The sequence below is a fragment of the Pedobacter lithocola genome, assembly GCF_042650845.1.
GTDB classification, from domain to species: Bacteria; Bacteroidota; Bacteroidia; order Sphingobacteriales; family Sphingobacteriaceae; genus Pedobacter; species Pedobacter lithocola.
On record NZ_JBHSBW010000011.1, the window covers coordinates 230,686 to 346,028 of the forward strand.

Sequence of the window (115,343 nt, forward strand, 5' to 3'; positions counted from 1 at the left end):
AGCATTCTTAAAAATTATTCGGGCTTATTATGGCTTTTAGCAGGTATTAGCGCTGGAAGTATTGTAGGTTTAATTTTTGGAAAAAGTGTAGAAAGTATTAAGCCGCTTGGCGATATATTTTTAAATTTGTTGTTTACCGCTGTAATTCCTTTAGTGTTTTTTGCAGTTTCATCTGCTATTGCAAATATTGATAGAACTAAAAAATTAGGAAAATTACTTACTGTAATGGTTTTGGTTTTCTTATCTACCATATTAATATCAGCAATATTAACTTTAGTAGCAACACGCATATTCCCTATCCATCAGCAACTTGGCAATAGTCCTTTACCTATTGAAAATGAGAAGCTTCAATCTGTAGGCGAACAAATGACTCAGCTCCTAACAGTTGGAGAGTTTTATGAAATTGGCAGCAGAAAAAATATGCTTGCCCTGATTATTTTCTCGGTTTTGGTTGGTTTTTCAACACTATACTCTGGTAAGGACGGTGATGGTTTTAAAAATTTTTTGGTATCGGGAAATGAGGTGATGAAAAAGTTCATCATTTTAATTATGAAACTCGGACCAATTGGTTTGGGTGCCTACTTTGCTTATCAGGTTGGCGTTTTTGGTCCGCAGCTTTTTGGTACTTATGCTAAAGCATTAGGCTTATATTATGGAGTAGGCGCATTTTACTTTATAGTTTTTTTTACATTATATGCTTTCGTAGCAGGTGGATTTAAAGCCATTAAAGTTTTTTGGAAGAATAATATTGTTCCTTCATTAACCTCTATCGGCACCTGTAGTAGCATTGCAACCATACCAGCAAACCTAGAAGGTACTGCAAAAATGGGAGTTCCTGCCTACATAACGAATGTTACAATTCCGTTGGGTTCTACTTTGCATAAAGATGGTTCAAGCATAAGTTCTATTGTTAAAATAGCTGTTGTATTTGCAATTTTTGGTAAAGATTTGGTACATGTTGATACAATTATATTGGCTTTAGGAATTACAGTTTTAGTAAGTATTGTTGAAGGCGGCATACCAAATGGAGGTTACATTGGTGAATTATTGATGATATCTGCATATCAGCTTCCGCCAGAGGCATTACCACCAGCTATGATAATTGGAACACTGGTTGATCCAATGGCTACTTTATTAAATGCTACAGGTGATAATGTTGCCGCAATGTTAATTGCCAGGTTTACCGAAGGAAAAAATTGGATGGAGCAAAAGATATCGTCTTAATAAATTAACAACTAAAAAAAAGGAGTTTACTCCAATAAAAAATATGTTTGAAAATAAAGAACGTACCGATATTAACGAGTTAGGAGAATTTGGTTTAATTAAACACCTAACAACTAATTTTAAAATAAAAAACGATTATTCTGTTAAAGGAGTTGGTGATGATGCAGCAGTTTTAGATGCAAAAGGGCAGCAAGTATTGGTTTCTACCGATTTATTGTTAGAAGGAATACACTTCGATTTAGCTTATGTGCCTTTAATGCATTTAGGTTATAAAGCAGTGCAGGTTAATTTAAGTGATATTTATGCTATGAATGGTAAAGCAAGTCAGATAACAGTTTCGCTTGGTTTATCTAGTAAATTTCCTCTAGAAGCTGTAGAAGAATTGTATAAAGGTATAGAGTTGGCTTGTAATAAATTTAATATTGATTTAATTGGAGGCGATACTTCATCAAGCAAGCAAGGTTTGGTAATAAGCATCACAAGTATTGGTTATGCCGATGCGGATAAGGTTACCTACAGAAACGGTGCGCAAGAGCATGATTTGCTATGTGTTTCTGGTGATTTGGGTGGTGCTTATGTTGGATTACAAATTTTAGAAAGAGAGAAATTAATTTACCTGGAAAACCCTCAAATTCAACCAGATTTAGAAGGCAAAGATTACATTATAGAAAGACAGTTGAAACCTGAAGCAAGAATGGATATTGTTGCACTTTTAGAGGACATGAACATTAAGCCAACTTCTATGATTGATGTATCGGACGGTTTAGCATCAGAAATTTTGCATTTAGCTACCGAAAGTGATAAGGGAATTACAATTTATGAAGAAAAAATTCCTTTAGATCCAATGACCTACGAAACCGCTCGCGAATTGGGTATAGACCCTACCGTTTGTGCTTTAAGTGGTGGTGAAGATTATGAATTGTTATTTACCATTAGCCAGGAAGATTATAAAAAGTTGAAACATGATGTAGATATTACGGTTATCGGGCATGTTACAGATAAAAATTCAGGATGTAAAATGGTTTCGAAATCAAACAATGTACATGAATTGAAGGCACAAGGATGGAATGCTTTTAATAAATAAAGAATTGAATATTTTAACAGGTAAAGAATAGATATATTTAGAATCCTTTAAAATTTTGCTAATTAGCTTATGACTATTACACAACTTTACATAAAGGTTGTTCCTTTCATAAAACCATATAGAAAACTTGTTTTTTATACGTTGTTATTAACGGTTGTAGGCTCATTTGCTGCACAGGTTAATGCTTTTATAATAAAGTATACGGTTGATTCCATCACCTCTTTATTGGTCAATAAAACACCATTGAAGCAAGGATTGTCTATATTAATTTTGATTAGTATAATATTATTAACAAAAGAAATAATTTATTCACTGGTCACATTCGGACAGAAATTTTACGGTGAAAAGCTTAGAATTTATATAGCTAGAGATTTTTCTCAAACCATTGTAGAAAAAATTCTTAATTATAAAATGGCTTTCTACACTTCACCCGAAAATGAGAGTGGCAAACTACAAACAAGGATTGATTTAGGCGTAAGCAGTTTAACCAAATTAACACAAAATTTTTTTATAGATATATTACCTCTTTTTGCTAATGCAATTGTAGCACTAGCTGTAATGTTTTATGCCAATTTTTATGTTGGTTTAGTTGGCTTATTTATAGTGCCATTGTATTTTTATGTAAGTCAGTATCAAGCCCAAAAATTAAGTGGGTTCAGACGGAGTATGCGTACGTACAGGGAAACAAAAAGTAGCGCAATTATTAATCTAGTAGAATCTATTGTTGTTATAAAATCTTTTGTAAGCGAAAAAAAAGAAGCAGATAAGCACAAAAGCATTCAATATGAGATGACCGAAAATCAAATGCAAACACGAAAAATTAGTTTTGTTTTTGATAGCGTCAAAAGTTTTATAGAACAGATAGGAATAATCATAATTATCATTTTAACAGCTTATTTGGTGCTAACAAACAATATGACGATTGGAGCAATTATGTTTCATATTTTATTGTTTAATAATGTGTCTGCACCAATTCGTCAATTGCACAGAATATATGATGAGGTTAACGATGCTTTAATATATTCAGAGGGCTTTTTTGATATTCTGGAAGCGAATAATGAAAAAGAATCAAAAGGAAATTATATTCCTAACAATATTAAAGGTTTAATAGAATTAAGGAATGTTGATTTTATCTATCCAAATGGTAATAAAGCACTTAAGGATATAAGCATGCAAATTAAACCAAACGAAATTACGGCTTTAATTGGCTTAAGTGGCGCAGGTAAGAGTACAGTTTTAAATCTTTTAGATAAATTTTATGAACCAACAAATGGTAATATTTTTTTAGATGGTGTGGATTTAAAAGATTTCAATACAGATTTTTTAAGAAAAAATGTTGGTTTGGTTCTGCAGAAAAATCACATTTTTAAAGGTAGCATTGCAGAAAATATTTTATATGGAAGTGAAGAAAAAACATTTGACGATGTGATTGAAGCGTCAAAAAAAGCATTTATTCACGATCAGATTATAGAATTACCAAAAGGATATGAAACTGCTGCTAATTTGTTATCGGGAGGGCAGCAACAAAGAATAGCTATCGCCCGGATATTTTTAAAAAATCCAGCCATTATATTTTTAGATGAACCAACGGCTAACTTAGATGCAATCGCTACCGAGCAAATAAAGAGAAGCTTAGATGAAATAAAGAAAGACAGAACGGTAATCATAATTTCTCATAGTATTTCACAAATCATTGATGCTTCAAATATAATTGTAATGGATTCGGGAAAAGTTTCTGAGCATGGCACACATGAAGATCTGTTTAATAAGAAAGGGTTGTATTATAATATATTTACTGCTATGGCAAATAGCTTAAATATTGATAAAATAATGAAAGCTGTAGATGAGTAACTATTAAGGGAAGGTGTTTTTATCTACTCTCCTTCTAAGTACTTTATATCAATTTGCTTATTGTTTTTAACCTTTGCACCTAATTTTTTAAGGTTTTCGATTTTTACTATCATATTTCCAGAGCCGTCTTTTAACTTATTGAAGGCTCCATCGTAAGCTTTTTGCGTAGAATTGATATGCTTGCCTATATCTTCCATATCTTTTAAAAAGCCAACAAACTTTTCGTATAAAAAACCTGCTTGTTCGGCTATTTCAAATACATTTCTATTTTGTTTTTCCTGTTTCCACATGCTTGCAATGGTGCGCAATGTGGCTAGCAGAGTGGATGGACTTACAATTACCACCCTTCTATCCCAGGCAAAATTAAAAAGCTCTGCATCTTTTTGAACCGCTATGCTAAAAGAAGATTCGATTGGGATAAACAACAAAACAAAATCGGGAGAATTGATTTTATATAATTCTTGATAGTTTTTTGCGGATAAAGAAAGAATATGATTTTTAATAGAAGCCAGATGCGATTTTACGTACCCTTCACGCTCTTCATCCGTTTCTGCAGATACATAACGCTCATAAGAAATTAAACTAACCTTAGCATCAACAACAAGGTGTTTATCATCTGGTAAATCTATAACAACATCTGGTTGGTATCTTCCTCCATCGACAGAAGAATGAGCGGCTTGAATTCTGTATTCTTGGTCGCGAACTAAACCCGAACGTTCTAAAACCTTTTCTAAAATGATTTCACCCCAATTTCCTTGCTTCTTATTGTCTCCCTTTAAGGCTTTCGTTAAATTATTAGCATCTTCTTGAATCAGTTTACTTTGAATCTGCAGTTCAGAAATTACACCTTTTAATATATTACGTTCATCTGATTCGGCCTTGTAAACCTTTTCTACCTTTTCTTCAAAAGCCTTAATGTTTTCCTTCAGTGGATTTAAAATCAAATCTAAATTTGTTCTATTTTGCTCAACAAACCGACTCGATTTCTCCTCTAATATTTTATTGGCTATTAACTGAAAATCCCTATTCAACCTTTCTTGCGAGTGCTCAAAATTTAATTTCTGCTCGGCTAATTTATCTTTCTCGGCCTGATAAAATGAACGTGTACCTTCTAATGCTCTATTTGCGTCTGCTAAATTATCTCGTTCTATTTGCAACTCATCTATCAGCCTGTGCTGTTCATCCTTTAGCAGCTTTGTAATGTTATCTTTCTCTGCCAATAAACTCGTAACTCTTTCATCCGCCCTTGCTAAATTTATTTTTAATTGCTCATTATCTAGTCTTATTTTTTCAAATTCTTCAATAGAAATTATTGGAACTAAAGTTTGTGGTTTTTTCAAATAAAGTAATATTAAAACCAGCAGAATTACAATTAAAAGAACAATAGCAGCAGCTTCCATAATGATAAAAATTTTAGTAAAAATCGTTAAATAAATTAGTTTTACCAAAATATTGTGCTTAATTATAATTCGCTAATCATCAAATCATGTAAACTGAATCAACTTAATGTAAAAACCATTAAGCAAATTTCTTATACTTGATTTTTTAAATATTAATAAATGAATGAATTAACAATCTTGATTTCTTGTACCGATCAGGTTGGTTTAGTTACCAATATTACACGAGTTTTAGCTTTGCATCAACTTAACATTGTTGCCATGAGAGAATTTGTTGATGAGCCCAACCAAGCTTTTTTTACTCGTATTGCTTGCGTAGGAAATGTTAGCGAACAACAAAAACTTAAACAAATTTTACTGGAAAATTTACCTGATAATGCTGTAGTAAATTTAATAAACCATGCAGAGAAGCAGATTGCGGTGCTAGTTACAAAAGAATATCATTGCCTTGCAGAAATATTGATTAAAAATCAGTTTAAAACGCTAGGTGCTAATGTAAAATGTGTAATTGGTAATTACGAAGAACTAAGAGGATTTACAGAACAATTGGGTATTCCGTATTTTTATGTTAGTCATGCAGATAAAGATAAAAGTACATTTGAGCAAGAAATCAAAACCATTATTAATCAATTCGATATCGATTATATTGTACTTGCAAAATTTATGAGAATCCTTTCTGCCGATTTTGTTAAAGATTACGCAGGTAAAATAATCAACATTCACCATTCTTTTTTACCTGCTTTTATTGGTGCAAATCCATACCGACAAGCATTTGAGCGTGGCGTTAAAATTATTGGTGCTACTGCTCATTTCGTAACCGATAATTTAGATGAAGGACCAATTATAACACAACATACTACCCATGTCGATCATAATTTTGGTGTAAAGGAAATGGTTCGTGCAGGTAAAGAAATAGAAAAAAAGGTTTTATTAGAAGCCTTAGAATTAATTTTTGAGGACAGAGTTTTTGTAAATGGAAATAAAACGATAGTTTTTAAATAGTTATAAACTTTTCAAAACCAGTTCTGCAACGTCTGTACCAGTTTGGCTTCCCATCGCAATGCCCATACCATTGCATCGGGCAGCACAAAATATGTTGGGTTTAGCTTCTGTTATTATGGGTTCAAGGTATTTTCCAAAAGCCATAATACCACTCCACCGTTGGTCTATCTCGAATGGCGTATTAGGTAAAATTATATTGGTAAGCAGCATTTCTAAAGTATTTTGTACTAATGAAGTCTCGCCAAATTCGGTAGTAGCTTCAGCATTAAAATCCAAATTCCTTCCACCGCCCAATAAAATTCTATCATTTATATTTCTGAAGTAATAGAATCCTTTATTGTAGTGGAAGGTTCCTTCAATTTTTAAATTTTCTATCGGTTTCGTAATTAACACCTGACCTCTTCCAGGTTCAACATCTAAACCAGGCAATAATGATTTAACAAAAGCATTAGTTGTAACAATTGCCTTTTTGCAGTAAAACTTGCCTTGATTGGTATGTATTACCGTCTGTTTATCATCTGAAATAATTTCATTTACCTGGCAGTTATTTAATATAAAAATTTGCAAAGATTGTGCTAACTGAATCAAATTAAACATCATTTTACCGGTATCAATTTGTGCTTCGTATTGGTTATAGATAAGATTTTGCACATTATTAAATCCCAATGACTTTATTTTATCATTTGCCAGGCAAAATGCCTGTGTACCAATAATTGGCGTTATAAGTTTATTGTAATGTTCAATTTTGGATACACATTGTTCAATTGTGGCATCATCATCATTTGTAAATAATTCGTAGCCACCAAATTGCCTGTAATCTAAGTTTTCATCGCCCAACAATGTTCTAAGTTTCAACAAACCCTTCCATCGTTTTTCTATCAACAGCATTAGTCCTTCTGTTCCACAAATAGCTTCTTGCTCCATTAGTTCAGAAAGACTACCAAAACAGGCAAAACCTGCGTTTTTTGTACTAGCTCCAGATGGTAAAAAGCCCCTTTCTAATACTATAATTTTAAGCAGAGGGCATGTCTTTTTTAAATGAATTGCTGCATTTAAACCAACAATACCACTACCAATTATAACTATATCAAAGTTAAAAAAGGTTGCTTTTTCCCAATAAGAAAGGTTCGAACTCATAAACTAAAATATGTAATTCAACCCACATTTAATAAAGGATCGCTTTTTGATATACTGCAAATTGAAAAACATACACAAAAGAAAATGGGAGTTTATTTAATTTTAATCGTCCCGGTATTATTGCTGAGCATGTTTGTACAATGGCGTTTTAGGCATAAATTTTCTAAATACGCAGAAATGCAACTAAGCTCGGGCTTATCGGGAAAGGAAGTGGCAGAACGAATGCTGCACGATAACGGCATATTCGATGTGAAGGTGATGAGTACCGAAGGACAATTAACAGATCATTACAATCCAACAGATAGAACCGTTAATTTAAGTACAGATGTATATTATAGCAGAAGCGTTGCAGCCGCAGCAGTAGCCGCACATGAGTGTGGTCACGCCGTTCAACATGCAAAATCTTACACTTGGTTAAATCTACGCAGTACAATGGTGCCGGTAGTTAGCATTTCATCAAACTTATTGCAGTGGGTTATGTTGTTAGGTGTAATGCTTTTGGTATTTTCAGTAACGCCAATAGTTTTAGCAATTGGCGTAGTTGGTTTGGCGCTGGTAACTGTTTTTAGTATCGTTACCTTACCTGTAGAATTTGATGCGAGCAATAGAGCATTAACATGGTTAAAAAATAATCAGGGTGTAATGCAAACCCAGGAAGAAAATAGTCAGGCTAAAGATGCATTATGGTGGGCCGCAATGACTTATGTAGTTGCAGCAGTCGGCGCATTAGCAAACTTACTTTATTACGCTTCGATGCTGTTTGGTAGAGCAAGAGATTAAGATATTTTCATTTACCTATGAAAGTTGTAAAGCGGTTCGAAATTAATTTTTCGGCCGCTTTTGCATTTATCAGAGCAGTGATGGGTAGTATTACTTCGCCTGATTTATATAAAAGTTTAATTGTAATCAGAAAAACGCAATTAAAAATATTTACGCCTAAAAATAATTGTTTGGTAGTCCAAATTATTAGAAGCTTAACGTCAGTAGTTCTTCGGCAACTACAGTCCCGCCAATACTACAATCTTTTGGGGAGATTTTCTTTGAAAATTAAAGCATATGCAACCAAAAGTATTTCCGTTTATGTCGGGGCTAATTAACAAAATGTTTTTAGTTCTTAGCCTTAGTTTGCAACTTCCTTTGGTGTTTTAGCAAAGCCTGAGGAAAGGAAAAAATCTTTGTTATTAAACCCGATAGAGCCGGGTAGCCCGAAGCGAGGTACGAGCAAGGCTACAGGCGATAGCGGGACAGGTGACCGCCATATAGACAGAACCGTTCATTTTCTTAATATTCTTTAAATTTAGGAATATAAAAGGCAGTATTTTAATGGAGCTAATTAACAAAATGTTTAAGTTCCTAGTTTTATTACAATTGTGATGGGTAGTAGTGCTTCGTATGATTTAAATACAAGGTACTTTTTATGAAAGTTTAATTGTAATCAGAAGAACGCAATTAAAATATTTACGCCTAAAAATAATTGTTTGGTAGTCCAAATTATTAGAAGCTTAACGTCAGTAGTTCTTCGGCAACTACAGTCCCGCCAATACTACAATCTTTTGGGGAGATTTTCTTTGAAAATTAAAGTATCTACAACCAAAAGTATTTCCGTTTATGTCGGGGCTAATTAACAAAATGTTTTTAGTTCTTAGCCTTAGTTTGCAACTTCCTTTAGTGTTTTAGCAAAGCCTGAGGAAAGGAAAAATCTTTGTTATTAAACCCGATAGAGCCAGGTAGCCTGAAGCGAGGTACGAGCAAGGCTACAGGCGATAGCGGGACAGGTGAACGCCATATTGACAGAACCGTTCATTTTCTTAATATTCTTTAAATTTAGGAATATAAAAGGCAGTATTTTAATGGAGCTAATTAACAAAATGTTTAAGTTCTTAGCCTTAGTTTGCAACTACCTTGGTGTTTTAGCAACAGGCAATAGCGGGACAGGTGACCGCCATATAAACAGAACGGATCGTTTTCCTAATATAAGGTATAATATAGGAAAAAAATAATTATTAATTTAATTTGTACGGAGCAACCAATTGAAACTCGGGTATATCAACTTCAAATTCTCCCTCATCTACCAGGCGTTTCATTAAATAGGTTCCTTTCATGCTGCCGATATCGGTTTTTAAATTACAACCCGAAACATACACATGGCTGTCCCCAGGATTTATAATAGGTTGCACACCAACAACGCCTTCACCTTCAACTTCTCTTCTACTACAGTTCGAATCAAAAATAACCCATTGGCGGCGCATCAATTGAACCTGATAATCTGAAAGATTTGAAATTTCTATGCGATAAGCGAACATAAAATGCTCATTAGCCGGATTGGAATATTCTGGCTGATATATGGTTTCTACTGAAACTTTAACCCCATCTGTAATTGCTGTAACCATGATGATTTAACGAATGTAATAAAAGCTTTTCAAAAATCAAGCCAGTTGATTGGCCGGATCGTAGTTGGCAAACTTTTCTGCCACTTCGTCTAAAATGCTGTAAATGTTACTGATATCTCCCTCAGAAACCAAACGCATACGATAAGGTTTAAAATCTGGTAAGCCTTTAAAATAATTGGCATAATGACGACGCATTTCAAAAACTCCTGTTTTAGGTCCTTTCCACTCAATTGATTTTTCTAAATGTGTTCGGCAAACATCAATTCTTTCTTCAATGGTAGGTCCGGCTAAATGCTCACCTGTTTTAAAAAAATGTTTAACTTCTCTAAAAATCCATGGGTAACCAATAGCGGCCCTGCCAATCATAATGCCATCAACTTCATATTCCATTCGCCAGTTTGCAGCTTTTTCAGGACTATCAACATCGCCATTGCCAAAAATGGGAATTTTAATACGGGGGTTGCGTTTAATTTCGCGAATTAACGACCAATCGGCTTCGCCTTTGTACAATTGTGCCCTTGTTCTACCATGAATGGTTAATGCCTGAATGCCTACGTCTTGCAATCGCTCAGCAACCTCGTAAACATTTTTACTATCATCATCCCAGCCTAAACGAGTTTTAACAGTAACAGGTAAATGCGAAGCTTTAACAACGGCTTCGGTCATTTTTACCATTTTATCAATATCTCGCAAAAGGCTAGAACCGGCTCCTTTACAAACAACATTTTTTACCGGGCAACCATAATTGATATCAACCAAATCAGGATTGGCAGCAGATGCAATTTCTGAAGCTTCACGCATGTGTTCTATATCGCCACCAAAAATCTGGATACCTATAGGGCGTTCATATTCAAAAATATCTAGTTTTTGTAGGCTTTTAGCTGCATCTCTTATTAATCCTTCAGATGAAATAAATTCAGTGTACATCATATCCACCCCATTTTGTTTGCATACAAAACGAAACGGCGGATCGCTAACATCCTCCATTGGCGCAAGCAACAACGGGAATTCACCCAAATCTATATTTCCTATCTTAACAGACATTTTCTATCTTCAACGATTAATAAACATACAAAGGTACAAATAATGAATGTCGCTACATCCAACCAGGAAGAAATCAATCCTTTTCTGCAATTACTTTTACTTTTATTTTACGCAGTTGTAGGTGCAATTATATTTACCATTATATCATTGGTTGTAATTTTATCAATTTATGGGTTTGCTATAGTAAAAGATTATAACCTAATTGCAGCCGGCGACCCAAAATTTACAGGCGCACTTAAAATATTACAGATTGGTACATCAATAGGAATGTTTATTGCACCTCCGCTTGCATTAGCTTACACTAATAGGATAAAACCAACCCGTTTTTATGGTTTTGGAAATCCAAAGGCGCTTCTGCTTTTTTTAGTTTTGGTTATAATGATTGTTGCTATGCCATTTATGGAATGGACAGCCATTTGGAATCAAAAGATGAGCTTACCTTCTGGCTTAAAATGGTTGGAAACCTGGATGAAGGAAAGTGAAGCAGCGGCGATGAAGATGACAATTCAGCTTTTAACCGTTCGCAACAACTGGGATTTTGTAGTAAACTTAATTATGATTGCCGTTTTACCCGCCATCGGCGAAGAACTTATGTTCCGTGGAGGCGTACAACGTTCGCTTAATAAAGCATTTAATAATCCTCACGCAGCAATATGGATATCCGCTATAATTTTTAGCGCTATACACATGCAGTTTTATGGTTTTTTGCCAAGATTACTACTCGGTGCGGGCTTCGGGTATTTATATTACTTCAGCGGAAGTATTTGGTACGCCATGTTAGCTCACTTTATTAATAACGCTTATGCAGTTTGTATGACCTTATATATGCAAAAACACAATATGCCTTTAGATAAAACTGAAGATCCAATTGGTTTTCCATGGTATGGCTATTTAATTAGTGCGATATTAACCATAGCTTTGTTTAACTTTTTTAAAAATACAGCACAACGTGAGCGAAAACTGGATTAAAGTATATACAACTGGAGATGCCTTTGCAGCCGAAGTACTAAAACAAGGATTAATTGAAGATGATATCCCTGCTGTTGTAATTAACAAGCAGCTCTCTGCTTATAATATTGGAGAAATTCATGTTTTGGTAAATAAGGTTGATTTCGATAAGGCGATTGAGTACATTGTTAAAAACGAAATTGAATAACGCGATGTATATTTTCCTTTTTCCGTCAACCCTTTTCCAACTTTCATCATGAAAACCAGGGCGATAACGGCTTTCTTTTTTACCATTGTGATGTTAGGGTCTGTGTTTTTAGGAACATATACTTTCACTGCGTTTTACTTGATTTTAAGTTTACTGTCTCTATTCGAATTTTATAAGCTGATAAAAACCTCGGGTATAAGGCCACATAGAAATATTGGTTTAGCTGCAGGAGCTTTAATTTTTTTAATGGCTGCCGGCTTACATTATTTAAAATATGATGTTAAGTACCTTTTACTTTGTGTACCATTAATTTTTTCGGTTTTTATAACTGAGCTTTACAAAAAGAACAAAATCCCTTTTGCAAACATTTCTTACACATTTGTTGGCTTTGCATACATCACTTTTCCTTTCTGCTTTTTCCATGCCCTAGGCTTTCTAAGCAATTGGAGCGAATATAATTTTCACTTTCCGTTAGCTTTTTTATTGATGCTTTGGGCGAATGATACCGGAGCTTATTTATTTGGTGTAAAATATGGTAAGCGTAAATTATTTGAGCGCCACTCGCCAAAGAAAAGCTGGGAAGGCTTTTTTGGCGGGATGTTTACAAGTGCGCTTGTGGCTTACGGTTTATCCTTCATCTTTAAAGAAACAACACCAACAGTTTGGGTCGGAATGGCAATCTTAATAGCCAGTTTTGGTACCTTGGGCGATTTAGTAGAATCTATGCTTAAACGAAGTTTAGATACAAAAGATAGTGGCGGTTTGCTTCCTGGTCATGGTGGTCTGCTCGACCGTTTTGACGGATTGCTGCTTGCAGCACCTGTTGTTTATGCATATCTGTACTTGATTTTGTACTAGAAACTTTCTCTAAAGAATTCATGCTTGTTTCAAGGAAGCTACATTTCTTATCTTATTAGATTTTTTTACCGACTAAAACACCTAAGAATATATATTCCATTGCTTTTTGCATTTACAGAAATTTTTGGTTTGTAATAAGTAGAAAATGCTAAACACCTAACAAGAGCCTAAGAACACATGTCTGCTGTTTTTAAACCCGATAAAAGCGGCAGCCCCGAATTTTTCTATGAGGGCTACAGCGGTTAGCGGGACTGCCGTTACCGAAAAAGCTAATTGCATTGTTTTCCAAAAAACCTTCGATTTAATTTTCCATAGAGATTATAGTTAACCAGAGGTCGTGGAGAATTGTACAGAGCACACAGTGCTGCTGAGTGTTGTTTTGCCACCTAAAGGGCATTTAAGGAAATAAGCATGTTTTTCGATGTTGCACCAATGAACTAACATTTTTAATCATTAAATTTAATTTAGCTACTTAACCTAAACTGTAACAAATTTACAGCAAGGCTCTTGGAGATGCTTTTCTGTTATATATTTGGTATTAACCAACCAAACTTTCCCGACTATGATAAAAAACTACTTTAAAAGGTTATGCATTGCTTTTTTAGTGTTGAGTTGTGCAACTGTTTTTGCGCAAGATGTTCCAACACCAAAAGCACATTTTGGCTTTAATATAGGCGATGATTACCAACTAGCTAATTACACGCAAACAGAAGCTTATTTTAAAAAACTAGCTGAAACATCAAAGCGTGTTAAACTTGTAGATATTGGTAAAACAGAAGAAGGCAGATCTCAATATATGTTGATCGTTTCCTCGCCAGAAAACTTAAAAAAACTAGACCGGTACAAAGAAATTTCACAGAAGTTGGCTCATGCAGAAATGACTCCTGAACAAGCCAAAACCTTAGCTCAAGAAGGTAAAGCGGTGGTTTGGATTGATGGAGGTTTGCATGCAAATGAAGTTGTTGGTGCTCATCAACTTATTCAAACCGCTTATGAATTTGCATCGAAAACAGATCCGGAAACGTTAAAAATTTTAGATAATGTTATCATTCTTTTCACTCATGCCAATCCTGATGGGCAAGAGCTGGTAAGCAACTGGTACATGAAAGAAAAAGATCCGAAGAAAAGAACTACATCTGGCTTACCAAGACTGTACGAAAAATATGCAGGGCATGATAATAACCGCGATTTTTTTATGCTCAATTTAAAGGAAACGCAAAATATGGGGCGACAGCTTTTTGTAGAGTGGTTGCCACAAATTATGTACAATCACCATCAGGCTGGTCCGGCTGGTACTGTAGTTGCTGGTCCGCCTTACCGAGATCCATTTAATTATGTTTTCGACCCAGCCGTTTTAACCAGTTTGGATGCTGTTGGAGCTGCAATGCACAACAGAATGAACGTAGAAAATAAGCCAGGTTATACCCAAAGAGGCGGCTCGGTTTATTCTACCTGGTATAATGGAGGCTTAAGAACAACAACTTACTTTCATAATATGATTGGTTTGTTAACGGAGATTATTGGCAGTCCAACGCCTTCAGAAATTCCCTTGGTTCCGGCCAGGTTACTGCCAAACGGCGATTCGCCAAATCCAATTACACCCAGAAAATGGTATTTCAAAAACTCTATTGATTATTCAGTTTCTTTAAACTACGCTGTTTTAGGTTATGCACAACGTTATCATGATGAATTGCTGTATAACATTTATCAAATGGGAAAAAACTCTATTGATAGAGGTAAAAAAGACAACTGGTCTTTCTCACCAAAAAAGATAGACGCGATAAATGCTGCCGGTAAAACGTCGGCTTTAGCAGCTGCACCTGGAGAATCTGGCAGAGGAAGAGGAATGAGTATTAAGGCTTTTGATACGGTGATGAATGCGCCGTTAAATCGCGATCCACGAGGGTATATTCTGCCTGCCAATCAACCAGATTTTAATTCAGCCATAAAGTTTTTAAATGCTTTAATCAGAACAGGAATTTTAGTGCAAAAAGCAACCGTTCCGTTTACGGTAGCAGGAAAAAATTATCCGGCAGGAAGTTATGTTGTTAAAACAGACCAAGCTTTTAGGCCACACGTTTTGGATATGTTTGAGCCGCAAGACCATCCGAATGATTTTAAATATGAAGGAAGTGCACCTATTCCGCCTTATGATGCTGCCGGATGGACGTTAGCTTACATGATGGATGTGAAATTTGATAGATTGCTTGACGATTTTTCAGGTCCTTTTGAACGGGTTCCGTTTGGCGAATTATTAAAACCAGAAAACAAAATTCCATCGGGTTCGAGTTATGTGTTGGCTGCTGCTCAAAATGATTCTTACACAGCGGTTAACGACTTATTAAAAAGCAATGTTGATGTGTATCGTTCTACAGAAAACGGCGATTTTTATGTATCAGCTTCTGCAAATGCAAAGAGCATTTTACAGAAAGCGAATGTGAAATTAAAATCGGCCGCTGCTCCAAAAAGTAAAACTAAAATTGAAGCTGGTAGAATTGCGCTTTGGGATACTTATGGAGGCTCAATGGCTTCGGGTTGGGTGCGATGGTTAATGGAACAATACCACTACAACGCTACAGTTATCTATCCACAAGATATTGATGCGGGCGATTTAAAATCGAAATATGATGTGATTGTATTTGTAGGTGGAGCAATACCACCATTGCCAACTGCAGTTGCTACCGGTAGAGTTGGTGGTGGTTTTGGTGCCGCAACCCCTCAAAATGTACCAGATGAATATAAAAAGCAAACAGGAAGAGTAACAGCTGATAAATCCATTCCTCAAATAAAAAAATTTATAGAAGATGGCGGCAAAGTCGTAACCATTGGTTCTAGCACAAACCTTGCTTACCACTTAAAACTACCTGTTCGCAATGCAATGGTAGAAATTGTTAATGGAACAGAAAAAAGATTGCCTGATGAAAAATACTATGTACCAGGCAGCGTACTTAACGTAGAAGTTGATAACATGCAACAGGCTAATTGGGGAATGGAAAAGGAAACAGATGTATATTTTGATAACAGTCCGGTATTTAGATTAACTGGTGACGCCATTGTTTCAGGAAAGATAAAACCATTAATGTGGTTTAATTCTGCAACGCCATTACGCAGCGGTTGGGCCTGGGGCCAAGCCTATTTACAAGATGGCGTAACCGCCTTCGAAGCAAAAATTGGGAAAGGTAAATTATATGCCTTCGGACCAGAGATTGCTTTCAGAGCTCAAACTCATGGAACATTTAAACTAATATTTAATCAGTTGTATAAGTAGTTTATAAACAATAAAGCCACCAATTGGTGGCTTTATTGTTTAATATAATTTTTCTCTATTTTGAGTAAGGGAAATTTCGCGAAACCTTCCTCATCATGTGCTCAACCAAATCATCGGTTGATGTTGTTATGCTATCATTCATTGTTTTAAAGAAACGCCAAAGTAAATCTCCGGTTGAACCATTGTTAAGTGTTAACGTTAGCGTGCCTGTTCCCGTTTTGCCACCAAGGCCACCAAATAAAACTGCCGAAGCAATGGCGCCAGCTTCACTTTTAGTTTGTTCAGTTTCAAAACTTCCTCCTAAAACGGCATCAACACCTAAAATTTTTGCAATCTCATCTTTGGTCATTTCTTCAAGCTTATCAGCTATGCCTGCTTTTTTTAATAAAATATTCGTCCTATCTACATCTTGAAATTCAACGGTGTAGTCGCTCGCTTTTCGAAGTAGGAAAGTATACATGCTTGATTGGATGGATTTAGACATCGTTTTTTCCTGATCTCTGTTTGCCTCAGCGTTAAAATTTTTCGGCATTTTTTTGTAAGAAATTTTTGTAGCGAAAGGTAAAATTGCAACTAACTTGTGCTTTGCTTTTTCAGCATTTAACTTTGGGCTTTCGAAAACCTGTTTGGAACCTTCGAATTGTGCAAACGCACCAAAAGATGCGCCAACGACTAAGAGCGTTAATAAGAGTTTTTTCATCATTATAAATTTGTTTAATCAAACATATAAAATTTTAGATATTTCTCACAATTGCTTTTGACTTTTGAATTACCCTCATCATTTATTAATCAGGTATTTTTGATTTATGAAAGTAGAAATCTGGTCGGATGTAATGTGTCCGTTTTGCTATATCGGGAAACGTCATTTTGAAAAAGCCATAGAAGCTTTACCCTTTAAAAATGAGATTGAAGTTGACTGGAAAAGCTATCAGCTAAATCCTGAATACCATAATATAAACAATGAAAATGTTTATGATTATTTGTCGAGAAGCAAAGGCATGCCAATTGAACAAGCCAAACAAATGACTAAGCAGGTTGTGGAGATGGCTACTAACGCAGGTTTAACAATTGATTTTGATAAAAATATTCCTGCGAATACTTTCAATGCGCATCGTTTAATTCATTTAGCTGCTAAACATAATCTACAGGATTTGGCAGAGGAAAAACTTTTCGAAGCCCATTTTGTACGCAGTTTAAATATTGGGGAAGATGCTGTTTTATTGCAACTGGCAGAAGAGATAGGATTGGATAAAGCAGAAGCCAAAGAGGTTTTACAAAGCGATAAATTTGCAGAAGAGGTACGTTATGATATATATGAAAGCCAGAATTTAGGTATTCGGGGCGTTCCTTATTTTGTAATGGATAGGAAATATGCTGTTTCAGGAGCGCAACCCGTTCAAGCTTTTACGGATGCATTAACGCAAAGTTTTACAGAATGGAAATCTACTCAGCCAAATACAAATCTAACTTCTTTGAATAAAAATAATGATGCGATTTGCGATGAAAATGGTTGTGAGATATAAATTGTTGTTTCCGCAGATTTCGCTAATTACGCAGATTTTCCTTGTTGAGAAATCACTACCATGCGAAAAATTATTTTAATAATTCTGAGCCTTCTGAGTTTCTGTGGCTTAAAAAATCATTATTGGTCTATGGGCATTAAAACAATATCATCTCCCTTTTAGCGGCGTTAACAAATATTCTAATCCATTAACTCTAATTTCGAACATGGTGGCCATCAAATCACCTAATTTTCCTTTTGGGAAACCTTTATCTTTATACCAAAGCAAATAACTTTCGGGTATGTTGCAAATTAAATAGCCTTTATATTTACCGTAAGGCATTTGCATTTTGACTAAATCGAGTAATAAAGTTGGGTCTAACATTAATCTATCAACTCTAAAGTTTGTATCGCTTCTTCAACCGTTACAACATTATCAAAAGCGATTCTTAAAGTGTTTTTTACCTCTTTTAAATTACACATTCGTGGATGATTTTGTGCGAAAGTTAAAATTTTAGTAAAAGTTTCTGAATCAAAATACCTCGATTGTTTATCACTAAGAAAATATCCGCGTAAACTATTCTTTTTAAAACTGATTTTTTCGAAACCTAATTTTTTGCCTAACCATTGCAGCCTAACTACACTCAACATGGTTTTAACCTGAGGAGGTACCGGACCAAATCTATCAGCCAAATGCTTTTCAAAAACGGCCAATTCTGTTTCGTCGCCAAGTTTGGATAGCTCGGTATATAAGTTATATCGTTCAGTAATATTGGTAATATATGCGTCAGGTATATACAGTTCCAAATCGGTATCAACTTGTGTAAAACCTACAAATGGGCGATTAGGTTCATGCTCAAATAAGCCTTTAAATTCGGCTTCTTTCAATTCCTGAATGGCTTCATCTAATATTTTATGGTACATCTCAAAACCGATTTCTGCAATAAAACCACTTTGTTCTGCACCTAACAAATTTCCACTTCCGCGAATATCCAAATCTCGCATGGCTACATTAAAACCACTACCTAAATCAGAGAATTCTTCAATAGCACTTAATCGTTTTCTGGCTTCGGATGTTAAAGTTGAAAGTGGTGGCGACAATAAGTAGCAAAATGCTTTTTTATTGCTTCGCCCAACGCGACCACGCATTTGGTGCAAATCGCTTAAGCCAAACATGTGGGCGTGATTAATGATAATTGTATTAGCGTTTGGAATGTCTAAGCCGGCCTCAATAATTGTGGTCGCAACCAAAACATCTTTTTCTCCGTTAATGAAATCCAGCATCACATCTTCCAAAGCATCGCCATCTAACTGACCATGAGCAATACCAATTCTTGCCTTCGGAACTAATTTTTGAATTAAACCTCCTAATTGCATCAAATCATTCACCCGATTATGGATGAAGAAAGCCTGCCCGCCTCTATCCAATTCAAATTGAATAGCCTCCTGAATTAATTTATCATTAAATACATGTAATTCGGTACTAACTGGTTGACGGTTCGGTGGAGGTGTGCTTATAATTGATAAATCTCTTGCACCCATTAACGAGAAGTGTAACGTTCTCGGAATTGGCGTTGCTGTCAAGGTTAAAGTATCAACATTTACACGCACAGCTTTTAAACGTTCTTTTGCAGTAACACCAAATTTCTGCTCTTCATCAATAATCATGATGCCGAGATCTTTAAACTTAACATCTTTGCTCAGTAAACGATGCGTCCCAATCAAAATATCAACTTTTCCTGCTGCAGCTTCTGCTAATGTATCTTTAATTTGTTTACTGGTTTTAAAACGATTAATGTAATCAACCGTAACCGGAAAATCTTTTAATCGCGAAGAGAAGGTTTTAAAATGTTGAAGCGCTAAAATTGTTGTTGGAACTAAAATTGCAGCTTGTTTGCCTTCTGCCACAGCTTTAAACGCCGCACGTACTGCAATTTCTGTTTTTCCAAAACCTACATCACCACAAACTAACCTATCCATTGGATGTGGCGATTCCATGTCCTTTTTAACATCCTGAGTAGCCTTTAACTGGTCGGGCGTATCCTCATAAATAAAAGATGCTTCAAGTTCTGTTTGTAAATAACCATCTGGAGAAAAAGCTGTGCCTGCCTGCGTTTTCCGTAAGGCATAAAGTTTAATTAAATCGCGGGCAATGTCTTTAACTTTTTTTTTTGTGGTCTTTTTAAGCTTATCCCAGGCATCGGTACCTAGCTTATTCATTTTAGGTACGCCACTATCTTTACCGCTGTATTTCGCAATGCGATTTAAGGAGTTAATGTTTACGTAAAGCAAATCATTATCGGCATAAATAAGCCGAATCATTTCTTGCGTTTTGCCATTCACCTCAACCTTCTCTAATCCTGCATATTTACCAATACCATGATCGATATGTGTTACATAGTCGCCAGATTTCAGTTCGCGAAGATCTTTTAGTGTTATGGCTTGACTTTTTTGATAGCCTTTTTTTAATTTGTATTTATAGTAACGGTCAAAAATCTGGTGGTCGGTGTAAAATGCAGTTTGTATTTGCGCATCAACAAAACCTTCACGCAGCATGCTGTTAATTGGCGTAAACTTCGCGGTTTTATCAATATCTTCTAAAATGGCATATAAGCGCTCAATTTGCTTTGGCGAATCGGTAAAAATAAAGTTGACGATTCCGGCTTTTTCATTCTCTTTTAGGTTGTGAATCAGCAGATTAAAATCTTTATTAAAAGATGGCTGTGGGCGGGTTTCGAACTCAAAACGATTTTCTGTTTGATAAAAAAACTGCTTACCAAATTCTATAATCGGAAAATCCTGAAGATGATCGCCGAGTAATTTCTCATCAGTAAATGCAAATTTCGGGTCAATCCAATCGGGGTTTTGAGTTTTCTCAGCTAGTGATAAAGCTTTCCAAAGCTCAACAGCTTTTTTATAACCTGCCTTAACTATATCGAGCGTAAATTCGACATCTTTAAACCAGAGTTGAGTATCTTTATCAATATAATCCAGTATGCTGATGTTGCTTTCTGTTAAAAATTTTGCCTGTACATTTGGTACAATAGTTAGCGATTTTACGTCTGCTACCGAAAGTTGACTTTCTATTTCAAAGCTTCTGATGCTTTCTACTTCATCACCAAAAAACTCAATGCGGTATGGCAAATCTGATGAGAACGAGAAAATATCTACAATTCCCCCACGAATAGAAAACTGACCGGGTTCGTAAACAAAATCTCTTCTATCAAAATCGTAATCAATCAAAAACTCATTAATAAAATCGATGCCTAGCTTGGCGCCAAGACTAATTTCGAGCGTATTTTTTTCTAAAGCAGAGCGGTCGATAACCTTTTCGGCGATGGCTTCGGGATAAGAAACTACAATTTTTCCGTATTCCGAATCATGATTAAGTTCATTTAAAACCTCTGCACGAGCCAATACATTTGCGGTATCTACCTGCGTAAAATCAAACGATTTACGGTAAGAGGAAGGGAAAAGCAAGACTTGTTTATCTAAAACACTTTCCAAATCAGATAGAAAATAGGCAGCCTCTTCCCTATCAGGCAATACAAAAAATAGAGGTTTATGTAATAAGAAATACGATGAAAGGGCAACTAAAGCATCGGCAGATCCTACCAATCCTTTCAATTGTATTTTTGGGTTTTTAGAAGTGTTCAACGCTTTGGTAAATTGCGTTACCCTATCGTCGGTTCTGTATCTGTTTATTAAATCGCGAATATTCAAGGCACAAAAATAAGCTTATCTTTTATATTTAACCGCAAACTTGTGTAAAGGTTTTTTTAAGTTTACAGCTAATTAGCTATTAAAACAGAAAAATTTCTTCGAAGCAATAAAGCACTTTGTCGTTTATATTTTAGGGTTGGTCGAATTAATGCTTCTTTCTGTAACAAAACTTTTTCCTTTACTTCTAATTCATATAAAAAGCAAAACATGAAACATTTAAAAAGCTTTCCAATTGAACTTGTTTTCTGGGTTGTAGCTTTGGTTTTATTGGCAAATGCAAATGCTCAGGAGCATCACTTTACAATTTGTCCGCTAGCAAATTTAGGCTTTGCAGATTGGTGCCCCGGATGCGGATTAGGAAGAGCAATAAGCCATATTTTACATGGTGAGTTTGCCGAAAGTTTTAAAGAACATTGGTTTGGTTTGCCAGCTTTAACAATTATAGTTTATAGAATAGTAACATTGATACAATACAAAAGAAACAAAAAATACACAACAATAAACACATAGAAATCATGGATATATTTCAATCACCTCTAATGTCGTTACCAGGTATAACACCAGAGGAGTACTCGTACTTACAACAAGCAACAACAGGCTTAACAGAACAACAGCTACGAAACTTTTTAATGGTTTACAGCAGCAAAAGAAAGAATCCGTCAGACATGCTTATTTTCTGCATAATTGGTCTATTAATTGTGCCAGGATTGCAACGATTCATTATCGGACAGATAGGCATGGGAATATTGTATCTATTTACTTTCGGCCTATGTTTTATCGGTTCAATAGTAGATGTAATAAACCACAAAACGCTTTCTTTCGAACACAACCAGAAAATGGTATTTGAAAGTTTGCAAATGGTTAGAATGGGTGGCTTTCAATAATTGCCTAATTCTTAGAAAAGCAAAGACAGCGCAATTTTTAACGTTCGTCCCGCCATACACTACAAGTCCGCACCCGATGAAAAATCGGGTTTGCGGGCTTTTCGTTTCTGTCGGGTTTATTTTATTTTGGTTCTCCAAAACTCACAAAAGTTTTTGCCCGCCTTGCCTTTTAAACTTCATAAGTTTGCCCAAATTTTTATCTTTATAGCATGAGATTATCAGACATAACCAATTACCTGGAAAGCATTGCGCCTTTAAATTATCAAGAAGATTACGATAATTCGGGCTTAATAGTTGGCGACCCAAATATGGATATCACGGCGGCTTTGGTTGCTTTGGATTGCGTAGAGAAAATAGTTGATGAAGCAATATCTACAGGCTGTAATTTGATAATTACCCATCACCCCATTGTTTTTAAAGGCTTAAAAAAGTTAAATGGTAAAAACTACGTTGAGCGGGTAATACTTAAAGCGATTAAAAATAATGTAGCGCTTTATGCTATCCACACCAATTTAGATGCAGTGCATACCGGAGTTAATGCAAAAATCTGCGATAAATTAGGGTTAAGTGGCATTAAAGTACTTTCCCCAAAATCTGGCTTGTTAAAAAAACTAGTTACATTTTGTCCGCAAGCGCAGGCAGAACAATTACGCTCGGCACTTTTTTACGCCGGCGCCGGTAATATTGGCAATTACAGTGAAGTAAGTTTTAATGGTGATGGCTTTGGCACTTTTAAGGCCGATGAAAATGCGGCGCCGTTTGTTGGCGAAAAAGGAATGCGCCATCATGAACCTGAAATAAGAATAGAGGTAATTTACCCTATTCAAACCGAGCGCAAAATTTTGGTGGCATTATTCGAAAATCATCCTTATGAAGAGGTTGCTTATGATTTATTTAATTTGGAAAATAAACACCAGCAAGTTGGTTCAGGAATGGTTGGTTGGTTAGAGTATGATATGGATGCCTACGATTTTTTACACATGGTAAAAGATAAAATGCAGGCAAAAGTTGTTCGGTACACTTCGGTTCTCCCAAAAAGGATAAAGAAGGTAGCCGTTTGCGGTGGCTCTGGAAGCTTTCTTTTAAAAGAAGCAATTGCTGCGGGCGCAGATGCATTCATAACCGCAGATTTTAAATACCATGAGTTTTTTGATGCAGAGGAAAAATTAATCATTGCCGACATCGGACACTTTGAAACTGAACAATTTACCTCTAATTTATTGGTTGAAATTATTCAGAAAAAATTTACTAACTTTGCAATCCGTTTAACGGAGCAAAATACAAACCCCATAAATTACTTGTTTTAATGGAACAAACCGTAGAACAAAAGCTAAAAGCTTTATACGAATTACAAAATATCCACACAAAAATTGATAAAATTCGCCAGGTTAGAGGTGAATTACCAATGGAAGTTGCCGACCTTGAAGATGATGTGTTAGGATTAGAAACCAGAATCCAAAAAATTAAGGCAGAACTTGATGACCTTGAAGATTCTATCGTAACGCGTAAAAACACGATTAAAGATGCTCAAGCAGGCATAAAAAGATACGATTCTCAATTAAAAGAAGTTAAAAACAATCGCGAATACGATGCTTTAACTAAAGAAATTGAAATTCAAGGTTTAGATATTCAGGTTTCTGAAAAGAAAATTAAAGAACATGGTTTCGAAATCACTTCTAAAACTGAAATCTTCGAAGCTGCGAAAGCAGAATTAGAAGGCAGAAAAAAAGATTTAGAAGTTAAAAAAGGCGAACTTGATGTAATTACTGCTGAGACAGAAAAGGAAGAGCAAGATTTACAAAAGAAAGCAGATAAAGCTGAGCCAACAATTGATGAGCGTTTATTGGTTGCTTATAAACGCTTACGCAAAAATGCGGTTAACGGTTTAGCTGTTGTAACCATCGACCGTGATTCTTGTTCAGGTTGCTTTAATCAAATTCCACCTCAACGCCAGTTAGACATTCGTCAACGTAAAAAAATTATTGTTTGCGAGCATTGTGGACGTATTTTAGTTGATGAAGCTTTAACGCATGAAGTGGCAGAAGCTTAGTTAACCATATATATTATTTTAAAAGTCTTGATGCAAATCAGGACTTTTTTTATTTACATCCAGCTTTTATCATTTGGCTTAACAAAAGAATTTTGCCTATTTATTGCCTCAAATTAAGGTACAATATTTGTACAACCTTTCAGAATCAAACATAATTAGCATAAAAAAATACAATGATTAAAGGCTTAAAATTTGCTTCTCTTTTTTTCGTTATCACGTTTCTTCTTCCTAAAAATACATTTGCCAATTTCGATTTTAACAACAATTGCTTAAATGCTTACAAAAGTATATTTGAACTTAAGCTAGGCAATGCAAAAGCATATATCGCCACAGAAAAAAAGCAGCATCCAAATAATTCGATTATACCTTTACTCGAAAATTATGTAGATTATTTCAGCTTGATAACATCGGGCAGCAAAACCGACTTCGATAAATTAAAAGGAAATAAATCTTCCAGGTTGGATAAAATAAGTGATGATGATAAAAACTCTCCTTACTATTTATATGCGCAGGCAGAAATAAATTTACAATGGGCTTTAATTCGCGGACGCTTTGGAGAGTTTTTTAATGCCGCAATGGAAATTAGAAAAGCCAACAATCTATTGCTGGAGAATAAAAAAAAGTATCCAAACTTTTTGCTGAATGATAAAGGCTTAGGGTTAATTAATACGGTTTTAGGCAACCTTCCTGATGGTGCATTAAAAAGCGCATTATCAACAGTTGGCATTAAAGGCAATACCCAGGCTGGTTTAACAATGCTTGATAAGCTTGCTGAAACCTTACCAAAATCATCCTACGAACCATTTTACGAAGAAGTGGTTTTTTATTACGCTTATGTTTTAACCGATGTTGCGCATAGCTCATCGGCATATGCTAAAACCATAAAATTTACAGAACGTATCGCAGATACTAGCTTACTTAAATCATACTTGCAGAGCTATGTTTGTATTAAAACAGCACATAACGATGAGGCTATAAAAATTTTAGCCAACAAGCCTGAAGGAGGTGTTTATCAGCCATTTCCATATTTGGATTATTTAGAAGGCATAGCCCATTTGAACAAATTGGATTTGAACGCAGCTTTGTACTTCAATAAATTCTTGCAAACAAATAAGGGTGCGAATTATATTAAGGATGCTAACTTACACCTCGGATGGATTGCACTCTTAAAAGGCGATAAATCTGGTTATTCTTCTTTTATATCAAAGGCTACAAATTCGGGTTATTTGTATAGTGAGAAAGATAAGCAAGCCCAAAATGAGGCTTCTGCTCCGGCACCACCAATAGATTTGCTTAAAGCAAGATTATTATATGATGGTGGATATTTATCAAGAGCTTTGCAGTTACTTGACGATAAAAAAACTGCCGATTACACATCTGATAAAGATAAAACAGAATTCAATTATCGCTTTGGAAGAATTGTGGATGACTTAGGAAAAGATGATTTGGCTTTAAGTTATTATCAAGCTGCAATAACACAAGGCAAAGGATTAAAATATTATTTTGCCGCAAATGCAGCTTTGCAAATGGGTAAAGTGTATGAGAAAAAAGGTAATAAGCCAAAAGCAAAAGAGGCTTTCAATAATGCCATATCTATGAAAAATCATGAATATGAAAACAGTATTGAAAGCCAGGCAAAAATGGGTTTAAAAAGAATAGGATTTTAAAAACGATAAATAAATGCGTTAATGTGCATACCTGCACCTACTGAAGCAAATACTGCTACATCACCTTTTTTAACTTTATAGCCTTTAACTTGTTCTTTTAAAACCAAATCCAACAGAGTTGGGATGGTAGCTACAGAGCTATTTCCTAACCAGCTAATAGTCATAGGAACTAGGTTTTCTGGAACGGTATCTAAGCCATAAAGCTTAAAAAGTCTTTTCATAATGGCAGCATCCATTTTGCCATTAGCCTGATGAACAAATACAATATTTATATCCTCAATGCTTAATCCTGCCTTATCAATCGCTTTTTTAATTACTTGTGGAACTTGAATTACAGCAAATTCGTAAAGCTTTCGGCCATTCATTTTAAGATAAGCATTTCCATTTGCTTCTTCTGGATTGGAACTTTTGCCCATGGTTAATAAACCACCATGGTTAAGGGAATGGGTTTCTGTTTTGTGAGCCAGAATACCAATTTTATCTTCAGTTGATACACCTTCAAAAATTACCGCCCCGGCACCATCTGAAAAAATCATGCTATCTCTATCATGCGGATCAATAATCCGGGATAATGTTTCTGCCCCAATAACTAGCACACGTTTAGCATCACCGCTTCTAATAAAATAATCGGCCTGAATTGTACCTTGAACCCAACCAGGACAGCCAAAAATAACATCGTAAGCAACACAATCTGGGTTTTCTATACCCAAAAGCTTCTTAACTTTCGAAGCCAATGAAGGCAAGATATCTGTACGATTGCTGTCTAAAGGAATATCGCCAAAATTGTGGCAAAAGATGATATAATCTAGCGTTTCTTTATCAATGCCCGCATTTTCTATTGCATTTTCTGCGGCTTTAGCGCCTATTTGGTTGCTTAACTGATCGGCGTCTGCATATCTTCTCTCCACAATTTCAGTAATCTCTGAAAACTTATGAATGATTTCGGCATTTTCCTTTTCTAAGATATTTCCATTCTCAAAAAAAGTAGAGTTTAAAAATTCATTACCGGAAATAACATTTTCAGGAATGTAACTTCCTGTGCCGATAATTGTAGTTTGTATAGTTGTGCTCATAATTATAATACCGCATACTAAAACGGTATGTGGTATAAAAATATCACTAATAAATTAGATTCGGAAATAATTATGAAAAATCATCAATTAAAAACACAAACAACTCCTTTGGTCCGTGTGCGCCAAGTACTAACGTTTTTTCAATATCGGCTGTTCTGCTTGGGCCGGTAATGTTACTTATCATTGATGGAATTTGATTTCCATATTTGTTTTTAAGCAACTGGAAACCATCTTTTAAATCTAAAACCAGCTGGCTGGTTCTGGCGATTACAATATGATGATGAGGGAAAATACTTAATCTTCTACCAGCAGCACTTTCATTTGATACCATTACACTACCATTTCTGGCAATTAGCGCTTCGCAAAGGGTTACGCCTACTTCTGCTTGTTCAAAATCTTTATCTGTTTGATAAAATGGGAATTCATATTTCGCTAAAAAATCCTGTAATTCTGGTTCCCAGCAATAAATTTTGCGCCATTTAAACCTATCAGCTAGTTGAAGCATATTTTCAATGAAATCTATTCCATCTTCACAAAAAATAAAATTACCAGAAACAGCTGCAAGTTGCTCTGCAAAAAGCACTTCAAGTTCATCAGTATTGTTTTTATACAGTGGGCTTTCTTCTAAATTTGGATAAGGATTTTCACGCTTCTCTAAAAGCGCTTTCCTTATTTTCTTTAGCATCTGTTCTTTTGCTGTTGTATTATCCCTCATGGTATAAAAAATAAAACCTCGAATTTTTACATCCGAGGTTTCAAATATATTAATATCAATTTAATATTTATGCTTATTCTGAAGCTGGCTTAATCCCGGTAACTTCTTTATCAACGTCTGCGTTACCTACTCCATCATGAATTAAGCCTTCAGCAGCAGGTGTTTGGTCGCCTGTGCCGTTAACAAATTCATCATAAGTTGTACGAGTATCAAAAGGTCGTTTACCTAAAATTTCTTCTAAATCTGCTTGAAATAAAATTTCTTTCTCTAATAATTTTTGAGCAAGTTTTTCTAAACCGTCTTGTTTATCAATTAGTAGTTGTTTCGTTTTAATGTAAACATCGCCAATTAATTTACGCACTTCAACATCAATCAGTTCTGAAGTTTTTTCAGAATATGGTTTGTTAAAGTTGTATTCGTTTTGAGGATCGTGAAAGGAAACATTACCAACAGCCTCATTCATACCATAAATACTAACCATTGCATAAGCCAGTTTAGTGATGCGTTCTAAATCGTTTTGTGCACCAGTAGATATGCGACCAAAAGTTATGTCTTCTGCAACACGACCACCCATTGTCATACACATACCGTCAGTTAATTGCTCAGTAGTGTAAAGAAACTGCTCTTTTGGTAAGTATTGTGCATAACCTAACGCGGCAACACCACGAGGAACAATAGATACTTTAACCAATGGATCAGCATGTTCTAAAAACCAACCTGCAATAGCATGTCCAGCTTCATGATAGGCAACGATTCGCTTTTCTTCAGGTGAAATAATTTTATTTTTCTTTTCTAATCCACCAATCACACGGTCAATTGCATCTTGAAAATCTTGCATATCAACCGATTCTTTGTTTCTACGAGCAGCAATAAGCGCTGCCTCATTACAAACATTTGCAATTTCGGCACCAGCAAAACCAGGCGTTTGAGCTGATAGCTTCTTGGCATCAACCTCAGCTGAAGTTTTAATTGGTTTTAAGTGTACATTAAAAATATGTTCACGGCCAACTAAATCTGGCTTATCAATAGAAATTTGTCTATCGAAACGACCTGGACGAAGTAAAGCAGAGTCCAAAACATCAGGACGATTGGTCGCTGCCAAAATGATAATACCAGAATCGGTACCAAAACCATCCATCTCAACCAATAGTTGATTTAATGTATTTTCACGCTCATCGTTACCACCCATTACGCTGTTTTTACCACGAGCACGACCAATAGCATCAACCTCATCAATAAAAATAATACATGGTGCTTTGTCTTTAGCTTGTTTAAACAAATCACGTACACGCGAAGCACCCACACCTACAAACATTTCCACAAAATCAGAACCTGATAATGAGAAAAATGGAACCTGAGCTTCGCCGGCAACAGCTTTCGCTAATAAAGTTTTACCTGTACCTGGAGAGCCTACAAGCAAAGCACCTTTAGGTATTTTACCACCAAGATTAGTATATTTTTTAGGGTTTTTAAGGAAATCGACAATTTCCATAACCTCTTGTTTGGCTTCTTCTAAACCAGCAACATCATTAAAAGTAATGTTAACCTGACTTTCTTTATCAAATAAAGTAGCTTTCGATTTTCCAATACTAAAAATTTGTCCTCCACCGCCAGCTCCACCGCCCATTCTGCGCATCATGAATACCCAAAATGCAATTAAAAGCAATACAGGAACAATAATGGTTAAAAACCAGCTTGCTAAAGGGTTGTTCTTAGTTGTTGGTTGAGCTAAAATTCTTTTCTCACTCGGTATATCTTTTTGAGAATCTGCAAGCAATTTGTCAAGCGCATCTGGAGAACCTGCTATAAAATATACAGTTGGACCAGTTGCCGCACCTGTATTAAAACTACTTGTACTTTTATAAGCTTTATATTCGGGCTTGTTAAGACTATCTTTTTTTATATAAACCTCTGCTTTAACAATATCATCAGCTTTGTAAGAAATGATTTTTTCTACATCGCCTTTTAAAAGCATTTGCGTTTCAAATGTTCTATAAGAAACTTCTTTTCCGCCATCAGTAGTAAATAAAAATTGAGCGGCAATAATGGCAACTATTATAGCGGCGTAAACCCAAAAGATATTAAACTTCGAACCTTTTTGTGGCTTTTTTGGGATATTTGGTAATTTTTTCCCTAATTTCTTGTTTTCGTTTGTATTTTGATTATCGTTCATTGTCTTATTCAAAAGGTGTGGTATGGTTATGCGCTCTGATAATTTGTGCTTTCAGCATCACCCCATAATTCTTCAATGCCATAAAAGTGGCGCTTTTCGGTTTTAAAAATGTGCACAACCACGTCGAAATAATCTAAAATAACCCAATCTGCAGATTCAAAACCTTCTTTATGTCTTGGGTCTGCTTGAGTTGCCTTATATATTTCTTTTTCAACGCTATCGGCAATGGCTTTTACCTGCGTTGCAGAATTTGCGCTCGCAATAATAAAATAATCCGCTACTGATGTGTGAATGTTTTTTAGATCCAACCGCACTATATCTTCTCCTTTTTTCTCTTGTATGCCGTGTACGGCCAATTCAGAAAGGTATGTAGAAAGGGCTACTATTTTCTTTTTTACCATTAAAATGCTTTAATTTTGGAATTACAATAATATAAATTCAACACTTGCAAAATAACACTTTTTCGACACTATTTGTTGGTCAAAATTTAATCAAATTAAAAGAAGTTGATTCTACTAATAACTATTTAAAGAATCTGGCTTCAAATTCCGAGCCATTACCCGAGGGAACTGTAATTATGGCAGATAACCAATTTGCAGGTAGAGGACAGCAAGAAAGTGTTTGGCAAACAGAGCCTGGCAAAAATATTAGTACAAGCATTTACCTAAAATCGTCGTTCTTGCCTATTTCAAAGCAGTTTTATCTCAATATGGCTGTTAGTTTAGCTGTATCCGATGCATTATCATTTTTCCTCCCTTCGCCCGTTGCAGTAAAGTGGCCAAACGATATATATTACAATAGAAAGAAACTTGGTGGCATACTTATAGAAAATGCACTGACAGGCTCAATTATAAAATCATCGGTTGTAGGTATAGGTTTAAACATTAACCAACAGGCTTTTGGTAATGATTTAAGTAGAAAGGCGACATCAGTATATCAGATTTTGAATAAGGAATTGGACTTAAATCTCATATTAGAAAAGATTTTTGTTTATATGGAAAAATACTATTTAATTTTGAAATCAGAACGTTATGCTATTTTACACAGCGATTACTTAAATAGGTTGCTTTACTTTGACATAGCAACTAGCTTTATTCAAAATGGTCAGGTTTTTGAAGGTAGGATAAAAGGAGTTGAAGACAGTGGCCATTTAATTATGGAGGTTGATGGAAATATCAGGCACTTTAACTTTAAAGAAATAGAATACATACACACAAATTAAACACATAATGAAAAAAATCACCTTAGTATTATCGCTGGTATTGTTTACCCTTACCGGCGCCTTTGCTCAAATTGAAAAACCAGTAACCTGGGCATATGTAGCAAAAAAAACTAGCAAAACCGAAGCAACACTGTATATAAAAGCTTCTATTGATAACAAATGGCATATCTACTCGCAGAATTTAAAAAGCGGTGGTCCGGTTAAAACTACTTTTACTTTCTCTCCATCCAAAGATTTTACCCTTGTTGGTAAAACCACAGAGCCAAAAGCGATTGTAAAGTATGAAGATACATTTAAAATGAACGTGAGTTATTTCGAAAACCAAGTAATTTTTCAACAAAAAATCAAATTAAATAAAGGTGTAACCGCTGTTAAAGGCAAAGTAGAATTTATGGTTTGTAACGATAGGCAATGTCTTCCACCCGAGGAAGTTGAGTTCAGCATCCCGGTTAAGTAATTGCAAATAAACGTTTTAAACAGTTCCAAATTTTGGGACTGTTTCTGTTTTAAGTAAAATCTACATTGTGCTTGCATATAGATTAATGGTTTTGTGTAATTTCGCCAGCTTAATCACACACACACATGAAAAAGGTTTTATTTTTACTTATGCTAGTTGCAATGTTTATTGCTTTGCCGGCATCAGTAAGTTTTGCCAATACAATTCAAGATACCACAGCCGCGGTACCTGATGATATCCAGTTTACAGAGGTAGGCTCTGCACAGGATAGTGCTGCAAATAGTGTTGTTAAGGATTCTTCAAAGAAAGATACAACCGCATCATTGGCAAAAGTAGAACCCGCAAAACCAGAACAAGGTTCATCTCAAACATTGTTATCAATATTTGCTGCCGGTTTTATAGCCGGTTTAATTGCATTTCTGCTTCCGTGTATTTTTCCTATGGTACCGTTAACGGTAAGTTATTTTACCAAACGAGCCGAAACGAAAGGTAAAGGCATTCAAGGTGCAATTATATATGGTGTTTCTATCATTGTAATTTATGTGTTCTTAGGCTTATTAATTACTTTAATATTTGGTGCTAGTGCTTTAAATGAATTGGCCACTGATGGATTTTTTAATGTTTTCATCTTTTTAATATTACTTGTATTCGGTATATCCTTTTTAGGTGCATTCGAAATCACCTTACCAAGCTCTTTTGTTAATAAAATGGATTCAAAATCCGATTCAAAGGGCTTAACAGGAATATTTTTTATGGCAGCAACTTTAGCCGTTGTGTCGTTCTCGTGTACAGGTCCATTAATCGGTACATTGTTGGTTACTGTTGGTCAATCGGGGGGTTTTTTAGCGCCGATTATGGGTATGTTTGGTTTCTCGCTTGCATTGGCCTTAATATTTGTAGTTTTTGCAATATTCCCTAGTTGGATGACATCTTTACCAAAATCAGGTGGGTGGTTAAACTCGGTTAAGGTTGTATTGGGATTAATAGAGATTGCGCTTGCTTTAAAGTTTTTATCAACTGCAGATTTGGCCTACCATTGGGGGATTTTGGATAGAGAGGTCTTTATCGCAATTTGGGTAGTTATTGCTTTCATTTTAGGTTTTTACCTCTTAGGAAAAATAAAATTCTCTCATGATAGTGATTTGCCTTATGTATCTATACCAAGATTATTTTTTGCTGGGGTTGCATTCGTTTTTGCATTTTATTTGATACCGGGTTTATGGGGAGCGCCTTTAAAAGCTGTAAGTGCCTTAGTTCCACCTCTTTCAACTCAAGATTTTGTACTTAATCAAAATGCAGGAGGAGTAGTAACGGCAGAACCCACTCATCCTAAAAGAAAGTATGCCGACTTCTTAGAAATTCCACTTAAAATTGATGGTTTTTTTGATTATGAAGAAGCTTTGGCTTATGCTAAAAAAGAAAAAAAACCGCTTTTTTTGGATTTTACAGGACATGGTTGTGTTAATTGTAGGGAGATGGAAGCAAAGGTTTGGTCAGATCCACGTGTGTTAAAAATCTTAAAGGAAAAATATGTTGTTGTATCCCTTTATACAGATGATAAAACAAGTTTGCCAAAAAATGAGCAATTCGACTCAAAGATTTTAGAAACAAAAGTAAATACGGTAGGTAAAAAATTTAAGCATTTACAAGCAGAAAGATTTAATACGATATCGCAACCGTATTATGTACTTTTGGGAACTGACGAAAAAGAATTAGTTTCTCCTCCAATTGGAGTAGAATTTAAAATAGAGAAATATTTGCAATATCTGAATAAGGGACTTTCGGCATTTGCTAAAAACCAAACAAATGAATAAGATAAAGAATATTGGCGTTTTAACCTCCGGCGGAGATTCTCCGGGCATGAACGCCGCAATAAGGGCTGTTGTTAGAGCTTCTATCTATTATGATATAGAAGTAACAGGCTTTCTTCGTGGATACGAAGGTTTGATAAACGATGATTGTTTGCCGATGGATCGTAAATCGGTAGCAAACATAATTCAGCGTGGCGGCACAATTTTAAAAACTGCTCGCAGCGAAGCGTTTAAAACCGTAGATGGAAGAAGAAAGGCTTTCAACAACTTAAAAAGAAGAAATATTGATGCTTTAGTAGTTATTGGTGGCGATGGAACATTTACCGGAGCAAATATTTTTGGTCAGGAATACGATTTTCCTATTGTAGGTATGCCTGGTACTATTGATAACGATTTAGCTGGTACTGATTTTACAATTGGTTATGATTCGGCAATTAACACGGTTATTGATGCTGTTGACAAAATCAGAGATACGGCAGAATCTCACGACAGGCTTTTCATTGTAGAAGTTATGGGTCGCGACTCTGGTTTAATTGCTTTAAGAAGTGGAATTGGTGTTGGCGCCGAAGCAATTCTTATCCCCGAAGCAAACATGGGTGTAGAAGATGTTTTACACAAATTAGAACATAGCCGAAGAGATAAATCATCAAAAATTATAATTGTTGCTGAAGGAGACGATGCAGGCGGTGCTTTCAAAGTTGGCGAAATTTTGCAATCAAAGTACCCGCATTACGATACTAAAGTTTCTGTTTTGGGTCACATTCAGCGGGGTGGCAAACCAACCTGCATGGATAGGGTTTTAGCAAGCCGGTTAGGTGTTTCTGCTGTAGAAGGCTTAATAAATGGCGAAAGAAATGTTATGGCAGGACAGGTAAATAGAGAAATGATTTTTACGCCATTTGATCATGCTATAAAACACATCGACGCAGAAAAGGTAAGCTCTACCTGGATAAAACTTATTGACATCCTATCTTTTTAAATACTATTGGATGAATAGGATTTTGCCTATTCATCCAATAAAAACTATAAACTTTCTAAAATAACAGCTGTTCCGCTTGCGGTAACCATAAGCATACTGCCGCCTGTACCAACAGTTTCATAATCTAAATCTACCCCAACAATAGCATTAGCGCCCAATGCTGCTGCATATTGTTGCATTTCACTCACTGCGGTATTTTTTCCTTCTCTTAAAACCTGTTCGTAAGCGCTAGAGCGCCCGCCAACAATATCTCTTATTCCGGCAAATAAATCCTTAAAAATATTTGCGCCAATAATCGTTTCACCGGTAACTAAACCAATGTACTTTACAATTTTTGAGCCTTCAACCGAAGGTGTTGTGGTTACTAACATAGCTTTAAGTTTTTTATTTATAAGAGATTTTTTGTTAAATGTTACAAAATTTGTAGGAAAGCAGGGTTCGGTTTTTATCTTTTTCAATCCTCCCGCTATTCATTTCAAGCTTCGCAATAGAAAAAATTGCTTCGCTTTACATTGCTATCAGGTTTATTTAACATAGGTTATCGCTGCTATTTCCGCTTCGGTCCGGCATAGTTTAAAAATAAATTTATGCAATCATAGTAAGTTTTGCATCAATCTAAAAAAGACAAAACATTATGAAACTATCTAAAGCCTTATTCACCATCCCTTTAATTTTATTTGCATTTTTTGCTCATGCACAAATGCCAGTGCTCAAAGTTCAGCAAGCAGAAACAAACCAACAAAAGGAAGTGGTTAAGCTTAAGAAATTAAGTATTGATGTTCAAATTACAGGAAACATAGCAACAACAGTTATGACTATGACTTTCTACAACAACAGTAATAAAATTTTAGAAGGTGAACTAACTTTTCCAATGCCCGAAGGCGTAAGCATTAGTCGCTATGCGCTAGATATAAATGGAAAAATGCGGGAAGCAGTTCCGGTAGAAAAGGCAAAAGCAACCGAAGTTTTCGAGAGCATTGAGCGGCGACGAGTAGACCCTGGCTTACTGGAAAAAGTAGAAGGAAATAATTTTAGAACAAGGATTTATCCTTTGCCTGCAAATGGCAGTCGAACCATTATCGTGGGTTATGAAGAAGAATTAAATTTCAATAGTGGAACCTTTTTACGCTATAATCTGCCTCTTGATTACAATCAGCCCATTGATAATTTCTCTTTAAAAACAACTGTTTTCGAAAGTGTTTTAAAACCCGAACTAGGCGAACAACCCGACGGCAGTTTCGATTTTAAAGCTAATGGAAATACTTATGTTGGTGAAATTAATAAAACCAATTATCAACCTAAAAATGGTTTAACAATTAATGTCCCAAAAAGAAATGATTTGCCTGAAGTGCAAATGCAAAAAGCATCAACCGGATATTATTTTTTGGTTAATGTTTTTCCGAAAAGTCAAAGTCGTCCGCGGCAATGGGCAAATCAAATCGGCTTAATTTGGGATGCTTCTTTGAGCGGTTTGCAGCGAGACACTAAAAAGGAATTGGAGCTTTTAGATTTGATAATCAAAGAGAAACGAAACTTAACAATTCAATTAGGTTTGTTAAATAATGGATTTAAAAATGCCGGAACATTTGTAATCAACAATGGAAATTGGTCGGTATTAAAAGATAGATTAACACAAGTTGTTTACGATGGTGGTACAAATTTTAGCGCCATTAAGTCTAATATAAATCCCGCAGCCGAAGAATATTTTTTCTTTAGTGATGGCTTATCAACCTTCGGAAAAAATACAGTCGCATTAAATAAGCCTGTTCATTGCATAAATACATCTCTGAAAGCAGATTATAGTACCTTGAAATACATTAGCCTAAAAACAGGTGGTCAGTTCGTAAACCTGAATGCAATTTCTACTGATGATGCTTTTAAACAATTAAGTCAGCAAAATCTTCAGTTTTTAGGCATTAAAAACGGAGCTGATATTCGGCAAACTTATCCATCGATGCACGTAAATGTAAACGGACATTTATCCGTAGCCGGAATTATGAATGGTTTAAATACGGAGTTCGTTCTTCAATTTGGTTATGGTAATACGGTAGTTGCAGAGCAAGCCATTCGTCTTAATGCAACAGAGCATGCTTTAAGTAGTATAAATGTGAGTAGGGTTTGGGCGCAAAAGAAAATAGACGAAATGGATATCCAATATGAGGAGAATAAAGATGATGTAAGTGTCTTGAGTAAACAGTTTGGCATCGTAACAAGAAATACAAGCCTGATTGTTTTAGAAAACCTAGATGATTATTTACGTTATGATATTACACCACCTGCAGAATTACGTCCCGCTTACGACGGGGTTTTAAAGCAGCGCAGAGCCGATATTTTAGAACGTAAAACCGATTTAATAAATGCTGCGGTTGCAATGAGCAAAGATTTAAAAACCTGGTGGAATACCGATTTTTATTACAAAGAACCTATAAAGAAAAAAGAGCAATACCCAACGCCGGAAAATGTAGTTGTTGCGCTTCCAAATAGAACAGCCCAAGGTAGCTCATCAATATCACGCTCTGCACAGCAGGCAAGTCCGATAGTTCCGCCAAGAATTCAGGCAGACAAAGCGGCTGAACCTCCGGTGGTTGAAAGGCTTGGAGAAGCGGAAGATAAAAATGCATTAAAAGAAGTTGTTGTTACGGCTTCATCCGCTCAAGCAAAAAGGATGGTAACGGGTTCTGTAGTAAGAATCAGCGCAGAAAGCCTTGTCTCAAATACGAACAGCGATTTTACAAGCGCCCTGCAAGGAAGGGTTGCAGGTGTGAGTATTCAAAACAACAATCGGGCTATACCGGAAAAGCAACCTGAAATTATAATCCCCGAATTTAAAAGCGATAAGGATTATATGAAAAGTTTGGTTGGAAAACCTGATAGTGCTTATCAAGCATATTTAAAAATGCGACCAAATTACATTACCACACCAATGTTTTATTTTGATGTTGCCAATTGGTTTTACTTAAAGAATGATAGTGTAAGGGCATTAACTATCTTAAGCAATATTGCCGATTTAGATTTGGAAAATGCCGATTTGTATAAAACCCTTGCATATAAATTAAAACAGACCGGCAATTATGCAGAAGAAATTTTTGTAACCCAAAAGGTTTTGCAATGGCGCCCGATGGATGCACAGAGTTACCGCGATTATGCGCTGGCTTTGGCTGACGCAGGTCAATATCAAAAAGCTTTAGATAATTTGTATAAAGTTTTAACTCAAAGCTATAATGCCCAAACATCAGATAGAGATGAAGGAATTGAAGAAATTATCATCTCCGAAATTAATAATTTGATTAGTAAACATGGAAGTAAGTTAAATTTAAAGGGAATTGATAAGAGATTAATTCAACCCTTACCTGTTGATGTTAGAGTGGTGCTAAATTGGAATAGAAATGATACCGATATTGATTTGTGGTTAACAGACCCAACTGGTGAAAAAGGCTATTACGGAAATTCCAGAACCAAAATTGGTGGTCGGATTAGTAATGATTTTACATCTGGTTACGGTCCTGAACAGTTTATGATAAAACAAGCGGTGAACGGGAAATACAAAATTGAAGTGAATTATTTTGGCGACAGGCAAATCAACATCAGTGGCCCAACAACTGTAACTGCAGAAATTTACACTCGTTAAGCAACAGGCAAGCAACAGAGAAAAGTAATTGTACTACCAATGGCGGCAGGAAATCGCGATGGAAACCTGGTTGGAGAGTTTAGCTTCTAATTGAAGTACACTAATAATTAACCAGATAAGAAATGTAAGAATATAAGTTTGAAGCCCAGCTTAAATGTTCTTACATTTCTTATATGGTTTAGCAAGCAAACCTAAATTTTTATAAAATAATTAAAGCAATAAACCCGCAACCTCTTCCCAGGTACTTACACGTTCGTATTCAGTAATTAACAAGTTATGTGGAGATGTGTAAAGCAATGTTCTGCCTTTAAAATTAACGAAGTTCTTGCTGCGGTCGTCTATAATGATATCTGCATCAACAATTTTTTTACCACAAAACATAATGTGTTGCCAATCTATAAAGGGAAAATGCTCGGCAAGCCAATCGTATTTATCAATTAATGAATTCCGAAATTCCATTGCTGCAGAAACAATATAAACATCGTATTTCTGTTGTAGTGCTTTAATTACTCTTTGGCTGTCGGCGATAACTTCTAAATCGCGGAAAAAGCCAGGTTCATTAATATAATCAAACCATTTTTGATTTACATTTTCGGGTACGTGGTGGTAAATTTCGTTACCAGCATCAATTTTTAAATCCAGCGGGATATTGTAATCCCGGTTATAAAGTTTAATAAATTTTGCGAGGGCATCAGCAATTACCTCGTCCATATCAATAGCAATTCTTTCCATTTTGTATCAGCAAATATTTGTTTTCAAATATCCTTAAAACAAAGAAATTAAACTATGTTTTTAATTTACAGTATTTTAGTTATCTTTGCAGCCCGCAACACGAAGTTCCGGGAAATATGTTGAATACATAAATACAAAAGAAAATGGCAACTAAAATCAGATTGCAAAGATTTGGTAAAAAAGGGAAACCTTTTTTCCATGTAGTGGTAGCAGATTCTCGCTCTCCACGTGATGGTAAATTTATTGAGCGTTTAGGTTCTTACAACCCAAACACCAATCCAGCAACCATCGAAATTAACTTCGAAAAAACTTTAGCTTGGGTTAACCAAGGTGCTGAGCCGACTGATACAGCTCGTGCTATCCTATCTTACAAAGGTGTTTTATACAAAAAACACTTAGAAGGTGGTGTTAAAAAAGGTGCTTTAACTCAAGAACAAGCTGATGAGAAATTCACTGCTTGGTTAGATGCAAAAGCAGGTAAAATTTCTGGTAAAACAGAAGGTTTAGCTAGCTCAAAAGCTGATGTGCGTAAAGCAGCATTAGCAGCAGAAGCTAAGAAAAAAGAAGATAGAGCAGCAGCTATTGCAGCTAAAAATGCACCAGTTGCAGAAGAAGTTGTTGAAGAAGAAGTTACAGAAGAAGCACCAGCTGTTGAGGCTGAAGCAACTACTGAAACTCCGGCTGACGAAACTCCAGCATCAGATAAAGCAGAATAATCTACTTTATTGTAATGCTAAAATAGCGTTCCGAATTTTCGGAGCGCTATTTTTATTTAGAGATATTTATTATTTACAATCCGTCATGCTGAACTTGTTTCAGCATCTTTCTTGCAATTAAGACCCTGAACTCAACTCAAGGAGACGATAAGCTATAATGCCCTTTAAGGGTTTGGTATTTATGAAACACGAAGAAGCATTTTATATTGGATATGTAACTAAAACCAAAGGTTTAAAAGGCGAAGCACAGGTTTTTTTCGAATTTGATGATTATGAGAAACTGGATATGGATGTTGTTTTTGCTGACATGAACGGAAAACTAGTTCCATATTTTGTAGCAAGCCACAAACTTTACCCAAACAAAACGGGCTTGTTTTATTTTGATGATGTTGATCATATTGACAAAGTGCAACCTTTGGTAAAAAAGAAACTTTATTTGCCAATTGATAAAATGCCAGAACGTGATGCGGATGAATTTTTCTATACAGATTTAAAAGGCTTTATGGCTATTGATGAAACACTGGGCGAATTGGGAGAAATTTTAGAAGTTAATGAGTACCCACAACAGTTTGTAGCTACTGTAAAGTATCAGGAGACAGAAATTTTATTTCCATTGAACGAAGATTTCATCGTGGAGATTGATGATGAAGGAAAAATTTTAACGCTCGATTTACCTGAGGGTTTACTTGATGTTTATTTAGATAATTAATTTTAAATCTATACGATGCGTTTCGATATTATAACGGTTTTACCAGCATTGCTCGAAAGTCCTTTTGCGCATTCCATTTTGCAGCGGGCACAAAAGAAAGGCATTGCCGAAATTGTTGTTCATAATCTGCGAGATTATGCGACGAACAAACAAAAAAGCGTAGATGACTATCAATATGGTGGCGGCAGTGGAATGGTGATGAGTATTGAGCCATTTGCTGCCTGCATAGAAAAACTTAAAGGCGAAAGAGAATACGACGAAGTAATTTTTATGAGTCCGGATGGGGTTACCCTAAACCAAAGCACAGCAAACGAATTATCGATAAAGAAAAACATTATCATTTTATGCGGGCACTATAAAGGTATAGACCAACGCATACGCGACATTTTTGTAACCAGAGAGATTTCTGTTGGTGATTATGTTTTAAGTGGCGGAGAATTGCCCGCTGCGATTGTGGTTGATGCTGTGGTTCGTTTAATCCCCGGCGTTTTAAATGATGAAACATCTGCGCTTTCAGATAGTTTTCAGGGTGAACTTTTAGATGCACCAGTTTACACTCGCCCTGCTGATTGGCGTGGACACAAAGTGCCCGATGTTTTATTAAGTGGGCATGAAGCTAAGGTGAACGAGTGGAGGCATGAGCAGGCTTTAGAGCGTACTCAAAAACGCCGTCCTGATCTTTTGGAATAGAAGCAATTAACACATTCCATTGTGGAATTCTAAAAGAATGTGGAAAAAATTAAATTAGACTTTTTTATATCAAAATATTTCCCTAATATTGCAATCCGATTTTCAAGGTAAAGAAAGTTGGTTTAATAGCTTAAAATCATGGATTTAGTAAAATTTGTTGAAGAGCAGGCCATCGCGAAAAAAGATTTTCCTGCGTTCAAGTCTGGCGATACAGTGAGCGTACACTATAAAATTCGCGAAGGTAATAAAGAACGTGTTCAAATTTACCAGGGTGTTGTTATACAACGTAACAGTGCAGGTGCAAACGAAACTTTCACCGTTCGTAAAATGAGCAACGGTATTGGTGTAGAGCGTATCTTCCCTGTAAATTCTCCAAACATCGAGAAAGTGGAAGTGAATAGCTATGGTAAAGTTCGTAGAGCGAAATTGTTCTATTTACGTGCTTTAACTGGTAAAGCTGCCCGTATTAAATCTTTAAGAAAATAATTATTCTTTATTACTAGATATAAACCTTCACGATTTACAAATCGTGAAGGTTTTTTTGTTTCCTTTTTTTTAAATTAACAAATCGACCGGTTAATATGTTAGATTCTGCATTTTTCGAACAGGTGTTTTGGGGCAATTCGGTTAAAGCTTATTGCCTATTTGGCGGCATACTTTTAATAGGGTTAATTTTTAAGAGGTTAGTTTCGAAGTTGCTAAGCAAGCTATTATTTAAGCTTTTTAAAAGATTTTCTCAACAAGCCCACGATGATACATTTGTTAGCTTATTGCTAAAACCTATCGAGGTTTTCATGCTATTTACTACTTTATATCTAGCTATAAATCAGCTTAAACATCCACTAGAAGTTACTGTTTTTAGGTATAGTAAATTGGTTGGGAAAGTTAAAGAAGCTATTCCTGTAACCCTCGGCGATTGTATCGACAGGCTTTTCCTATTCTTAATTATCCTTTCTATTTTCTGGATTATACTTCGCATCATTGATTTTATATCGCATGTTTTGTTGTTTAAAGCATCATTAACAGAAAGTAAATCAAACGACCAACTGGTGCCTTTCTTAAAGGAGCTTTTTAAAACCATAGTGGTATTTATAGGTTTTTTCACACTTTTAGGCGCCGTATTCGAAGTTAATGTTTTAACACTAATTACAGGTTTGGGTATTGGTGGTATAGCCATTGCACTCGCTGCGAAAGAAAGCTTAGAAAATTTAATTGGCTCATTTACCATCTTTTTAGACAAACCTTTTGTGGTTGGCGATTTGGTTAAAGTTGATGGTGTTGAAGGAACAGTAGAAAAGGTTGGTTTTAGAAGTACTTTAATTCGCACAACCGAAAAAACTATGGCTACCATCCCAAATAAGGGAATGATAGATGGTGTTTTGGAAAACATGAGTTTAAGAAATTTTAGAAGGGTAAAATTTTCTTTTGGGATAACTTATGAGACAGATGCAGAAACCATCAAAAGAATTGTAGATGAAATTAGAAACTACATTTACGAGCACCAAGATACAAGTGATGATGGTAACGCTTATTTTGAAGGTTTTGGAGATTCATCATTAAATATTGAGGTGATATATTTTGTATCATTAACAGCTTATAATGATTTTCTATCGATAAAGCAGGAAATTAATTTCAAAATTATGGAGATAGTGATGAAAAATAAATCTGATTTCGCATATCCAAAGCAACGTTTGATTAACGATAGATCAAACGAAAAAGCTGTAGGAAATGATGCGACAGACTAGATTGTAAGAAGAATTTTTCAATCAAACGTTAAGGAATAGCATCCCAAAATAAATGCTTTCTATCATTTAATAGAACCTGATTGTTGAGTTGTAAATCTAACTTAATTCAGCTAAAGTGGTAATTCCACCCTTAACAACATCGTTCAAAGCCACATTAATTTTTGTGCCTACCGGAAGAAAAACGTCGACTCTTGAGCCGAATTTAATAAAGCCAAACTGTTCTGCTTGCTCTACAACATCACCTTCTTTTACATACCATACAATTCTGCGGGCAAGTGCACCAGCAATTTGACGAAATAATATAGGTGTACCACTTTTATGTTCTACAACTGTGGTTGTGCGTTCGTTTTCTGTTGATGATTTTGGATTCCAAGCTGCTAAATATTTACCAGGATGGTATTTGAAAAACTTTACAATACCTGAAATTGGATTTCTATTAATGTGAACGTTTACTGGCGACATAAAAATTGAAACTTGTAAACGTTTATCTTTAAAGTATTCGCCTTCTTCTGTTTCTTCAATAACAACAACTTTTCCGTCTGCAGGGCAAATAACTAAATTATCTCCTGTAGCAAAACTTCTAGTTGGATTACGGAAGAACTGTAAAACTATAATAAAAAATATAGCAGAAAATATATAAACAAACCAACGCAACCAGGTTACATCGTAATACTTATAATCTACAAAAGCATTTATTATGAAAATAAATAATATGCTTAAAGCTATAGTGGTGTAGCCTTCTTTATGTATAGTCATTGTAAAAAAATTATTGGGCAAAGGTGCGAAAAATAAATTAATCCGATTAAAAAATTATAATCCTGTTGCTCTATAGATGTCAGTTAAGTTTCTTCCAAGTCCGTTATAATCCAATCCGTAACCAACAACAAACTCATTTGGTATTTCAAAGCCAACGTATTCTAAAGCGTCTATATTGTATTTTAAAGCAGCAGGTTTTAATAAAAGTGAACTTACTTTCACCGAAGCTGGATTTTTCTCCTTAATCATTTTTAAAATATGCGTTAAGGTTAAACCTGTATCAACAATATCTTCTACAATAATGATATCTCTACCCTCAATATCATCTGGTAAGCCAATTAATTCTTTTACATCTCCTGTGCTGCTTGTGCCCTCGTAAGATGCAACACGAATAAAAGCAACTTCGCATGGAATGTTTATTTCTTTAATTAAATCGGCCAGAAACAAAAAACTACCATTTAAAACACCAATAAAAAGTGGGCACTTTCCTTCATAATCCACATTAATTTGTATGCCCATTAGCCTAATCCTTTTATTAAGCGTATCGTTTTCTAAAAAGATTTCGAATTCTTTATCCTCTACTTTTATTTTGTGCATTGTTGCTGATGAAATTTAAATAATTGCTTTAATTCTATGTTGAGTACAGGTACTTTATTGTTGGTTTTGAAGTTCACTTTCTCTCCTTCGTTGCTCCCTACGCTCTTGCCTTAATTGTTTTTTAGATTTAACAGTATCAGTAGGTTTTACATTAACTTTTGTTGCCGTATCTTTTTTACCTCCACCAAAAATCCTGTCGAATAGGTTTTTATTTTTATCCTGCATTTCTACGGGTGCGTTACCCATGCCATCTTCCTCGTCATCAAATGCATTGGTGTCAATTACTGCTGTATCAGGTGCTAAATACCTTCGTAAGCCTTCTCTTAAACGTACATTATAAAAGCCATAACCTGATGTGTCTGATGGGGTTAATCCTCTTCTAGCCATAATATTACCCATAAACCTAAAGTAATTAAACATGTATGGTTTTAAACCTCCATCGGCCATAAATTTATACATCGATGCTTTAGGTTTAGGGACAATGCTGGCTAGAAAAAGTCCGTCACCAATGGTTAAATCTGCAGGTTGCTTGCCAAAATAATATCTAGAAGCTTCACCAATACCATAAATGTTCTGGCCTAATTCCATAATATTAAAGTACACCTCGAGCATTCGTTGCTTACTTACTAAATGGTTATGCTCAATAAGCCAAACAATTAAAATTTCTTCAGCTTTACGGGCTAAGGTTTTCTGGCGACTTAAATAAACGTTTTTAACCAATTGCATGCTAATTGTGCTGCCGCCACGCTTAAATTTTTTCTCTTTAAAATTTACCGCTATAGATTTTCGGATAGACTCTTCAACAAAACCATTATGTGTAAAAAAGGAAGGATCTTCTGCTGTTAAAACGGCATTTATAAAGTTTTTTGAAATCGCAGATAAAGGAGTAAAATTTGGGTTTGATGGACCGATTGTAATGTCTCGCATCGGTTTACCATATTCGTAGGGTGTGTAAACAAACGGACTGTTAATTTTTTGCAAGTTCGTTTTACCCCATTGCAAAATTTTAAAATCAACAGGTGTTAAGGTTGAGCTAAATTTTACACTATCAGGTATTGCGGTATCTAAATAAAAATTAAGATTATATTTAATCTTTCCCTGAACTTTTAATCCATCCAATGATTCGAATAAACCTTGGGGAAAGGCTTGAAAAATAGATTGGGCATCTTGTTCTTCAGCATTTAATTTAAGCTCGTAAATTTTATTTTTCCCTAAAGTGTATTTGATGTAAGGGTGAATGGACGCGTTTTTTAAATATGCTGTTGAACTACTATCCAGCGCAATATAGTTTGGTCCAACCAATACGTCGGCATCTAATTTCGCACTTTGAATAATTATATCGTTACCTGCAATTCGGGGTTGGTTTATCAGCATATTTTTAACCGACCACGACCCGGATATTTTATAATCATCGCCACTATATTTAGCGTTTTTTAACTCAGTTTGAAGCGTATCAAAACTTAATTTCGCATGCAGCTTATTATTTAAATATGGTAATTCTAGTTTCTTTACATCGGCATATGCACTGATGCTCAATTCTTTGCTTCCTGGGTCAACCTCGCCATCAATATGCCAAGTAGATTCGCCATTGTTAACATTAATAGTCGATTTTAAATCACCTCCATCTATCGTGGCAACTGTTGCGAAACTTAGTTTAGCCGTATCGTTATCGTTTAGCCTAAAAACCATGTTTTTAATATCCATATCATCAGGTATTTTGTACAAAACCTCATTTAGAATATTGCTAGCGATATCAGCTAAGTTGACTTTACTTTTTGTTGTAGTACTATCTTTCTTTTTCCTTTTTAAAATAAAATCGATGTTTGTTATGGTGTCTTTAAGTACAATATTCACAAAACCATCATTAATTTTTAATTCACCTAGCTTTACATTACCAAAAATTAGCGGCCAAAGTTTAACACCAACACTTAATTCGGCTATGTTAGAAAGTGTATCTCTATCTTTTGGAACAACTGAAATTGCAGTCATTTTTATAGTACTTAAACTTGTAAAACCAGCTGAACCAATTTTAACATCAAGACCATAATCTTTATCGGCTTTATTGATCGCTTTGGCAACCATTTTTTTCAAAAGAGCTTCTCTTTTACTGTAAGCAACAGCACCAAGAGCTATAGCAACAATCAAAAATACACCTAACACCCAGGTTCCGATTTTTAAATATTTTTTAGGGATTTTGATTTTTGGTATTTGCATACAGTCGTTAAAATGGTTAATTGCTTAAACGTAACAATTAAATGTTTATTTCGTGTTAAAATTACAGTTAAAAACCCTAAATAAAAGTATTTGTGGCTATGTTTTGTTAATTTTGAGTTTAAATATATTCGATGCAGATTAACCCCCAACAAGTTTTAGATGCGCTTAAAAATGTAGAAGATCCGGATCTTAAAAAAGATCTGGTAACCTTAAACATGATTAAGGATTTACATATAGTTGATAACAAGGTAAGTTTTACACTTGAGCTCACTACGCCTGCATGCCCGATGAAGGATATGCTAAAAAATGCTTGTACAAATGCAGTTAAGCACTTTGTATCGGCAGAAGCTGAAGTGCTTATTAACATCACCTCAAGGGTAACTCAGCCAACAAATTCATCCTCTTTAGATAACATTAAGAACATTATTTTAGTTTCATCCGGCAAGGGTGGCGTTGGTAAATCAACTGTGGCCAGTAACCTTGCCGTTGTACTAGCTAAAGATGGTGCAAAGGTTGGTTTGATAGATGCCGATATTTACGGCCCTTCTGTACCAACAATGTTTGATTTGGTTGATGCAAAACCGGGAGCTGAAGAAACGGCAGATGGTAAAACTAAAATTATTCCTATTGAAAAATATGGGATTAAGTTACTTTCGCTGGGGTTTTTTGCAGACCCAGGGCAGCCAGTGCCTTGGCGAGGGCCAATGGCATCAAATGCAGTAAAGCAACTTTTTAATGATACCAACTGGGGAGAATTGGATTATCTAATAGTAGATCTTCCTCCAGGTACAGGAGATATTCACATTACGATTACACAAAGTTTCCCTATCTCTGGTGCAGTTGTGGTAACTACGCCGCAACAAGTTGCATTAGCAGATACACACAAGGGTTTAGCCATGTTCCGTATGCCAGGAATTAATATTCCGGTTTTGGGCGTGATAGAAAACATGTCTTATTTTACACCAGCTGAGTTGCCGGATAACAAATATTACATTTTTGGTAACGGTGGTGGACGGAAATTAGCAGAGCGATTTGACGTGCCGTTTTTAGGTGAAATTCCTATTGTACAAAGTATTGCAGAGGCTGGAGACAGTGGTAAACCAGTTGCGCTAAACCAAAATCCTGTTTTAGATGTTATATTTGGTGATATCGCAAGTAAGATTGCACAACAAATTTCCATCAATAACGCACAGGTGGCAAATTGATAAAAAATTACTATTTTTATATTTTAAAAAACATATAATGAATTTAACAGAGCGAGTTGAACAGGCATTGGAAACTATACGGCCATACCTAATGGCAGACGGAGGGAATGTTTCTGTTGAAGAAATCACAGCTGATGGTATTGTAAGGTTAAAACTTTTGGGTAATTGTGGCTCTTGTCCGATGAGTTTTATGACAATGAAATCGGGTATTGAACAGGCGATAATGAAAGCTGTTCCTGAAATCACATCGGTTGTTGCTGTTGATTTAGCAGAGCAAGAATAGCTTTAACAATATTTAACAAGGAAGTTTTATTATTAAAATTACTTTTGTATTGATGAGATATTGTATTGCCTTAATGTTGCTAATTTTTTCTGTTACCGCTTTTGCCCAACAAAAGTCTGCACAGGATAAACTTATCCAATTTTCAGGTATCATTACAGATATTGATAGTGGAAATGTAATACCCTATGTTACAATAACAAATCTTTCTGCCAAAAGTAGAAGAGTAGGTGCTGATTATAGAGGGTATTTTACATTTATTGTTAGTCCTGGCGATACTATTTTATTTACAGCTATAGGCTATAAAAAATTCTCAACTATAATTCCTGTTAGTACACCAGATAGCAAATACACGATTATGGTAAAGCTACAATCTGAAGTTATCAATCTACCTACAGTCCGTGTTTTTCCATGGGCTACTACCGAAGAGTTTACACATGAGTTTCTATCGATGAAACTTGCTGATGACGATCTGGCAATCGCTAAAAAGAATCTTTCTAAGTCATCAATTAATGGATTAATACAATCACTTCCTCGTGATGGTGGAGAAATTAGCAGTCAGAATTACCGGTACAATTTTGATAGGATGATCAACAAGAATATGGTTCAAACCAATCCGTTATTAAATCCTTTTGCATGGGGTAAATTGATGCAGCAAATATTTGATGGCGATAAGAAGCGAGGTGATAATTAGGGTTTTTAGTTTGAAACTTTGATAGGCTCTTTGTAATTGCGAGGCGGCTTTTTCAGCCAGCGAAGCAATCTCATTATGTGCTAGAATGTTAGAGATTTTGCGAAAGGTAGAACAAAGAAAATCACAGAGGTAGATCTTAAAAAAGCTTTCTTCTATTAATACTTATAAAAGTTACTATATAAGACATAGAAGCCTTTTACCTGAGTATATTTTTGCAAGTAAAACAAAAAAGGGAAAATGTTTCCATTTCCCCCCTTAAATTTTAAATTTCAAACTATCGTTTTTTGCTCTTATTCGGAAATCTCATTTTGTAGTCTGTACTGATATTTCCTTTCGATATCGCATCAAGTTTACTTTTAAGCATTGTTTTACGCAAAATACTTACTTTATCTGTAAAAAGCTTTCCTTCAATGTGGTCATATTCATGCTGTATTACACGAGCAGGCATTCCATCAACATCTTCTATATGCTCTACAAAGTTTTCATCTAAATATTTAATCTTAATATTTGGCTTGCGTAGAATATTTTCACGAATATCGGGAATGCTCAAACAGCCCTCGTTGAAGTTCCAGAGTTCGCCGGTTTCTTCTAAAATTAGTGCGTTGATAAACACTTTTTTATAGCCAGGATTTCCATCTTCATCTTCACCTGTATCTACAATAAACAGGCGGATTGGCAAACCAATTTGTGGCGCAGCCAAACCAACGCCACTTGCATAATACATGGTGTCGAACATGTTTGCAATTAGTTCTTTTAATTCAGGATAATCTTTATCAATATCGGTTCCTATTTTTTTTAAAACAGGATCTCCGTAAGCTACTATGGGTAATTTCATTGTGTATATTTCTTTCAGGCAATTAAACCCGAGGGTATCATTTGAACGATTTGTAAGTCTGAGCTTGTTGAAGATTATTGTTTCATTAATCCTTCGACAAGCTCAGGATGACAAGCTGGTATTGCTTAACGCTACAAAAATAAGAATTATTCCTCTATTGGCGAGAATGTAAAGATATTTAGCTTTTCGATATCCAAAATCTCATTAGCTACTTCAATCATTTGAACAGTTGTTACGGCATTAATCTTTTCAAATACAGTTTCTAACGAATCAATTTTATTATGGTCTATTAAACTTTTCGCCATTGAAATAATTAATCCAATCCTATTTTCTTCTCCTAAAGCAATTTGCCCTATAAATTTGTTTTTAGCTTTTTGTAGTTGCAATTCGTTTAATGGATTTTCTTTAAGTTTTTTAATCTCCTTGAAAATTAACGATAGCGCTTTGTTTTGCTTTTCTTTATCTGTACCGAAGTAAATGGAAAAAATTCCGGTATCGCTTAGCGGAGAAAAATTCGATTCGATGGTATAGGCAATTCCATATTTCTCTCTTATCTGAAGATTCAAAACAGAACTCATTCCGTTGCCACCAAAATAATTGTTCAGTAACATTAAAGCCACTTTTTCTTGCTGATGTGTGGAATAAGCCTGAACTCCTAAAATGCAGTGCGCCTGCATGATGGGTTTGTAAATGGTCGTGTTAGTTTGAGCTAGTTTTTTAGGTTTAATACGTTCTTTGGCGGGCGTATTTTCTTCCACTTCCGCAAAATGCTTAGTGCCTTTACTTAGCACACTGTTTAAACTATAATTTCCTAATACAGCAATTACAATTTCATTGGTGCGGTAATTTGCCTTTCTAAAATTGATAACATCCTCACGGGTAAAATTTTGAACCGAATCTGTGGTACCCAAAATGTTGTTTCCTAGCGAATGACCTGCGAAAAGCATATCTTCAAAATCATCATTAATCGCCTCTTCGGGTTGGTCTAAATAAGATGCAATTTCATCCAGAATAACACTTTTCTCCTTATCCATTTCCTCTTCCGGGAAGGTAGAATGGAAAATGATATCATTAAAAAGTTCTAATGTTCTATCTAAATAAGGATTTAAAAAAGAAGCATGTACACAGGTATATTCTTTTGTAGTGTAGGCATTTAAATCTGCGCCAACGCTTTCCAATCGATTTAATATTTGATTGGTGCTGCGTTTTTCTGTGCGTTTAAAAATCAGGTGTTCTATAAAATGTGCTAAACCAGCTTTTCCATTTGGTTCATCACGAGAGCCTGTATTGATGATTATGCAAGCGTGAGATATAGTTGAGGCCGCGGGCACATGCAATAAGCGAATGCCGTTAGGTAAAGTATGAACATTGTATTCCATTGGGTGGCAAAGATAAGGCTATTTGATTACAATGCCTCCGTATCAGGGTATTGCAATTGTAAGGCAGAAATCAATTTATCTTTTGTAGGCCTTTTAAGAACAAGAAAAATGAAATTTACAGCAGCAAATAATAAAAAGAAAGCATTTTGAGTAAGGAAAAACCCAACTATACTAAATAATGCACCACCTTCTAACAAAGCGGCGCTTATTATAAAAGCGGTTTGATATTGACTGATTTTAGAATCTACATCATCAGATTTATCAATTTTTGAAATCACATTTTTGAAAAAGAAGATACTAGCCGATAGTGTTATCAAACCAACAACCGGAAAAATAGGATTAAATTGAGCTGTTGTGGCTGGGTTGGCATCAAAAAACATCATTTCTCTATTTAGAAAAATGGTGACCAAAGCGAATAAAAATATACCACCGCATAAAGCAAGGTGTATAATTTGAAGTGTTTTTATTTGGGTGCTCATTGTGGTTTTGGAATGAAATATTTTTAAAAGTTTTAAACCACAAAAGAATCAAAAGTAGATTGAAGTACTGAATGTTAACTTTTGTTTTCTTTTGATTCTTTTGTGGTAAAACTGAGTCTCTTATTTTATCTAATTGAGTTAAGAGATTGCTTTATCGGCTGAAAAAGCCTCCTCGCAATGACGACCGCTCATAGAAATACGCTTAAATTCATTACTCAACTCTGTTTTCTCTGTGAATTTTCTTTATGTTCTCTTTGGTAAAATGTATCGGTATTGTTTATATAAGCTTTCTACATTACTGCTCAATACCCTCTAATGCAAATAAAAACGCCCATCTTAATGATACATCTTTTAAATAATCAAATCTACCTGATGCGCCACCGTGACCAAAATCCATATTGGTTTTAAGCAATAATACATTTTTGTCGGTTTTCATTGCCCTTAGTTTAGCCACCCATTTTGCTGGTTCGAAATATTGTACCTGGCTATCATGTAAACCCGTTGTAACCAACATATTTGGATAAGCTTTTTTCTCTACATTTTCGTAAGGTGAATAGCTTTTCATATAATCATAAGCATCTTTTTTCTTCGGATTCCCCCACTCATCAAACTCGTTTGTGGTTAAAGGAATGCTCTCATCCAGCATGGTATTTACCACATCAACAAAAGGAACATCGGCAATTACTCCATTCCATAAATCTGGTGCCATGTTAACAATTGCGCCCATCAATAAACCACCTGCACTACCACCGTTGGCATACAAATGGCCTTTTGAAGTGTATTTCTGCTCTACCAAATATTCGCCTGCGGCAATAAAATCGGTAAATGTGTTTTTCTTTTTCATCAGTTTACCATCTTCATACCATTGGCGACCCATTTCTTGTCCGCCACGAATATTGGCAATTGCAAAAACGAACCCACGGTTTAATAAACTTAACCTTGGTGATGAAAAAGTAGCATCGGTACTTGCGCCATAAGAACCGTAGGCATATAATAACAGCGGCGCTTTTCCATTTTTCTCCAATCCCTTTTTGTAAACCAATGCAATAGGAATTTTGGTACCATCTTTAGCAGTAGCAAAAACACGTTCTGTAGCATAATCTTCAGGGTTATAGCCGCCAACTACTTCTTGCTGTTTCATTAGCTTTTTATCCTTTTTCTCTAAATCATAATCGTAAGTAGAGTTCGGTGTGGTTAATGAAGTGTAAGAATAGCGCAGCATTTTGCCGTTATATTCGGGGTTTGAACCAATGCCAGCAGCATAAACGGGCTCTTCAAATTTAATGTAATAATCGCCACCACCTTTTTTCAAAACACGCAATTCGGTTAAGCCATTTTTACGTTCAGATAGTACCAAATAATCTTTAAATTCATCACCATACTCAAGCAAAACATCTTTACGATTTGGAATTACTTCTTTCCAACTCTCCTTTTCTGTCTTATCCAAAGGACATTCCATCAAACGGAAATTCTTTGCATTCCAATTGGTTACGATGTAAAACTTATCATCAACAGGCAAAACATCATATAAAACATCTTTACTACGGGCGGTAAAAACCTTAAAAGCTGCCTCTGGATGGTCGGCATCAATCATCCGATATTCAGTTGTTAATGTTCCTTGCGAACCAATAAAAATATATCTTCCGTTTTTCGATTTTGAAACACCAATATAATTCGAATTATCTTTTTCATCATACACTACTTTATCAGTCTTTTCATCCGTACCCAAAACATGCTTTTTAATCTTCTCACTTAGTAAAGTCACCGCATTTTTCGACGTGTAGAAAAGCGTTTTATTATCGTTTGCCCAAGCCACACCACCTTCTGTATTGGTAATTGCATCTTTGTAAATTTCACCAGTTTCTAAATTTTTAACCTGAATAGTATATTGCCTACGAGAAACCTTATCCACACCAAAGGCCAGCAACCTATTATCAGGACTAATACTAAAACCGGTTGCACTATAATAAGAATGGCCTTTTGCTAATTCATCAACATCTAACAAAACCTCCTCTTTGGCACTTAAACTGCCTTTTTTGCGGCAATATTTATAGTATTGTTGTCCATCTTCGGTACGGCTATAGTAAAAATAGCCATTCTTAAACACTGGTACAGATTCGTCTTTTTCTTTAATCCTACTTTTCATTTCCTTAAACAAATCTGCCTGAAACTTTTCAGTTCCTTTCATCATCGTCTCCAGGTATTTATTTTCTGCTTTCAGGTAATCAACAACCTTTGTGCTGTCTGGTCCTTTTGCAAAATAATCAATCATCCAGTAGTAATTATCTACCACGGTATCGCCATGAATTATACGTTTATGCGGAATAATCTCCGCCACAGGTGCTTTCGCATCAGGCCATTTTATGGGTTCCATTTCTTTTTTTTGAGGATTATTACAAGCCGAAATTGCACTAAGCAAAATCAGGGATGACAAGATACGTTTCATAATTGGTTTGATTTAGGTAAATGCAATTTAAGGAATTTTTGCAGATTTTTTTGGAAATGAGTGGTTCGGTTTTTCATGGAGGTTTGCAGTCCTGCTTTCCCTAATGCTTCGAAAAGCGGCATTCGTACAATCGGGTTTATTAACAAAGCTTAGTGGTTCTTGGTGAAATAATTAAACTACTAATTTGACTTTTTATAGAGTTTTTTATGAAGGGTCACAAAAAGCTACATTATCGGTCAAATAAAAAAAAGATGTTAAATTGCCGCATCAAACAGTTATAATGAAATTAGGGTACAAAAAAATAGTAGTTAAGGTTGGTTCGAATGTAATTACACAGGCGAATGGTTTGCCAGATGAAGGCAGAATCAATCATCTTGTAAATCAATTGGCTGCTATAAAACAACAAGGCATCGAAGTGATTTTGGTTTCTTCGGGTGCGGTTGCAGCGGGCAGGAGTTTAATTAAAGTTTCAGAAAAACAAGATGCCGTTACCACAAGGCAATTATTGGCAGCAATTGGGCAGGTAAAATTGATTAACACTTATTCTAATTTTTTTGCCACACACGAGATAAAATGTGCGCAGGTTTTGGTTACCAAGGAAGATTTTCGTGATAGAGCACATTATTTAAACATGAAAAACTGCATGCAAATTTTGTTGCAGAATGATGTTATTCCGGTAGTAAATGAAAACGATGTAGTTTCTGTTACCGAGCTAATGTTTACCGATAACGATGAATTAGCTGGTTTAATTGCCTCTATGTTAAATGCAGATGCTTTGATAATTTTATCGAACGTGAACGGCATCTACAATGGCGACCCAAAATTAGCTGGTTCTGAAGTGATTGAAGAAATCTCTGGTTCGGTTTCAAATCTAGCGTCTTTTATTCAAACTGGTAAATCGCAATTTGGGCGTGGTGGGATGGTAACAAAATCGACCATGGCACAAAAAGTTGCTAAACTTGGTATTACGGTTCACATTGCCAATGGTACAACCGATGACGTATTGACTTCATTGCTCAATAAAGATTTGATTCACACCCGTTTTGTTCCTGAGAAAATTAAATCGGGTAAGAAAAAATGGATTGCACATTCTGAAACCGCCGCCACTGGAATTGTGAAATTGAACGATGGAGCGAAAAACGTATTAACATCGGGCAAAGCAACAAGCTTATTGCCAGTCGGAATTATGGAGATACAAATTGATTTTTTAAAGGGAGATATTATTAAAATAGTCGGCGAAGATAACCAGCTAATAGGTTTAGGTATTGCAGAATACGGGTCTGACAAAGCTAGAGAAAGACTTGGGCAGAAAAAGCAAAAAGCATTGGTACATTACGATTATTTTTATTCGGCTATTTAATTTCTTACCGCAAAGAACACTAAGATTGGCGCAAAGTCAATTGCGTTAATCGCGTAACTTAGCGTTACTCTGCGGAAAACTCTGCGCACTCTGCGTTTAAAAACAACAATATGAGTTACACAACATACTTCGAAAACGCTAAAAAAGCCTCCAGAGATTTAATCCTGCTATCTAAAGAACAGATAAACCTGGTACTTTCTGATTTGGCTTTAGCTTTGGTAGAAAGCACTTCCACTATATTGTTGGGCAATGAAAAAGACCTGGCTAAAATGCCATCCGAAGACCCAAAATATGATAGGTTAAAACTCACTGCAGATAGAATAAAAGCCATTGCCGATGATATCGAAAATGTTGTGAAATTGAACAGTCCTCTGGGAGAAATTTTATCAGACAAAAGTTTAGAAAACAAACTCCAGATTCAAAAAATCCGTGTTCCATTGGGTGTTGTTGGAGTTATTTACGAGGCCCGCCCGAATGTAACTGGCGATGTATTTTCGCTTTGTTTTAAAACCGGAAATGTTGCGGTTTTAAAAGGAGGAAGTGATGCTGAATTTTCCAACTTAGCCATTACAAAAGTAATTCATGAGGTATTAAACAAACACAAAATTAATCCTAATGTATTAACCTTGTTGCCAGCAGAACGTGCAGCAACCGAGGCTTTATTAAATGCAAGGGGCTTTGTAGATGTGCTGATTCCTCGTGGAAGTCAATCTTTAATTAATTACGTTCGCGAGGAAAGCAAAATTCCGGTGATTGAAACAGGAGCAGGAATTGTGCATACTTATTTCGATGAAACAGGTGATTTGGAAAAAGGCAAAGCCATTATTTTCAACGCAAAAACAAGAAGAGTGAGCGTATGCAATTCTTTAGATTGTGTATTAATCCATCAAAATAGATTAAATGATGTTGCAGAACTTTTTTCGCCTTTGGCAGAAGGAAATGTAATACTCTTCGCTGATGAAAAAAGCTTTGAGCAATTAAAATCTTCTTACCCAGCCGAACTTTTAAATCCTGCTCATCCGGAACATTTTGGAACTGAGTTTTTATCATTAAAAATGGCGGTAAAAGTGGTAGAAGATTTGGATTCAGCACTTAATCACATTGCAGAATATAGCTCAAAACACAGCGAGGCCATTATTTCTGAAGATGCGGATAGCATTACAAAATTTTTAAATCAGGTAGATGCTGCTGCGGTTTACGCCAATGCATCAACAGGTTTTACTGATGGTGCTCAATTTGGTTTAGGTGCAGAAATTGGTATCAGTACACAAAAACTTCACGCCCGCGGACCAATGGGTTTGGAAGAGTTAACGAGTTACAAATGGGTAATTAGAGGAAATGGGCAAGTAAGGGGTGATGGAAGAGGGAAAATGGATGATGGATGATGGAAACTCAACTCATACTCATAGCGAGATGACGAAACAATTACGACAATCGGTTAATGCAAAACCTATTAGGATTGTTTCACGCCTCGCAATGTTTATGGCTATTCACCTAATGAACCAATGACTATTGACTAATGAACCAACTAATGTTTATGGCTATTCACCCAATGAACCAATGACTAATGAACAAACTTACACTTCAAAAACTTCTCCCCGTTCCGGTATTGCTACATCAAAACCATCTTCCTGTAAAGCTGCAGATAAACTTCTCAAACTTTTATCTTCACCATGAACCAAAAAGACTTTCTTGGGCTGTCCGGTTTGTTTTACTGTTCGTACTAAATCATCATGGTCGCCGTGGCCACTTAGTAAGTCGGTTTGGCGGATGGTTGCATAAACCATCATTTCGCGGTCTTTAATTCTAACAATTGGTGCGCCACTCAGTAATTTATAACCAAGCGTACCTTTTGCACAGTAGCCAATAAAAAGAATGGTGCAGTAATAATTTTGAATGTTATAATACAAATGGTCTTGAATCCGACCGCCTTCTAACATCCCTGCAGAAGAAATAATAATACATGGGTCGAAGTAATTAGAAACATCTTTGCTTTCTTTCATGGTTTGCACATAAGCTAAATGCTCAAATTCAAACTCATCACCCATGGTTTTGTAGAAATCTTTCGCCTCCTGATTGACCAGATTATGATGCTTTCTATACACATCAGTTGCGTGTATCGCCATCGGGCTATCGACAAAAATCTGCACAGGTGGCAATAATTTCTTGGTGAAAATTTGGTTCAGCGCAAACACTAAAGATTGGGTTCTGCCGATACTAAAAGCAGGAATTATCAATCGTCCCGGTGTTTTAATACAAGCCTCTTCGATTTCCTTAACCAATCTTTCTTCAAGAGTTTGGTCTTTGGTATGATAGCGTCCGCCGTAGGTAGATTCGCACACTAAATAATCAACTTCCGGTATGGGTTCTGGCTTAACTAATACAGGATAATTTTCTCTGCCAATATCGCCTGAGAAAGCAATTTTCTTTTCCTCACCATTATCGTTTATGGTTAAAACTGCTGCTGCAGCACCCAATAAATGCCCTACCGGGATGAACGTTAAACTGATATCGCCGTTAATTCTAAAAGCTTTATTAAACGCTATTGTAACGAAACGATCGATGGTATCCATCACATGTTTGTGCAGGTATAAAGGTTTCGGTCCGCTAAAATTACCACGTTTCGTTCTAGGTTTTCTGCTTTGTTTGCGTAAAAAAAGTTCAACAGAATCGAATAATAAAATCGAAGTTAAGTCGGCAGTTGGCGGCGTACATAGCACTTGCCCATCGAAACCATGGCGTACCAGCGTAGGCAAATTCCCTGAATGGTCGATGTGCGCATGCGTTAAAATCACTAAATTAATACTTGCTGGGTCGAAAGGAAACAATTGGTTTTCTTCCTGATAAGTTTCCTTTTCGTAATCCAACCCACAATCTATCAGTATTTTATAATGCCCAACTTCAAGCAGGTGCATACTTCCTGTTACCTGTTGCGCAGCACCCCAAAACGTTAACTTCATCTTCTAATCTATCGGTAAATTGTTTGGTGTAAAGTAATACAAATGCCGCAATTTTTAAGCAGTGATAAGTAATTTTTTAGTTATTTGATGGTTTAGGACCTTCGGAAGCCATTATTGAAAAAATTTTTTGGGAAAGCAATGCTAGTAATTCTTCGGCTAGGGTTGGTCCCACCTTTTGTTCCAAATCCGCTCCCGATAAGGCTTGTGGGTAAATAAAATGAGGAATAAAAAAGGAATGTTTAGTGCTTTAAAATCGTGAATGCGGGTTTTCCACTTCAGTCGGGTTTAAGTGGCACAATTGTGAGATTCTATGAACGTACCGAACCTAAATTATCCGCCTTTCAGCTGTTGCCAAAAGTGAAAGTACGTTGTTATTAAACCCGATAGTAACGAAAATACTTTTGATTTGCGCATCAGTTATTGGATTGCTTTTTTCGTTACTTGTTCCAATGCCGTTAATTAATCTACAGCAGAAGTTGAAAAAGATTGTAGTGAATAGCGGGATTGCAAATCCGATGAAAAACAGAACCCTTCATTTTCAAATTATTAATGGTGCTTAAATGCTAGGTTATTTTAATTTGGGATTAAGGGTGATTGAGATTGCTAGGCAAGAAGCAGTCTCGCAAGCAATTGTGTTTTTGGTGCATAAACATTAATGCTAAACTTCCTTATTCATCTTTCATTTTCGAATCATTATCAATTACCTTTACCAAAAAAAACACCCATGCAAGAACCATTTGACATAGAAATAGGACCAATAAATTATTCAGTTTTTCCTGAAGGAAACGATTCATATACCATTTTTAAAGATGGTAGAGAATACATTCAAATTCAGAAAGATACATCATCAATCTGGTTAAAAATGGATTATAAAACAGAACTTCCAATTTTTGAGGAAGATGAGGAAGTTAATGCAATTGGCCAGGCGATTGAAAAATATGTGCCGGAAGAGGAGGATGAAGAAGAAGAGGAGTTGTAGCAAATATAATTTTATACAGACTGCTAAGCTTAGCAGTCTGTATAAAATTTATAATTAAATAATTTTCAATAATTCTTCAGCTACTTTTTCTGATGATGCCGGATTTTGTCCTGTTATTAATAGGCCATCTACAACCGCGTATGGACTCCAATCTGCTATTTTAGTGTAATTTCCACCGTTTTTTACCAACATATCTTCTACCAAAAATGGTACAACATCAGTTAATTGAACTGCCTCTTCTTCGGTATTGGTAAAGCCTGTTACGTTTTTGCCATTTACTAAATATTCACCATCTACTTTTACATCTTTCAAAACGCCGGGAGCGTGGCAAACAAAAGCAACTGGTTTATTTGCGGCGTAAAAATCGGCAATAAGTTTTTGTGAAGTTGCGCTTTCTGCTAAATCCCAAAGTGGTCCATGTCCGCCTGGATAAAATACCGCATCGTAATCTTCCATTTTCACTTCTGCAAGTGGCGTTGTGTTTTTCAATTTATCTAAAAGAACGGTGTCTTTATCCATTCTTCTTGTGGTATCAGTTTGAAATGATGGGTCTTCACTTTTTGGGTCTATTGGTGGCTGACCGCCTTTTACTGATGCCAAAACAACATCGATACCTTTATCGGTTAGGGTGTAGTATGGTGCAGCCAATTCTTCTGACCAAAATCCTGTTTTTAAACCTGTATTTCCTAATTCGTCGTGGCTCGTAAGCACGAATAAAACTTTTTTGTTCATAATTTTATTATAAGTGTACAACAAAATTATACTTAAACAGTTCGAATGCAAAGGACGGAAATCACAAATTTTTTGTGCGTTAAATCACACTTTCGCAGCTAATCTGCTTAAGGTTTCTCTTGAAATGCCTAGGTAAGATGCAATAATTGTTTTGGAAACTCTTTGCCCAAGTTGTGGGTATTGTTGCGTAAATTGCTCAAAGCGTTCTTTAGGACTGGTGCTAAGCAAGGATAAAATGCTTTGCTGTAAGGCTACGTAACCAGAGCTGTTTTTAACCCTAAAGAAATGTTCCATTTTGTGGCTTTGCTTACAAATTTCTTCTAAATTTTCTTTAGAGATATAAAGCAATTCTACGTTTTCTAAACAGCTGATATTTGTAATTGAATTAACATTATTATAAAATGCCTGGAAATCAGAAATCCACCAATTTTCCATTGCGAACTGAATGATGTATTCTTTGCCATTTACATCGGTATAGGTTGCCTTTAAAAGCCCACTAATTACGAAATAAATGTATTTTACTGGTTCATCGGTTTGTATTAAATATTGATGTTTTTTAAGGTGTTTTGAATGGAAATGGCTGCTGATGTATTCAAATTCCTGTTCGGTAAGCGAAATGATTTGCTCGAGATGTTTCTTTAATTCAAAGCTCATTTTGTAAAGCTAAATAAATTCGGAATTGCTTTGAAATTTAAATAGCTAAGCAGAAAATTTTAGCCAAAAAAAGCCCTGATGCAAATCAGGGCTTTAAATTCTTTTAATTCTATCTGGTACAATTGGCCGTCCAGGTTCCGTTACTGTTTGAAACGCCAATTTTTAAAGTACTGGCATCAATGGTAATTCCGATTAAGCCTGTGCCAACACTAATGTATGTGTTGCCACTTTCTTGAAATTTGACACCAGTAATGTCTGGAATGTTGTTTCCGAAGAAGAAACTATAAGTATCATTAATTTTGGTAACTGTTACTTTTCCATCGGTACTTGTAATTTGATTTGAACCATTTGCGTAAGAAACCGAACCTTTGTATGTCCCTACGAATAAATCTCTATCTGCCGGGTCTGTATCTTTTTTACAAGATACCAATACTGTTAATGCTATCAAAAGCATGCTAAAAATTTGAACTGTCTTTTTCATCTTATTGTTTTTCATATTAAAAATCAGCTGCGGTAAACAACAGATTTTGGTTAGTAAATGCAATTGCAACATTACAACGACTGTGCCAATGAAAATAACAAGTATGGAAAAAGGTCTATAAATTTAGGTATTATAGATTCAAATTAAATTTATAAACCATTGAATAACAGTGCTCTTAGCTGGTGTATATTAGAATTTATATTAATAAATTGCTCATGGGCTTTTATTTAAAAGCTAAAAAACGAGCAAACGCAGTAAACTGGCTAGTTTAGCGAACGTTATTTTCAATCAAAAGCATCAAGCGAATCTGCCGTTATAGTTTGGAGCGATAATAACTTTCTTGGTTTGATGTTTTTCCAAACGGTTTTTGGTTTATTACCATCTTTAAAAGCATTGATGCCACTTGTATAATTCATTTTCATTGTAGAAAAACTGATTGTTTTAGAGGTTTCCTCGCCAGAAGAACGGTGCAAACTTGATTTGTTGTAACCAATTAATTCGAATTGTCGGTTTTGGTAGCGAAAAATATAATCGAAATTGTAAACCTCCCAGGCGCCACAACTATAAAAATTTTGGAGGTGAACACTTAATAAACCTTTGTTGATTTCTATACCGCCATTTTCTGCAAATGGGTCAGTTAAACAAGGGCTATCCTGGCTATTTATAGGCGGGATAAGTGAAGTATTTTTTGTTACCAACTCATAAACGCTATTGCTCTTTTTAAAAATAACCAATAGATACCGAGGATTTATATTCAAGGTATCGCCACCTAATCTATCAGCATTGCTGATGAAATTTTTATCATCTGTGTTTTCAATTACTAAAGCACAATCTTCCAATCCATCTTTATTTAAATCACCTTTAGCTTCGGCTATTAATTTCCATTTTGGAGGTATAAAATCGGTTATTTTGCTTGCTGTTTTTTTAATGGTTTGTTGTTTGGTTTGGGCTATAGAGTGCTTAATGCCGACAAATAAAAGCAAGATTATGATCAGATTTTTCATAAGGTTTGATTAAAATAATACTTTATACAGGCCTAAACTTGAAGCGTAAAAATATGTATTACTTTTTAATGTGATGGTTTTAGGATTAGTCATATCGTCGCACTTAAATTTTTGTTTGTTAAGTTCGTAATATGCTAAATAGGCAGGACTTGGTAAACGTCCATTGTTCCATCCAGTTAAAACATCATCATCAAATTTGGGTATTTCAAATTGTGGTTTATTTTGTTCACTTTTAAAAAGGTCTGTTTGCATTACAATTAATGTGTTGTTTTTAATCTTAAAAACGCTACAGCCAACAGTGATAACAATAGAATTTTCACAAGGAACTAAATTATAGGGCTTTAATAGTTCAATCTCATATTTTTTAATGGCTTGCAAGCCCAAACTATCATTCAAACCTTTTACTTGTTCTGCTTTTTTGCTTAAACTATCTGCAACAACTACAGTTTTAAAATTCTCTTGCTTTTTATAATCTGGGTAGAAAAATTTCTGTTGATTAAAATATAAATTTCCTTTTTCATCTATGTAAAAAGGCATATTCCAGTTGTAGACAGCTTTAAATATGACTTTATTATCTACATCGAAAATTTTAAAAGGAAGGTTGCTATTGTTCGGTTTGATAAGTATTCTATCATCGTTTAAAAAGACAACTTCACCGAAATCTTTCCCATCAAACACTTTTTTGAATTTGGTTTCATCCTTTAGTAAATCCGCTAATAAAGGAACTTCTGGATGTGCATCTTTTTTTGGAAAAGGATTACATCCAAAAAGTAATATCACTACTATTAAACTAATATATTTCATTGGTTAATTTTTGTATAATTTGATATACCATTAATATCTACAATTTCTCTTAAATATTTTGGCTTTCGCTTTATCATCACATCCAAAACTGCTTTTGTGATTGATATTTTTTCTCTGAAAGCATAATATTTATAGCCTTTATAGATGCCTCGATTGGCACTGAAACCATAACATTTAATGCCCAGTTTTTCACCAAGGTAAATGCATCGATTGAGGTGATACTGCTGTGAAATCAAAACTGCGGTATCAACTTTAAAAATGTGCTTTGCTCTATACATGGTAGAGTAACTATCAAAACCGGCGTAATCGACATAAATTTTGTTGGTATCCACACCGTTTTCATAGCAATATAACTTCATTACAGTAAGTTCATCGTGTTCGTTTCTTCCGTTATCTCCCGAAAGCAAAATTTTATCAATTTTGTTGTTTTTATAGAGTGAAATACCTGCATCCAAACGGTCTTTTAAATATCGGCTGGGTTTATCACCGTTAATGCCTGCTCCAAAAATTATGGCAACTTTGGTTTTGGGTAAGGTTTGCAGATCGCTATAAATTAAATTTTTGGTGAGATTATTTACTTTATAATTGCTTACCAATACCACCAGAAATGCCAATATTGAAAATGCAATTGCAGCTTTAAAAAGTTTTTTCATATATAAAATATCAGTTCTTAAGACATATTTCTAGGAAATAACGTTGTTGATTTTTTTATAAAGATTTATAAAAATCAGTTTCCATAACTTCCTTTGCGAAACTACTTGAGGTTTTGTTAAAAACGCTGTAAAAGAAAATTATCTTTCCGTTGAAGATTAAAGTATAAGTGCCATCGTTTCTTAAATTTTCTAAAGTTTGAAACGAAGTATCGAGCTGTTTTTTTAAGTTTGTTTTATCGATTTTATTTTTGTCGATATATGCGTTTAACAATTCTGTAGCATAACTTATGCTTCCATTTCCATTTAAAAGTGGAATCAAATACCCTATCATTTCATCGGTTTTACCAAGCTTTTCGTAAACCTTGCTTAAATCGTAAATTATTCTATTTGCATCTTTCTGAGCTGTACTTCCGCCAGCAGAAACAATTTTATAATTTAATAAAGCTCGGATGAAATACATTTCTGCCTCTTTGTAATTGGCATTACCTAAATAATATCGGCTATAGAATGAGCTGATGTATGTTTAAGATTTAAAACTTCCTCACTTCTATACTTCCAATATTGCTCATTAATTTTTAAATCCAAAAAATAGTTTAGTTCAGTAATAAATGCTCTAATGTTGGTTCGCTCTAACTTTTGGCGCATATTTTTTGCATATTCCATCAATTTTTTGTCAGATTTATAAGGTTCTTCACGAAGCAAATAATATAACGCTGTACGGATTTCGTCTATTCTCACATCGTGATAAAGCGGAAAAACATCTCTTAATTTACGCTCCTGTTCCCATTCTACTTTTCTATTTTTCTCCATTTGGATAAGCAAATAATCATCACTAGGAATGGCTTTTGTATCGAATTTATAAAAAATAAATTCATCGGTAGTTTTACTGAAGCCAAGCGCATATATCAAGTTGTTATTAACCGTAAAATAAGTAATATAATTTTGGTCTTTAAGGATGATATCACTGCCATTTCCTAGTTTGGTTTCGCTAGCAAAGGTTTCGTATTTAAGTGTTTTGAAGTATTTATCTTTGCTAAGCGCTGAAGGATTTTTTGTGTAAACCGATAGATATTCAAGCTGTTCTGCAGACAATTCTGGTTTATCTAAGCCTAACACGCCAACAGCAGACAAACGTGTTTTGATATCAAAAGTGTATTTGGCAGGCAGTAATTTTGCAGAGTTATTTTTTGGGTTGATTAAGATACCAAAACCCACATAATCTTTTATTAAATCGCTTTGTGTAATCTGCTCGGTTTCCTTATTATCGGCAATAAAGCTTTTTATTAAATCTGTATGCTTGCTCGTTTTGGCAACTTTTAAAGCTTGAGCTTCAATTTTTTTAAAATCTACACCAGTATTGTTTTGCGCAAGGCTGATTTGGGAAGTAAAGAGTATGAGGTAAATTAATTTTTTCATTGTAGGCTGCTTAGTCTATTTCGTGTTTAAAAGATTTTGTATTTTAGGATATAACTCATTATCAGCATAAGCACCATTGAGTTTCCAAACGGCATTTACTTTTTCGAAATTAAAGTTAGCCATGCTGTTGCTTCTGGTGTTAATCATCTGCTCTGTAAAAGCATCATCTTTGTTAAAAACACTTTTGCCAAGAAATGATACCGGTTTGCCTTTTTCATCTATACCGTAGTTTTCTTGTTGTAAAAGCAGTGGCCAGATTTTTTCAAATTGCTGCGAGTTTAATTTTAAAATAGGCATATTGTCTAAATCGCCGTCAATTTCAAAAGGAAATTGTACTAACGACTGTAGTTGCTGTTGGTTTTGCTCTAGTACACTCTTTCTGAGCTCTTCCCAAAATGTCAAGAAATCATTTTGAAATTGGTTATCGTAATAATCGGCACTTTCAAAAGCGGTAATGTATTTGATGTTTTCTTTTTCTACCTGAGTTAAAAAAGGCGTTACATCTTTAAAATGGTTCCAGCGGTAATCTGGTTTGTTGTTGAAGTGATTATACCATTTACTGCCATCTTTAAAGGCAAAATTGTAACGGGCATAAACTTCGTTTCGCATTTCGGCCAGTTGCTGTTTATTGTATTTTTTCACTTCCTTTTGGGTAAAACCGAATGGAGAAATTTCTGTAAATTGCCCTTCTGGTTTCCAATAAACTTTGCGGTAATAACGTTGTCTATCTGCATCGTGTATACCAAATTTGCTTTCTTTATCACATTTGTAAAGTCTGTAAAAGCGGGTTTTATCAACTCTTAAATAATTTTCGCCCACAAAAAAAGATGACGCTACTATTTGTCTGTTTATGGCTTTTACAGGCGTGAAAATATTTTGCCCTATCCAGCCACCATCGTGTACATTGGGTAACTCCTCGCATCGGGTTATGTGTTTGTTTATCAGTCTTGCTTTACTAAAACTAAGGTGTTGAAAATGTACAAAATTGGCATAAGATTTTGCATCTACAATAATTTTAATCTGGTACAGCGAGTCGCGGTCTTCGGCTATGTAAACACCATTTACGCTATTTGCAAAATTGTTGGCATAAGCCGATGTATCGTAACCTTTAATCAATTGTGGTTTCCATTCGCTAATTTCTGATGGGATGGTGCAAGGACAATTTTTGACTGCTGTTTTTTGCTGTGCAAAACTGGCAAAGGCAACAAAAAATAGATTTAAAATAAAAAAGGAGATGTTTTTCATCATTTAAGGTTGTTAAAATAAATTCAGTTAAATGCTTTGAGGCAAACTACTGTATAAAATCATGATAAAAATTATGGTTGGATAAACCCACGAAAAGTGCTTTCGAAAACCCATAGCCCAAGCCCAAGGGAAAAGCAAACTAAAAACACAGCAAAGCCACATTATTGGTAAAAGAAAAGGGAACGGAAAAAATACTATAAAGAAAAATAAGCCATCGCCAAATGCAGAACTATAATCTGAATTAAACTCTCTTTTAAAAAATGGCTCTAAATTTTGCGCTTTGATAGCTTTTAGCCAATTTTTTTGGTTGTTAAATTGTTGTACCGTTGCTTTGCGTTCATTAATGATATAATACAAGCTATCACTTTTTGCAATGGTGCAACCTTTGTAAAAATAAAACTCTTTAAAACATACCGAAGTGGTATCTAAAGCGAGGCAAACCCAACCACCAGAGGTGCCATCATGGTCTATTTTGTGGTCATAAGGAGTATCTTCTTGCCAGGCAGACAGGCCGCCAGCAGAACAAGTTAGGGAGGAGAGAAAGAAGAAGGTAAATAACCAATTTTTTTCCATAGTTATGTTAGCATTTTAAATCCCTAAGATGTATTTTTCATTTTTATAATTATTTTTTGAAAAGCAAGGCTCGGTATTACATCGGTTCCGATAGCCCCGCCATTCGCTTTACTCACCCGAAAAAAAATCGGGTTCGTGCTCGCTGCTGTCGGGTTTAGATTTGTTGGGTCAATGCAAAAAACAAAACCGTTCGTTCGCTAATTACCAAGTTTATCGCTCCAAAATGTTATGCCATCTTTAAGCTGTTTATAAAAATAATTTTCCTCATCTTCTTCGATGATTGCTAGTTTATAGTGTAAAAATGAAATAACACATTCCATTTGTTTAGTGTTAAAAAGCGAAAATCTATTCAACTGGCATTCGCTATGCAAATCGTTAGTAAGCGCAAAAACCACCTCCGGTGATGATAGATTTTGCTCTTTTAGAATTTTCGCTTCAAGAATGTCAAAAATTAAAAATTGCGGTAGGCAAAACCGCATCCCTTTGGCATCAAAAAATGCTAAAGAACTTTCGCAATACGCCAAGTCTTGATAACTCAAGTTTTCCCAATTTATCCGCTCATCTCTTGTCCTTAAACTCTTTAACGTTTCATCATCAGCGTAATCGTCTAAACCTTGGGCTTCCCACAAACCAATGCCGTTTTCTAGTCTTACGTCTTTAAAAGCAAGCTTTATCTTATTAATTAAATCTGTTTTAAGCATACGTCAACGCTATTTTACTTTGGTTTTGTAATAACTAAACAGCGCCTCGGTTAAATTCCTTTCATATTCATCCGGATTGGCAATTGCTATACCATCTTCAACACCTCTCGAAAACTCTTTGATTACTTTTCCATTTTCATCATACTCGGTAACTAAATACTGTTGTTTGCCTTTTACGGCAATTTCCTTAGTGTTCAATCTTCCATTTTTATACACAAAATGATTGTCGCCTATCCATTCTTCTTTGTAGGTTACCTTTCCGTTGTTATCGTAATGTTCAATTAAGCCTACTTTCTCTAGCTTTGTTAACTGCCCTTTGTTATTAAAGTGCTCCAAATTCTTTTTCTCGAAATCTTTACGAATTACCGAAACACCTAACCTTGTGGTAATTTTGGAAATAGGTTTACGATTGCGAAAAACGGTAAGCACTTCTTTGTCGCTGCTATTTGAACTTTTTGTAGTTGTATTTATCGTAATCAAATAATCATTACTTTCTTTAACTACCGAAGCCGAATAAGTTATTGAGCCCAAGAGTTTACCATCTTTGTAAACAATTTCTGAAACCAGCACTCCATTGTCGTAAGTTAATTTGCTTTCTTTGCTCGGCGATTTGCTGTAATCATCTGCTAAGTGATAGTTGTAATCGCCATGTAGCAAACTGTCTTTATTGAGCGTAAAACTTAACGTTTCGAAAACTGGATAGGTGCTTGTAGCTAAATATTTTCCAGGGACTAATTTTTCGCGTTTTTTGTTTCTTATATAAGCCAAACCATCACTATTGGCAATACGTTTATCTAAATCTTCAATTGCGATGCTGGTATAGCTGCCCTTTGGTTCTGGTGGCAATGGTGGAGGTAAGTTCGTTACATAATTTTCTGTAACCGATGTTATAATTTCTCTTTTTCTATCTTGAATTAACTTGGCTCCTAACTTTTGCTGAAAATATGCTGAAATACCATCAAGTTTTTTACCAATGTTATTTGACGCAGGACCATAAACTATAATTAGATAGTTTTTTACCGATAATAAAATAACACTTGCGTTTTGTTTATCTGTTTTCGGGAGAATTTCATCCATTTCGGCAACCGATGCAAATTCTGCCACTTCAAATCCGCAACTCAATTTACCGTCTTCTAAATTTTCATAAATTTCGAAGTAAACTGATTTTACGTTTTGAAGTTTTCCACTCATTAAAAAACCTTTGGTTTTGGAGACATTGGTAATTAACCCTGGGTTATCTGTAATGCCATATTTGGTTTGTGCTTCTTTAGGAATTTGGGCAATTTTCATCCCCTTAAAAATCGAAGGTTCTGCCTTAAAACTCTCAGGAAATTTTACTTCTTGACTAAAGCTTTTTATGTTTGATACTAACAGAATTATGGCAGTTACTGCAAAGATTTTAAAGAAAGTATTATTCATTATTTTATCAGAGCTAAATGGTGTAATGATGTTTACCACTTTTTATGTCGTAATCATATATCCGTTTGGGGTTAGGATATATCTATAATCCTGCCAGCAGAAAGCAATTGTAATGCTTCCATTTCCTTTAGCTTACTATTAAGAATTGTGCTTATCAAAAAGGCCATCTAGCTTCTTGAAATTGGCAATAAAAGCGAGGCTGCTGAAAAATAATACGCATAACCAAATACAAACAATTCTGTAAAATGGGGTATCTATGGAAAATAATACACAAAGCAGTGGGATTGTGAAGAGAGAAACTGTAAAACAAACCCCAGCTAATTCAACTGCCTTTTAGCAAAACTACAGAAGCCAATTATTAGGTAATTTATTGTTCAACATAACGCTCTGGAGTATAAGTTACCCGAGCGAAATTCTTTGTAAGCAATTCTGTTGCAACAACTTTGCCGCCTTCAAACTTTAATAGTTTATCACGCCAAATTTCATTTTTGCGATAGAACTGGCCGTCAATTTTTAAAAACTGATGCTCCTTTTCCACAACGTGATAAGCATAATCCAACAAAGTATTTATGCGCAATTCACCTTCTAAACATTTATCGCTAAACCATAGGTTAATTTGAAAAGAATGCTCAGTATTGTTGGTAAATTGATAGTCGAGGTAATTATAAAAAACCGTTGCTCCGCTACCAAAAGGCAAAACTCTACCATCATCAGGAAATGGATCGAAAGAATGGTGATGGCGCTCAGTTACCGTTAGCGGACTATGCATTACCAACCAGTGGATGAGGTTTGAAATTTGGCAAATGCCACCACCAATTCCGGCTTTTGCCTCGCCAAAAGAGAGTTCCATCCCCAACAAATAACCTTTCTTTTTTGTGGGTAAACCAACCAGTTTGCAAAAGGAAAATGTTTCCCCAGGCTTTACAATTATACCATTAATCTTTGTAGAAGCTATTTTAAGGTTGGTTACTTTGTTTATTTGCAATTGCTCATTGTTATCGCCAAGCTTTTTTAATAATACCGATTGATGTTTTTTTATCCGAAACTCCAACTTATCAACCGCTTTTGTTTCGGCATATTTTTTATCATCAAAAATCCATTCAAACCGTCTTTTTAATCGTCTTGCGTTAACAGCTAAAAAGTATAAAAATGGGTGCCGCTGACTAAGTAATTTTCTTTTTTTCACAGGTTTTTCAATTGATTTGAGTGATTTTATTTGACGTTATTATATCCTCAACACTCGCTTACCAAAATTAAATTATTAATAAAACCATAGCCCAAAATTTCTTTATCTATTATTTTTTTGAAGCGCAAAACTCGTGCTACTATTAAAATTTGTTCCCGCCAATGCTACAATCCCCAAAGAAAAATCGGGGTATTTCCGCTTATGTAGGGGCTATTTAAATTATTTTTTATGCTTTTGGGTGGTTTTTGCTTACACTAACTTTGTACATAAACCCGATAGCGCCAAATAGCCCTGTGCGAGGAACTAAGCAGAGGCGATAGGCAATAGCGGGGCTAAAGCTCCCCCGAAAGCACCGAAGCCTTGTTTTTCTGATTAATTTCCATTCTTTTTGAAAGCCTCCTGCATAATTTCATTGGGGTTGCTATCTTTAAAAAGTACCATAGGTATTTTATATTTTTTGGTAGTGGTTTCGCTTGGCATATCTTCTTTCATTGTATTGATATCGATTTGTTCGTAAATGCCTTAAAGCAGCGAATAAACAACCAAATAAGCAATGGCAAAGGCAAAACGAAGAAAAGCACAAATAGTATCATTTGAGGCGTTGGCTTTATTTAGGTGTAGTTTTAAACAACAAAACTTCAATTGTAAAGATTAGATAAGGGCCGCTTTTGCACGGTTGTAATTAAAAAACAAATCTGGGGATGATTTTATTTATTACAATAAGAATTTAGCTTTTGAGAGAAGTAAAACTCAATTCTTCTTCCGTTTCAAATAAAAGGAAATTATCTGTTATTGGCAATAGATCTGTTTTTTTAGACTATTATGGCAAGTAACGTTTTAGGGCTTTGCGTTCGGGCGGGAAATCGAAGCACAAAAGCCGATATTATTACTAAAGTTCAATTGAAAAACTGTCGTTGAATTTTGCAATCAGCCCGACTGATGCAAACGGCGAAGCCCTCACCGAAGGTAAACCCTTGTTAGCTGCAGTTTTTTTAATAAATATGCCTGTCCGTCACAGCGAACAACAATTTTATCATCAAAGAAATCAAAGTCTGGTTCTCTATAATTATTACCAAGTTTATTGGTTGTAAACTCCTCAAGTAATGTTATAGTTTGGTTAGCTATTTTGTAAAGTTTAAAGCCTTGTTCTTTTTCTTTATCATAAAATGAAGTAGGTTCAAGTAGGTATATTTCATTTTTATTTTTATATAGGAAACCGTCTTGTCCAGTAATTTTTCTATCAGTAATTTCTACTATTTTGATATTGCTATTATTGCTAAAAAATAAATATCCTCCATAAGTTGTCACACTTTCTTTATCATTTATTTTTACAGAATTTCCTTTAAATGAAATTGTTGAAGAAATTATTGTTTCATCTATTGGTTTTGCTTCACTAAATTGTTCTTTTATGAAAACAGAAAACAAATTAGGATTTATTGGATAATTTGCTGTACCGGCTTTAGGATTTTTCATTCCTGGTATAAACATTAAACTTGTATCAACTTTAAATATCCCTTGTATTCTGAATTCAATATTAGAATTCTCATAAATCATTTCAGTTGTTTGAGTTGCTACATTATATTTATGTATAGCTTTATCGCAATAGAAAAACACTTCTTGCTCATTAGCCAAAATTTCGATTCTTGTTAATTGACCAAAAGTTGATTTTATATTTTCCTCTTTTATACACTCAACTGTAAAATTGTTTAAGTCAATTTCAAGAATTTTTCCTGTTGTGTTAGGTCCTTTTTTGTTTCTCTCGTTCAAATAAATTTTGTTTTTTTCTTGAACAACAGAACCTATCACAATAAAATTAAATATCTCTGTAATATTACCTGTTGAAATATCAATTTCAAAAAATGTGTTTTCATTAAACGCATAGAGTTTTTGGTTGTAAAAGATAAATTCAAAAAGAACAGGCTTTTTAATATTTGTTTCCCAAACTTTAGCTTGCGTATTGAGATTTAAGCACCATATATTTCCTTGCCAATCTGCTAAAATTAAATTGTTTTCAAAATAGAAGGAAGAACTTATAACTGTTTTGGCTTTAACCGTTGTTAAAGTTTCAAAATGTGGATTACTGTTATTACTTTTTCTTAGGTCTATCATTTTCTGTGGTTCGGTAAAATTGTAGCCAACTCCCAAATATACAAAACAACCATAAGTTGTACCGAATAAGAAATTCCCATCTAGGTATCCTAGAGCCACACTTTGTCATTTTTGTATTGCGTTTTTTGAGTACACTTTGCTTAAAAGACTACTTAAAAAACGAAATTACTTCATAAATTTATTTTATCCACTGGCTTTAAGTTGTAGTAGGAAATCGAAGAAGAACTGTCGCATTTAGAACTAAACCCGCCATTTGCCAAACTGATGTTAACTGATGGTTTTTTTATTAATTATGCTTGTTGCCATTTTCTTAATATCAAACTATTTTCTGACTAATTGCATAGAGTCATAATTAAAATCAACTACGTTGTAAACGCCATTTATTTCAGGTAAATTAGTTTGAAAGGATATTGTTTTATTTTCCTGTTTCCATTTACCTTGGGTGTAAATGGTGTCGTATTTTGTTTTTTCGCTTGTAATAGTATTTCCATAAATTAACACCCTTTTAATTTTTAAAATTTTGGCTGTTAAGTTCAGTTCGATGTGCCTTTCAAAAACATTCTTAGGAAGGTTATCTATTCCTAAATAATAATATCCTCTTGAATACGTATCGCATTTATTTGAAATTAAATCTATTTTTGCTTCATCATATTCTTGACCTTTTTTAGTTAAAAAAACGGTGTCTAAATTTTTGGATATTCCAGCGAGCCATATGTATTTTAATTTTATTGTTGAAAAATCCGTATTAATTTTTCTCAAACGAATAGTGTCCATATCCCAAATACGTCCTGCTGAGACACCTCCGCGTCCACTTTTAGTACTTAACACTCTTTTTTCATACCCATTCTTTATAATTTCTTCATAAATAAAAATTGGATTTTTCCCGAAGAAACTAACAAGTCCCTTATGTGTTATTTCTGATAATTCAAATCGTCCATTTTTATCCGTAAATGTTTCTCCAACCATACAACTATCTACAGGAACTCCTTGTTCATCAACTATTATCCCTGTTAATTTGGGTCTCTCAATTCTAGTTGTACAAGAAGAAATTAATGCAGAAATAATTAGTAATAAATTTATTTTTTTCATTTTCTTAAATCTTTACTTTTTGTCCTCGGATTATTATTTTAATGTACTTTAATTAAGGATTTATGTTGATTTTCTGCAAGGTAAACTATCAGGTAACCAACAAGTTTTAAAACAACCAAAATTTATAAAAACAATAAGTTCTTACCGAAGGTAAGCCCCGGTTCTATGGAGTTTTTTATAGAGGGTTTGCGTCAATTCCTTTTGATTTGAGTTCTTCAAAAATTTCTGAGTTTGTCTCAAATAAAGTCATTTTCTTTAAGTTAGGGAAGTGTTTAATGTCTTCAAAGGATTGAATGTTGAAGATATCATCTTCTTCGTCCCATTGTGGCGTAACATTCATATAAATTTCATTTCCTCCGTCTTGATAAATTTCGGTTACTTGCTCGGCTAGATTTTTATCAATTTCTAATGCTTTAAAATAGTCGACAACTTCAGCTATTGGTTCGTAACCACCATTTACTTCAATAAATCCTTCAATTTTTTTGATTTTCGCAAATTCATAAATATCAAATTTGGGTCTTAAAAGCTCCTTATTGTACATAAGCTCCTGGATAATTGCGAGCTTAAAGTTAAAGTCAGTAAATTCTATTGTTGAAGCTGATGATTTTTGAATATTTGCGTATTCATTAATTAAATCTTCTACTTCTGGTTGGTCAGCTGAAATTGAGCGAATTGATTTTGGTTCTTCTTTCGTTAATGTGACTTGAAGTTGTAAATTTCCTATTTTGTATTCTTTAAAAATATAATCGTTTTGAGTGATTTTAATAAAGTCTTTATATGCGGTTCCTTCGATTTTTAAAATGCCTGAAAAAGCTAGTTGTGGAAAAAATTGTGTTTGATTAATATTCATAAGTTGAATATCTATTTCAAATACATTTTGTCCGTCTTTAGTAAAGCCTCTGATGCCTTTGTCTTGCCAAATAAAAATTAGATTGGTTTCATTCTTCACTTGTTCTGGTTCTCCAAAAATGTCATTTAAAATTGAAGTTTTTACAGGCAGTTGAATTCCTTGCCCATTTATAATAATTCCGTTTTTAGTAAAGTCAATTTCGATAGACTTTTGATTGTCTATCTTATTTCCAAATAGTTTGTCCAATATTCCCATTTTTTATTTGTTTATGTCTTTGGTTAGTTATTCTTTAAAATTGCATATAATGTTTTTCGGCTTGGCGATGTGGCAGAAATTGAAGCACCAGTGTTCAGTTTTACACAAAAGTTAAAGAAAATTACTGCTGCTGAACTTTGCAAAAATGTTCAATCGAAGCACTTCAGTCTCTCTTTTGGCAAACCCTTGTTGTGCGATTGTGCTTTGTTTTTATTTATGTGGTATTGATATTTTTTCCTTTTTTGAACATTAATATAGTTAGCATAGTACCAATTCCTAAACCCATTATTAGGAATATTTCTAAGTTTACTTCTTCAAATCTAATTCTGGGAATTTCAGCTCCATCAGCAAATTCTGCTCTCTGCAACATATCATTTATTTGAGATGCTTTGAATTTTAAATACATTATTATACCAACCAAGACTATTAATCCAGAAGCAACTATTAATATAATTGAGGACGATTTTCTATATGTAGTACTCAGCCCACAAATCTTTTTTACAAGTAAATACAAAAAAGGAATTATTCCGAAAGAAATTATAAATAGTAAGCAAGGGAAAGTTTGATTAGGTAATTCCCAGCTTTTTTCGAAGGAAATTTTTTCTCCCAAAATATAAGTCATTGAAAAGCTCAAGAATAAATCTCTAACAAAAAATCCGATTGTACCTAATAAAAATGATAGACCGATTAGCATTCCATTTTGTTTCATAGAGTGGTTTTAATATCCTTTAATTTTATTCGCCATACCCCTGTTGGTGGCAGTTATGGTTAGTTCACTTTTTTCTATTTTTATAGATAATATTCAAACTTTCTTTTTATAATGGTTAGTTTCTTATCGTCTGGATTGACTATTATTCTCGTCGTCCAATTTGTATCTTTCTCGTATTGCTGATAAACTTTAAAGTCTTTATCGAATTTGTGTTTATAATAGTCTTGTTTTCTGCCATCTAGTCTATATAAAGTTTCTTTTATTATTTCTCCATTATCTTCATATTCGTAAACTGTTCGTTCATCTGGTGTCTTGTCTTCTTTATATTCTTGGCTTTCTATTTTTTTTCCAAATTTGTTGTAGGTGTAAACATTATCAAACCTAAATTCTTTATCATCATAATTTCCTATTCTTACCTGATTTTCGTCTTCGATATAACTATATTGCCAAGTCGAATTATCAGAATATTGTTTGACTAGATGCCCATATTTATCATATTCGAATTTCATATTTTTTTGTGCGCAACTTTGTAAGCATAATAAAATAGATAGAAATGAAAATATAGTAGTTGACTTCATATTACTTGATGGAAGGTTCGTCTGAAATTAAAAAAATGGTATCCAATTGTTACTAAATACGGTAAAGTAATCGAACAAGAAATCCAAAATGGAAAACCTGAAACGGGTAAGCTTAATGCTAATAAGACAATGGTTACGATTATTGGTAATAGAGTAAATGCTAAAAACGATTGGAAAATATTCTTTCTTGCTTTTCTTAGCATATTGAAAAAGACCGTTGATGATGAAAGGGTAAGACCTAACAGAATGCTTACACTTATTCCGTAAATCATACCTGTTGCATTAAAGTGTAAATTATTGTTGTCCGTTTGCTGTCCAATTAATAAAATAGTTAAAAGTAATAATGTGATTGCCAAACTTGTTCCAAAAGTTTTTAATAAAATTGTCAATAAATATTTTTTCATTGTCGGTCTGTTTACACGGGTCGGTAATAATTGCCGCCAACGTTTTCGAGCTTGACGAAGGTGGCGATTTTCACCACAAATGTTGATGCGGAGAACCAATGTTTGATTAACCACAAATGTGTCTGCAGAGCACTGAACCGCCACTTTTGCCAAACCCGTGTTATGCGGTCGCTTTTCTGTATTCAATTATTTGTTGTTTTAGTTCGTCTGATATATTTGTCCATTTTGTTTCGTCTGTCAAAATAAGTTTACAACCGCATTCAGTTTCTGTTACTCCTGTAATTTGTTTGAACCAATCAAAATAAGTCCATTCTCTTGGTTTTGGTGAATACAGAAAAAGTCCGTGGTTGTCCCAATGAATTTCTGTTGCTGTTCTGTAAATCAAAGTAAAGCGTTCTTTGTCTGGCTTAATAAAAAGTCGCTCTTTGTCGTCAATACCAATTTCTATAATCCTATCTATTGTCATTAAATTTATTTGAATTGGTCGTTATAAGCTTTTATGTGGTGAGGGAATTCGTCTTCAAAGAATGGATAAGAAACTCCTTCAATTGTAATTTCAAATTCGTCTCCATCCATTCCACTTATTTGATTTCCTAAACCTTCAATTTCAACTCCGTTTTCGTTTCTAACTTTTAGGTTATCAATTGTTCGAGTTGATATTAATTTGTCTTCGGGATAGTCGCTTGATAGTTCAATATTATTTTCTAAACAGTATTTTTTTATAAAGTCATAGTCACCAACGATATTAGTAAAGTGTATTCGTCCAAATACAATACCCATTGGTGCATCCGCCTTTTCAAGTTCTGTTGTTCCAATTATTTTGTCATCAAGAAATATGTCGTATCGTTTTGTTGTCATTGGTTTCGGGTTTCTTAAAGTGCCGCATAACGTTTCGGGGCTTTGCGATGGTGGGGCAATCGAAGCACAAATCTTCAATTTTGCACAAAAGTTGAACCGAAGAACAACTGTTGAACTTTGCAGTTTCGCCCCACTATCGCAAAACCCTTGTTAGCGGTAGTTTTTTATTTCATTCATTTTGGTTTTGTAGTTGACATAAAACGAAGCAAAATTATTTGTTAGGATTTCGTTCAGAAATTTTAGCTCGCTATTAAATTGTCTGAAAAGTTTAGGCTTATAATTTGGGTTCTCAACTATAAATCGATTTGCTTTTTTTAAAAATTCATTTTTTATGACAAGGTCAAAATTTGTAGCCGTAAAGTTTTTAAGTTGATAGAGACCTAAAAGAAATATCGGAATTTTTTTATTCAAATTGGCTTCTCGATACCAACCTGACGTTAACCATAGACATCTGCTGTATAATTGTTCCATTTGTTCAAAGGAGGTTTTGCAGAGTTCATAATCATCAGCTGTCAAACCGTATAAGTATTTTAGAAGTGCATTGTCAAATTTTGATGAAACTTCTCCGATTAATTCTGAATATTGTTTATGAGACTGATTTTTGAAATCTGATTTTCCCAAAATCGTTTTTAATAAATTTTCGGTTAACTGAATAACTGTATCATAAGTTGTATCAATGTTAAAGGGTAACGATTTTGGAAATGCTGCGTTTTTTAATTCTTTATCATTCGTTACCAAACTTTCAATTACAGTCCAGTTTGTATTTCCTGAAACATACACTCTGTTTAGCAATCTTAATCGGGAATAGGTAAATATGCCGTTTAATAAATGGCTATAATCATTTTGAGTTATGGATTGGTAGATTGAAAGATTTAGAATTGCCAAAATTTCTTTGTCGTTCAGGTTCATCAAAAACAATTCTTCTTTAGTAAGTTTATGATAATTTTTTTCCCAAGCATTTGAGTTTAATAAACTTTGATAGTCATTATTTTCTGATGCAATTGCAACTCGATGAAATAATTCGGTCAGCGACTGTTGTACGCTATCAAAATTTTGATGTATCGAACTACTAAAATCTTTTTCAATGGCTTTCAAAATATCACTTTTTTATTGGTCTGACGTTGGTTTGAGAAAATTACCGCTAACTCACGAATATACGAAACAACCACAGGTTGTACCTAATAAAATATCCCGCTCTACACATCCTAAAGACATATTTTGTCATTTTTGTATTGCGTTTTTTGAGTACACTCTTCTTAAAAGACTATTTAATAAACGCAACTAATTTCGAATTTTCTCTTATCCAAATGTCTTTGTTTGGGCAATCTATAAAAGCATCAATTTAATTAAGATGGCTCACTAGCCACCGTATCTGGCTGTACTTCTTCGGTTTCTTCACCCTCATCATCTCCTGCCTCGTCTTTACGTTTTATATCATCTTCAGTGTATTGGTAGTATTCATCAAAAGTTTTTGTTTGATGATTATAAATGAGCACATACTTCGAATTCTTGGTTTGTTTAATTATACCATCATTAGGTGCAGGTACCAATTCCATTTTATCCACATAAATTAACGCACCTTTCTTAAAACTTTTAATGGTTGGCAATTCGTTCGAGAGTTTTTTCCAATACAAAATGTTACCATTTTGAGGGATGATGAAAATAGCACTGCTCTCAAAATCTGAATTTTCTAGTACAAAAGCCATTTCCCGGTCGCCCTGCCCCGTAAAATCTCCGTAGGCAATTACGCGATAGGCCCGGTCTTTAATTTTGGTAAAGAAGTAAATATCATCTCCTTCCTTGCCATTTAAATAACCATTTCCTAAAAAAATCTTAACAATTCCTCTCTTAAATGGCGTAGGGATATCATCGTATTGCGGAATAGGAAATGTTGCATTTTTCCAATTGGCAAAGTCTTCAGGACTAGCCCAGCCATCAACATTTACGCTATCTGCTGGATAAGTATAAGTATCGGCAACGTTGAAATATTCTTGGCGGGCTTTATACTCGCCATAAAAATAGGCAAAGGTAGAGGCACCAATTAAAATTGTAACTATAACAATTGCCCAAATCACCTTTTTTTGGTTGTTGGGTATCGGTGGAGTTGGGCTTGGTGGTATAGAGTTTTGAACTTGCAGTTCTGAATTAGGTTCGAAGTTATTTGTTCCCATATTTAAGCTTTATATTCTGATAGTGTTAATAATTTTTGTTAAACAACTACCACTGCGGTAATTGATAATTTAACAAGCCATATTTTTTAATTAACCAACCCGAGCCCGCTGGTGCTCCGTTTAGCTTTTCGAAACCATTTGAGCCGCAAAAACACGGACCAACCGGCCCAAACATTCCATAATTGTATATAGCTTGGTAGCGGTAGTCTGAAAACACATAATAACGTTTGCCAACATTAATAATCAGCCTATCCGTAACATCAAACTGTTTAAATGGTAACGTTAGTGTTTGTGTCTCTCCATTATCTTTAGCGGTGTAATTAATTGTTGTATCTCTAATCAATAGTTTACCTTGCTGCAGGTAAAAATGAATTTTACTAAGCTCTTTTTTATTAAAACCATTTACAACAATTGGGAAATTACCTTTGCCCGTTTTAATCGTATCGCACACCTCTTTTTGGTATCGAATACCTTCCTGCGTTTTAGTATATCTACCCAACGCCATAAAAGCCCAAATAATGGCAAAAAATAATAAAATGGCTCCAGCAATACCGAGTGCTGCAACACCAATTGATTTTAAAATTTTCATTTTCTAATGCGTTCTAAAACTAATCGGCATGGCAAATTGCGATCTTACAGGGTGCCCTTTTAGCAGCGCAGGTTTCCATTTTGGCATTCTTTTAAATATTCTCATTACTTCTTCATCAAAGCCGTAACCCAACTTTTTCTCCAACTGTATATTGGTTACAGAGCCATCTTTTTCAACCACAAATTTTACCCTAGCTGTGGCTTCAACTTCGTTTTCCTGAGCTTCTTCTGGATACCGCAAATTTTTGGCTATAAATTCCCTGACTTTGTTTATCCCGCCTGGAAACTCGGCCATTACATCTACCTTTTCTGGATGACCTGAATTATCGTATGCAAGTACTGGACCGAAAGGAGCAGGTAATTGCGGTGCAACAAAGTTTGATATACCGGTTTTAAGCGAAAGTAGCCCCTTTTCATTTTGTGTATATAACCTAAGTATGGTGGGTTTGCTTTTCTCTTTTAGATAGAAAAATATTTGATGGTCCTTTGTTTCATAACTGCCGCTTTTTACGGTATCGCCGCTGGTTCTGTTTACCACATGTTTAATTTCTTTGGCAATTCGTTGGGTTTTGCCCATTCGGTACAAATTGTAAAAAACCGTATCGTTTTTAGATTTTGCGTTACCTTTTGTAAGCAACATAAAGTAGTTAGTTTTACCTAACGAAAAGCTAAAATCAGGCGTGCTATTTTGAGCAGAAACAATGGTTGAGAACCCCAAAATTAGGAGCGTGATTAATTTAAATTGATTGTTCATTTTTATTATTATTTTTTTAAAAATGTGCGTTCAGTATTTCATTTGTAATTTCAGTCCTGCCATTTGCTTTATCCCGATGAAAAATCGGGATGCTCGCTACTGTCAGGTTTAATTAATGTAGGTTCGGTTCATTTGGGTAAGCAACCCAGCATAGCGCTTACTTCTTTACAAATTCCGATGCTTCAACTTTTTCGAAATCCTTTTTATCCTCGTTCCATAAATAGGCTTTATAGTAAACCTTTTTATCCTCAATGTTCTGCTTACAAACACCTGCAATAAAAATCCTACTCATCCAATTGTACAAGGCTCTATCTTCGGCAAAAAGGCAAGAATTCTCTTCGCCCAAAGGCAAATCATAAATTTTACCATCTCTTACATCAACCATAAAACCCATTAAACAACTTGCACCACAGCCAAAAACCGATGTAATGTAATGCCCTGCAAAATTTACATCGTTGGTTTTGTAGGCCTCAGTAATTCGTGTTTTAAAATCTTTAGCTTCGGGGTAACTGCTCCAATCTATTGGTGCATTTTCAATCCTTTTTTGAGGGCCAACTTCATACTTTTCAAAATCAATACTATCGGCATAATTTAGCTCTGTATCAGTTGCTTTTTCTTCTTGCGTTGTTGAAACTGCATCAATTGAATAAGCATTTGCTTTTACGATTTTGGTGGTATCTGTTTCGCTAGTTTTCACAGCTTTATTATCAGTTTTAGTAACATTGTTGCAGGCAAAAGCCAGCGAAATAAAACCTGCAAAACGTGAAATGTTTAAATTTCTCATCTTTATAAAATCGTTAAACCTAACTCGGAGAAATATGCTTTTGGCAAATAAATCTCTCCTGTTTTTGGGTTGTAATTAAATTCACTTAGCTCTTCTCCATCAATGCTTATAGTTATCAAATTTTTCTTTTCAAAAAGTCTTACTTCCATTTTTGAGTTGGCCTCAAAAATGCGTTTGCTTATTTCTTTCAAGGCAAATATGGTATTGCCATTTTCTAATTTTTTAATGTAGAAATAGGATACGAATGGTTTTTTTTCTACCAAATCTTCGCTAGCTTTTTTAGAAATCCTACCATCCATTGGCGGTGCGCTAAAAGTTGGTCCATAACCATTTTCTGGGGTGTCGTTAAGATTAACTTTCAACGTTTTTCTACAAAACGCTACTAGCATTTCTGTATCTGCCTTTTGTAAAACAAATGCTTTAACCAAAACCATTTTGTCATTATATAATTTGTGGTTATTGCCTTGGCTCAAGACTATATAATCGAAGTTTGGATTAACATTTATTTGTTTAAGCGTAACTGTTACAACTGTAGCAATTCCTTCCTCTTTCGCTTCATCAGGTCTTTTATAAAGTGGCAAGTATTTATCAAAACCCTTATCAACAATAGTTTTAAGGCTTTCATCGTTTGCAAGTACTGCATAGTGCTTTTTCAGCTCTCTAACGTGCGGTGGTAAAAGCTTTCCGTTTTTATCTTTACTGCCTGGTGAATAAGGCTCTTGTGCATAATAGCTAGCAATAATGTAGTTTCCCACGTTATAAAACTCATCGTAATCTCTGCTAAATGGAATGGTTTTATCTGTTTCTTCGCTCAGCAAAAATTTCCTATCCTTAACTCTTATTACAGAATAAGGCACATTTTTAATCTCAACCCAATTGTTATAAACACTTTCATAGAGATCTTTTTTGCCTGTTTTTGCATTAAAAATAATGTCGCGTTTTTCGCTGAAATCTTGTAGGTAAATCTGGTTTTTAGCTGGTATGATAACTCGGTATTTATAAATTGGTTTAATCACTTCGCTGCCCAAAGTATCGGTAATGCCGTGTTTGCCATTAATGCTAAACGCATAGTATTTCTGCTGTGAAAACGTAAAATTTGCTATCGCGAAAAGTAAAATTGTAAAAATTGTTTTTTTCATATTTAGTTGATGTTTTTTTGAAATTAATAGCCGCTTACCAATAAATTTCTTGATGCTTTTACACCACATTTTTGATATTTGGTGTAAGCTAAGGCTGTCTTAGTACGTAATTGTTCTGCAGTGCCTCCAGCAACATAACTGCTCAAGGCATCATGTGAAATATAAGCTTCTGGAGCCATAAGTCCTGTTGTCCAAACCAATGGATTTGCTTTTGCCAGCGCTAAATGTGGAGCAAAATATTTCTTACTAATGCAGGCTAAAATTATCGCATCACGTTTTTTACCATCGGCATTGCTAAAATTTTCATTTAGTTGAAAATCCATTAAACCATCGTGGCCAACATAGGCAACCATTTTTGCATTGCCGTTAATACCAATTGTGGTGTTGTTAATTTTGATGATATCTTTTAATTGTCCGGCTGCACTGTATAAAAAATCGGCAGTTGTTTTTTTAATGTATTGGCCATCGTAAGCATCAGCTACGAGGTAATAATTTTTACTGATGTGCTTAAAAACCAAACGCTCCATTCGTATCTTATCCAGCTTCTTCGTTGCTATAAGCTTCCATTCCTTGCTCTTTTTGAAATAAGTTTTTACGCCGTAAGCACAACCCCAATACAGGTTATTTGCTGGATCTTGTCCGTTGCCAATGGCTTTTGGAACAGGTACAATTCCTTGGTATTTATTATCACAAAGTGCTACAAAAACATGAATGGTTTTGATGTTTTCATCAAATTTTGAAATATTTTTTAATTGGATTTGAGCTGTTTTTAAAGGTTTTGGCTTTGCATCACAACTGGTAGCAAAGGCAATAATGATTATACAAAAGTTGAATAGTTTCATATGCGTTAATGGTTTTGATATCTCTCAAGAAATTGCTTGATTTTGAGTTAAAATGAGTTTATTTTTAATATCTTTTATCCAGCTAATTCAAGCTTTTTAAAAATGATATTCTTCCCATCAATTACATCAAAAATATAGATCACATTGTGTTCGCCCTCGCTTACCTTTTCACCGTTTTCATCTAGGCTATTATTGTCATAACTCATATTTAGCTGCAATACATTTTGTTCTTTATTGTAATCTGCTATCATTTCATAAGTCTGTTCATCGGCAATAAACTGAGGTGTTTCTGAGTGATGTTTGCTGTACAATTGCGATGTTTTTATTTTCATAATGGTTTTTACAAAATCAGCATTGAAAATAATATCAAAGTATTTATTAAAATCCTCTGCATAAAACAATTCAGGCTTAACGTATTTCGATTTTCTGGCAGCTATCTCTACGTCATTGAACGACATTTGCGACCAAATACTTGATTTATCGCCATCATACGGGAAAATAAAGTAGGTTTTAAGTTTTGCTATGTCTTTTGTATAGAGAGCCTGCCTAAAGTTCTTTAAATCATCAACCCAAGTATTAACTTCGATATAGTTATTAACCAATTGGGTATTTGAAGTATCTTTTGCATTGTCTAAAATTTGTGTTTCAATACTATCATTTGGCTCTTCTACTGTTTTATTTTCCCGATTTTTGCAAGCCAAAACGGACAACATAATCATTGCGATAAAACTAATTCTTCTCATAATTGTCAAGGTTTAAACCATTCATTTTAAATACCAAAGCTTGGTTATCTATTGTTATTTCCGCCATATCTCCGTTAGTTCTGGTTACTAACACATATTTTTTTGTTTTTGATGAAAAGAACTGCTGCTTTTGCACCAACCTTTATATCTTGGTTTGGCTCATAACTTAATTTTTTAAGTGCAGTTTTAAAATTGTAAAGCTGTTTATGGTTAAGAAGAAATGAGCCGTAATTATTGCTCACCTCTGCTTTGTCTATTGCAGTTATATTAATAAAATCTGCTATAGCTTTTCTTGGCTAACTTTGTATGATGCCTTATCTTTAGTCGATAAAGTTGTGTCGCAAGCAGAAATAAGCAGCACAATTGTTAGCGTTATAAAATTTAGATAGGCATCTTTCATTTCTACTGACAATTAATTCTTTAATGATTGTCTATACTCTCCCTCCGAAACCTTTTCCCCATTTAAATAGTAGCTGGTAAATAGAACAGCGCCATCAGGTTTGTACATCCGCGAAATCCCGTGGCGTCTCCCATTCAAAAATTCGGCATCCATAGTTTTTTTGCCTAATGAATAAGTTGTTGATAAACCATTTTGCAAATCATTTTGGTAATTCGTTTCCGTCATGATTTGGCCATCATTATACACCCTATAGATGCCATTTCTTTTGTCATTTTTGTAACTAATTTCTAAACTTACTTTACCATTCGAATCGTAATTTTTCGATGTTCCATCTCGTAAATCATTTAGGTAATACGTTTCTGAGATAATTTTCCCATCCGAATAGCTTGCCGATAGTCCATTTCTTTTATCAGCCAAATACCCGGTTTTATTGGTGAGTTTGCCATTGTTATACATTTCGCTTATTCCGTTTTTCTTCCCGTTTTTATATTCCTGTCTAAGCCAAACTTTACCTTGGTTGTCATAATTCTCCTTTAAACCATTGCGAACACCATTTTTGTAATTAAGCTTACATTCCATTCTTCCGCCTTGCGAATACCAAAATGCTTCGCCAGTAATAAAGCCATTTTTTATGTTGTAAAGTGCAAAGCCGCCTTCATCAAAAGGTATTTTATACTGACCTTGTAAGGGTTTGTTATTCAGGCTTAGCACCAATTCGCTGCTATCAGTATTGTATTTTTTTTGGAGATGTTTCCACTGGATTTCTTCAGGCATTTGCGCTAATAGACTCGGGCTTGTGAATAACAATAAAGCTAATGCTAGTGTTAAAATGATTTTCATATAATAATTTTAATAATTAAATCTACCCTGCCCATCCATCTCTGTCCAAACTTCTGTAATTTATAGACTCTGCCAGATGCTCCAATTCTACATTTTCGCTCCCATCTAAATCGGCAATGGTTCGGGCTACTTTTAAGATGCGGTCGTAAGCACGGGCTGATAAACCTAAACGCTCCATTGCAGATTTTAATAACGTTGTTCCGGCATCACTAATCTGGCAAACCTTGCGAACCATTTTTGTACTCATCTGGGCATTGTAATGCAAATCGTCTTTATCTGCAAAGCGATGATCTTGAATTTCTCTTGCCTTAATTACTCTAGCTCTAATGAGCTCACTTTTTTCCGCTTCGCGGGATGATGCAAGCTCCGTGAAATTGACGGGAGTAACCTCCACATGCAAATCAATCCTATCTAATAATGGTCCTGAAATTTTGCTTAGGTATTTTTGAACCACACCTGGTGCACAAACACATTCCTTTTCGGGGTGGTTATAGAAACCACAAGGGCAGGGATTCATCGACGCGACTAACATGAAACTTGCAGGGTATTCAACAGAAAATCTCGCTCTTGAAATAGCAACCTTTCTATCTTCCAACGGTTGCCGCATTACTTCTAAAACGGTTCTTTTAAACTCTGGTAATTCATCTAGAAACAGAACGCCGTTGTGTGCCAAAGAGATTTCCCCCGGCTGCGGGTTCATTCCTCCTCCAACCAAGGCAACATCAGAAATGGTATGATGCGGCGAACGATATGGCCTAACCGTCATTAATGCATCTGCTGCCGAAAGTTTGCCTGCAACAGAGTGAATTTTTGTTGTTTCTAATGCCTCATATAAATTTAAAGGAGGTAAAATGGTTGGTAAGCGTTTAGCTAACATGGTTTTTCCCGCTCCCGGCGGACCAATAAGAATTACGTTATGACCGCCTGCGGCGGCAATTTCCAAAGCTCGTTTGATGTTTTCCTGTCCTTTAACATCAGCAAAATCGTGCTCGTAATTGCCAATATTTTTAAGAACTTCTTCTTTGGTGTTAATTTTTATTTGTTCTAACGGCTCACTTTTATTGAAAAAGGCAATAACCTGCTCCAAAGTTTCTACGCCATAAGAAATTAGTCCATCTACAATGGCTGCCTCGCGAACGTTTTGTTTTGGCAGAATAAAGCCTTTAAAACCATCTTCCTGCGCTTGTATGGCAATAGGCAAAGCTCCTTTTATGGGTTGGATACTTCCATCTAAAGATAGTTCGCCCATAATAAAATAGTTTTCTAATTCATCCGCCGGAATTTGACCTGATGCAGCAAGTATGCCAATTGCGATAGGTAAATCGTAGGCAGAACCCTCTTTTCTAATATCTGCCGGAGCTAGATTAACTACAATTTTTTGCCGAGGCATACGGAAACCAGAAACATGTATCGCACTTTCTACCCGCTGCAAGCTTTCTTTAACTGCATTATCGGGCAGGCCAACCATAAAATATTTGTTGCCTGCGCTTATGCTTATTTCGATAGTTATTGTTAAAGCATTTACTCCGTAAACGGCACTCCCATAAGTTTTTACAAGCATTAAAAAATTCCTTGAAAATGTTGGGATGTTATATTATTCGGGGATGAATAATTGATTGTTGTGGCTAATATAAGAATTGTTTAGATAATATAAATTCTAATTATTTATTCAAACTCTAATCTTTTCGGTTAGTTGAAACCAACGGCAATGAAATGTATGGTGCGAAGAAAACATTGATATAATAAGAGCTTGTCATGAAATTTTCCAAACCTATAAGGTTTTTAAAACCTTATAGGTTTAATCTCTAATTATTGCCCTAATCTTTTCCGTTGGTTGAAACCAACTGCAATGAAGTAGACGATGCCAACAGAAAAACTAATTCCACAAAAAATCCCAACCATTTCTGATTAGGATTCGAATATCTACTATATGCTACCTTCGCTAAGTCTTAAAGTCTAAACTACCTTCCTTGAGGCATTTTCGGCATATTTTTCATCATTGCTGCAGCTGCGGCAGGGTTAGAAAATTGTTTCATCATCTTACGCATATCCTCAAACTGTTTTATAAGCTTGGTAACCTCTTCAATTTTACGACCAGAGCCTTTTGCAATCCTTAAGCGGCGACTTTGTTGAATGCTATCAGGGTTTTCTTTTTCAAAAGGCGTCATCGATTGAATAATCGATTCGATAGATTTAAATGCATCATCTTCAATTTCAACATTCTTCATCATTTTACCTACACCTGGTATCATGCCCATCAAATCTTTCATGTTACCCATCTTCTTAATTTGCTGAATCTGGTTATAGAAATCGTTAAAATCGAATTTATTCTTGCGGATTTTCTTTTGTAATTCTGCAGCCTCTTTCTCGTCAAACTGCATTTGAGCACGTTCAACAAGCGAAACTACATCACCCATACCCAAAATACGCGATGCCATACGGTCTGGATAGAAAACATCCAGTGCCTCCATCTTCTCGCCAGTACCAATAAATTTAATTGGCTTGTTTACAACCGATTTGATAGAAAGCGCAGCACCACCGCGGGTATCGCCATCCAATTTGGTTAAAACAACACCGGTAAAGTCTAACCTGTCATTAAATACTTTTGCTGTATTTACTGCATCTTGCCCGGTCATCGAATCCACAACGAATAAAATTTCGTGCGGCTGTGTTTTCGCTTTAACTTCCGATATTTCGTTCATTAAAGATTCGTCAATCGCTAAACGACCGGCGGTATCGATAATAATTACATTGTTTCCTTGCTGTTTACCATGCGCAATACCTTCTAAAGCAATTGCAACAGGGTCTTTAGAATCGCGGTTAGCATAAACAGAAACCCCAACCGAAGTTCCTAAAACCTCTAACTGGTCAACCGCCGCAGGCCGATACATATCACCAGCAACCAACAAAGGTTTTTTGCCTTTACCTTTTAAATGTAAAGCCAATTTACCAGCGAAAGTGGTTTTACCCGCTCCGTTTAAACCAGCAATTAATATAATGGTTGGATTTGCCTTTGTCTCTAACTCCGTAACTTCGCCACCCATTAAAGCGGCAAGTTCATCGTTCATTATTTTGGTAAGCAATTGCCCCGGCGAAACCGCTGTTAATACGTTTTGCCCCAATGCTTTTTGCCTTACATCATCTGTAAATGCTTTGGCGGTTTTATAGTTAACATCGGCATCCAATAGTGCTTTACGGATTTCTTTCATGGTTTCTGCCACGTTAATTTCCGTAATACTACCTTGCCCTTTTAATACCTTAAATGCTCTGTCTAGCTTGTCCTGTAAATTATCAAACATCTTTTTATAAGCTATTGGCTAAATGCAATAAAGCAAAAGCCACTTGTTTTTTATTGAAACGCAAATGTATCAAATTTTGGTTGTAAATCTTTGCAACTCAAAGGCAAAAATGTTAATTGAACGAATGCGAAGGATTAATTTTTGGAAATAAACGGTCATTTGTATTTGGCAGACTGCTGTCGGGTTTAAGAACATTGGCTTGTTGCAAACCGTGAAAAATTATTACTGCTTTAGCCACCTAGCCCTGGGTGTAGCGGTACCCTGCAGCGAGGAGGTACGACGATGCAAAGTGTACAAGTGGAACACAGGGAGAAATTAATTGATATGCAAAAGCATTGCGCCCCAAAAAATAAAGGATTTTATAAAATTAATTTTGATTTAAAGGTCTAATTTTTGGAAATTAAAGCTACTGCTTATGGAGGTCAGCAGTCCCGCCATTCCGCTTTATACCGATGAAAAATCGGTATGCACGCTGCTGTCGGGTTTAAGAACATTGGCTTGTTTCAAACCGAAAAAAATTATTACTGCTTTAGCCACCTAGCCTTGGGTGTAGCGGTACCCTGCAGCGAGGAGGTACGACGATGCAAAGTGTACAAGCGGAACACAGGAAGAAATTAATTGATATGCAGAAGCATTGCGCTCCAAAAAATAAGGGATTTTATAAAATGAATTTTGATTTAAAGGTCTAATTTTTGGAAATTAAAGCTACTGCTAATGGAGGTCAGCAGTCCCGCCATTCGCTTTATACCGATAAAACATTGGTATGCCCGCTACTGTCGGGTTTAATAACTATGGTTTGTTGCAAACCGTTAAAAATAGGTGCAATTAAAATCGAATTAATTCAAAGTTTTCAAGGGATTTTGTTCAAAAACATTCGAAACTTCAAAATCAATTTCCGCTTTCGTGCAACATTTCTTTATGACGGTAGTCTTATGTGAACTAAACCAAACCTATGAAATTCTTTTTAACGCTCTTTCTGTTTCTAGCTTACACACTTTCTTATGCTCAAGACCCTGCAAAACAGAAACAATTAGCTGCTGTAAGAACTGTTGAAGTGCCAAAAATTGATGGCGTTTTAAATGATGCTTGTTGGGTAAACGTACCAATAGCAACAGATTTTTTTGAAATACGCCCGGTACCTGGAAGAGTTGAAACAAAAGAAAGGCGGACAGAGATGAAACTGATGTATGACGATGTTGCCCTTTACGTTTATGCCCGAATGTACGATGATAAAGATAGCGTTTCGCATGAATTGGTTTCTCGGGATAATATTGGTAATGCAGATTTTATATCCATTATTGTTGACCCGTTTTACGATAAAATGAATGGTAACGGTTTTTTTGTAACAGCAGCCGGCGTGCAGTTTGATGCGAAATATTCGCAAGTTGGAGATGAAGACCCAAATTGGAATGCCGTATGGGAAAGCGCAGTAAAAATAGATGATTTGGGTTGGACGTGCGAAATGAAAATTCCTTATTCGGCATTACGCTTTTCGAGCAAAGATGTTCAAAATTGGGGCTTAAATTTTAGCAGAAGGATTCAAAGAACCAACATACAAACTTTCTGGAATTTTGTAGATCCGAAAGTAAATGGTTTTATTAATCAGGAGGGATTATTTACTGGAATTAAAGATATTAAGCCGCCTTTGCGACTTTCATTTTCGCCTTACATTTCTGCTTATGCGAATCATTATCCGGCAAATATTCCGGGTGTAAAAAATACTACAGCTAGGTTTAATGGCGGTATGGATGTTAAATATGGCATTAATAACAGCTTTACTTTGGATATGACTTTGGTGCCAGATTTTGGTCAGGTACAATCTGATAACCGGATTTTAAACCTCACACCTTTCGAAGTAAAATTTAATGAAAACCGGCAGTTTTTTACCGAAGGAACCGAACTTTTTAACAAGGGTGATTTATTTTATTCTAAGCGTATTGGCTCTATTCCATCATATTACAATTACTCGGGTGTAAATAACGATGATAAAATTATTAAAGACCAAACTGAAGCAAAAGTATTAAATGCCACTAAAATTTCGGGGCGTACCGCCAAGGGTTTAGGTATTGGTATTTTTAATGCAATTACAAATAGTATGCAAACTGAAGTTGAAGATGCGAATGGAAACCTTCGGAATGTAGAAACACAACCACTTACAAATTATAACATCTTAGTTTTCGACCAATCGTTAAAAAACAACAGTTCGGCAACGTTTATTAATACAAATGTTTTGCGGCAGGGCAGTGCTTATGATGCAAATGTTAGTGCTTTGCTGTTCAATTTGAATAATAAAGACAATAAGTATTTTATTAATGGCGGAGCTAAAATGAGTTATTTACGCGGCGAAGAAATAAGCACAGGTTATAGTTACACCCTGCGTTTTGGAAAGCAAAGCGGCAACTTTACCTGGAGTTATAATCAGGTATTTGCTGATGATAAATTTGACCCATCGGATATGGGCTTTTTTACCAATAATAACTTTTTAGACCAACGTATTGGTTTAGGCTACAATGTTTTTAAACCTAGCAAGTGGTATAACGAATGGCAGAACTGGTTTAACATGTCGTATTCAAGGCGGGTTACACCTGGCGATTATCAAAGCTATGGCATAGAAACAGGTTCTTATGTGAGGTTTAAAAATTTATGGTCGGCAGAAATAAATGCCAATTACGATGCGAAGCGAAACGACTTTTATGAAGCGAGAAACGGACAAATTTATAAGGTGCCAGAAAGTTATAGCATTGGATTATACATAAACCCAAATAGGGCAAAGGCTTATAATTTTGGTGGTAATATCCGCTTTCAGGAACAGCAACTTTTTAAGGGTAAATCGTACAATTTTTACCTTTTCCAAAATTTAAGAGTGAATGATAAAATCGCATTTGGATTGGATTTAAACTTCAATCCGAACTATGATTTTGTAAACTGGGTCACTTCGCAAGGTACTCAAGCTATTTTTTCAAAATATGATAGACGAACGGTTGAAAATTCATTTGATGCAAAATATACCTTTACAAATTTAATGGGTTTTACTGTTGTACTTAGACATTATTGGAGCGATAGAAGAAATAAAGATTTCTTTCTCTTAAAACCTGATGGTAACTTAACCAATTACCAAGGGACAACCTTAACGGGTACAGACCGTAACTATAATGTATTTAACATCGATTTGATTTACACTTGGCAATTTGCTCCTGGAAGTACGCTTTCACTTTCTTACAAAGATGCTGCAGAAACTTACGATACATATTACACTCAACGTTACAATAAAAACCTCAGCGGGATTTTATCCTCTCCTCAAAATAATAGCTTATCGGTTAAAGTATTATACTATGTAGATTATTTGGATTTGAAAAGCAAACACAAAAAGATTTGAAAGTGAGGTAAAATACGAGAAAAGATTCCTCGGCTTTGCTCGAAAAAACACAACTTTTTTCAGTGCTTTCCGTGGCGACACCTTTCTAATCTCACCCTTTGAATAGTTTTGGTTTATTGATAATTAACTGCATACCTATCGTTAAAGAGAGGGAAACGAAATTTAGTGTTTTGAACCCATATATTTATTTTCTGTTAAATCCCTCTCTTGAAGGAGATGGACCGCACAACTGTTGCCACAGTTAAACCGTTGCTAGGGTGAGGTAAACAAAAAAACTTCTACGCCTTTAAGCGAAACATTCCTCAGAAAATCTTTTGATTTTACTACCTCGGGAACACAAACGCAAAGCCCAGCGCTAGTGTTTGGCTGGCTTGTACTTTTGGATTGGTATCTTTATCGAACAGTACAACACCTGTTAAGCTGGTATTCATAAAGCGGTTAATTTTAGCTGTTAAGGCTACATCCAGTCTATGATCTATTTGTAGCCAACCGATATTTTCGTAAGGAATAAACATGGCATAACGTGCTTTTAAATTAGTATTTGTAAAAATATCTTTATCAAATGCCCCTACAATCTGGAAAGCGAGTTCATTTCTAAAAACTTTGCCTGTATCTACCCCGAAATTTTTTGGATTGGTTTTATACAAATTTCTATCCAGAACAAAGGTTTGTCTTGCCGTTCCAGTACCAATTCTTGTAGAGAAATACTTGTTTGGTTTATATTCAAAACCTATTGATTCGGTTAAATAACCCGGACCCATAAATCTTGAAATCAGTGTAGCGGTTTCAGAACCGTTAACTGTAGTGTATGAATAACCATTATCAAACTGCGACTCGAAGTTTAACGACCCGAAAAAATACCAGTTTTTTGATAATTGAAAAGACGCCTTGTTATCCCAAAATATACGGTCGTTGGTTTTCTTTTGTAGTTGACCACGGTTTTTTACTTTTCCATATTGTAGAATTAGCTCGGTTACATAACTATAGCTGTTTTTATTGTATTCGGCTTTGTAGTTTAGCAAGCCGCCAACAGCCAAAGAGTTTACGCCACCACCTTGCCAATTATCGCTAAATTGGGCCTGATTGATGTTGATTGCAATAGCAGTTTTTGTTTTCCAATAATTAACTTTTGCATTTACAACAGCTGGGCGAAGCTTTACCGGTTCGAAAGAAAGGGGCAATGTTCTGCTTGGCAACGGACTGCGCTTGAGCTTAATATTTAAATCTTTCGTATTGATTGGAATTGTATCAATCTCCTGAGCATATAATTTTGCAGAACTTAGGCTTAAAATAATAATCAGGCAGGCTAAAAAATTCTTCATTGGTTACAAATAAAAAGAAAATTAATTAGAGATTAAAAGTTTAACCTAATGATTTTACATTAACAGATAAATTTTTTTCATTTCTGTTGATAAAAGTTATTACAGTGTGCAACTTAAATTGTCCACTTAAAATAGCTTAACCAACTGAACCAACTACCATTTTTAAGGTAACTCAAATCATGTTCATTATCGTAAGCCTCTTGTTCAAAAATAATTTTTCGGTAAGCTAAATAGTGGTTTTTATATTTGATGAGGTTAAAGAAATAATTAAAAAGATACAGGATGTAGAATGGCAGTATCAATAATTCTAATTGTTGCCGAAGGTGGATTTTTTCGTGATTAATGATTTGAGTATCACCCTTGTAGGCTTGCTTTTTTAACAGAATAAAAGGAAAAATTGCCATCCCGGCAGCGGGTAACTTTCTTACAATTAAAATTGGTGCTTTCACAGTTTATCAATACTAAGCTGAGGCAATGTGGGCAATCTTAAAGCCTGTGGATTTAATCTGTAACTTTTGTACGCGTTCTTGATGAAAAGATTAAACGCATAATCAGTCGCATCTAATACAAACTGATAAGTTGGGCGATATTGTTGCATAAAATCTTTTAACTCCGGCTCTTTTATTCCCAAAACCTGCTGTACCAACCCAGGTGTAAAGCGATAGTCAATCATATCTTCACGATAATCTTTTTCAAGTATTTTTTGCAAGTGGCGGGCATTTTTCCCTTGCCTGCTTAAAAGATTGTAAATGGCATCGATACCTAAACCCACACCGCCGTTGCCAATACTTAATAAGTTTTTGCTGCTTCCTCTAAGGGTTGCATAACGATATTCCTTAATGGTTTTTTCGTATTGCTCTTGTGGTGATAATTTTTTCTGTTGAATTAAAACATCCCTTAAACGGATACCTAAAGATTTTAATTGAAAATATGCTGCCGGCTGACCTTTAAAAACTACCGTATCAACCCCATAACCAGCAAGTGCAGCCACTAAAGTATCACCTGGAATAGCAAATGTACTAAACTCACCTTTGGTGGTATTATAAAGCCCATCGCCACTTCGGGTATTGTAAATGTAAACTTTAGCTAAGCGTTGCTTGGTTTCTTTATCTATTACCACGCCTTGCACAGGTTTTGTTTGTGCATACAGCATGGCCGAAAGACTCAAGAATGTAAAAAAAACTATTAAAAATTTCATTGGATAACAAAGCTACAATTTAACAGGCAGCAACAGGTTCGATTAACATTATTTAACCTTCAATACCTGGCCAAGTTTAATTGCATCGGTAGTCATGTTGTTTAAAGTTTTTAAATCGTCTATACTAATATTAAAACGTTTTGCGATATTATAAAGTGTATCGCCTTTTATTACGGTATAAGTTCCATCTGCTAATATAGGTTTAGCGCCTGGTGGAGGGGTATCTACCGGTGTAAACTTTACTTTTTCTTGTGGGATATTTTGATTGATTTCTGTAAAAACCTTGTCTTCTCGGGCAATTTTCTGCTTCTCCGTTTCCGATTGATCGTATTGGTACAACTGATATTTTTCTATTGTATTAATTAATAAATCGGGATATTTTGGATTGGTTGCATAGCCAGCTTGTTTTAAGCCTAAAGCCCAGCTTTTGTAATCATTTTTATCCAATTCAAAAAGCGCACTATATCGCTTGCGTTTTAAAAATGCTGAATGATCTTTAAATGATTCTCTTGCATCTTTATACACCCTAAAACAATCGTTTTTCTGATCATCATCTCTAAAATAATTTTTTCCTTTCCAGTCTGATGTGCATTTAATTCCGAAGTGATTATTTGCATATTTAGCTAAATCGCTATTTCCACTCCCCGATTCTAAAATGCCCTGAGCTAAGGTTATACTAGCCGGAATACCGTATGCGTTCATTTCTTCTACAGCAACTCCCTTAAATTCATCAATATAGCTAAGGGTATTATAGCTCTTGTAAGTATTGTTGTTGGCTTTATTAGATGCTTTTTCTATCTGTTTATTGTTTTTGACGTATTTACGTGTACTGCAAGAACTTGCTAGCAGAACAAATAAAGCAAAATAGATGTATGGTATTTTCATATTTTTGGAATAAGGCATAGTTGGCGAATTTACAACTTGATTTTTTGTCCTGGTTTTAAATTAGCTTTTTTCAGTCCGTTTTTTTGCATTAGCGTTTTTACCGTTGTACCTTTTTTGTCGGCAATGATGCTTAAATTATCTCCTGGCTTAACCGTGTAAGTATTTGTAGTTTTTCGTTTTACGGTCTTTTTACGGTAAGTTTTTGTTATATAAACAGGCTCTACATAATCTTCAGGGCGTTCGTCGAATTGATATAACTCATATTTTTTAATTAATGCAATAACCTGGCTTGCCCATGTTCTGCTGTGTGCATATCCGCATCGTTGAATTCCTCTTGCCCAGCCTTTATAATCATATTGGTCATATTTTGTAAACAGGTTATTAAAGGGCGAACGAGTTTCCATAATTTCTACAAAATGGCTGTAAGATTCATCAGCACTTTCATAATCGCGGTATGCGGAGCGGATATCATCGTTGTTATTTGGACCTTTTACGCCGAAATGATTATTTAAATGTTGTGCAATTTTACTATTTCCAGAAGCAGATTCGTGAATGGCAACTGCCAAAGTTAAACTTGCAGGAATTTTATGATCTCGCATCAAGCTTTGTGCAAACGGAACGTGTGTTACAATATAATCTTCTGTGCTTTGTGTTTTTGCAACGATAACCGTAAACAAGAAAAAACAAATGGTTAATATTTTTTTCATTTCATTAACATTATCATCATGATTGGTCTTTATGCGATTAAAAATTTGGTTAGTTAAAATCTCCCTTCTGTCTATTTAATTGGCAGAAACAAATTTATTTTTTTCTAATAATAAATAAACCATCTCTAACTGGAAGAATTAATTGCTCAACCCGCTCATCTGCAGCTATTTTATCATTAAAATTAGTAATATTTTGTGTGTCTTTATCTTGTTTATCTTGTAGTACTTTTCCACTCCATAATACATTATCAACTATAATTATTCCCCCTTGGCGCACCCGTTCAAAAATCAAATCATAATAAGTGCCATTGTTTTTCTTATCTGCATCAATAAAAACGATATCAAAAACCTCGTTTAACGTATCTATAGTTTTTGTAGCATCGCCCAAAATGTATTTAATTTTATCTTGATAAGCAGAGCGCTCGAAATTAGCACGAACCATGTCTTCTAATTCTGCATTGATATCTAAAGTGTAAATGATGCCATCATTTGTTAAACCTTCTGCCAAACAAAGTGTTGCATAACCGGTAAATGTGCCAATCTCTAAAATTCTTTTAGGGGCAATCATTTTACTAAGCATGCTTAAAACCCTGCCTTGATAATGGCCAGATAGCATTCTTGGCATTAAGACTTTAAGATTGGTTTCGCGGTCGATTTTTTGAAGCAACTCGCTTTCAGGTTCGCAATAGCTAATTAGCAGATTTTGTAAATCGTCGTTTATCAGGCTCATTTTATTTGGTTATAAACGGTTGGTTTCCATAAAATATTGTAAAATTATGGTTGCCGCTATGGTATCTACTCTGGCTTTATTCTGTCTGTCTGATTTTTTTAATCCGCTTTGCATAATGGTTTGCTGGGCCATTTTTGATGTAAAACGTTCATCAACCCAATGCTGAGGAATGTCTGGAAATGCTTTTTTTAACAAAGTAGAAAATCCTTTTGCATGCTGTTTTGAGTCAGAATCGGAACCATCCATTTGCTTTGGGTCGCCGATAACAAAGGCTTCAACTTGTTCTGTGAGCAAATATTTTTGTATAAATTCTATAGCATGATTTGGGTGTACAGTATCTAAACCTGTTGCTATAATTTGCAACGGGTCGGTTACTGCAATACCAATACGTTTTGTTCCGTAATCAAAAGCAAGAATTCTAGCCATATAAAATATAAAAGCCTCAAAGGTAAGGTTTTTTAAGAATACAGGTTTTTATGCAGATTGGGCATGAATCTAAGACTTTAGAATTCTCTAATTCAAATTTATTTTGAGATGGCAGTTCTTTATTATAACTAAGAACCCGCTCTTTTCATTTCTTCAGTTGCGCCACCATTGGAGCGTTTTATTGCTTTTAAAGGCTTGCCAAACCTATAATTAAAACTCAAGACAAAAAGCCTGCTGTCTCTCGTTAATTTAAAATACTCTTGTGCCTGTGGGAAATCTGTTAATCCTTCCATAGCTTGAGTAAAGAAAATATCGCGAGCACTAAATTTTAAACTTCCCTTACCTTTAAATATCGATTTTGATACTCCTGCCGAAACTTGACCAGTTGGGTAAAGCAGTTCTTGTAAATCGTTTCTAGCTTTAGTGATGTAAAACCCGGAAAGTTCTGCAGATAAAGTTTTTACTATTCTAAATTGGTTGCTAGCACTAAACTGAAACTGATTTATAGATGATTGATAACTTATGTTTTGATAACCATCTAGCTTTTTATAATTGAAATTTCCCTGACCATTAAACGACCACCATTTCATTGGTGAAAATTGAAGTGACACCGAAACACCAAGATTATTCATCCTACCAACGTTTCCATCTGTGTAAATCAAAATATTTGTTCCTTCAGAAAGAAATAATTGCGAAAAATAGTTACTAATAAAACTGTACGAAATGGTTGTAGTCAGTAGCTGTTTAAACTGATGGCTAATTTCCATATTCCAACTGTATTGCGGTAAAATGAAGGGATTGCCTCTTTGTAGTGTATATTTATTAATTATAAAAACGAATGGATTTAACTTTTGATAAGCAGGTCGATCTATCCTCCGGCTTGCTGTTAAGGTTAATGCGTTTAAAGTATCTATGGTATAACTTATATATCCCGAAGGAAATAAACTTCCGTAAGTTCGAGAAAAGGATGAATCTGGTTTTAAACTATTTCCTAACTGATGCGCATCATAATCTGTATGTTCGTAGCGTAACCCAATTTGAGCATTCATTTTTCCGCCTCTATGCTCTATGCTGCTGTAAAAAGCACTAATGTTTTCTTTGTATTGAAAATGATTACTTCTGTTTAAATCAATTGTTCGAATAGCAGCATTGGTGTTAACATAATCTGCAATGTTATCTGTGCTAATTGAAGAAACTTTAAGGCCAGATTCTAACTGAGTATTTTTTTTAAAATGAACCACATGATCTGCTTTCGCAGAGAAAATTTTTATGGTTGATGGAATATTAATCTCTGTACCCTGAACATAACCATTATTAGTCAGAAGCCGGTTGGTAAATATTTGATCGTTATTAATTCGATACCTTAGCAAATCTAAATCAATAGATAAATCCTGATTGGCCTTAATCGCATGTTTTAAATTTACATTTGCGGCTCCATTTCTAAACTTGTAATCGCTGTTACTCGTTGTAGAAACAGCAGAATCTATACTTCCTGAAGCTTTTTTCCAGGTTGCAATTGCATCACTGGTTCCATCTCTTTTAATTAAAGTGCCGCTAACCGATAGCCCAATTATAGTATTCTTTGTAGCATAAATATCTACACCCGTTTTTAAAAACTTATAGTGCGTTAAGCTTGCTATCGCAGTATTTTGGTCGAGCAGGCCTGTTATAGTATTGTTTTGCCCAAAATAACTTCTATGTGCAACAATATCTGTAAAATTATTATTGGTATTGTAGCTTGCTGTTGCATAAGCATTTACTTTACCTTTTTTATAATTTACAAGCAAGCTATTGTTGTTTTTGTAATCCCGGCTCCATCCTCCAATAATGTTAATCGAGCCATTAAAGCCTTCCTCGGTATTCTTTTTTGTTTTAATATTAATTATGCCACCATTCCCGCTTGCATCATATTTTGCCGATGGATTGGTTATAAGCTCAATTTGATTTACTTGCGCTGAGTTCATATTGCTCAACATATTTGTTAGGTCGCTTCCCGATAAATAGGTTGGTTTTTCATCAATCATTACCAATACTGTAGATTTTCCCTGCAAACTTATATTGCCATCTTTATCAATCATTACACCTGGCGATTTTTCTAATAACTCTAATACCGAAGTTCCAGTATTTGTGACAGATGCTGCTACGTTAAGCACAATCTTGCCTCTTAAATGTTGGATGATGGGTTTATTTCCTGCTACCGTAACTTCTTTTAAAACCTGGTTGCTGGGCAATATTTTAATATTGATAACAGAAAGCGAAAACGGTGATTTAATAGTCGATGTTTTATGAGATTCATAACCAACTGCTTTAACTTTGAAAACGTAATTACCTTGAATAGGTTGATTGAAAACAGCCAAGCCTTTATTATCCGTTTTGGCAGATTTTATTAAAGATGAGTTTTTTGCCAATAAAAGCTCTACTGTTGCATTTGCAAAAGGTAAATTTTTCTCGTTTAGAACAAATATTTTAATCGTTCTTGCTTTTTTCTGGCTAAAGCTTGTTATTGTTGAGAGCAATAAAAAAAGCAATAACATAGACTTCGAAAAGGACATTCTTGAAATAAATAGTTAGTTAGCTAGGTTGAATTGGGTTTCAAATATAATGAAATACAAGTATATAAGGCAATACAAACTGATTAAATGTTCTGCAGTTTGTCATGATTTTTTTCGTCAGAATTTAATAAGCGCAGTTTATACAAAGTCAAAATTTTATGCCACATCGCTAACATTTCATATCTATTTCTTATTTTGCACCAAATGCAGTTTAAAGAAATTATAGGTCAGCAAAGAATTAAGCAACAATTGGTGCAAACGGTAAAAGAAAACCGGGTTAGCCATGCGCAACTTTTTTTGTCGCCTGTTGGTTCTGGTGCTTTGCCCTTAGCATTAGCCTACGCCCAATACATTAACTGTTTAGATAAAGGAGAAGAAGATAGTTGTGGTGTATGTTCTAGTTGCAGAAAATATGAGCGTTTAATTCATCCTGATTTGCACTTTTCGTATCCGTTTTTTGCTTCTACCAGTATAAAAACCGCTGTAGATGTTCTTGAAGAATGGCGAAGTATGTTGCTTCAAGATGCTTATTTCGATATGGATATATGGCGTTCTAAACTGGAGGCAGCAAATAAACAAGCCAATATTCCAATTGCTGAATGCCATGATATTATCAAAAAATTAAGTTATAAAGCTTTTGAAGCAGAAACAAAAGTTTTAATTATGTGGCTGCCAGAATACTTAGATAAATCTGGAAATGCTTTATTAAAATTGATTGAAGAACCACCAGCAAATACACTGTTTATCTTGGTGGCTCAAAGTCAGGATCAAATACTTAGCACAATTTTATCTAGAACTCAAATAGTCAAAATCCCAAAGTTAACCAACCACGAAGTTTCTCAATTCTTGCTCGAGCATAGTGGCTTAACCGAAAATCAAGCATCAGATTATTCTTTTTTAACCGATGGAAACTTAATTGAAGCGAAAGCCTTAGCTGCCGATAATCAAAATGATAGCTCAGGGATATTTACAAGTTGGCTGCGCAACGGTTTTAGTAACAAAGTGCCAGAATTAATCGATTTTACGGAAGTTGCTGCCAAATGGGGAAGGGAAAATCAAAAGAACTTTTTAAAATATGGCATTAACTATTTACGTGAATGCTGTTTAATTATTAGTGGTGCAGAGGCTATGGTAAAACTACCACCTTTAACACTCGAAACTGCAAAAAAATTGAGTACGCATGTACTTACCTTGCCTATGGCAGAAGCAATTATTGCCGAGCTGGAGAAGGCACATTACCACATTGAAAGAAATGCAAACCCTAAAATTCTGTTTTTAGATGTATCTTTACAATTGGTTAAAATTATAAAGTTTAAAACGCTCCCCGCGGGGACTCAATATATATACAATTAATTATGGGATGTGGAAGTTGTTCAACAGGTGGTGGTTGCACCCCTAATGGATGCAAGAGCAATGGCTCATGCGGCACCGGTGGTTGCCAAACAATGGAAGTACACGATTGGCTATCCAACCTGGATATGCCCTCTAGCTATAAACCTTTTCAGGTTACAGAAATAAAATTTAAAGGTTCTAGAAAAGAATTTTTTCTAAATAATGATAACATTTACTTAGAAATTGGTGAGTTGGTTGCTGTAGAAGGCCCAACTGGTGGTTTTGATGTTGGGCATGTATCGTTAACGGGTGAGTTGGTTCGTGTGCAAATGAAGCGACGTAAAACTCCTTTAGATCAGGTTACTAAAAAGATTTATCGCAAGGCTACAGAAGCTGATGTTGAAAAATGGAATGCTGCAAAGGAAATGGAATGGGAAACCATGCACAAAGCCCGTAAGCTGGCATTAGATTTACGTTTACAAATGAAAATTAGTGATGTAGATTATCAGGCCGATAAAACAAAGGCTACATTTTTTTATACAGCCGATGGACGGGTAGATTTTCGCGAGTTGATAAAGAAAATGGCTGAAAATTTTCGAATTCGTATCGAAATGCGCCAAATTGGAATGCGCCAGGAAGCTGGTCGTTTAGGTGGAATTGGATCTTGCGGTCGCGAGTTATGCTGCTCTACATGGTTAACCAATTTTAAAACTGTATCTACAGCTGCGGCTCGTTACCAAAACCTATCTTTAAACACACTTAAGTTGGCCGGACAATGTGGTAAGTTAAAATGCTGCTTAAACTACGAATTGGATACCTATTTAGATGCATTGAAAGACATCCCCGATAGGATTGAAAATTTAGATACCGAAGCTGGTTATGCTCGTCACCAAAAGACAGATATTTTTAAAAAAATTATGTGGTTCAGTTACCAGGGCGATGAAAACTGGATTCCGGTTGCTGCGGCTCGTGTTAAAGAAATTATGGTAATGAATAAGGCAGGTAAAAAAGCGCCTAATTTAAAAGAAGAAGCCATTCAAATTGCAGCACCAGTAATTGTAGAAAAATCTTTTGATTACGAAAACGTAGTTGGACAAGACAGCTTAACCCGATTAGATGAACGTTCTAAAAATAAAAACAACAACCAGAACAGAAATCAAAAAAACAATAAGAATAATACTCAGAACAAGAGAGAAAGGGTTCCAAACGTAGAAAAATCTGCGCAACCAAAACCTCAAAATCCTCAACAGCAAAATGCAAGGCCACAAAACACACCAAAACCTCAACAACAACAAGCCCCTAAAAATGTGGTTGCAAAAGTAGAAGGTTTACAGGTTGAAGGTGGAGAACAAACCGCACAACCTAGCAAGAATAAGAATAGAAATAACAGAAGGAAAAACAATAATCGCCGAAACAATACCAATGGTTCAGATAATAAGCCGGCTGCTGAATAAGAAACCAAATTTCTTATTGGTTTTAATGTTATTTGTACTGCTTTTTTCGGGTTGTACGAACAGCATCATCGATAGTAATGTCGAAATCCCAGAGCGCAAATGGACTTATCGTAACAAAATAAAGGTTCAGTTCGAGATAAAAGATAATGCGAAACCATATAATATCTATTTCAAACTAAGGCACACAGCCGATTATCGCTATGCAAATATCTTTATCATGGCTCATTTTAAAGATGGCAAGCAAATCAATACAAAACGTTATCAATATAAATTAGCCAAAAATGATGGCGAATGGTTGGGTAGTGGATCTGGAAATGTATTCAACTACACGCTTCCGATGCTAACCAACTATAAGTTTGCTCATGCAGGCAAGTTTGAAGTGGAAGTTGAACAGAATATGAGAGATAACCCACTGCTTGAAATAGCTGATGTTGGTGTTTTGGTAAGCGAAGTGAAATAGTTGCTAATTTAAATAGATTATTAAAAAGGCCTCTTACAATAGTTGTAGGCATTGAAAAATAATAGTCGTCATTGCAAAGCTAGATATGTGTGAGCTGAAGCAATCTCTCGTGCTAAATAGATTGCTTCGTACCTCGCAATAACGGAAAGGGTGCTTAAGCTAATATTTTACTAAAAGCACTAATTGAACTTAGGTTACTTCAGCTATAAATACTGCAGCAAGCTTTCTAATTTCATGCCTCTTGAGCCTTTGAGTAAAATCAAGCTATTTTTAACTGAATGTTCCTTTAAATAATTAGTTGCCTCCGCAGGTGTTTCAAAAAAGATGCCTTTAAAGTTCTCTTTAAAACCATAGAAGTGTTTACCTATGAAAATGGCTTCATCCAAACCGCTATTTTCTGCCTGTTGGGCAATTAATTGGTGTTGGCTTTCTGATTCCTCTCCAAGCTCAAACATATCACCTAGAATTGCAACCTTTTTATCAGCAGTTAACACACTAATATTTTTTAATGCCGCAGTCATACTGCTCGGATTGGCATTATAGAAATCGCAAATAACGGTATTGCTTTCCGTTTTGGTTAATTGCGAACGGTTATTTTTAGGTTCATATTTAGATAATCCATTGTTAATATCCTCAGCATTCATGTCAAAAAAATCGCCAATGCATATTGCCGCAAGAATATTTTCGAAATTATAACTTCCCGTTAATTGTGTTTTTACTGTTGTTGCAACTTCGTGATTTGTCCAATCTACCTCAATAAAAGGATCGCTGCTTTTTAATGTACCTTTAATGGTATTGCCATTTTCTGTTCCGTAATAAATCAACTTAGATAGACCTGCATTTGAGCTCATTTCTAATAAATTCGAATTATCTCTATTGATAAAAGTATAGCCTTGCATTTGTTTAAGGTAATTATAAAGTTCGGCTTTGCCTTTTTTTACACCTTCAAATCCTCCAAAGCCATCCAAATGCGCCATACCAACATTGGTAATAATGCCATGCGTTGGCTGAGCAATTGTGCATAGCAATTCAATTTCCTTTTGATGGTTTGCGCCCATTTCTATGATGGCGATTTCAACATCATGCTTGATTGATAAAATAGAAAGTGGAACACCAATATGATTATTTAGGTTACCAAATGTTGCAAAAGTTTTATAACGTTCGCCTAAAACAGCATTTACTAACTCTTTACTTGTGGTTTTGCCATTACTACCTGTTAAACCAACAACGGGAATGTTTAATTGCTTACGATGGTGTTTAGCTAAATTTTGCACGGCAGTAAGCACATCATCAACCAATAAATATTTTTGACTTGTTGAGTATTTCTCTTCATCAATTACTACAAAAGCCGCACCTTTTTCTATTGCCTGCGCCGCAAATTGATTGGCATTAAAGTTTTCTCCTTTCAACGCGAAAAATATACAACCGTTCGAGATATTTCTGGTGTCGGTAGAAATTACCGGATTTTTTAAATAGTAAGCGTATAATTCTTCGGTAGTAATCATGCCAATTATAAAATTTTTGTGGTAAAATTAAGCTTTCGCGGCAACAAAAAACAAAATTAGTACATTAGATAAAATTTTTATTATGAAGAAACTGTTTACACTTTGTGTTTTAGCCTTATCATCTGTTATTTATGTAAATGCTCAGGTGAAAACCCCCGATGAATTTCTTGGATACGAACTTGGCACCCATTTTACAGCCCATCATAAAGTGGCAGAATATTTTAGGCAAACTGCCAATGCTGCTTCAAAAAATGTAAAACTGATAGAATACGGTAAAACAAACGAAGGCAGACCGCTTCTTGCTGCTGTTATTTCTTCAGCAGAAAACATAAATAAGTTAGAGCAAATTCGAAGCAATAACTTGCTGCTTGCTAGCGGTGGTGCAAATAGTGTTGATTTAGCATCGCAGCCAACTATTTTATGGTTGAGTTATAATGTTCACGGTAACGAAGCAAATTCTACCGAAACGGCGATGAAAATGCTTTATAATCTATCTTCAGGCAGCAACCAACAAGCAAATAACTGGTTAAAAAATACAGTAGTTATTATCGATCCATGTTTAAATCCGGATGGGAGAGACCGTTATGCCAATTATTTTAATAGCGTTGTAGGCGAAAAGCCAAATGCCGATCCCAGCTCAAGAGAACATATCGAACCTTGGCCGGGTGGAAGACCAAATCATTATTATTTTGATTTGAATAGAGACTGGGCATGGCAAACTCAACTAGAAAGTAAACAACGTTTAGCCCTTTATAATCAATGGATGCCACAAGTGCATGTCGATTTTCATGAGCAAAGCTACAACGACCCGTATTATTTTGCTCCTGCAGCAGAACCTGTTCATCAGGATATAACGCCATGGCAAAAAAGTTTTCAGGTTGTAGTTGGTAAAAATAATGCTAAATATTTTGATGAACAGGGCTGGCAATATTTTACCAAAGAGCGCTTCGATTTATTGTATCCATCTTATGGTGATACTTATCCGCTTTATAATGGTTCAATCGGTATGACATACGAGCAAGGCGGAATTAGAGCTGGTTTAGCTGTGGTTACTAACGATGGAGATACCTTAACTTTAAAAGATAGAATTGCACATCACTATACAACAGGAATGTCAACGCTTGAAGTTACTTCAATAAACCATAATAAATTATTAGATGAGTATAAAAAGTATTTTCAACAGTCATTAGTTACAGCACCGGGCATGTATAAAAGCTATGTAATTAAACCTGATAACCTATCGAGGCTTAAAAAACTGGCAGAATTACTAACTAAAAATAAAATTGAATTTGCTTTTGGTGGGGATAAATCCGCTCGCGGTTATGATTATGATACGCAGAAAGAAGAGAGTTTTACTTTAGGCAGAAATGATTTGATTGTAAATGTTTTGCAACCCCGATCTGTGCTTGCGAATGTTTTATTGGAGCCTCAAACAATGGTAACCGATTCTAACACCTACGATATTACTGCTTGGGCGTTACCTTATGTATATGGATTAAAAGCTTATGCTTTAAAAGAAAGTATAAAGGGCAAATTTCCATCACTAGATGAAAGTAAAGTTGTTTCATCAAACCTGGATAAACCCTTGGCTTGGTTATTTAATTGGGGAAATAGCGAAGATTTACAACTGCTTATTACTTTACAGAAGGAAAACATAAAGGTTAGGCAGGCAGATCAACCCTTTTCGGTTAATGGAAAAGATTATGCTGCCGGAACCCTGATTGTGTTAAGGGCAGAAAATGAAAAATCAATAAAGGATTTAAAAAATAAAGTTGCGCAAGTTTCAACTCGATTAAATAAACCTGTACAGGCGATTGCGACGGGTTTTGTAGATAAAGGAAAAGATTTTGGCTCATCTGTTTATCCGATTTTAAAGCAACCAAAAATTGCAATCGTATCTGGAAGTGAAGTTTCATCTTTAGCTTTTGGCGAAGTTTGGTATTATTTAGAACACGATTTGGGTTTAACTCCAAGCATCATCAATGCCCGAGACATTAACAATTTAGAAATCAATAAAATAAACACATTAATACTACCCGACGGAAGTTATAGTAGCTTTATTGACGAAGGTTTAAAAGCCTGGATAAGCAAAGGCGGAAAACTTGTTTTAATGGAAGATGCTATAGAAAGTGTATTAGATAGAAAAGGTTTCGACATTAAAAAGAAGGAAGCTGTTGTAAAAAAAGACGAAAAACCTGAGCCAAGCAAACTTTTATTTAAAAATAAAGATAAAGATGATTATGAAAATAGCATTCCGGGTGCTATTTATAAGGTAATGATGGATCAGTCTCATCCATTAGCTTATGGCATTGGCAAATCTTATTACACCTTAAAAACAGATAGAAAAGTTTACGAACCACTCTTAAAAGGATGGAACGTTGGTCAGTTAAACGACAAAAGCTTAATGGCAGGTGTTGTTGGCAAAAAAGCCCGCCAAGAGCTAAAAAATGGACTATTAATTGGTATTCAAGATTCTGGGAAAGGTAGCATAGTGTACCTCGCAAACGACCCATTATTTAGAAATTTTTGGGAAAGCGGCAAAACTTTATTCGGGAATGTTATATTTTGCAGTTATTAATAATGATTTGATGACATATTTAAATGTTTTTACTAAAATATTTTAGTAAAAACTCAATAAATCAGCAAATATCCCTACAAGATTTAACTAAGCATGCAGTTTTAAGGCTTTTTATAGAATATTAACTTTTTTAGCGCCAAATGTTAAAAATAGTTAAAAAAAATTTGGTGTTATTGTTAACTAACTATACATTAGCATTTTATTAACTATCATTAACTAACCTATTTCACAAACATGAAAAAACTTCTACAAAGTTTGTTCATTCTTATGTTCATTGCATTTGGCGCAAAGGCACAAGAAAGAACAGTAACAGGTACAGTAACATCTCAAGAAGATGGACTTCCCGTACCTGGTGCAACAGTAAGGGTAAAAGAAATTCCTAATCTGGGGGCACAAACCACTGCAAATGGTAAATTTTCTTTAAGTGTTCCATCAAATGGAAAAACATTAATCATTACATTCTTGGGTTATGGTTCAAAGGAGTTTAAAATTCCAGCCAATAATGTTGTAAATGCTGCTTTAGCATCTGATGTAACTTCACTAAATGAAGTTGTAGTTACCGCTGGTGGTGTAGCTATCAAACGTCGTGAGCAAGGTAATCAATCTACCACTGTTAAGGCTGAAGAGTTAACTCAAGGTAAAGCATTTAACGTAGCAAGTGCTTTAACAGGTAAAGTTGCTGGTTTACAAGTAAATGCTGTAAGTAGCGGTGTTAACCCAAACATTCGTTTGGTACTACGAGGTAATCGCTCTTTATTAGGGAACAATCAGGCATTAGTTGTATTGGACAATGTAATTGTTCCAACCGATGTTTTGGGAAACTTAAATCCTGAAGATATTGAAAACATTGAAGTGTTAAATGGTGCCGGTGCCGCTGCACTTTATGGTTCTGATGCTTCCAATGGTGCGCTAATTATTCAGACCAAAAAAGGTAAAAGAGGTTCTTCTACAATTAATGTTAGTCACACTACTAATATAGAGCAAGTAAGTTTCTTGCCTAAATTGCAAGAGCGCTTTGGTTCTGGTACTGGAAATGATGACATCCCAACTTACACTCCATTTGAAAATCAGCAATACGGTCCTGCTTTCGATGGCGTTGTTCGTCCAATTGGTAAGCCACTAGCTGATGGGTCTATTCAATCAGTTCCATATTCGTTTAATGCTGATGAGAATAAAAACGCTTTTTGGGAAACTGGTTATTCAAACCAAACTGATTTTAACATGTCATCCGGTGATGATAAAGGAACCTATTATTTTTCTGGTCAGTATTTTGATCAAAAAACAACGGTTCCAGGCGATAAATATAATAGATTCACTATGCGTATAAACGGTGAGCGTAATTTAGGTAATAACGTTGTTTTTAACTTTAATTTAAGTTATGTGCAAAACCGTTACGATCAATCAAGCGCTGTTGCAACTGTATTTGATAATGTTTTGCAATCTCCAGGACAGATTCCTTTAACAAGATATAAGGATTATGAAAACGATCCATTTTCGACACCTGATGGATATTACAATGAATATTATCAAAACCCATATTTTGCACTTGGTAATAATCGCAGTAAAACCCGGAATGATTATTTGACCGGTAATGCACAACTGAAATGGAAACCAATTAAAGAATTATCTTTATTGGTTCGTGCAAATCTTTCTAATAGGTCATTCTCAAATAAATCAACTACAAATAAATTCACTTATTCAGATTACAGATTAGGATTAACTTCGAACTTTTCAAATATTGTCGGTTCAGTAAGCGATTACTCTGGTTATAACGTACAAATTAATCCAGAGTTTCAAGCGCAATACATTAAACAACTAAACAAGGATTTTTCATTAAATGTAATTGCAGGTGCAACTATCAGACAAAATACGTATAAAAACATAAGTGTTAATACGAATGGTGGTCTTGCTCTGGAAGATTTCTTTAATATCAGTAATGGTCTTCAAAATCCAGGCGCTAGCGAACAGAATTATAAAGCTAGACAAATTGGTGTGTATGGTGACGCTCGTTTAGGCTTTAGAGATTATTTATATTTACACGTAACTGGTAGAAATGATTGGAGATCTATTTTAGCTCCAGAAAGCAGATCATTTTTTTACCCGGCTGCTGATTTATCATTCATTGCATCTGATGCAATTCCTTTCTTAAAGGAATCTACAGTTATAGAATCTTTGAAGATTAGAGGTGGTGTATCAAAAGTTGGTAATGTTAACTTAGGTAATAACTCAAATTTTGGTGCTTATGCGTTATTGCCAACATTTGGTCAAGGTTATGGTTATCCTTATGGTGGTATCCCAGGATTTACTTTAGGCGATCGTATTGTATCTGCTAATATAAAACCAGAGATTACATTAGGTTATGAAGGTGGTATTGATTTCGTATTATTAAAATCAAGAGTTACTGGTAGTTTCACTTACTATAAATCTAGTACTACTGATCAGACCGTGCCAATCAATGTGGCAAATTCAACTGGTTTCTCTTCATTCTTAACAAACACGGGTGAAGTAAGTAATCAAGGTATTGAAACTAATTTAAGATTAGTACCTTATAGAAACTTAGATAATGGACTAGAAATTACTGTTGGCGGTAATTATACTTATAACAATAATAAAGTGGTTTCTATTAGTAATGGCTTGCCTGAGCTAGGTTTATCTGGAACTACACTTAGAGGAGTTTATGCTATTGAAGGTCAATCGTTTCCAATGCTTAAGGGTACAGATTATAAGAGAGACCCTCAAGGAAGGATTATTGTTGATCGCATAACTGGGTTTCCGGATGCACAAACAACTCCTATTATTTTAGGTAATACGGAACCTAAACATCGTTTAGGATTGGATGCAACAGTTGCTTATAAGGGTTTTCGTTTAGCTGGTTTATTTGAATATAGAGCTGGTTTTGTGATGTCTCAAGCTTCAGGAAGTTTTGATTTCTCAGGTGCTGGTATTAGAACAACATACTTTAATCGTGAGCGTTTTGTTGTGCCAAATTCATCATATCTTGATCCGGTAACTAATACTTATGTTGCAAATACAAACATTACAACACGTACAGGTGGAGTAGATTTCTGGACAAATGGACCATCAAATACTGATGTAGCAACTAACTTTACTTATTCTGCTGCTTTCTGGAAACTAAGAGAATTGTCGCTTTCTTATGATTTACCAAGGTCTGTATTAGGAAGTTTGAAATATGTAAAAGGCGCTCGTGTTAGTGTTCAAGGTAGAAACTTGTTTATATGGACACCTAATACAAATATCTATACTGACCCAGAATATAGTAATGCAGGAGCTGATAACAATGGTGTTGGTATTACTGCGCTTGGTCAAACACCTCCAGCTCGTTTCTATGGTGCTACCCTATCATTAACATTTTAATATATTTTAATATGAAAAAGATTTTAAACACTTTATTGATATTTACCATTGCAGTAGGATTTTCTTCCTGCAAGAAGTATTTAGATATAAACGAAAACACAAATAGCTCAACCACATCTTCTCCCGCATTAGTTTTGCCACAAGCTATAGTGGGGTCGGCGAGTATAACTAATACTTACAATACCAGTTTCTTTTATCCTGGAGGTTTTCAAGCCAATATATTCGGAGTTGGCGGTTATGGCGGTGCCATAACTTATGCTTATTCTTCTAGTAATTTCACGGGTCTTTTTACTTCAGTTTACGATAATGCTGTTGATTATCAATATGTAATTGACAATTCATCTACTCCTGCGTTAGCATATTCTTCAGCAATTGCAAGAATTATGAAAGCGTTTATGTTTTCAAAATTGGTAGATCAATATAATGATGTTCCTTACTCTGAAGCATTAAAAGGCAATGCGCTTTTAACACCAAAATATGATAAAGCAGAAGATATTTATAAAGATTTAGTATCTCAACTTTCATTAGCAATTAAAGCAATTAATGATGGTCAGGCTGGTACCGTTGCAAATAAGGTTGTGGCAAGTACTGATCCATTATTTAAAGGTGATATGAACTTATGGAAACAATTTGCTAATACTGTTAAATTACGTTTGCTAATTAAAATGGCTGGTGTCCCTGCACTTAATGCTTATGCAAAAACTGAATTAGCTGCTTTAGGTACCACAGGATTTTTATCAACTGATGCATTGGTTCAGCCAGGTTACGTTAAGGAAGCCGGAAGACAAAGCCCTAGTTATAATTCATTAGGTTTTGGTAGTGATAACGCTCGTTCACAAGGTCAGCAAATCCCGACTAAATGGATTTTATCTTTCTATACGTTAGCGGGTGGGGGAAAGTTAACCGACCCTGGGCGTGGTTCAGTAATTTATCGTGGCTTCCCATCAACGGCTACTAATCAATTAGGTGAAGAAAATGCCACAAGTAGTCAAGTTCCGCCAACTGGTTTTTCTTCTTGGTTTACAGGAGTTGATGCAAATACACCAGGTTTAGGTGTGGCAAAAGGTCCATCTCAAGGTCAGCCAATTATGTTAGCTGCAGAAAGTAATTTCTTGCAAGCTGAAGCGATCGTTCGTGGTTATATTACTGGTACGGCTAAATCAGCTTATACAGATGGTGTTACAGCATCATTTAGCTATTTATATAAAAATCAAAGTGGTGTAGTTGATGCAAGTAAAAACGTTGCTGCTGATGTCGCTACTTATTTTACAGCTAACGCAGGTAGTCGTTTAGCTAATTTTGATTTAGCATTAACTGATGAGCAAAAAATAGAAGCAATCATAACTCAGAAGTACATTGCGTTGAATGTAATTAATGCTGATGAGGCATTTAACGAATTTAGACGTACAACCTATCCTGCCATTGTTAATGGTTCCAATAATCCATTGCTTACCTTTGCATCTAAGGTATCAGTTTCTACACGGGCGGATAAATTACTAGGAAGAATATTATATCCTCAACAAGAATTTAACTTAAATCCATCAAACGTTCCACAGGGAATTACATTGTTTGGATCACGTATTTTTTGGGACTTAAATTAATAATGAAATGAAAAAAAATATAATAAAATCGATAGTACTTTTTCTTGCGGTAACATCACTTACCTCATGTTTAAAAGACGACAGCCTGGTTTTAGATCCAGCAAAAGGTGTTAATGTAATTGAGTTTGCAAACCCTGGTCAAATTAATGTTATTGGTAGTATTTATCCATTATATGTACAATCATACGCAGTTGTACCAGAAGTTAATAGAACTATCACGGTTAGTTACTCTGGTCCTCAGAGTGAAGCGCCTGAAGACATCACTGTTAATATAGCTGTGGCGCCTAATTCAGTAATTACCGAATATAACACAAATCAAAACGAGGCCTATGAATTGATGCCTACAAGTAACTATACGATGACAACGACTTCTGTGGTGATCAAAAAAGGAACAAGTAAAGCAAGTTTTAATATTCTTTTCAAACCAACATCCTTCGATTTAGGTAAGGCGTTAGTGTTACCACTAAGAATTACATCTGTATCATCAGGAACTATAAGTGGAAATTTTAATACTATTTTACTAAACGTTGGAGCAAAAAACCGTATTGATGGCCTTTATAGTTATAAGACAAGTGCAACTACATCGTTGGTACCAAATGCTGATGATAAAGATGTACCATTAGTTACATCTGGAGCTAACACGGTTAAGACGAACTTATTAAATACGTATGCTAATATTATGGTTTATAGTATAGACCCTGTAACTAATAAAGTAACAGTAGTAAGTGGCTTAGGTACGCCAGTTACAGATCCTGTAAGTAACTATAACCCTACTACTAAAGTAATGTTTGTAAAATGGACTTCGGGTACACGGTCATTTGAAGAAACTTTCACTTACACAGGAGTTAGATAATATTGTTTTTGCACCTAAAAAAGACGCTCAAAAGGCGTCTTTTTTTTTAAGTTGTTTATCGTAAACTATTAAAATTGTCATTCTAATTTGTATAATTAACATTTATATGAAAACATCTATATTTTCCAGTTTAATTTTTATTTTACTATTGGCAACTTCATGTGTTGCCAAGGCTCAGAATCAAAAGACAACAACACTTTCAGATCAAACTAAAGTCGTTTTTAATGTTATTGATGAAAAGATACTTGAGGGGGCATATACTATAATCAAAGGGGAGGATAAGGTAGTTCTAAGAGGTGTTTACAAAAATAATGTAAGAATTGGTAATTGGTATGCATTCAATGACGATGGTAATGTATTTTTGAGGTACAATTACGATCTTAAAAAACTGTTAGTTTTAGATACTACAAGTATTAATCGACTCAAAGTCGATGTAATAAGTAATGATCTTGATGTAAAAGAAAAAGCAAGTATTCCAATCCCTATCACTTCAATTGATCAATATATTTCATTATTGGGCACAGAATTGAAACGCATGGTTAAGACAGAAAATAAAAATGCCGAAGGGGTGCTTGAAGCTGATTTAATTACAAATATTGATAAAAATGGTAAAGCGAGCTATCAGGCAAAATATACTGCCGATGGAATAAATGTTACTAAAAGACTTAATATCAATGAAAAGGGTTTTGATTTTGATTGGATCCCAGCAACATATAAAGGTGAAATCTATGCATCAACATTTTCTGTTAAGGCAAAGATTGATTTTACCGAAAAAGGAGGCATTAAGCAAAGATTTATTTGGGTCTATTAATTTTTGATACTTTAATTTAAATGCCCATTGTACAGTGTTATGACCTATTTAAGAAATTTAAACTTGCAACAATCCAAGCCTGATTTAATTAGAATATTTTAACTCATCTATACAAGCAACCATTTTGGTTAGTCATATTATTATATTGCAAAAAGCCAAGCAACCCAATATTGCTTGGCTCTTTATTTTAAAGGTAGCTCCAAAAATGTTAAGCTAAATTAAAACCAGATTAGAAAAAATGACGGAATGATGAAAATTCGAAATTGTTTGTCATTTATAAATCACATTTGTGTTACATCTTGTTAATTTTTGTTAAAAACACTTTTCAAGGTTATATTTATTTTTTAATACAAACAAATCTTTTCATCCCTAACTTAAATTTCATGAAAAAACTTTTACAAAGTTTGTTCGTGTTGGTGTTTATCGCGTTTACTGCGGTAGCTCAAGAACGAACAATTACTGGTGTAGTTACATCACAGGTCGATGGATTACCTATCCCTGGCGTAAGTGTTAGAATTAAAGGTAGCCCAGGAGGCATCGTTACTTCTTCAAATGGTAAATATTCACTTACTGTAAATTCAAAATCAACTGGCCTAGAATTTTCTTATGTTGGTTTCATCTCTCAAACAGTTCCTTTAACCAATACTAATGTTATTAATGTTTCTTTGCAAAGCTCTTCGAGAGATTTAGATGAACTTGTTGTTGTTGGTTATGGAACGCAGAAAAAAGGTAGTTTAACTGGTGCTCAGGGTTCTGTAAGTGCAACTGATATTCAAAACACTCCGATTTTAAATCCGCAACAAGGTTTACAAGGTAGGGTTGCTGGTGTTCAGGTTACTCAGGCATCAGGTACTCCAGGTGGAGGTATCTCAATTAATATTCGTGGAGCTGGTTCTATTTCAGGTAGTAACCAACCACTTTATGTAATTGATGGTATCCCGGTAAATACTGGTTCATATACACAGGTTGGTGCTGGTGGTCAATTAACAAACTCTTTAGGTGATATTAGCCCGAGCGACATCGAATCAATGGAAATATTAAAAGATGCTGCTGCTACTGCTATTTATGGTTCAAGAGCTGCAAATGGTGTGGTTTTAATTAACACCAAAAGAGGTCTTAATCAGAATACCAAAATTGGTGTGAATGTTTATTCAGGTATTCAACAGGTTGCTAAAACGTTACCAACATTATCTGGTCCAGAGTATATTCAATTGATGAATGATGCGGTTAATGCAAGATATGGTGGTACTGCCAATTATAGCGATAGCAGAATAGGTGGCGGAGTAAGAAGCGCTAATCCAAACGATTATCCCACAACCAATTGGCAAGATTTGATTTTCGAAACAGCTCCAATTAACAATTATGAAGTAAATGCTCGTGGAGGAAACGATAAAACCAAGTTTGCTATATCTTCTTCATTCTTCGATCAAAAAGGTGTTGTTATTGGTAGTGGCTATAAAAGATTTAGCGGAAGGTTAAACTTAGATAATCAAGCTACAGATAAATTAAAATTAAGTTTATCTACGAGCTTTAGTAGTTCGGTAAATAACAGATTAAACAACGATAATAATATTTATGGTACTGTAAGTGGTGCATTTTTATTAGGTTCACACGTACCTGCATATAATGCAAATGGTACTTATGGTAGAGATGCAATTTCTTCTGTAGATAATCCTCTTGCTGGTGCTAACGAAAATACTTTCAAATTTTATAGCAATCGTTTATTGGCTTCGGGTGGTGCAGAATATAAATTTACGCCAGAGTTAACTTTTAGATCGCAGGCATCAGTTGATTATTTTACTTCGAAAGATAGAACTTTCTTATCAAC

At 35.0% G+C, this 115,343-nt stretch carries 103 protein-coding genes (2 of these 103 only partly in view); 41 read left to right on the top strand and 62 right to left on the bottom strand.

What is annotated here, in order from left to right; genetic code table 11:
• The 3 genes from ACFOWA_RS11340 to ACFOWA_RS11350 form a co-directional block, all read left to right on the top strand.
• A protein-coding gene (locus tag ACFOWA_RS11340) for a dicarboxylate/amino acid:cation symporter (RefSeq protein ID WP_378985174.1) crosses the window boundary here: on the top strand, nucleotides 1-1,224 show its 3' portion. The gene continues 12 nt to the left of window position 1, outside the view; the window shows 1,224 of its 1,236 coding nt (coding positions 13-1,236); its start codon lies beyond the left edge, outside the window; the stop codon is at nucleotides 1,222-1,224.
• A 43-nt stretch (nucleotides 1,225-1,267) separates the two neighbouring features.
• A complete protein-coding gene (gene thiL, locus ACFOWA_RS11345) occupies nucleotides 1,268-2,308 on the top strand; it encodes a thiamine-phosphate kinase (protein ID WP_378985176.1) in 1,041 nt (346 codons plus the stop codon).
• A 69-nt stretch (nucleotides 2,309-2,377) separates the two neighbouring features.
• Nucleotides 2,378-4,159, top strand: coding sequence for an ABC transporter ATP-binding protein (locus tag ACFOWA_RS11350; RefSeq protein WP_378985178.1), 1,782 nt, complete (start codon nucleotides 2,378-2,380; stop codon nucleotides 4,157-4,159).
• 23 nt (nucleotides 4,160-4,182) lie between these two features.
• On the opposite strand, the gene ACFOWA_RS11355 is transcribed toward ACFOWA_RS11350, so the two are convergent.
• Nucleotides 4,183-5,559: a DNA recombination protein RmuC gene (locus ACFOWA_RS11355; RefSeq protein ID WP_378985180.1), complete on the bottom strand. Its 1,377-nt coding sequence runs from the start codon at nucleotides 5,557-5,559 to the stop codon at nucleotides 4,183-4,185.
• 159 nt (nucleotides 5,560-5,718) lie between these two features.
• On the opposite strand from ACFOWA_RS11355, the gene purU reads away from it, so the two are divergent.
• Nucleotides 5,719-6,558 carry a formyltetrahydrofolate deformylase gene (gene purU / locus ACFOWA_RS11360; protein WP_378985182.1) on the top strand — a complete coding sequence of 280 codons (840 nt, stop codon included), beginning with the start codon at nucleotides 5,719-5,721 and terminating at the stop codon, nucleotides 6,556-6,558.
• On the opposite strand, the gene ACFOWA_RS11365 is transcribed toward purU, so the two are convergent.
• The gene (locus ACFOWA_RS11365; RefSeq protein ID WP_378985183.1) at nucleotides 6,559-7,695 is read right to left on the bottom strand and encodes an NAD(P)/FAD-dependent oxidoreductase; all 1,137 of its coding nucleotides are present in this window, start codon (nucleotides 7,693-7,695) and stop codon (nucleotides 6,559-6,561) included.
• A gap of 84 nt (nucleotides 7,696-7,779) precedes the next feature.
• Between ACFOWA_RS11365 and ACFOWA_RS11370 the strand changes: the two genes are divergently transcribed.
• Complete coding sequence (locus ACFOWA_RS11370; protein ID WP_378985185.1) at nucleotides 7,780-8,475, top strand: zinc metallopeptidase; 696 nt, start codon at nucleotides 7,780-7,782, stop codon at nucleotides 8,473-8,475.
• Between the two features lie 1,223 nt (nucleotides 8,476-9,698).
• On the opposite strand, the gene apaG is transcribed toward ACFOWA_RS11370, so the two are convergent.
• Both apaG and dusB read right to left on the bottom strand, forming a co-directional pair.
• Entirely contained in the window at nucleotides 9,699-10,085 is a 387-nt protein-coding gene (apaG, locus tag ACFOWA_RS11375) for a Co2+/Mg2+ efflux protein ApaG (protein WP_378985187.1), read from the bottom strand.
• Nucleotides 10,086-10,121: 36 nt separating this feature from the next.
• Nucleotides 10,122-11,129 carry a tRNA dihydrouridine synthase DusB gene (dusB, locus tag ACFOWA_RS11380; protein ID WP_378985189.1) on the bottom strand — a complete coding sequence of 336 codons (1,008 nt, stop codon included), beginning with the start codon at nucleotides 11,127-11,129 and terminating at the stop codon, nucleotides 10,122-10,124.
• A gap of 42 nt (nucleotides 11,130-11,171) precedes the next feature.
• On the opposite strand from dusB, the gene ACFOWA_RS11385 reads away from it, so the two are divergent.
• The 4 genes from ACFOWA_RS11385 (at nucleotide 11,172) to ACFOWA_RS11400 (ending at nucleotide 16,411) form a co-directional block, all read left to right on the top strand.
• The gene (locus ACFOWA_RS11385; protein WP_378985191.1) at nucleotides 11,172-12,098 is read left to right on the top strand and encodes a CPBP family intramembrane glutamic endopeptidase; all 927 of its coding nucleotides are present in this window, start codon (nucleotides 11,172-11,174) and stop codon (nucleotides 12,096-12,098) included.
• Entirely contained in the window at nucleotides 12,079-12,285 is a 207-nt protein-coding gene (locus ACFOWA_RS11390) for a putative signal transducing protein (protein WP_378985193.1), read from the top strand. The genes ACFOWA_RS11385 and ACFOWA_RS11390 overlap by 20 nt, the downstream gene beginning before the upstream one ends.
• Nucleotides 12,286-12,333: 48 nt before the next feature.
• Nucleotides 12,334-13,143: a phosphatidate cytidylyltransferase gene (locus tag ACFOWA_RS11395; protein ID WP_378985195.1), complete on the top strand. Its 810-nt coding sequence runs from the start codon at nucleotides 12,334-12,336 to the stop codon at nucleotides 13,141-13,143.
• Between the two features lie 562 nt (nucleotides 13,144-13,705).
• The gene (locus ACFOWA_RS11400; protein ID WP_378985197.1) at nucleotides 13,706-16,411 is read left to right on the top strand and encodes a M14 family metallopeptidase; all 2,706 of its coding nucleotides are present in this window, start codon (nucleotides 13,706-13,708) and stop codon (nucleotides 16,409-16,411) included.
• A 55-nt stretch (nucleotides 16,412-16,466) separates the two neighbouring features.
• On the opposite strand, the gene ACFOWA_RS11405 is transcribed toward ACFOWA_RS11400, so the two are convergent.
• Nucleotides 16,467-17,114 carry a hypothetical protein gene (locus ACFOWA_RS11405; protein ID WP_378985199.1) on the bottom strand — a complete coding sequence of 216 codons (648 nt, stop codon included), beginning with the start codon at nucleotides 17,112-17,114 and terminating at the stop codon, nucleotides 16,467-16,469.
• Nucleotides 17,115-17,217: 103 nt separating this feature from the next.
• Between ACFOWA_RS11405 and ACFOWA_RS11410 the strand changes: the two genes are divergently transcribed.
• Entirely contained in the window at nucleotides 17,218-17,934 is a 717-nt protein-coding gene (locus ACFOWA_RS11410; RefSeq protein ID WP_378985201.1) for a DsbA family oxidoreductase, read from the top strand.
• 147 nt (nucleotides 17,935-18,081) lie between these two features.
• Here the strand turns inward: ACFOWA_RS11410 and ACFOWA_RS11415 are convergent, their stop codons facing one another.
• Both ACFOWA_RS11415 and mfd read right to left on the bottom strand, forming a co-directional pair.
• Nucleotides 18,082-18,297 carry a DUF3820 family protein gene (locus ACFOWA_RS11415; RefSeq protein ID WP_123207064.1) on the bottom strand — a complete coding sequence of 72 codons (216 nt, stop codon included), beginning with the start codon at nucleotides 18,295-18,297 and terminating at the stop codon, nucleotides 18,082-18,084.
• Entirely contained in the window at nucleotides 18,297-21,635 is a 3,339-nt protein-coding gene (gene mfd, locus ACFOWA_RS11420) for a transcription-repair coupling factor (RefSeq protein WP_378985203.1), read from the bottom strand. The genes ACFOWA_RS11415 and mfd overlap by 1 nt, the downstream gene beginning before the upstream one ends.
• Before the next feature lie 207 nt (nucleotides 21,636-21,842).
• On the opposite strand from mfd, the gene ACFOWA_RS11425 reads away from it, so the two are divergent.
• The 5 genes from ACFOWA_RS11425 to ACFOWA_RS11445 all read left to right on the top strand — a co-directional run bounded on the left by ACFOWA_RS11425 (nucleotide 21,843) and on the right by ACFOWA_RS11445 (nucleotide 26,236).
• A complete protein-coding gene (locus ACFOWA_RS11425) occupies nucleotides 21,843-22,145 on the top strand; it encodes a DUF2752 domain-containing protein (protein ID WP_378985205.1) in 303 nt (100 codons plus the stop codon).
• Nucleotides 22,146-22,150: 5 nt separating this feature from the next.
• Nucleotides 22,151-22,519, top strand: coding sequence for a TM2 domain-containing protein (locus ACFOWA_RS11430; protein WP_378985207.1), 369 nt, complete (start codon nucleotides 22,151-22,153; stop codon nucleotides 22,517-22,519).
• Nucleotides 22,520-22,728: 209 nt separating this feature from the next.
• Nucleotides 22,729-23,826 carry a Nif3-like dinuclear metal center hexameric protein gene (locus tag ACFOWA_RS11435; RefSeq protein WP_378985209.1) on the top strand — a complete coding sequence of 366 codons (1,098 nt, stop codon included), beginning with the start codon at nucleotides 22,729-22,731 and terminating at the stop codon, nucleotides 23,824-23,826.
• On the top strand, nucleotides 23,826-24,569 hold the full coding sequence (locus tag ACFOWA_RS11440; RefSeq protein WP_378985211.1) for a zinc ribbon domain-containing protein: 744 nt from the start codon (nucleotides 23,826-23,828) through the stop codon (nucleotides 24,567-24,569). The genes ACFOWA_RS11435 and ACFOWA_RS11440 overlap by 1 nt, the downstream gene beginning before the upstream one ends.
• A gap of 173 nt (nucleotides 24,570-24,742) precedes the next feature.
• Nucleotides 24,743-26,236, top strand: coding sequence for a tetratricopeptide repeat protein (locus ACFOWA_RS11445; protein WP_378985213.1), 1,494 nt, complete (start codon nucleotides 24,743-24,745; stop codon nucleotides 26,234-26,236).
• Here the strand turns inward: ACFOWA_RS11445 and ACFOWA_RS11450 are convergent.
• The 4 genes from ACFOWA_RS11450 to rsfS form a co-directional block, all read right to left on the bottom strand.
• Complete coding sequence (locus ACFOWA_RS11450; protein WP_378985215.1) at nucleotides 26,233-27,309, bottom strand: 3-oxoacyl-ACP synthase III family protein; 1,077 nt, start codon at nucleotides 27,307-27,309, stop codon at nucleotides 26,233-26,235. The two genes, ACFOWA_RS11445 and ACFOWA_RS11450, sit on opposite strands and share 4 nt — an antisense overlap.
• 70 nt (nucleotides 27,310-27,379) lie before the next feature.
• Nucleotides 27,380-28,024 carry a LutC/YkgG family protein gene (locus ACFOWA_RS11455; protein WP_378985217.1) on the bottom strand — a complete coding sequence of 215 codons (645 nt, stop codon included), beginning with the start codon at nucleotides 28,022-28,024 and terminating at the stop codon, nucleotides 27,380-27,382.
• 73 nt (nucleotides 28,025-28,097) lie between these two features.
• Nucleotides 28,098-30,197: an ATP-dependent zinc metalloprotease FtsH gene (gene ftsH / locus ACFOWA_RS11460; RefSeq protein ID WP_378985219.1), complete on the bottom strand. Its 2,100-nt coding sequence runs from the start codon at nucleotides 30,195-30,197 to the stop codon at nucleotides 28,098-28,100.
• Nucleotides 30,198-30,223: 26 nt separating this feature from the next.
• Entirely contained in the window at nucleotides 30,224-30,598 is a 375-nt protein-coding gene (gene rsfS, locus ACFOWA_RS11465) for a ribosome silencing factor (protein ID WP_188417028.1), read from the bottom strand.
• 44 nt (nucleotides 30,599-30,642) lie between these two features.
• On the opposite strand from rsfS, the gene ACFOWA_RS11470 reads away from it, so the two are divergent.
• The 4 genes from ACFOWA_RS11470 (at nucleotide 30,643) to pfkA (ending at nucleotide 34,666) form a co-directional block, all read left to right on the top strand.
• Nucleotides 30,643-31,419, top strand: a complete 777-nt coding sequence (locus tag ACFOWA_RS11470; RefSeq protein ID WP_378985221.1) for a biotin--[acetyl-CoA-carboxylase] ligase — start codon at nucleotides 30,643-30,645, stop codon at nucleotides 31,417-31,419.
• 7 nt (nucleotides 31,420-31,426) lie between these two features.
• Nucleotides 31,427-31,876 carry a protein-disulfide reductase DsbD domain-containing protein gene (locus ACFOWA_RS11475; RefSeq protein WP_378985223.1) on the top strand — a complete coding sequence of 150 codons (450 nt, stop codon included), beginning with the start codon at nucleotides 31,427-31,429 and terminating at the stop codon, nucleotides 31,874-31,876.
• A 125-nt stretch (nucleotides 31,877-32,001) separates the two neighbouring features.
• Complete coding sequence (locus ACFOWA_RS11480) at nucleotides 32,002-33,690, top strand: protein-disulfide reductase DsbD family protein (RefSeq protein ID WP_378985225.1); 1,689 nt, start codon at nucleotides 32,002-32,004, stop codon at nucleotides 33,688-33,690.
• Nucleotides 33,683-34,666, top strand: a complete 984-nt coding sequence (pfkA, locus tag ACFOWA_RS11485) for a 6-phosphofructokinase (RefSeq protein ID WP_378985227.1) — start codon at nucleotides 33,683-33,685, stop codon at nucleotides 34,664-34,666. The genes ACFOWA_RS11480 and pfkA overlap by 8 nt, the downstream gene beginning before the upstream one ends.
• Nucleotides 34,667-34,710: 44 nt before the next feature.
• On the opposite strand, the gene ACFOWA_RS11490 is transcribed toward pfkA, so the two are convergent.
• On the bottom strand, nucleotides 34,711-35,037 hold the full coding sequence (locus tag ACFOWA_RS11490) for a heavy metal-binding domain-containing protein (RefSeq protein WP_378985229.1): 327 nt from the start codon (nucleotides 35,035-35,037) through the stop codon (nucleotides 34,711-34,713).
• A 263-nt stretch (nucleotides 35,038-35,300) separates the two neighbouring features.
• Between ACFOWA_RS11490 and ACFOWA_RS11495 the strand changes: the two genes are divergently transcribed.
• Nucleotides 35,301-38,294 carry a VIT domain-containing protein gene (locus ACFOWA_RS11495; protein WP_378985231.1) on the top strand — a complete coding sequence of 998 codons (2,994 nt, stop codon included), beginning with the start codon at nucleotides 35,301-35,303 and terminating at the stop codon, nucleotides 38,292-38,294.
• Nucleotides 38,295-38,504: 210 nt separating this feature from the next.
• Here ACFOWA_RS11495 and ACFOWA_RS11500 read toward each other — a convergent pair whose 3' ends face one another.
• A complete protein-coding gene (locus ACFOWA_RS11500) occupies nucleotides 38,505-39,026 on the bottom strand; it encodes a 5' nucleotidase, NT5C type (protein ID WP_378985233.1) in 522 nt (173 codons plus the stop codon).
• A 143-nt stretch (nucleotides 39,027-39,169) separates the two neighbouring features.
• On the opposite strand from ACFOWA_RS11500, the gene ACFOWA_RS11505 reads away from it, so the two are divergent.
• From ACFOWA_RS11505 to ACFOWA_RS11525, 5 genes are all read left to right on the top strand, one after another.
• Complete coding sequence (locus ACFOWA_RS11505) at nucleotides 39,170-39,742, top strand: 30S ribosomal protein S16 (protein ID WP_378985235.1); 573 nt, start codon at nucleotides 39,170-39,172, stop codon at nucleotides 39,740-39,742.
• Between the two features lie 181 nt (nucleotides 39,743-39,923).
• The gene (gene rimM / locus ACFOWA_RS11510) at nucleotides 39,924-40,451 is read left to right on the top strand and encodes a ribosome maturation factor RimM (protein WP_378985237.1); all 528 of its coding nucleotides are present in this window, start codon (nucleotides 39,924-39,926) and stop codon (nucleotides 40,449-40,451) included.
• Nucleotides 40,452-40,466: 15 nt separating this feature from the next.
• Entirely contained in the window at nucleotides 40,467-41,141 is a 675-nt protein-coding gene (gene trmD, locus ACFOWA_RS11515; RefSeq protein ID WP_378985239.1) for a tRNA (guanosine(37)-N1)-methyltransferase TrmD, read from the top strand.
• Nucleotides 41,142-41,279: 138 nt separating this feature from the next.
• The gene (gene rplS, locus ACFOWA_RS11520; RefSeq protein ID WP_123207043.1) at nucleotides 41,280-41,627 is read left to right on the top strand and encodes a 50S ribosomal protein L19; all 348 of its coding nucleotides are present in this window, start codon (nucleotides 41,280-41,282) and stop codon (nucleotides 41,625-41,627) included.
• Between the two features lie 95 nt (nucleotides 41,628-41,722).
• Complete coding sequence (locus ACFOWA_RS11525; protein ID WP_378985241.1) at nucleotides 41,723-42,886, top strand: mechanosensitive ion channel family protein; 1,164 nt, start codon at nucleotides 41,723-41,725, stop codon at nucleotides 42,884-42,886.
• A gap of 96 nt (nucleotides 42,887-42,982) precedes the next feature.
• Here ACFOWA_RS11525 and ACFOWA_RS11530 read toward each other — a convergent pair whose 3' ends face one another.
• The 3 genes from ACFOWA_RS11530 to ACFOWA_RS11540 are packed head-to-tail and all read right to left on the bottom strand — an operon-like array spanning nucleotide 42,983 to nucleotide 46,453.
• Nucleotides 42,983-43,642 (bottom strand): phosphatidylserine decarboxylase family protein, encoded by a 660-nt coding sequence (locus tag ACFOWA_RS11530; protein ID WP_378985243.1) that lies wholly within the window; start codon nucleotides 43,640-43,642, stop codon nucleotides 42,983-42,985.
• A gap of 54 nt (nucleotides 43,643-43,696) precedes the next feature.
• Nucleotides 43,697-44,239, bottom strand: a complete 543-nt coding sequence (gene hpt, locus ACFOWA_RS11535; RefSeq protein ID WP_378985245.1) for a hypoxanthine phosphoribosyltransferase — start codon at nucleotides 44,237-44,239, stop codon at nucleotides 43,697-43,699.
• A gap of 54 nt (nucleotides 44,240-44,293) precedes the next feature.
• Nucleotides 44,294-46,453, bottom strand: a complete 2,160-nt coding sequence (locus ACFOWA_RS11540; RefSeq protein ID WP_378985247.1) for a transglycosylase domain-containing protein — start codon at nucleotides 46,451-46,453, stop codon at nucleotides 44,294-44,296.
• 131 nt (nucleotides 46,454-46,584) lie between these two features.
• Between ACFOWA_RS11540 and ACFOWA_RS11545 the strand changes: the two genes are divergently transcribed.
• Genes ACFOWA_RS11545 through ACFOWA_RS11555 form a run of 3 tightly spaced genes read left to right on the top strand, consistent with a single transcriptional unit; the run spans nucleotide 46,585 to nucleotide 48,632 of the window.
• The gene (locus ACFOWA_RS11545; protein ID WP_378985249.1) at nucleotides 46,585-47,658 is read left to right on the top strand and encodes an Mrp/NBP35 family ATP-binding protein; all 1,074 of its coding nucleotides are present in this window, start codon (nucleotides 46,585-46,587) and stop codon (nucleotides 47,656-47,658) included.
• A 37-nt stretch (nucleotides 47,659-47,695) separates the two neighbouring features.
• Nucleotides 47,696-47,941 (top strand): NifU family protein, encoded by a 246-nt coding sequence (locus ACFOWA_RS11550; protein ID WP_123207213.1) that lies wholly within the window; start codon nucleotides 47,696-47,698, stop codon nucleotides 47,939-47,941.
• A 52-nt stretch (nucleotides 47,942-47,993) separates the two neighbouring features.
• The gene (locus ACFOWA_RS11555) at nucleotides 47,994-48,632 is read left to right on the top strand and encodes a hypothetical protein (RefSeq protein WP_378985251.1); all 639 of its coding nucleotides are present in this window, start codon (nucleotides 47,994-47,996) and stop codon (nucleotides 48,630-48,632) included.
• 274 nt (nucleotides 48,633-48,906) lie between these two features.
• Here ACFOWA_RS11555 and def read toward each other — a convergent pair whose 3' ends face one another.
• The 4 genes from def to ACFOWA_RS11575 all read right to left on the bottom strand — a co-directional run bounded on the left by def (nucleotide 48,907) and on the right by ACFOWA_RS11575 (nucleotide 53,771).
• Entirely contained in the window at nucleotides 48,907-49,467 is a 561-nt protein-coding gene (gene def / locus ACFOWA_RS11560) for a peptide deformylase (protein ID WP_378985253.1), read from the bottom strand.
• 146 nt (nucleotides 49,468-49,613) lie between these two features.
• Nucleotides 49,614-50,846: a M16 family metallopeptidase gene (locus ACFOWA_RS11565; RefSeq protein ID WP_378985255.1), complete on the bottom strand. Its 1,233-nt coding sequence runs from the start codon at nucleotides 50,844-50,846 to the stop codon at nucleotides 49,614-49,616.
• A gap of 26 nt (nucleotides 50,847-50,872) precedes the next feature.
• On the bottom strand, nucleotides 50,873-51,325 hold the full coding sequence (locus tag ACFOWA_RS11570) for a hypothetical protein (RefSeq protein ID WP_378985257.1): 453 nt from the start codon (nucleotides 51,323-51,325) through the stop codon (nucleotides 50,873-50,875).
• Between the two features lie 295 nt (nucleotides 51,326-51,620).
• A complete protein-coding gene (locus ACFOWA_RS11575; RefSeq protein ID WP_378985259.1) occupies nucleotides 51,621-53,771 on the bottom strand; it encodes a S9 family peptidase in 2,151 nt (716 codons plus the stop codon).
• A gap of 280 nt (nucleotides 53,772-54,051) precedes the next feature.
• On the opposite strand from ACFOWA_RS11575, the gene proB reads away from it, so the two are divergent.
• Nucleotides 54,052-55,131 (top strand): glutamate 5-kinase, encoded by a 1,080-nt coding sequence (gene proB / locus ACFOWA_RS11580; protein WP_378985261.1) that lies wholly within the window; start codon nucleotides 54,052-54,054, stop codon nucleotides 55,129-55,131.
• A 110-nt stretch (nucleotides 55,132-55,241) separates the two neighbouring features.
• Entirely contained in the window at nucleotides 55,242-56,516 is a 1,275-nt protein-coding gene (locus ACFOWA_RS11585) for a glutamate-5-semialdehyde dehydrogenase (protein ID WP_378985263.1), read from the top strand.
• A 192-nt stretch (nucleotides 56,517-56,708) separates the two neighbouring features.
• Here ACFOWA_RS11585 and ACFOWA_RS11590 read toward each other — a convergent pair whose 3' ends face one another.
• Nucleotides 56,709-58,091 carry an MBL fold metallo-hydrolase RNA specificity domain-containing protein gene (locus ACFOWA_RS11590; protein WP_378985265.1) on the bottom strand — a complete coding sequence of 461 codons (1,383 nt, stop codon included), beginning with the start codon at nucleotides 58,089-58,091 and terminating at the stop codon, nucleotides 56,709-56,711.
• 724 nt (nucleotides 58,092-58,815) lie between these two features.
• Between ACFOWA_RS11590 and ACFOWA_RS11595 the strand changes: the two genes are divergently transcribed.
• A complete protein-coding gene (locus ACFOWA_RS11595) occupies nucleotides 58,816-59,070 on the top strand; it encodes a hypothetical protein (RefSeq protein ID WP_378985267.1) in 255 nt (84 codons plus the stop codon).
• A gap of 54 nt (nucleotides 59,071-59,124) precedes the next feature.
• On the opposite strand, the gene ACFOWA_RS11600 is transcribed toward ACFOWA_RS11595, so the two are convergent.
• From ACFOWA_RS11600 to ffh, 32 genes are all read right to left on the bottom strand, one after another.
• Nucleotides 59,125-59,802, bottom strand: coding sequence for a type 1 glutamine amidotransferase domain-containing protein (locus tag ACFOWA_RS11600; protein WP_378985269.1), 678 nt, complete (start codon nucleotides 59,800-59,802; stop codon nucleotides 59,125-59,127).
• Between the two features lie 84 nt (nucleotides 59,803-59,886).
• Nucleotides 59,887-60,456: a Crp/Fnr family transcriptional regulator gene (locus ACFOWA_RS11605; protein ID WP_378985271.1), complete on the bottom strand. Its 570-nt coding sequence runs from the start codon at nucleotides 60,454-60,456 to the stop codon at nucleotides 59,887-59,889.
• Between the two features lie 109 nt (nucleotides 60,457-60,565).
• Nucleotides 60,566-60,937 carry a hypothetical protein gene (locus tag ACFOWA_RS11610; protein ID WP_378985273.1) on the bottom strand — a complete coding sequence of 124 codons (372 nt, stop codon included), beginning with the start codon at nucleotides 60,935-60,937 and terminating at the stop codon, nucleotides 60,566-60,568.
• A 284-nt stretch (nucleotides 60,938-61,221) separates the two neighbouring features.
• Nucleotides 61,222-61,941, bottom strand: coding sequence for a hypothetical protein (locus ACFOWA_RS11615; protein ID WP_378985275.1), 720 nt, complete (start codon nucleotides 61,939-61,941; stop codon nucleotides 61,222-61,224).
• 9 nt (nucleotides 61,942-61,950) lie between these two features.
• Nucleotides 61,951-62,745, bottom strand: coding sequence for a hypothetical protein (locus tag ACFOWA_RS11620; protein ID WP_378985277.1), 795 nt, complete (start codon nucleotides 62,743-62,745; stop codon nucleotides 61,951-61,953).
• The gene (locus ACFOWA_RS11625) at nucleotides 62,742-63,398 is read right to left on the bottom strand and encodes a SanA/YdcF family protein (protein WP_378985279.1); all 657 of its coding nucleotides are present in this window, start codon (nucleotides 63,396-63,398) and stop codon (nucleotides 62,742-62,744) included. Before ACFOWA_RS11625 ends, ACFOWA_RS11620 begins: the two co-directional genes overlap by 4 nt.
• A gap of 55 nt (nucleotides 63,399-63,453) precedes the next feature.
• Nucleotides 63,454-63,858, bottom strand: coding sequence for a hypothetical protein (locus tag ACFOWA_RS11630; protein WP_378985281.1), 405 nt, complete (start codon nucleotides 63,856-63,858; stop codon nucleotides 63,454-63,456).
• 26 nt (nucleotides 63,859-63,884) lie between these two features.
• The gene (locus tag ACFOWA_RS11635) at nucleotides 63,885-64,814 is read right to left on the bottom strand and encodes a hypothetical protein (RefSeq protein WP_378985283.1); all 930 of its coding nucleotides are present in this window, start codon (nucleotides 64,812-64,814) and stop codon (nucleotides 63,885-63,887) included.
• 15 nt (nucleotides 64,815-64,829) lie between these two features.
• Nucleotides 64,830-66,062 carry a YARHG domain-containing protein gene (locus ACFOWA_RS11640; protein ID WP_378985284.1) on the bottom strand — a complete coding sequence of 411 codons (1,233 nt, stop codon included), beginning with the start codon at nucleotides 66,060-66,062 and terminating at the stop codon, nucleotides 64,830-64,832.
• A 24-nt stretch (nucleotides 66,063-66,086) separates the two neighbouring features.
• Nucleotides 66,087-66,632: a hypothetical protein gene (locus tag ACFOWA_RS11645; RefSeq protein ID WP_378985286.1), complete on the bottom strand. Its 546-nt coding sequence runs from the start codon at nucleotides 66,630-66,632 to the stop codon at nucleotides 66,087-66,089.
• 197 nt (nucleotides 66,633-66,829) lie between these two features.
• Nucleotides 66,830-67,333, bottom strand: a complete 504-nt coding sequence (locus tag ACFOWA_RS11650; RefSeq protein WP_378985288.1) for a DUF6714 family protein — start codon at nucleotides 67,331-67,333, stop codon at nucleotides 66,830-66,832.
• 9 nt (nucleotides 67,334-67,342) lie between these two features.
• Nucleotides 67,343-68,752, bottom strand: a complete 1,410-nt coding sequence (locus tag ACFOWA_RS11655) for a hypothetical protein (protein ID WP_378985290.1) — start codon at nucleotides 68,750-68,752, stop codon at nucleotides 67,343-67,345.
• A gap of 367 nt (nucleotides 68,753-69,119) precedes the next feature.
• Nucleotides 69,120-69,938: a VanW family protein gene (locus ACFOWA_RS11660; RefSeq protein ID WP_378985292.1), complete on the bottom strand. Its 819-nt coding sequence runs from the start codon at nucleotides 69,936-69,938 to the stop codon at nucleotides 69,120-69,122.
• 957 nt (nucleotides 69,939-70,895) lie between these two features.
• Nucleotides 70,896-72,146: a hypothetical protein gene (locus ACFOWA_RS11665; RefSeq protein WP_378985294.1), complete on the bottom strand. Its 1,251-nt coding sequence runs from the start codon at nucleotides 72,144-72,146 to the stop codon at nucleotides 70,896-70,898.
• Between the two features lie 222 nt (nucleotides 72,147-72,368).
• Nucleotides 72,369-73,136 (bottom strand): hypothetical protein, encoded by a 768-nt coding sequence (locus ACFOWA_RS11670; RefSeq protein ID WP_378985296.1) that lies wholly within the window; start codon nucleotides 73,134-73,136, stop codon nucleotides 72,369-72,371.
• A 175-nt stretch (nucleotides 73,137-73,311) separates the two neighbouring features.
• Entirely contained in the window at nucleotides 73,312-74,241 is a 930-nt protein-coding gene (locus ACFOWA_RS11675) for a DUF6892 domain-containing protein (protein WP_378985297.1), read from the bottom strand.
• A 214-nt stretch (nucleotides 74,242-74,455) separates the two neighbouring features.
• Nucleotides 74,456-74,950, bottom strand: a complete 495-nt coding sequence (locus tag ACFOWA_RS11680; RefSeq protein ID WP_378985299.1) for a hypothetical protein — start codon at nucleotides 74,948-74,950, stop codon at nucleotides 74,456-74,458.
• 80 nt (nucleotides 74,951-75,030) lie between these two features.
• A complete protein-coding gene (locus ACFOWA_RS11685) occupies nucleotides 75,031-75,459 on the bottom strand; it encodes a hypothetical protein (RefSeq protein WP_378985301.1) in 429 nt (142 codons plus the stop codon).
• Nucleotides 75,460-75,524: 65 nt separating this feature from the next.
• The gene (locus ACFOWA_RS11690; protein WP_378985303.1) at nucleotides 75,525-76,118 is read right to left on the bottom strand and encodes a hypothetical protein; all 594 of its coding nucleotides are present in this window, start codon (nucleotides 76,116-76,118) and stop codon (nucleotides 75,525-75,527) included.
• Complete coding sequence (locus ACFOWA_RS11695) at nucleotides 76,093-76,398, bottom strand: hypothetical protein (protein WP_378985305.1); 306 nt, start codon at nucleotides 76,396-76,398, stop codon at nucleotides 76,093-76,095. Before ACFOWA_RS11695 ends, ACFOWA_RS11690 begins: the two co-directional genes overlap by 26 nt.
• 5 nt (nucleotides 76,399-76,403) lie before the next feature.
• A complete protein-coding gene (locus tag ACFOWA_RS11700; RefSeq protein ID WP_378985306.1) occupies nucleotides 76,404-76,790 on the bottom strand; it encodes a hypothetical protein in 387 nt (128 codons plus the stop codon).
• A 150-nt stretch (nucleotides 76,791-76,940) separates the two neighbouring features.
• Nucleotides 76,941-77,885, bottom strand: coding sequence for a hypothetical protein (locus tag ACFOWA_RS11705; RefSeq protein WP_378985308.1), 945 nt, complete (start codon nucleotides 77,883-77,885; stop codon nucleotides 76,941-76,943).
• Nucleotides 77,886-78,136: 251 nt separating this feature from the next.
• Complete coding sequence (locus ACFOWA_RS11710; RefSeq protein ID WP_378985310.1) at nucleotides 78,137-78,961, bottom strand: hypothetical protein; 825 nt, start codon at nucleotides 78,959-78,961, stop codon at nucleotides 78,137-78,139.
• Nucleotides 78,962-79,007: 46 nt separating this feature from the next.
• On the bottom strand, nucleotides 79,008-79,550 hold the full coding sequence (locus tag ACFOWA_RS11715) for a hypothetical protein (RefSeq protein WP_378985312.1): 543 nt from the start codon (nucleotides 79,548-79,550) through the stop codon (nucleotides 79,008-79,010).
• A gap of 3 nt (nucleotides 79,551-79,553) precedes the next feature.
• Nucleotides 79,554-80,303: an energy transducer TonB gene (locus ACFOWA_RS11720; RefSeq protein WP_378985314.1), complete on the bottom strand. Its 750-nt coding sequence runs from the start codon at nucleotides 80,301-80,303 to the stop codon at nucleotides 79,554-79,556.
• Nucleotides 80,304-80,460: 157 nt separating this feature from the next.
• Nucleotides 80,461-81,087: a hypothetical protein gene (locus tag ACFOWA_RS11725; RefSeq protein WP_378985316.1), complete on the bottom strand. Its 627-nt coding sequence runs from the start codon at nucleotides 81,085-81,087 to the stop codon at nucleotides 80,461-80,463.
• Nucleotides 81,088-81,089: 2 nt separating this feature from the next.
• Entirely contained in the window at nucleotides 81,090-82,226 is a 1,137-nt protein-coding gene (locus ACFOWA_RS11730) for a hypothetical protein (RefSeq protein WP_378985318.1), read from the bottom strand.
• Nucleotides 82,227-82,249: 23 nt separating this feature from the next.
• Nucleotides 82,250-83,068 (bottom strand): hypothetical protein, encoded by an 819-nt coding sequence (locus ACFOWA_RS11735; protein WP_378985320.1) that lies wholly within the window; start codon nucleotides 83,066-83,068, stop codon nucleotides 82,250-82,252.
• Nucleotides 83,069-83,142: 74 nt separating this feature from the next.
• Nucleotides 83,143-83,811 carry a hypothetical protein gene (locus ACFOWA_RS11740; protein ID WP_378985322.1) on the bottom strand — a complete coding sequence of 223 codons (669 nt, stop codon included), beginning with the start codon at nucleotides 83,809-83,811 and terminating at the stop codon, nucleotides 83,143-83,145.
• 412 nt (nucleotides 83,812-84,223) lie between these two features.
• Complete coding sequence (locus ACFOWA_RS11745) at nucleotides 84,224-85,051, bottom strand: toxin-antitoxin system YwqK family antitoxin (protein ID WP_378985324.1); 828 nt, start codon at nucleotides 85,049-85,051, stop codon at nucleotides 84,224-84,226.
• Nucleotides 85,052-85,073: 22 nt separating this feature from the next.
• On the bottom strand, nucleotides 85,074-86,612 hold the full coding sequence (locus ACFOWA_RS11750) for a YifB family Mg chelatase-like AAA ATPase (protein ID WP_378985326.1): 1,539 nt from the start codon (nucleotides 86,610-86,612) through the stop codon (nucleotides 85,074-85,076).
• Nucleotides 86,613-87,012: 400 nt separating this feature from the next.
• On the bottom strand, nucleotides 87,013-88,350 hold the full coding sequence (ffh, locus tag ACFOWA_RS11755; protein WP_378985328.1) for a signal recognition particle protein: 1,338 nt from the start codon (nucleotides 88,348-88,350) through the stop codon (nucleotides 87,013-87,015).
• Between the two features lie 952 nt (nucleotides 88,351-89,302).
• Here ffh and ACFOWA_RS11760 point away from each other — a divergent pair.
• Nucleotides 89,303-91,726 carry a DUF5916 domain-containing protein gene (locus ACFOWA_RS11760; protein ID WP_378985330.1) on the top strand — a complete coding sequence of 808 codons (2,424 nt, stop codon included), beginning with the start codon at nucleotides 89,303-89,305 and terminating at the stop codon, nucleotides 91,724-91,726.
• Between the two features lie 323 nt (nucleotides 91,727-92,049).
• On the opposite strand, the gene ACFOWA_RS11765 is transcribed toward ACFOWA_RS11760, so the two are convergent.
• From ACFOWA_RS11765 to ACFOWA_RS11800, 8 genes are all read right to left on the bottom strand, one after another.
• The gene (locus ACFOWA_RS11765) at nucleotides 92,050-93,048 is read right to left on the bottom strand and encodes a DUF3078 domain-containing protein (RefSeq protein WP_378985332.1); all 999 of its coding nucleotides are present in this window, start codon (nucleotides 93,046-93,048) and stop codon (nucleotides 92,050-92,052) included.
• Nucleotides 93,049-93,161: 113 nt separating this feature from the next.
• Nucleotides 93,162-93,497 (bottom strand): hypothetical protein, encoded by a 336-nt coding sequence (locus ACFOWA_RS11770; protein ID WP_378985334.1) that lies wholly within the window; start codon nucleotides 93,495-93,497, stop codon nucleotides 93,162-93,164.
• A complete protein-coding gene (locus tag ACFOWA_RS11775; RefSeq protein ID WP_378985336.1) occupies nucleotides 93,494-94,246 on the bottom strand; it encodes a hypothetical protein in 753 nt (250 codons plus the stop codon). The genes ACFOWA_RS11770 and ACFOWA_RS11775 overlap by 4 nt, the downstream gene beginning before the upstream one ends.
• A 48-nt stretch (nucleotides 94,247-94,294) precedes the next feature.
• On the bottom strand, nucleotides 94,295-95,131 hold the full coding sequence (locus ACFOWA_RS11780; protein ID WP_378985338.1) for a glucosaminidase domain-containing protein: 837 nt from the start codon (nucleotides 95,129-95,131) through the stop codon (nucleotides 94,295-94,297).
• Between the two features lie 29 nt (nucleotides 95,132-95,160).
• Nucleotides 95,161-95,838, bottom strand: a complete 678-nt coding sequence (locus ACFOWA_RS11785; protein ID WP_378985340.1) for a glucosaminidase domain and LysM peptidoglycan-binding domain-containing protein — start codon at nucleotides 95,836-95,838, stop codon at nucleotides 95,161-95,163.
• Nucleotides 95,839-95,932: 94 nt separating this feature from the next.
• The gene (locus tag ACFOWA_RS11790; protein WP_378985342.1) at nucleotides 95,933-96,568 is read right to left on the bottom strand and encodes an O-methyltransferase; all 636 of its coding nucleotides are present in this window, start codon (nucleotides 96,566-96,568) and stop codon (nucleotides 95,933-95,935) included.
• A gap of 9 nt (nucleotides 96,569-96,577) precedes the next feature.
• The gene (ruvX, locus tag ACFOWA_RS11795; protein ID WP_378985344.1) at nucleotides 96,578-96,994 is read right to left on the bottom strand and encodes a Holliday junction resolvase RuvX; all 417 of its coding nucleotides are present in this window, start codon (nucleotides 96,992-96,994) and stop codon (nucleotides 96,578-96,580) included.
• A gap of 128 nt (nucleotides 96,995-97,122) precedes the next feature.
• Complete coding sequence (locus ACFOWA_RS11800; protein WP_378985346.1) at nucleotides 97,123-99,546, bottom strand: outer membrane beta-barrel protein; 2,424 nt, start codon at nucleotides 99,544-99,546, stop codon at nucleotides 97,123-97,125.
• Between the two features lie 204 nt (nucleotides 99,547-99,750).
• Here ACFOWA_RS11800 and ACFOWA_RS11805 point away from each other — a divergent pair, with 204 nt between their 5' ends.
• Genes ACFOWA_RS11805 through ACFOWA_RS11815 form a run of 3 tightly spaced genes read left to right on the top strand, consistent with a single transcriptional unit; the run spans nucleotide 99,751 to nucleotide 102,792 of the window.
• Nucleotides 99,751-100,899, top strand: coding sequence for a DNA polymerase III subunit (locus ACFOWA_RS11805; RefSeq protein ID WP_378985348.1), 1,149 nt, complete (start codon nucleotides 99,751-99,753; stop codon nucleotides 100,897-100,899).
• 2 nt (nucleotides 100,900-100,901) lie between these two features.
• Nucleotides 100,902-102,332: a PSP1 domain-containing protein gene (locus ACFOWA_RS11810; protein ID WP_378985350.1), complete on the top strand. Its 1,431-nt coding sequence runs from the start codon at nucleotides 100,902-100,904 to the stop codon at nucleotides 102,330-102,332.
• Nucleotides 102,301-102,792: a gliding motility lipoprotein GldH gene (locus tag ACFOWA_RS11815; protein WP_378985352.1), complete on the top strand. Its 492-nt coding sequence runs from the start codon at nucleotides 102,301-102,303 to the stop codon at nucleotides 102,790-102,792. The genes ACFOWA_RS11810 and ACFOWA_RS11815 overlap by 32 nt, the downstream gene beginning before the upstream one ends.
• A gap of 203 nt (nucleotides 102,793-102,995) precedes the next feature.
• Here the strand turns inward: ACFOWA_RS11815 and ACFOWA_RS11820 are convergent, their stop codons facing one another.
• The gene (locus tag ACFOWA_RS11820; protein ID WP_378985354.1) at nucleotides 102,996-104,297 is read right to left on the bottom strand and encodes a UDP-N-acetylmuramoyl-tripeptide--D-alanyl-D-alanine ligase; all 1,302 of its coding nucleotides are present in this window, start codon (nucleotides 104,295-104,297) and stop codon (nucleotides 102,996-102,998) included.
• A gap of 82 nt (nucleotides 104,298-104,379) precedes the next feature.
• On the opposite strand from ACFOWA_RS11820, the gene ACFOWA_RS11825 reads away from it, so the two are divergent.
• The 6 genes from ACFOWA_RS11825 to ACFOWA_RS11850 form a co-directional block, all read left to right on the top strand.
• Nucleotides 104,380-106,875: a M14 family metallopeptidase gene (locus ACFOWA_RS11825; protein WP_378985356.1), complete on the top strand. Its 2,496-nt coding sequence runs from the start codon at nucleotides 104,380-104,382 to the stop codon at nucleotides 106,873-106,875.
• 234 nt (nucleotides 106,876-107,109) lie between these two features.
• On the top strand, nucleotides 107,110-110,250 hold the full coding sequence (locus ACFOWA_RS11830) for a SusC/RagA family TonB-linked outer membrane protein (RefSeq protein ID WP_378985358.1): 3,141 nt from the start codon (nucleotides 107,110-107,112) through the stop codon (nucleotides 110,248-110,250).
• 11 nt (nucleotides 110,251-110,261) lie between these two features.
• Nucleotides 110,262-111,851, top strand: a complete 1,590-nt coding sequence (locus ACFOWA_RS11835) for a SusD/RagB family nutrient-binding outer membrane lipoprotein (RefSeq protein WP_378985360.1) — start codon at nucleotides 110,262-110,264, stop codon at nucleotides 111,849-111,851.
• 7 nt (nucleotides 111,852-111,858) lie between these two features.
• Nucleotides 111,859-112,704 carry a DUF1735 domain-containing protein gene (locus ACFOWA_RS11840; RefSeq protein ID WP_378985362.1) on the top strand — a complete coding sequence of 282 codons (846 nt, stop codon included), beginning with the start codon at nucleotides 111,859-111,861 and terminating at the stop codon, nucleotides 112,702-112,704.
• 106 nt (nucleotides 112,705-112,810) lie between these two features.
• Entirely contained in the window at nucleotides 112,811-113,515 is a 705-nt protein-coding gene (locus ACFOWA_RS11845; protein ID WP_378985364.1) for a hypothetical protein, read from the top strand.
• A gap of 383 nt (nucleotides 113,516-113,898) precedes the next feature.
• Nucleotides 113,899-115,343, top strand: the 5' portion of a protein-coding gene (locus ACFOWA_RS11850; protein WP_378985366.1) for a SusC/RagA family TonB-linked outer membrane protein. It continues 1,615 nt past the right edge of the window; 1,445 of the gene's 3,060 nt are visible here — the first part of the coding sequence; its start codon is at nucleotides 113,899-113,901; the stop codon falls past the right edge of the window.

Bases quoted from the DNA above. Each gene is read 5' to 3' on its own strand.
- thiL (WP_378985176.1), top strand. From the start codon at position 1,268: ATGTTTGAAAATAAAGAACGTACCGATATTAACGAGTTAGGAGAATTT.
- ACFOWA_RS11350 (WP_378985178.1), top strand. From the start codon at position 2,378: ATGACTATTACACAACTTTACATAAAGGTTGTTCCTTTCATAAAACCA.
- ACFOWA_RS11355 (WP_378985180.1), bottom strand. From the start codon at position 5,559: ATGGAAGCTGCTGCTATTGTTCTTTTAATTGTAATTCTGCTGGTTTTA.
- purU (WP_378985182.1), top strand. From the start codon at position 5,719: ATGAATGAATTAACAATCTTGATTTCTTGTACCGATCAGGTTGGTTTA.
- ACFOWA_RS11365 (WP_378985183.1), bottom strand. From the start codon at position 7,695: ATGAGTTCGAACCTTTCTTATTGGGAAAAAGCAACCTTTTTTAACTTT.
- ACFOWA_RS11370 (WP_378985185.1), top strand. From the start codon at position 7,780: ATGGGAGTTTATTTAATTTTAATCGTCCCGGTATTATTGCTGAGCATG.
- apaG (WP_378985187.1), bottom strand. From the start codon at position 10,085: ATGGTTACAGCAATTACAGATGGGGTTAAAGTTTCAGTAGAAACCATA.
- dusB (WP_378985189.1), bottom strand. From the start codon at position 11,129: ATGTCTGTTAAGATAGGAAATATAGATTTGGGTGAATTCCCGTTGTTG.
- ACFOWA_RS11385 (WP_378985191.1), top strand. From the start codon at position 11,172: ATGAATGTCGCTACATCCAACCAGGAAGAAATCAATCCTTTTCTGCAA.
- ACFOWA_RS11395 (WP_378985195.1), top strand. From the start codon at position 12,334: ATGAAAACCAGGGCGATAACGGCTTTCTTTTTTACCATTGTGATGTTA.
- ACFOWA_RS11400 (WP_378985197.1), top strand. From the start codon at position 13,706: ATGATAAAAAACTACTTTAAAAGGTTATGCATTGCTTTTTTAGTGTTG.
- ACFOWA_RS11405 (WP_378985199.1), bottom strand. From the start codon at position 17,114: ATGATGAAAAAACTCTTATTAACGCTCTTAGTCGTTGGCGCATCTTTT.
- ACFOWA_RS11410 (WP_378985201.1), top strand. From the start codon at position 17,218: ATGAAAGTAGAAATCTGGTCGGATGTAATGTGTCCGTTTTGCTATATC.
- ACFOWA_RS11415 (WP_123207064.1), bottom strand. From the start codon at position 18,297: ATGTTAGACCCAACTTTATTACTCGATTTAGTCAAAATGCAAATGCCT.
- ACFOWA_RS11425 (WP_378985205.1), top strand. From the start codon at position 21,843: ATGAAACATTTAAAAAGCTTTCCAATTGAACTTGTTTTCTGGGTTGTA.
- ACFOWA_RS11430 (WP_378985207.1), top strand. From the start codon at position 22,151: ATGGATATATTTCAATCACCTCTAATGTCGTTACCAGGTATAACACCA.
- ACFOWA_RS11435 (WP_378985209.1), top strand. From the start codon at position 22,729: ATGAGATTATCAGACATAACCAATTACCTGGAAAGCATTGCGCCTTTA.
- ACFOWA_RS11440 (WP_378985211.1), top strand. From the start codon at position 23,826: ATGGAACAAACCGTAGAACAAAAGCTAAAAGCTTTATACGAATTACAA.
- ACFOWA_RS11445 (WP_378985213.1), top strand. From the start codon at position 24,743: ATGATTAAAGGCTTAAAATTTGCTTCTCTTTTTTTCGTTATCACGTTT.
- ACFOWA_RS11450 (WP_378985215.1), bottom strand. From the start codon at position 27,309: ATGAGCACAACTATACAAACTACAATTATCGGCACAGGAAGTTACATT.
- ACFOWA_RS11455 (WP_378985217.1), bottom strand. From the start codon at position 28,024: ATGAGGGATAATACAACAGCAAAAGAACAGATGCTAAAGAAAATAAGG.
- ftsH (WP_378985219.1), bottom strand. From the start codon at position 30,197: ATGAACGATAATCAAAATACAAACGAAAACAAGAAATTAGGGAAAAAA.
- rsfS (WP_188417028.1), bottom strand. From the start codon at position 30,598: ATGGTAAAAAAGAAAATAGTAGCCCTTTCTACATACCTTTCTGAATTG.
- ACFOWA_RS11475 (WP_378985223.1), top strand. From the start codon at position 31,427: ATGAAAAAAATCACCTTAGTATTATCGCTGGTATTGTTTACCCTTACC.
- ACFOWA_RS11480 (WP_378985225.1), top strand. From the start codon at position 32,002: ATGAAAAAGGTTTTATTTTTACTTATGCTAGTTGCAATGTTTATTGCT.
- pfkA (WP_378985227.1), top strand. From the start codon at position 33,683: ATGAATAAGATAAAGAATATTGGCGTTTTAACCTCCGGCGGAGATTCT.
- ACFOWA_RS11490 (WP_378985229.1), bottom strand. From the start codon at position 35,037: ATGTTAGTAACCACAACACCTTCGGTTGAAGGCTCAAAAATTGTAAAG.
- ACFOWA_RS11495 (WP_378985231.1), top strand. From the start codon at position 35,301: ATGAAACTATCTAAAGCCTTATTCACCATCCCTTTAATTTTATTTGCA.
- ACFOWA_RS11500 (WP_378985233.1), bottom strand. From the start codon at position 39,026: ATGGAAAGAATTGCTATTGATATGGACGAGGTAATTGCTGATGCCCTC.
- ACFOWA_RS11505 (WP_378985235.1), top strand. From the start codon at position 39,170: ATGGCAACTAAAATCAGATTGCAAAGATTTGGTAAAAAAGGGAAACCT.
- rimM (WP_378985237.1), top strand. From the start codon at position 39,924: ATGAAACACGAAGAAGCATTTTATATTGGATATGTAACTAAAACCAAA.
- trmD (WP_378985239.1), top strand. From the start codon at position 40,467: ATGCGTTTCGATATTATAACGGTTTTACCAGCATTGCTCGAAAGTCCT.
- rplS (WP_123207043.1), top strand. From the start codon at position 41,280: ATGGATTTAGTAAAATTTGTTGAAGAGCAGGCCATCGCGAAAAAAGAT.
- ACFOWA_RS11525 (WP_378985241.1), top strand. From the start codon at position 41,723: ATGTTAGATTCTGCATTTTTCGAACAGGTGTTTTGGGGCAATTCGGTT.
- ACFOWA_RS11530 (WP_378985243.1), bottom strand. From the start codon at position 43,642: ATGACTATACATAAAGAAGGCTACACCACTATAGCTTTAAGCATATTA.
- hpt (WP_378985245.1), bottom strand. From the start codon at position 44,239: ATGCACAAAATAAAAGTAGAGGATAAAGAATTCGAAATCTTTTTAGAA.
- ACFOWA_RS11540 (WP_378985247.1), bottom strand. From the start codon at position 46,453: ATGCAAATACCAAAAATCAAAATCCCTAAAAAATATTTAAAAATCGGA.
- ACFOWA_RS11545 (WP_378985249.1), top strand. From the start codon at position 46,585: ATGCAGATTAACCCCCAACAAGTTTTAGATGCGCTTAAAAATGTAGAA.
- ACFOWA_RS11550 (WP_123207213.1), top strand. From the start codon at position 47,696: ATGAATTTAACAGAGCGAGTTGAACAGGCATTGGAAACTATACGGCCA.
- ACFOWA_RS11555 (WP_378985251.1), top strand. From the start codon at position 47,994: ATGAGATATTGTATTGCCTTAATGTTGCTAATTTTTTCTGTTACCGCT.
- def (WP_378985253.1), bottom strand. From the start codon at position 49,467: ATGAAATTACCCATAGTAGCTTACGGAGATCCTGTTTTAAAAAAAATA.
- ACFOWA_RS11565 (WP_378985255.1), bottom strand. From the start codon at position 50,846: ATGGAATACAATGTTCATACTTTACCTAACGGCATTCGCTTATTGCAT.
- ACFOWA_RS11570 (WP_378985257.1), bottom strand. From the start codon at position 51,325: ATGAGCACCCAAATAAAAACACTTCAAATTATACACCTTGCTTTATGC.
- ACFOWA_RS11575 (WP_378985259.1), bottom strand. From the start codon at position 53,771: ATGAAACGTATCTTGTCATCCCTGATTTTGCTTAGTGCAATTTCGGCT.
- proB (WP_378985261.1), top strand. From the start codon at position 54,052: ATGAAATTAGGGTACAAAAAAATAGTAGTTAAGGTTGGTTCGAATGTA.
- ACFOWA_RS11585 (WP_378985263.1), top strand. From the start codon at position 55,242: ATGAGTTACACAACATACTTCGAAAACGCTAAAAAAGCCTCCAGAGAT.
- ACFOWA_RS11590 (WP_378985265.1), bottom strand. From the start codon at position 58,091: ATGAAGTTAACGTTTTGGGGTGCTGCGCAACAGGTAACAGGAAGTATG.
- ACFOWA_RS11595 (WP_378985267.1), top strand. From the start codon at position 58,816: ATGCAAGAACCATTTGACATAGAAATAGGACCAATAAATTATTCAGTT.
- ACFOWA_RS11600 (WP_378985269.1), bottom strand. From the start codon at position 59,802: ATGAACAAAAAAGTTTTATTCGTGCTTACGAGCCACGACGAATTAGGA.
- ACFOWA_RS11605 (WP_378985271.1), bottom strand. From the start codon at position 60,456: ATGAGCTTTGAATTAAAGAAACATCTCGAGCAAATCATTTCGCTTACC.
- ACFOWA_RS11610 (WP_378985273.1), bottom strand. From the start codon at position 60,937: ATGAAAAAGACAGTTCAAATTTTTAGCATGCTTTTGATAGCATTAACA.
- ACFOWA_RS11615 (WP_378985275.1), bottom strand. From the start codon at position 61,941: ATGAAAAATCTGATCATAATCTTGCTTTTATTTGTCGGCATTAAGCAC.
- ACFOWA_RS11620 (WP_378985277.1), bottom strand. From the start codon at position 62,745: ATGAAATATATTAGTTTAATAGTAGTGATATTACTTTTTGGATGTAAT.
- ACFOWA_RS11625 (WP_378985279.1), bottom strand. From the start codon at position 63,398: ATGAAAAAACTTTTTAAAGCTGCAATTGCATTTTCAATATTGGCATTT.
- ACFOWA_RS11630 (WP_378985281.1), bottom strand. From the start codon at position 63,858: ATGTATTTCATCCGAGCTTTATTAAATTATAAAATTGTTTCTGCTGGC.
- ACFOWA_RS11635 (WP_378985283.1), bottom strand. From the start codon at position 64,814: ATGAAAAAATTAATTTACCTCATACTCTTTACTTCCCAAATCAGCCTT.
- ACFOWA_RS11640 (WP_378985284.1), bottom strand. From the start codon at position 66,062: ATGATGAAAAACATCTCCTTTTTTATTTTAAATCTATTTTTTGTTGCC.
- ACFOWA_RS11645 (WP_378985286.1), bottom strand. From the start codon at position 66,632: ATGGAAAAAAATTGGTTATTTACCTTCTTCTTTCTCTCCTCCCTAACT.
- ACFOWA_RS11650 (WP_378985288.1), bottom strand. From the start codon at position 67,333: ATGCTTAAAACAGATTTAATTAATAAGATAAAGCTTGCTTTTAAAGAC.
- ACFOWA_RS11655 (WP_378985290.1), bottom strand. From the start codon at position 68,752: ATGAATAATACTTTCTTTAAAATCTTTGCAGTAACTGCCATAATTCTG.
- ACFOWA_RS11670 (WP_378985296.1), bottom strand. From the start codon at position 73,136: ATGAAAAAAATAAATTTATTACTAATTATTTCTGCATTAATTTCTTCT.
- ACFOWA_RS11675 (WP_378985297.1), bottom strand. From the start codon at position 74,241: ATGGGAATATTGGACAAACTATTTGGAAATAAGATAGACAATCAAAAG.
- ACFOWA_RS11680 (WP_378985299.1), bottom strand. From the start codon at position 74,950: ATGAAACAAAATGGAATGCTAATCGGTCTATCATTTTTATTAGGTACA.
- ACFOWA_RS11685 (WP_378985301.1), bottom strand. From the start codon at position 75,459: ATGAAATTCGAATATGATAAATATGGGCATCTAGTCAAACAATATTCT.
- ACFOWA_RS11695 (WP_378985305.1), bottom strand. From the start codon at position 76,398: ATGACAATAGATAGGATTATAGAAATTGGTATTGACGACAAAGAGCGA.
- ACFOWA_RS11700 (WP_378985306.1), bottom strand. From the start codon at position 76,790: ATGACAACAAAACGATACGACATATTTCTTGATGACAAAATAATTGGA.
- ACFOWA_RS11710 (WP_378985310.1), bottom strand. From the start codon at position 78,961: ATGGGAACAAATAACTTCGAACCTAATTCAGAACTGCAAGTTCAAAAC.
- ACFOWA_RS11715 (WP_378985312.1), bottom strand. From the start codon at position 79,550: ATGAAAATTTTAAAATCAATTGGTGTTGCAGCACTCGGTATTGCTGGA.
- ACFOWA_RS11720 (WP_378985314.1), bottom strand. From the start codon at position 80,303: ATGAACAATCAATTTAAATTAATCACGCTCCTAATTTTGGGGTTCTCA.
- ACFOWA_RS11725 (WP_378985316.1), bottom strand. From the start codon at position 81,087: ATGAGAAATTTAAACATTTCACGTTTTGCAGGTTTTATTTCGCTGGCT.
- ACFOWA_RS11730 (WP_378985318.1), bottom strand. From the start codon at position 82,226: ATGAAAAAAACAATTTTTACAATTTTACTTTTCGCGATAGCAAATTTT.
- ACFOWA_RS11735 (WP_378985320.1), bottom strand. From the start codon at position 83,068: ATGAAACTATTCAACTTTTGTATAATCATTATTGCCTTTGCTACCAGT.
- ACFOWA_RS11740 (WP_378985322.1), bottom strand. From the start codon at position 83,811: ATGAGAAGAATTAGTTTTATCGCAATGATTATGTTGTCCGTTTTGGCT.
- ACFOWA_RS11745 (WP_378985324.1), bottom strand. From the start codon at position 85,051: ATGAAAATCATTTTAACACTAGCATTAGCTTTATTGTTATTCACAAGC.
- ACFOWA_RS11750 (WP_378985326.1), bottom strand. From the start codon at position 86,612: ATGCTTGTAAAAACTTATGGGAGTGCCGTTTACGGAGTAAATGCTTTA.
- ffh (WP_378985328.1), bottom strand. From the start codon at position 88,350: ATGTTTGATAATTTACAGGACAAGCTAGACAGAGCATTTAAGGTATTA.
- ACFOWA_RS11760 (WP_378985330.1), top strand. From the start codon at position 89,303: ATGAAATTCTTTTTAACGCTCTTTCTGTTTCTAGCTTACACACTTTCT.
- ACFOWA_RS11765 (WP_378985332.1), bottom strand. From the start codon at position 93,048: ATGAAGAATTTTTTAGCCTGCCTGATTATTATTTTAAGCCTAAGTTCT.
- ACFOWA_RS11775 (WP_378985336.1), bottom strand. From the start codon at position 94,246: ATGAAATTTTTAATAGTTTTTTTTACATTCTTGAGTCTTTCGGCCATG.
- ACFOWA_RS11780 (WP_378985338.1), bottom strand. From the start codon at position 95,131: ATGAAAATACCATACATCTATTTTGCTTTATTTGTTCTGCTAGCAAGT.
- ACFOWA_RS11785 (WP_378985340.1), bottom strand. From the start codon at position 95,838: ATGAAAAAAATATTAACCATTTGTTTTTTCTTGTTTACGGTTATCGTT.
- ACFOWA_RS11790 (WP_378985342.1), bottom strand. From the start codon at position 96,568: ATGAGCCTGATAAACGACGATTTACAAAATCTGCTAATTAGCTATTGC.
- ruvX (WP_378985344.1), bottom strand. From the start codon at position 96,994: ATGGCTAGAATTCTTGCTTTTGATTACGGAACAAAACGTATTGGTATT.
- ACFOWA_RS11800 (WP_378985346.1), bottom strand. From the start codon at position 99,546: ATGTCCTTTTCGAAGTCTATGTTATTGCTTTTTTTATTGCTCTCAACA.
- ACFOWA_RS11805 (WP_378985348.1), top strand. From the start codon at position 99,751: ATGCAGTTTAAAGAAATTATAGGTCAGCAAAGAATTAAGCAACAATTG.
- ACFOWA_RS11810 (WP_378985350.1), top strand. From the start codon at position 100,902: ATGGGATGTGGAAGTTGTTCAACAGGTGGTGGTTGCACCCCTAATGGA.
- ACFOWA_RS11815 (WP_378985352.1), top strand. From the start codon at position 102,301: ATGGTTCAGATAATAAGCCGGCTGCTGAATAAGAAACCAAATTTCTTA.
- ACFOWA_RS11820 (WP_378985354.1), bottom strand. From the start codon at position 104,297: ATGATTACTACCGAAGAATTATACGCTTACTATTTAAAAAATCCGGTA.
- ACFOWA_RS11825 (WP_378985356.1), top strand. From the start codon at position 104,380: ATGAAGAAACTGTTTACACTTTGTGTTTTAGCCTTATCATCTGTTATT.
- ACFOWA_RS11830 (WP_378985358.1), top strand. From the start codon at position 107,110: ATGAAAAAACTTCTACAAAGTTTGTTCATTCTTATGTTCATTGCATTT.
- ACFOWA_RS11835 (WP_378985360.1), top strand. From the start codon at position 110,262: ATGAAAAAGATTTTAAACACTTTATTGATATTTACCATTGCAGTAGGA.
- ACFOWA_RS11840 (WP_378985362.1), top strand. From the start codon at position 111,859: ATGAAAAAAAATATAATAAAATCGATAGTACTTTTTCTTGCGGTAACA.
- ACFOWA_RS11845 (WP_378985364.1), top strand. From the start codon at position 112,811: ATGAAAACATCTATATTTTCCAGTTTAATTTTTATTTTACTATTGGCA.